This window comes from Pseudomonas rustica (assembly GCF_018336155.1).
GTDB classification, from domain to species: Bacteria; Pseudomonadota; Gammaproteobacteria; order Pseudomonadales; family Pseudomonadaceae; genus Aquipseudomonas; species Aquipseudomonas rustica.
This window is the reverse complement of sequence record NZ_JAGYHF010000003.1, coordinates 400,134-515,476: the sequence shown is the minus strand read 5'-3', so window position 1 is coordinate 515,476 and position 115,343 is coordinate 400,134. Positions and strand designations below refer to the sequence as shown.

At 60.0% G+C, this 115,343-nt stretch carries 78 protein-coding genes, 9 tRNA genes and 1 pseudogene (2 of these 88 cut by a window edge); 25 read left to right on the top strand and 63 right to left on the bottom strand.

The genetic code is table 11. From position 1 onward, the window contains the following. From KFS80_RS07835 to KFS80_RS07815, 5 genes are all read right to left on the bottom strand, one after another. Positions 1–511 carry the 5' portion of a LacI family DNA-binding transcriptional regulator gene (locus KFS80_RS07835; RefSeq protein ID WP_212544420.1) on the bottom strand. Its footprint begins 509 nt before the window's first position, so 511 of the gene's 1,020 nt are visible here — the first part of the coding sequence; it begins with the start codon at positions 509–511; its stop codon lies off the left edge, out of view. A gap of 9 nt (positions 512–520) precedes the next feature. Continuing rightward, positions 521–1,498, bottom strand: a complete 978-nt coding sequence (locus KFS80_RS07830; RefSeq protein ID WP_053118984.1) for an ABC transporter permease — start codon at positions 1,496–1,498, stop codon at positions 521–523. After that, positions 1,495–3,048: a sugar ABC transporter ATP-binding protein gene (locus KFS80_RS07825; protein WP_212544419.1), complete on the bottom strand. Its 1,554-nt coding sequence runs from the start codon at positions 3,046–3,048 to the stop codon at positions 1,495–1,497. The genes KFS80_RS07830 and KFS80_RS07825 overlap by 4 nt, the downstream gene beginning before the upstream one ends. 56 nt (positions 3,049–3,104) lie before the next feature. Further along, positions 3,105–4,061, bottom strand: coding sequence for a sugar ABC transporter substrate-binding protein (locus KFS80_RS07820; protein ID WP_212544418.1), 957 nt, complete (start codon positions 4,059–4,061; stop codon positions 3,105–3,107). 197 nt (positions 4,062–4,258) lie between these two features. Continuing rightward, positions 4,259–4,705 (bottom strand): hypothetical protein, encoded by a 447-nt coding sequence (locus tag KFS80_RS07815; protein WP_212544417.1) that lies wholly within the window; start codon positions 4,703–4,705, stop codon positions 4,259–4,261. Positions 4,706–5,055: 350 nt separating this feature from the next. Here KFS80_RS07815 and KFS80_RS07810 point away from each other — a divergent pair, with 350 nt between their 5' ends. The 3 genes from KFS80_RS07810 to KFS80_RS07800 all read left to right on the top strand — a co-directional run bounded on the left by KFS80_RS07810 (position 5,056) and on the right by KFS80_RS07800 (position 7,308). Beyond that, on the top strand, positions 5,056–6,144 hold the full coding sequence (locus tag KFS80_RS07810) for an asparaginase (protein ID WP_159814875.1): 1,089 nt from the start codon (positions 5,056–5,058) through the stop codon (positions 6,142–6,144). A 197-nt stretch (positions 6,145–6,341) separates the two neighbouring features. Then, the gene (locus KFS80_RS07805) at positions 6,342–6,611 is read left to right on the top strand and encodes a DUF1654 domain-containing protein (RefSeq protein ID WP_371262368.1); all 270 of its coding nucleotides are present in this window, start codon (positions 6,342–6,344) and stop codon (positions 6,609–6,611) included. Positions 6,612–6,615: 4 nt separating this feature from the next. Next, the gene (locus tag KFS80_RS07800; protein ID WP_212544416.1) at positions 6,616–7,308 is read left to right on the top strand and encodes an endonuclease; all 693 of its coding nucleotides are present in this window, start codon (positions 6,616–6,618) and stop codon (positions 7,306–7,308) included. Positions 7,309–7,362: 54 nt separating this feature from the next. On the opposite strand, the gene KFS80_RS07795 is transcribed toward KFS80_RS07800, so the two are convergent. Beyond that, a complete protein-coding gene (locus KFS80_RS07795) occupies positions 7,363–8,262 on the bottom strand; it encodes a siderophore-interacting protein (protein ID WP_212544415.1) in 900 nt (299 codons plus the stop codon). Between the two features lie 86 nt (positions 8,263–8,348). Further along, complete coding sequence (locus KFS80_RS07790; protein WP_053118968.1) at positions 8,349–8,717, bottom strand: sporulation protein; 369 nt, start codon at positions 8,715–8,717, stop codon at positions 8,349–8,351. Positions 8,718–8,967: 250 nt separating this feature from the next. Here KFS80_RS07790 and csrA point away from each other — a divergent pair, with 250 nt between their 5' ends. Beyond that, entirely contained in the window at positions 8,968–9,162 is a 195-nt protein-coding gene (gene csrA / locus KFS80_RS07785; protein ID WP_003179932.1) for a carbon storage regulator CsrA, read from the top strand. Positions 9,163–9,382: 220 nt separating this feature from the next. Here the strand turns inward: csrA and KFS80_RS07780 are convergent, their stop codons facing one another. Beyond that, positions 9,383–9,838: a DUF2214 family protein gene (locus tag KFS80_RS07780; RefSeq protein ID WP_053118966.1), complete on the bottom strand. Its 456-nt coding sequence runs from the start codon at positions 9,836–9,838 to the stop codon at positions 9,383–9,385. Between the two features lie 822 nt (positions 9,839–10,660). Next, a tRNA-Val gene (locus KFS80_RS07775) sits at positions 10,661–10,737 on the bottom strand. 183 nt (positions 10,738–10,920) lie between these two features. Between KFS80_RS07775 and KFS80_RS07770 the strand changes: the two genes are divergently transcribed. Beyond that, complete coding sequence (locus tag KFS80_RS07770; protein WP_212544414.1) at positions 10,921–12,204, top strand: NAD(P)/FAD-dependent oxidoreductase; 1,284 nt, start codon at positions 10,921–10,923, stop codon at positions 12,202–12,204. Between the two features lie 149 nt (positions 12,205–12,353). On the opposite strand, the gene KFS80_RS07765 is transcribed toward KFS80_RS07770, so the two are convergent. The 23 genes from KFS80_RS07765 to leuC all read right to left on the bottom strand — a co-directional run bounded on the left by KFS80_RS07765 (position 12,354) and on the right by leuC (position 37,491). After that, the gene (locus tag KFS80_RS07765; RefSeq protein ID WP_212544413.1) at positions 12,354–13,325 is read right to left on the bottom strand and encodes an XdhC family protein; all 972 of its coding nucleotides are present in this window, start codon (positions 13,323–13,325) and stop codon (positions 12,354–12,356) included. 1 nt (position 13,326) lies between these two features. Then, positions 13,327–14,562 (bottom strand): c-type cytochrome, encoded by a 1,236-nt coding sequence (locus tag KFS80_RS07760; protein ID WP_053118960.1) that lies wholly within the window; start codon positions 14,560–14,562, stop codon positions 13,327–13,329. Between the two features lie 2 nt (positions 14,563–14,564). Next, positions 14,565–15,104: a (2Fe-2S)-binding protein gene (locus tag KFS80_RS07755; RefSeq protein WP_053118958.1), complete on the bottom strand. Its 540-nt coding sequence runs from the start codon at positions 15,102–15,104 to the stop codon at positions 14,565–14,567. Beyond that, the gene (locus KFS80_RS07750; RefSeq protein WP_212544412.1) at positions 15,097–17,928 is read right to left on the bottom strand and encodes a xanthine dehydrogenase family protein molybdopterin-binding subunit; all 2,832 of its coding nucleotides are present in this window, start codon (positions 17,926–17,928) and stop codon (positions 15,097–15,099) included. Before KFS80_RS07750 ends, KFS80_RS07755 begins: the two co-directional genes overlap by 8 nt. 474 nt (positions 17,929–18,402) lie before the next feature. Beyond that, a tRNA-Asp gene (locus KFS80_RS07745) sits at positions 18,403–18,479 on the bottom strand. Between the two features lie 93 nt (positions 18,480–18,572). Then, positions 18,573–18,649 (bottom strand) — tRNA-Asp (locus KFS80_RS07740). Between the two features lie 55 nt (positions 18,650–18,704). Next, positions 18,705–18,780, bottom strand: a tRNA-Val gene (locus KFS80_RS07735). A 167-nt stretch (positions 18,781–18,947) separates the two neighbouring features. Further along, positions 18,948–19,724: an SDR family oxidoreductase gene (locus KFS80_RS07730; RefSeq protein ID WP_212544411.1), complete on the bottom strand. Its 777-nt coding sequence runs from the start codon at positions 19,722–19,724 to the stop codon at positions 18,948–18,950. Then, positions 19,721–20,932, bottom strand: coding sequence for an O-succinylhomoserine sulfhydrylase (locus tag KFS80_RS07725; RefSeq protein ID WP_122592464.1), 1,212 nt, complete (start codon positions 20,930–20,932; stop codon positions 19,721–19,723). The genes KFS80_RS07730 and KFS80_RS07725 overlap by 4 nt, the downstream gene beginning before the upstream one ends. Positions 20,933–21,005: 73 nt before the next feature. Further along, positions 21,006–22,511 (bottom strand): amidophosphoribosyltransferase, encoded by a 1,506-nt coding sequence (gene purF / locus KFS80_RS07720; protein ID WP_053118948.1) that lies wholly within the window; start codon positions 22,509–22,511, stop codon positions 21,006–21,008. Between the two features lie 41 nt (positions 22,512–22,552). Further along, complete coding sequence (locus KFS80_RS07715; protein WP_053118946.1) at positions 22,553–23,113, bottom strand: CvpA family protein; 561 nt, start codon at positions 23,111–23,113, stop codon at positions 22,553–22,555. Between the two features lie 98 nt (positions 23,114–23,211). Next, complete coding sequence (locus KFS80_RS07710; RefSeq protein WP_053118944.1) at positions 23,212–23,874, bottom strand: SPOR domain-containing protein; 663 nt, start codon at positions 23,872–23,874, stop codon at positions 23,212–23,214. Continuing rightward, positions 23,858–25,165, bottom strand: a complete 1,308-nt coding sequence (folC, locus tag KFS80_RS07705; RefSeq protein ID WP_212544410.1) for a bifunctional tetrahydrofolate synthase/dihydrofolate synthase — start codon at positions 25,163–25,165, stop codon at positions 23,858–23,860. Before folC ends, KFS80_RS07710 begins: the two co-directional genes overlap by 17 nt. Beyond that, positions 25,162–26,082 (bottom strand): acetyl-CoA carboxylase, carboxyltransferase subunit beta, encoded by a 921-nt coding sequence (accD, locus tag KFS80_RS07700; RefSeq protein ID WP_008083214.1) that lies wholly within the window; start codon positions 26,080–26,082, stop codon positions 25,162–25,164. Before accD ends, folC begins: the two co-directional genes overlap by 4 nt. Positions 26,083–26,282: 200 nt before the next feature. Then, positions 26,283–26,915, bottom strand: a complete 633-nt coding sequence (locus tag KFS80_RS07695) for a phosphoribosylanthranilate isomerase (protein ID WP_212544409.1) — start codon at positions 26,913–26,915, stop codon at positions 26,283–26,285. A 65-nt stretch (positions 26,916–26,980) separates the two neighbouring features. Further along, positions 26,981–27,805 carry a tRNA pseudouridine(38-40) synthase TruA gene (truA, locus tag KFS80_RS07690; protein ID WP_077571926.1) on the bottom strand — a complete coding sequence of 275 codons (825 nt, stop codon included), beginning with the start codon at positions 27,803–27,805 and terminating at the stop codon, positions 26,981–26,983. A 269-nt stretch (positions 27,806–28,074) separates the two neighbouring features. Then, positions 28,075–30,732 carry a motility hub landmark protein FimV gene (locus tag KFS80_RS07685; RefSeq protein ID WP_212544408.1) on the bottom strand — a complete coding sequence of 886 codons (2,658 nt, stop codon included), beginning with the start codon at positions 30,730–30,732 and terminating at the stop codon, positions 28,075–28,077. 208 nt (positions 30,733–30,940) lie between these two features. Then, entirely contained in the window at positions 30,941–31,951 is a 1,011-nt protein-coding gene (locus tag KFS80_RS07680) for an aspartate-semialdehyde dehydrogenase (protein WP_159812954.1), read from the bottom strand. Between the two features lie 244 nt (positions 31,952–32,195). After that, entirely contained in the window at positions 32,196–33,308 is a 1,113-nt protein-coding gene (gene asd / locus KFS80_RS07675; protein WP_008083209.1) for an aspartate-semialdehyde dehydrogenase, read from the bottom strand. 66 nt (positions 33,309–33,374) lie between these two features. After that, positions 33,375–34,457, bottom strand: coding sequence for a 3-isopropylmalate dehydrogenase (leuB, locus tag KFS80_RS07670; protein ID WP_212544407.1), 1,083 nt, complete (start codon positions 34,455–34,457; stop codon positions 33,375–33,377). Between the two features lie 54 nt (positions 34,458–34,511). Then, positions 34,512–35,279: a class I SAM-dependent methyltransferase gene (locus KFS80_RS07665; RefSeq protein WP_212544406.1), complete on the bottom strand. Its 768-nt coding sequence runs from the start codon at positions 35,277–35,279 to the stop codon at positions 34,512–34,514. A gap of 138 nt (positions 35,280–35,417) precedes the next feature. Further along, the gene (leuD, locus tag KFS80_RS07660; protein WP_053118928.1) at positions 35,418–36,062 is read right to left on the bottom strand and encodes a 3-isopropylmalate dehydratase small subunit; all 645 of its coding nucleotides are present in this window, start codon (positions 36,060–36,062) and stop codon (positions 35,418–35,420) included. 10 nt (positions 36,063–36,072) lie between these two features. Continuing rightward, positions 36,073–37,491 (bottom strand): 3-isopropylmalate dehydratase large subunit, encoded by a 1,419-nt coding sequence (gene leuC / locus KFS80_RS07655; RefSeq protein ID WP_212544405.1) that lies wholly within the window; start codon positions 37,489–37,491, stop codon positions 36,073–36,075. Positions 37,492–37,638: 147 nt separating this feature from the next. Here leuC and KFS80_RS07650 point away from each other — a divergent pair, with 147 nt between their 5' ends. Continuing rightward, positions 37,639–38,529: a LysR family transcriptional regulator gene (locus KFS80_RS07650; protein WP_053118923.1), complete on the top strand. Its 891-nt coding sequence runs from the start codon at positions 37,639–37,641 to the stop codon at positions 38,527–38,529. A 69-nt stretch (positions 38,530–38,598) separates the two neighbouring features. Next, positions 38,599–41,877 carry a sensor domain-containing protein gene (locus KFS80_RS07645; RefSeq protein WP_053118921.1) on the top strand — a complete coding sequence of 1,093 codons (3,279 nt, stop codon included), beginning with the start codon at positions 38,599–38,601 and terminating at the stop codon, positions 41,875–41,877. 45 nt (positions 41,878–41,922) lie between these two features. Here the strand turns inward: KFS80_RS07645 and KFS80_RS07640 are convergent, their stop codons facing one another. The 10 genes from KFS80_RS07640 to gltX form a co-directional block, all read right to left on the bottom strand. Then, entirely contained in the window at positions 41,923–42,366 is a 444-nt protein-coding gene (locus KFS80_RS07640; RefSeq protein WP_159812944.1) for an Hsp20 family protein, read from the bottom strand. A gap of 121 nt (positions 42,367–42,487) precedes the next feature. Then, complete coding sequence (locus tag KFS80_RS07635) at positions 42,488–43,447, bottom strand: tRNA dihydrouridine synthase (protein ID WP_212544404.1); 960 nt, start codon at positions 43,445–43,447, stop codon at positions 42,488–42,490. Between the two features lie 163 nt (positions 43,448–43,610). Then, entirely contained in the window at positions 43,611–44,048 is a 438-nt protein-coding gene (locus tag KFS80_RS07630) for an acyl-CoA thioesterase (protein WP_053118910.1), read from the bottom strand. A 45-nt stretch (positions 44,049–44,093) separates the two neighbouring features. Then, entirely contained in the window at positions 44,094–44,927 is an 834-nt protein-coding gene (locus tag KFS80_RS07625; protein WP_212544403.1) for an alpha/beta fold hydrolase, read from the bottom strand. Between the two features lie 30 nt (positions 44,928–44,957). Next, complete coding sequence (locus KFS80_RS07620) at positions 44,958–45,497, bottom strand: TetR/AcrR family transcriptional regulator (RefSeq protein WP_053118906.1); 540 nt, start codon at positions 45,495–45,497, stop codon at positions 44,958–44,960. A gap of 181 nt (positions 45,498–45,678) precedes the next feature. After that, positions 45,679–45,754, bottom strand: a tRNA-Glu gene (locus tag KFS80_RS07615). Between the two features lie 79 nt (positions 45,755–45,833). Continuing rightward, a tRNA-Ala gene (locus tag KFS80_RS07610) sits at positions 45,834–45,909 on the bottom strand. Positions 45,910–45,961: 52 nt separating this feature from the next. Continuing rightward, a tRNA-Glu gene (locus KFS80_RS07605) sits at positions 45,962–46,037 on the bottom strand. Positions 46,038–46,117: 80 nt separating this feature from the next. Beyond that, positions 46,118–46,193: transfer RNA gene (locus tag KFS80_RS07600), tRNA-Ala, on the bottom strand. A gap of 256 nt (positions 46,194–46,449) precedes the next feature. Continuing rightward, entirely contained in the window at positions 46,450–47,931 is a 1,482-nt protein-coding gene (gene gltX, locus KFS80_RS07595) for a glutamate--tRNA ligase (protein WP_053118904.1), read from the bottom strand. Between the two features lie 229 nt (positions 47,932–48,160). On the opposite strand from gltX, the gene KFS80_RS07590 reads away from it, so the two are divergent. Together KFS80_RS07590 and KFS80_RS07585 are read left to right on the top strand one after the other, a co-directional pair. Then, positions 48,161–49,210, top strand: coding sequence for an HlyD family secretion protein (locus KFS80_RS07590; protein ID WP_159812937.1), 1,050 nt, complete (start codon positions 48,161–48,163; stop codon positions 49,208–49,210). After that, positions 49,200–50,750: an MDR family MFS transporter gene (locus KFS80_RS07585; protein ID WP_218959207.1), complete on the top strand. Its 1,551-nt coding sequence runs from the start codon at positions 49,200–49,202 to the stop codon at positions 50,748–50,750. Before KFS80_RS07590 ends, KFS80_RS07585 begins: the two co-directional genes overlap by 11 nt. Before the next feature lie 65 nt (positions 50,751–50,815). Here KFS80_RS07585 and uvrB read toward each other — a convergent pair whose 3' ends face one another. Continuing rightward, positions 50,816–52,831 carry an excinuclease ABC subunit UvrB gene (gene uvrB, locus KFS80_RS07580; protein WP_008083013.1) on the bottom strand — a complete coding sequence of 672 codons (2,016 nt, stop codon included), beginning with the start codon at positions 52,829–52,831 and terminating at the stop codon, positions 50,816–50,818. 337 nt (positions 52,832–53,168) lie between these two features. Between uvrB and KFS80_RS07575 the strand changes: the two genes are divergently transcribed. Both KFS80_RS07575 and KFS80_RS07570 read left to right on the top strand, forming a co-directional pair. Next, complete coding sequence (locus KFS80_RS07575; protein ID WP_212544402.1) at positions 53,169–54,365, top strand: amino acid aminotransferase; 1,197 nt, start codon at positions 53,169–53,171, stop codon at positions 54,363–54,365. 228 nt (positions 54,366–54,593) lie between these two features. Further along, positions 54,594–54,794, top strand: coding sequence for a hypothetical protein (locus tag KFS80_RS07570; RefSeq protein WP_212544401.1), 201 nt, complete (start codon positions 54,594–54,596; stop codon positions 54,792–54,794). Here KFS80_RS07570 and KFS80_RS07565 read toward each other — a convergent pair. Further along, positions 54,791–55,021 (bottom strand): hypothetical protein, encoded by a 231-nt coding sequence (locus KFS80_RS07565; protein ID WP_053118896.1) that lies wholly within the window; start codon positions 55,019–55,021, stop codon positions 54,791–54,793. The two genes, KFS80_RS07570 and KFS80_RS07565, sit on opposite strands and share 4 nt — an antisense overlap. After that, positions 55,018–55,239 (bottom strand): hypothetical protein, encoded by a 222-nt coding sequence (locus KFS80_RS07560; RefSeq protein ID WP_212544444.1) that lies wholly within the window; start codon positions 55,237–55,239, stop codon positions 55,018–55,020. The genes KFS80_RS07565 and KFS80_RS07560 overlap by 4 nt, the downstream gene beginning before the upstream one ends. 10 nt (positions 55,240–55,249) lie before the next feature. Here KFS80_RS07560 and KFS80_RS07555 point away from each other — a divergent pair. Next, a tRNA-Asn gene (locus tag KFS80_RS07555) sits at positions 55,250–55,325 on the top strand. A 178-nt stretch (positions 55,326–55,503) separates the two neighbouring features. Here the strand turns inward: KFS80_RS07555 and KFS80_RS07550 are convergent. Continuing rightward, complete coding sequence (locus tag KFS80_RS07550) at positions 55,504–57,027, bottom strand: nucleobase:cation symporter-2 family protein (RefSeq protein WP_212544400.1); 1,524 nt, start codon at positions 57,025–57,027, stop codon at positions 55,504–55,506. Positions 57,028–57,281: 254 nt separating this feature from the next. Between KFS80_RS07550 and KFS80_RS07545 the strand changes: the two genes are divergently transcribed. After that, positions 57,282–57,587, top strand: coding sequence for a BrnT family toxin (locus tag KFS80_RS07545; RefSeq protein WP_212544399.1), 306 nt, complete (start codon positions 57,282–57,284; stop codon positions 57,585–57,587). Beyond that, positions 57,571–57,891 (top strand): BrnA antitoxin family protein, encoded by a 321-nt coding sequence (locus tag KFS80_RS07540; RefSeq protein ID WP_053118891.1) that lies wholly within the window; start codon positions 57,571–57,573, stop codon positions 57,889–57,891. Before KFS80_RS07545 ends, KFS80_RS07540 begins: the two co-directional genes overlap by 17 nt. On the opposite strand, the gene KFS80_RS07535 is transcribed toward KFS80_RS07540, so the two are convergent. Both KFS80_RS07535 and KFS80_RS07530 read right to left on the bottom strand, forming a co-directional pair. Beyond that, a complete protein-coding gene (locus KFS80_RS07535) occupies positions 57,888–58,721 on the bottom strand; it encodes an arylamine N-acetyltransferase family protein (protein ID WP_212544398.1) in 834 nt (277 codons plus the stop codon). The genes KFS80_RS07540 and KFS80_RS07535 overlap by 4 nt on opposite strands. Before the next feature lie 101 nt (positions 58,722–58,822). Next, on the bottom strand, positions 58,823–59,617 hold the full coding sequence (locus tag KFS80_RS07530) for an exodeoxyribonuclease III (protein ID WP_212544397.1): 795 nt from the start codon (positions 59,615–59,617) through the stop codon (positions 58,823–58,825). Between the two features lie 129 nt (positions 59,618–59,746). Here KFS80_RS07530 and KFS80_RS07525 point away from each other — a divergent pair, with 129 nt between their 5' ends. Beyond that, positions 59,747–60,328, top strand: a complete 582-nt coding sequence (locus tag KFS80_RS07525) for a GNAT family N-acetyltransferase (RefSeq protein WP_212544396.1) — start codon at positions 59,747–59,749, stop codon at positions 60,326–60,328. Positions 60,329–60,333: 5 nt separating this feature from the next. On the opposite strand, the gene KFS80_RS07520 is transcribed toward KFS80_RS07525, so the two are convergent. From KFS80_RS07520 to KFS80_RS07505, 4 genes and pseudogenes are all read right to left on the bottom strand, one after another. Next, a complete protein-coding gene (locus KFS80_RS07520; RefSeq protein WP_159812929.1) occupies positions 60,334–61,776 on the bottom strand; it encodes a mechanosensitive ion channel family protein in 1,443 nt (480 codons plus the stop codon). 208 nt (positions 61,777–61,984) lie between these two features. Continuing rightward, positions 61,985–62,611: an isochorismate family cysteine hydrolase YcaC gene (gene ycaC / locus KFS80_RS07515; protein WP_053118885.1), complete on the bottom strand. Its 627-nt coding sequence runs from the start codon at positions 62,609–62,611 to the stop codon at positions 61,985–61,987. A 57-nt stretch (positions 62,612–62,668) separates the two neighbouring features. Further along, positions 62,669–63,352: an isochorismatase family protein gene (locus tag KFS80_RS07510; RefSeq protein ID WP_008084027.1), complete on the bottom strand. Its 684-nt coding sequence runs from the start codon at positions 63,350–63,352 to the stop codon at positions 62,669–62,671. 86 nt (positions 63,353–63,438) lie between these two features. After that, positions 63,439–64,304: pseudogene (locus KFS80_RS07505) on the bottom strand (pirin family protein). 105 nt (positions 64,305–64,409) lie between these two features. Here KFS80_RS07505 and KFS80_RS07500 point away from each other — a divergent pair. Further along, positions 64,410–65,318: a LysR substrate-binding domain-containing protein gene (locus KFS80_RS07500; protein ID WP_159812926.1), complete on the top strand. Its 909-nt coding sequence runs from the start codon at positions 64,410–64,412 to the stop codon at positions 65,316–65,318. 246 nt (positions 65,319–65,564) lie between these two features. Then, positions 65,565–66,368: a 2,5-didehydrogluconate reductase DkgB gene (dkgB, locus tag KFS80_RS07495; RefSeq protein ID WP_053118877.1), complete on the top strand. Its 804-nt coding sequence runs from the start codon at positions 65,565–65,567 to the stop codon at positions 66,366–66,368. A 4-nt stretch (positions 66,369–66,372) separates the two neighbouring features. On the opposite strand, the gene KFS80_RS07490 is transcribed toward dkgB, so the two are convergent. From KFS80_RS07490 to KFS80_RS07460, 7 genes are all read right to left on the bottom strand, one after another. Next, entirely contained in the window at positions 66,373–69,591 is a 3,219-nt protein-coding gene (locus KFS80_RS07490; RefSeq protein ID WP_212544395.1) for a transporter substrate-binding domain-containing protein, read from the bottom strand. Positions 69,592–69,601: 10 nt separating this feature from the next. Beyond that, entirely contained in the window at positions 69,602–70,228 is a 627-nt protein-coding gene (locus tag KFS80_RS07485; RefSeq protein WP_212544394.1) for a response regulator transcription factor, read from the bottom strand. Between the two features lie 142 nt (positions 70,229–70,370). Further along, entirely contained in the window at positions 70,371–70,805 is a 435-nt protein-coding gene (locus KFS80_RS07480) for an ANTAR domain-containing protein (RefSeq protein ID WP_212544393.1), read from the bottom strand. A 148-nt stretch (positions 70,806–70,953) separates the two neighbouring features. Continuing rightward, on the bottom strand, positions 70,954–71,670 hold the full coding sequence (locus KFS80_RS07475) for an MgtC/SapB family protein (protein ID WP_007913384.1): 717 nt from the start codon (positions 71,668–71,670) through the stop codon (positions 70,954–70,956). A gap of 162 nt (positions 71,671–71,832) precedes the next feature. Then, positions 71,833–74,532 (bottom strand): magnesium-translocating P-type ATPase, encoded by a 2,700-nt coding sequence (gene mgtA / locus KFS80_RS07470; protein ID WP_212544392.1) that lies wholly within the window; start codon positions 74,530–74,532, stop codon positions 71,833–71,835. A gap of 704 nt (positions 74,533–75,236) precedes the next feature. Next, entirely contained in the window at positions 75,237–76,571 is a 1,335-nt protein-coding gene (locus KFS80_RS07465) for a lysine N(6)-hydroxylase/L-ornithine N(5)-oxygenase family protein (protein WP_212544391.1), read from the bottom strand. A 134-nt stretch (positions 76,572–76,705) separates the two neighbouring features. Continuing rightward, on the bottom strand, positions 76,706–77,188 hold the full coding sequence (locus tag KFS80_RS07460; RefSeq protein ID WP_053118866.1) for a sigma-70 family RNA polymerase sigma factor: 483 nt from the start codon (positions 77,186–77,188) through the stop codon (positions 76,706–76,708). A gap of 323 nt (positions 77,189–77,511) precedes the next feature. On the opposite strand from KFS80_RS07460, the gene KFS80_RS07455 reads away from it, so the two are divergent. From KFS80_RS07455 to KFS80_RS07445, 3 genes are read left to right on the top strand one after another with little or no spacing between them, the layout of a single operon-like run. Beyond that, positions 77,512–78,684 (top strand): efflux RND transporter periplasmic adaptor subunit, encoded by a 1,173-nt coding sequence (locus tag KFS80_RS07455; RefSeq protein WP_212544389.1) that lies wholly within the window; start codon positions 77,512–77,514, stop codon positions 78,682–78,684. Beyond that, a complete protein-coding gene (locus tag KFS80_RS07450) occupies positions 78,685–80,658 on the top strand; it encodes a MacB family efflux pump subunit (protein WP_053118862.1) in 1,974 nt (657 codons plus the stop codon). 7 nt (positions 80,659–80,665) lie between these two features. Continuing rightward, positions 80,666–82,060 (top strand): efflux transporter outer membrane subunit, encoded by a 1,395-nt coding sequence (locus KFS80_RS07445; RefSeq protein WP_212544388.1) that lies wholly within the window; start codon positions 80,666–80,668, stop codon positions 82,058–82,060. 77 nt (positions 82,061–82,137) lie between these two features. On the opposite strand, the gene pvdP is transcribed toward KFS80_RS07445, so the two are convergent. Then, entirely contained in the window at positions 82,138–83,748 is a 1,611-nt protein-coding gene (gene pvdP, locus KFS80_RS07440) for a pyoverdine maturation tyrosinase PvdP (protein ID WP_212544387.1), read from the bottom strand. Positions 83,749–84,000: 252 nt separating this feature from the next. Here pvdP and pvdM point away from each other — a divergent pair, with 252 nt between their 5' ends. From pvdM to KFS80_RS07415, 5 genes are all read left to right on the top strand, one after another. After that, on the top strand, positions 84,001–85,371 hold the full coding sequence (gene pvdM / locus KFS80_RS07435; protein ID WP_212544386.1) for a dipeptidase: 1,371 nt from the start codon (positions 84,001–84,003) through the stop codon (positions 85,369–85,371). Continuing rightward, entirely contained in the window at positions 85,368–86,648 is a 1,281-nt protein-coding gene (gene pvdN / locus KFS80_RS07430) for a pyoverdine-tailoring periplasmic protein PvdN (RefSeq protein WP_212544385.1), read from the top strand. Before pvdM ends, pvdN begins: the two co-directional genes overlap by 4 nt. A gap of 35 nt (positions 86,649–86,683) precedes the next feature. Next, a complete protein-coding gene (gene pvdO / locus KFS80_RS07425; RefSeq protein ID WP_212544384.1) occupies positions 86,684–87,592 on the top strand; it encodes a dihydropyoverdine dehydrogenase in 909 nt (302 codons plus the stop codon). A 144-nt stretch (positions 87,593–87,736) separates the two neighbouring features. Then, positions 87,737–89,386 (top strand): cyclic peptide export ABC transporter, encoded by a 1,650-nt coding sequence (locus KFS80_RS07420; RefSeq protein WP_212544383.1) that lies wholly within the window; start codon positions 87,737–87,739, stop codon positions 89,384–89,386. Between the two features lie 98 nt (positions 89,387–89,484). Beyond that, positions 89,485–91,947, top strand: a complete 2,463-nt coding sequence (locus KFS80_RS07415; protein WP_082341413.1) for a TonB-dependent siderophore receptor — start codon at positions 89,485–89,487, stop codon at positions 91,945–91,947. A 148-nt stretch (positions 91,948–92,095) separates the two neighbouring features. On the opposite strand, the gene KFS80_RS07410 is transcribed toward KFS80_RS07415, so the two are convergent. The 3 genes from KFS80_RS07410 to KFS80_RS07400 all read right to left on the bottom strand — a co-directional run. After that, complete coding sequence (locus KFS80_RS07410; protein WP_212544382.1) at positions 92,096–93,058, bottom strand: alpha/beta hydrolase; 963 nt, start codon at positions 93,056–93,058, stop codon at positions 92,096–92,098. An 84-nt stretch (positions 93,059–93,142) separates the two neighbouring features. Then, a complete protein-coding gene (locus KFS80_RS07405; protein WP_212544381.1) occupies positions 93,143–105,472 on the bottom strand; it encodes a non-ribosomal peptide synthase/polyketide synthase in 12,330 nt (4,109 codons plus the stop codon). After that, positions 105,472–115,343: the 3' portion of a non-ribosomal peptide synthetase gene (locus KFS80_RS07400; protein WP_212544380.1), read on the bottom strand. Its footprint extends 1,201 nt past the window's final position; the window shows 9,872 of its 11,073 coding nt (coding positions 1,202–11,073); its start codon lies beyond the right edge, outside the window; the stop codon is at positions 105,472–105,474. Before KFS80_RS07400 ends, KFS80_RS07405 begins: the two co-directional genes overlap by 1 nt.

Genomic DNA, 115,343 nt, shown 5'->3' with positions numbered 1-115,343 from the left:
GGTGGCGAGTCGCGAGGTAAGCGCCGTATTCGTGGTCGATGCGCACCAGATCCGCGTCGACACCGTCCAGTCCCCGGTCGACGATGACCATCGGCGTTTTAACGCCGGCCAAGCCTTGCGCCAGACCGCTGTCACCCCCGGCGGAGGCGACGATCAAACCGTCGATGCGTTTTTCCAGCAGCACGCGTAAATAACTGCGCTGCTTCTCCGGGTTGTCGTCGGAGTTGCAGAGGATCACGCAGTAGCCGTTACGCTCGCAATAATCCTCGATGCCCCGCGCCAGCTCGGCGAAGTACGGGTTGAGACTGTTCGGCACCAGCAAGCCGATGGTCGCAGTGGTTTTGGCTTTCAGTGAGCGCGCCACGGCACTCGGCACGTAGTCGAGGCTTTTGATCGCCGCCTCGACTTTCAGTCGCACTTCCTGGCTGACTGGCCGGGTTTTGTTCACCACATGGGACACGGTCGTGTAGGAAATCCCCGCGAGCGCCGCCACATCCTTGATCGTTGCCATAAGTCTTTCTCAGCCCCGTCGACTGGCGCGTTGACTGCGATAAGTGTCGAGCACCACGGCAATGACGATCACCGCACCGGTGATGATGCGCTTGGTCGGCTCGCTCGCGCCAATTTGCGCCAGACCGGCCGCCAGCACCGAGATGATCAATACGCCAAAGAACGTGCTGATCACCGAACCGCGTCCGCCCATCAGGCTGGTGCCGCCGATGACCACGGCCGCAATCACTTGCAGCTCAAGGCCGGAACCGGCGTTCGGATCCGCCGCTTCCAGACGCGAAATCTGAAACAGCGCCGCGATACCGGCCAGCAACCCCATCAGGCTGAACACCAGAATCTTGTACGGCTTCGGATTGATCCCGGCGAGGCGCACGGCCTCTTCGTTGGTGCCGATGCCGATCAGGTAGCGACCGAACACGGTGCGGGTCAAAACTGCTTGGGCAATGATGATTACCAGCAAAGCGATGATGAACGACGGCGAGATACCGAACGCCACCGGATTCGACAGCCAGGCGAACGAGTCACCGATGTACGCGGTGCGCGACCCGGTCATCTGATAGGCCAGACCCCGAGCCATTTCCAGCACACCGAGGGAGACGATGAACGACGGAATACGCCAGGCCACGGTGATCGAACCGGTGACGGTACCGGCCAGTGCTGCCACTGCCATGCCGAGCAACGCCGAAGGCAATACACCCCAGCCCCAACCGAGAATCGCCACGCTGACCGTCGACGCCGCCAGCGCCAGCACCGAGCCCACTGAGAGGTCGATGCCGCCGATGATCAGCACGAACGTCATGCCGACCGCCAGCACCATCAAGTCCGGAATCTGGTTGGCCAACGTGCTGAAAGTGTTATAGGACAGAAAATGGCTGCTCAAGACCGAGAACAGCGCAATCATCGCCAGCAAAGCCCCGGCCAGGCCCAGATAAGTGCCCAGACCGTAGAAATTGCCACTACGTTTGCTGGCAGGAGATGCAGTTTTCATGGGAGATCCCTAGGCGCCGCTTCGTTGAGCAACGCATCACGTTTTTGGTAGCCGGCGAATGCGGCGGCAAGCAAATCATCCTGAGTCCAGCTGTCACGCTCGAAGGTGTCGATCAGGCGCCCCGCCGACAGCACACCGATGCGGTCGCAGATCAGCATCAACTCACGCAGATCACTGGAGACCACCACCAGCGCTTTGCCCTGGCGAGTCAATTCGCCGAGCAATGCATAAATGTCGAATTTGGCGCCGACGTCGATGCCTCGGGTTGGCTCGTCGAACAGCAGTACCGAGCAATCGCGCTCCAGCCAACGGCCGATCACCACCTTCTGCTGGTTGCCACCGGACAACTCTGAAACAAGCTGTGTCGGGCTCGAACTGCGGATGCGCATGGCGTCGATCTGACGCTTGGCCAAGGCGATTTCGTCGCTGTTATTGACGACACCGCCACTGGAAATTTCCGGCATGTTGCCCAGTGCGATGTTGGCGCTGATCGACTGACTGAGCAGCAGCCCTTCGCCCTTGCGATCTTCGGTGATCAGCGCGATACCGTTGCGCACCGCATCAACCGGCGAACGCACGCTGACTACTTTGGCGGGCGAACCGAGGGCGATGGTGCCGCTGTCGGCCAGATCCGCACCGAAGATCAGCCGCAGCAATTCCGTGCGCCCTGCCCCGATCAATCCGGAAATCCCGTAGATCTCGCCGGCGCGCACTTCGAAGGAAACATCGCGAACCTTGTCGGAGCGAGTCAGGCCGGTGACCGTTAACGCCGGCTCGCCAATATTGCGCGCGCCCATATCAATATGCTCGCCCAGCTCGCGGCCGACCATCAGCGTGACCAGTTGCTCGCTGTTGTAATTGGCCATCGGCTCGACGCAGACCAGATTGCCGTCACGCAGCACGGCAATGCGCTGCGCCACACGGGCAAGCTCTTCGAGGCGATGGGAAATGTAGATGATCGAGACGCCGCGCGCTTGCAATCGGGTGATCTGCTCAAAGAGCATTTCGACTTCGCGCGCCGTCAGCATCGCGGTCGGCTCATCGAGAATCAGCACATGGCAATCGCCGATCAGGTTGCGGGCGATTTCAACCATCTGCTGATGACCGATGCCCAACTCGCCGACCAGTGTGTCCGGATCGATCGCGTCGAGGCCGACTTGCGCCATGGCTTCGATCGCCGCTTTACGCAGTTGCTTGCGACTGATCCAGCCACCGTTGCTCGGCAAGTTGTCGAGAAACAGGTTCTCCGCCACCGACAAGGTCGGCAACAAATTGAGTTCTTGCATGACCATGCGTACGCCAAGCTCTTCGGCCTGAGTACGACTGCCCGGGCGATAGTCCTTGCCCTGAAACTGCATCTGGCCGGTGGTCGGAGTGACCAGTCCGCCAATGATTTTCGACAAGGTGCTTTTGCCGGCGCCATTCTCGCCGGTCAGCGCCAGCACTTCACCGCGCATCAGCGTCAACTCGATGCCGGTCAGCACCGGTTGCGCATAGGTCTTACCGATACCGCTGACCGAGAGGACAGCGTTCGGGGCGGAAACTGACATAAAAACTCTCCATGCGCTCGCCCGGACGGACGAGCGCCGTTGTGCCGCCAGAAGACTTACTGGGTGACCAGCTCGACCGGCGTTTCGATCACGCCATTCGTGCCGCTGTCGACTTTCTCGCCTTTGATGATTTTCAGCGCAGTCTCGATGCCGAATACAGCTTGTTTGGCAGCGAACTGGTCAGCGGTGGCGAGCACACGACCGTCCTTCAGCATCGGCTTGATCGCGTTGATGTTGTCGTAACCAACGACCTGCACCTGACCAGCCTTGCCGGCGGCACGTACGGCGGAAACGGCGCCAACGGCCATGCTGTCGTTACCGGCCAGCAGTGCTTTTACGTCCGGGTATTCGCTGAGGATCGAGGCGGCAACCTTGTTGCCCTTGTCGATTTCCCAGTCGCCGGATTGCAGCGACACCACTTTGATCTGCGCCGCGTCCATCGCGTCCTTGAAGCCCGCGGTTCGTTGCTGGGCGTTGGTGGTCGTCGACACACCTTCAATAATGCCGACTTCGTCACCGGCCTTGAGCTGCTTGGCCAGGTATTCACCGACCAGACGCGCGCCTTTACGGTTGTCCGGGCCTACGAAAGGCACGCTGATGTTTTTGCTTTTGACGATTGCCGGATCAAGCTGATTGTCGATGTTGATCACGGTAATACCGGCGTCGACGGCTTTCTTGATTACCGGCACCATGGCCTTGGAGTCAGACGGCGCGATCACCAATGCGTTGACCTTGGCGAGAATCATCTGCTCGACGATGCGCGTCTGGCCGGCGGTGTCGGTTTCATCCTTGATGCCGTTGGAGATCAGGTCGAAATCGGCGGAGTGTTCTTTCTGGTAGGCCTTGGCGCCGTCTTCCATGGTCAGGAAGAATTCGTTGGCCAGGGATTTCATGACCAGTGCGACTTTAGGTTTTTCGACAGATTCGGCGAACGCCGAAGAGACAGGTAGCGCGGCGGTGGTGGCAGCCAGCATAGCGACAGCAAGAAGACGTCCAGCGAATGGCAGCTTCATGGGTTCACTCCGATCTTATGATTATTGTGAGCAAAGGTTGCGCTGACGTAAGCTGCGTGGTCTGCCTGCAAGGGAAACCAGCCGATAAAGCCGCGCAAACGTTTGCGTAGACCGAACTATGCGAATCCCGCCGACATTTGTCAATAAACAGAAAATAGTATTTTGCGGCAGGGCAAGTCATCGGACTCGCCCTCCTCTCACGCCGTGGTACTGACCACGCTGCCGGTGCTCGAACCTTTGGCCAACTCTTTGACCAGACTGCCGGCCACTTCCAAAAGTGCAGCGTTGGTATCGGCGATCTGTCCTTGAATCGACATGACGATGGTCGACTTGGCCTCCGGAGTTGGATAACTCGCAGCTTGCGCGGCAGCCAATTGTTGCTGTTGTTCCTGCAACTGCTTTTGCAATTCCTGCAGGCGTTTGAGCAGCAGTTTCACGGTGACGCTTTGATTGCCGCCGCTTTCAGCCTTGCTCTCTTCCTGCGCCGGCCCGCCGGTTCTCACCGTTTTGCTATCAGCCTCTTCCTTGCCCACTGCATTGGGTGACGCTTCTGCATCCGCTTTGGCCAGCGCATCGATCGTTGCCGCCGTTTTACCACCGATGGTGACCGCGCCGGGGTTGGCAAAACCGACTGTCAGTGTCATGTGAAACTCCTGAAAAAATTGATTCCTTGAACAGGCATCGGCCTGCCTGACGCTTTCTTTAATAAGACGCTGGAAACGTCGGACTCCCGACAGGCAATCAACACCGCCATGCTTTTCGGTGAGCCGAACATAAAAGTCCGTTCCGTTCGGAAAGCCGGATATGCACTTGGTTACGACACGCTATCGATCGAATAAATACTGATATAAATCATAAACTTAAACATTTTTCGCCCGCACAGTACGAATGGTACAGATCCTGCTCCCTACCCCTGCACCCCGGCATCCAGATCGGCCGGGGCGCATCTAGATGAACCTGCATCAGCACCGTCTCACTACTAGAGAGAAAAATAATGAAATCTGCTTTCAACACTTTGGTTCCGGGCGCTTTGGCCCTCCTCATGCTCCTGCCCACCGCCCTTCAGGCAAAAGAAGTCGAAACCCAGACCAAACTCGCCAACGTCGTAGTGCTTGCCACGGGCGGCACCATTGCCGGCGCGGGCGCCAGCGCTGCCAACAGCGCGACTTATCAGGCCGCCAAGGTAGGCGTCGAGCAACTGATCGCCGGCATTCCGGAGCTGAGCAAACTGGCGAACGTGCGTGGCGAACAAGTCATGCAGATCGCGTCCGAAAGCATCACCAACGACAACCTGCTGCAACTCGGTCGTCGCGTCGCCGAACTGGCTGACAGCAAAGACGTCGACGGCATCGTCATCACCCACGGTACCGACACCCTCGAAGAAACCGCGTACTTCCTGAACCTGGTCGAGAAGACTGACAAGCCGATCATCGTTGTCGGTTCGATGCGCCCAGGCACCGCCATGTCCGCCGATGGCATGCTCAACCTGTACAACGCCGTGGCCGTGGCCAGCAGCAAAGACGCGCGCGGCAAAGGCGTACTGGTGACCATGAACGACGAGATCCAGTCGGGCCGCGACGTCAGCAAAATGATCAACATCAAGACCGAAGCATTCAAAAGCGCCTGGGGCCCGCTGGGTATGGTCGTTGAAGGCAAATCCTACTGGTTCCGCTTGCCAGCCAAGCGTCACACCATGGATTCGGAATTCGACATCAAGAACATCAAGAGCCTGCCTGACGTAGAAATCGCCTATTCCTACGGCAACGTAAGCGATACAGCCTACAAAGCCCTGGCCCAATCCGGCGCCAAAGCAATCATCCATGCCGGCACGGGCAACGGTTCGGTGTCTTCCCGCGTGGTGCCAGCGCTGCAAGAGCTGCGCAAGGAAGGCGTGCAAATCATTCGTTCGTCCCACGTCAACGCCGGCGGTTTTGTTCTGCGCAACGCCGAACAGCCTGACGACAAGTACGACTGGGTGGTTGCTCACGACCTGAACCCACAGAAAGCCCGCATTCTGGCGATGGTCGCGTTGACCAAAACCAACGACAGCAAAGAGCTGCAACGGATGTTCTGGGAATACTGATTGACCTTCGCCCGGTCTTCTCTTGATCGGGCACACTTCACACCACTCGTTTACCGGGCGAGTGGTGTGTCGCTCACAACCTTCTGCATTTTTCCTACAAAAAAATAGACTCGCCTCACATTAAAATCAAAAAACCGCTGTCAGAGGATTTTCTTGAATTTTAAGCAGTTGCGAAAATGCCTACAGTTAAATACTGTATGCACGTACAGCTTAATAAGGATAACCTCGTGGCCACCTCCCCTGATGCTCCTGACGCCTTTGAACGCATGGGTATGCGCGTTCAAAAGATCATCAATTCCCCTACCGCACAAAAAGCCAAAGCCGCACTGATCTTCCGTCTGCCGGACGAGCCGATGGATGACTGGGAGCGTTTGCTTGAGGAAATCGACGAGAACGACAACGTTACCCTCGCCTATCGCGACGATGGTGGCGTGCAGATTTTTTGGGTTGTGCCGAAGGAAGATTGATTTAATGAGTGTCCGCTGTTTTGTTTTGCTGTTGTTGTCGTTCATCGCTTTTGGCGCCCAGGCCGGAGCGCCACGCACGTTTTCTGAAGCCAAGAAGGCTGCGTGGAAGCTCTACGCGCCGCAGTCCACGGAGTTTTATTGCGGGTGCAAATACACCGGTAACAAAGTGGATTTGAAGGCCTGCGGTTACGTCCCGCGCAAGAACGCCAAGCGTGCGTCGCGCATCGAATGGGAACACATCGTCCCGGCCTGGCAGATTGGCCATCAGCGCCAATGCTGGCAGGACGGCGGCCGCAAGAATTGCACGCGCTACGACCCGACCTATCAGAAGGCTGAAGCCGATTTGCACAACCTGGTGCCGAGCATTGGCGAGGTCAACGGCGACCGCAGCAACTTCAGCTACGGCTGGTTGCCGGTGCAATCCGGTCAATACGGTTCGTGCCTGACCCAGGTCGATTTCAAAGCAAAGAAGGTCATGCCCCGCCCATCGATTCGCGGCATGATCGCCCGCACCTATTTCTATATGAGCAAGCAATACGGCTTACGCATTTCGAAACAGGATCGGCAATTGTATGAAGCGTGGGACAAGACTTACCCGGTGCAAGACTGGGAGCGTCAACGCAATCAAAGCGTGGCGTGCGTGATGGGGCGCGGCAATGAGTTTGTCGGCCCGGTGAACATGAAAGCCTGCGGTTGATCGAACGCGCAAAAGAAAAGGCCTCGAACGTGATGTTCGAGGCCTTTTTTGTGGCTAGCTGCCGGCCTTGTTGTAGCGCCAGTAACCCATCAGATTGAGCGACTCGCGCGGGATGCCACAGTCTTTGATCAGGTACCTGCGCAAGCTCATCACTGCCGCGCTTTCTCCAGCGATCCAGCCGTAAAAACCGTCGGCGGCGGTTTCGGCGATTTCCCAGAGTATTTCTTTGTCGATATCAACCTCGGCGAGCTCCACAGCCTGGCCGACGTTTGGGGTGTTGATGGGCGGGACGGCTTTTTGCACCGCCTCAACCATCAATGTACCTGCGGTGGTTTTCTCGCGGATCAGCCACTGTACCGTCAGCCCCGGCCAATCGGGCACCGGCAGCATGTCCTGAGCGCTGTCGACTTCAAAGAACGCTTGAGTCTGGGGCGGAGCGGCTTTCGCGACCAACACATCAAGAATACCCATGGCAGCCGGCAACGCGGTGCCGTCGGCGACCAGCAGAACCTGATGGAGGATTTGCGGCGGTTTCCATTCGAAGCCCCCAGCGTCATTGGCCGAGAAGCGCCGGACGGGCGCAAGGATCTGCATCGAATCCCCCGGCTGCGCACGAAGTGCCCAACGCGAGGCCGGGCCGGTTTCACCATGGAGGACGAAATCGATATCCACTTCGCCTTGTTCGGCGCGCAAGTGGCGAATGGTGTAAGTGCGCATCGCCGGACGTCGATCGGCGATCATGGCCTTGAAGCGCGCGTACCAGCCTTCACCTTGAGCCAGTCTGGCCGGCGAACCGTCGGCCGCAGGGAAAAACAGTTTTACCCGCTGATCCGGTGCCCAAGTGGCCATGTCGTTGACCGAGGGATGGGCCAGGGTGATCCGCATCATGTGCGGGCTCAGTTGGGTTTTGCGTTGCAGGGTGACATCGAACAGCTTGTAGGGGTTGGAGGCCATGCGGAGCTCCCTTGGGAAATCGTGACTGACTCCTATAAGACGAGCCTGATCCGATGACCTTTAGGACGCTCCGCTGAAAGGCAGGCTTACGGCGTGATCGGGTGTTCGATCACCACCGATTCAATATTTTGTTTCTTGGCTTTTACCAATGCCGCATCCACTTCTACTTTTCGCGCTTCGGCGTCGGCTTGCGAGTTGAACGGGCCGATCAGAATGCGCGGTTTGCCGCTGCTGTCTTTGATCACCGTCGGGATGAAAGCGTGCTCGATCAACCAGCCGCTCAGGTCGCTGACAGCCTGCGGGGTTTCGCCGCGCACTTCGAGATCCCATTGCGGTGCAGCCGCCGCTGCTGGCGCCGTCACTGCTGCCGTTTGTGGTTTCGGTGCCTCAACGTTTTTGCCTTCACCACACCCGGCCAATACCAGTGCCGCGACCATCCAGACCAATTTGCGCACAACGCTTTCCTCGAAATTCTCAAAGGCGCGATCTTAACATTCAAAAATACTTCGCGAGCCCCGCAAAATGGGCACAAAACAACGAGAATGATGATTGCAGCCTCTGTATAGTTACGCCCTGGGAATTAATGCCGCATCTGCGCGTCAGAAAGAGGCACCCAAACTGTGAGACTTCGCACTAATCTATACGTACCACCGACCTCTGCACTGTCTGAATCAGGTGCCCTACAAAGCAATCAAGGAGAAGACCATGCTGATACTCACCCGCAAAGTCGGTGAAAGCATAAACATTGGTGATGACATTACGATCACCATTCTGGGCGTAAGCGGCCAACAGGTTCGCATCGGCATCAACGCTCCAAAGAACGTTGCCGTACACCGTGAAGAGATCTATCAGCGCATTCAAGCTGGCCTGACCGCACCGGACAAGCCACAAACGCCCTGAGCCTCACAGCAGTCAGTAGCCAGTTAGCTTGCCCGAACGCAATGACTGGCTAAAGATTCATGCGCCGTCCTGCCATCCACCCCCACTTCGTTGGCCACGGCGCTTGATATGCTTTCCCGCCCCGCTTGATCCACCCTGCCCTCTGTTGAATCCGATACTACCCGCCAATCTTAAGGCTGGATGTCGGACGTTTCCGAGAGAGCACGGGGAATCCGCCCTCCTAGCCGAACGTCACCCCTCGCGCCATTCCTGTTGCGGCGACAACCATCAGCACCAGCAATAGCGCTTCAGCGTGACTGATTCGTGCATAGATTTTTGCCCGCCCGGTATCAATCGGCTTGCCCTTTGCCAAAGCGATCCGCCATTTGATCAACGTAATCATCGGCGCGAGCTCCATCAGCAGAATCAGCACAAACAGCGTCATCTTCAGATGGAACAGCGGCTGATGCAGGTAATAGTCGGTGCCTTTTTCATACCCACCGAAGGCCCGCATCCCGCCGGTGATCAGCAGGATCAACGCAGAGACACCCCATAGATTGTCAGCGAGCAAAACCCGCTTCACCTCTCCGGTTCCGGCAGCGAGTCGACTGAACGCCGTCCCGCGCGTCAGTACCGCCCAGAAGCCCAGGGCAAACGCCAGTAGATGAACCGCTGCAAGAAACCAGTGAACCAGCATCGAGACACTCCCCTCAGCAAGAGTCGGAAATCGGCCAGTCAGTAGTAGTCGAAAAAGTAGGGGTTTGCTCGCACAGATCTGTAGGACTTGTTACGTCCTTGCGCACGAAGAAGGGAAAAGCCAAATCGCAGGCAAAAAAAATCCCAAGCAGCTGATGGAAGCTTGGGATTTAAAAATGCATAAACCGTGGTGGTGAACGCGGAGCGGATGTTACTGAAATTCACAGTCTGTAACAAGGTGTTTTTGATAACCGGTTGGTTAAATAAAACCGTAACCCATTCAATATACGAATTATTTTTCATGGCCTCGGCGACGAACGGTGATCGCTTACCAAGGATTGGTTCGAATTTATAGATTCACAATCTCGACCAGTTTTTACGAGCAACCCCGGAGCAGATTCCTTGGAAAGGTCGACTGCATTCGACTTAATCACTTTCCACGCCGAACAACTCACTCAGGCAGAAAAAATGAATTACCTGATTCGGCATTCGGTCAAGAATTGTGAACGCAGTAAATCTGACGAGGTGCAGTAATGACTATCGAAGCAGAGACACTCGTACAACTGACCGAAGCTCTCCAGCAACGCGGCATGACTCTGGTATCAGACGTTGCATTCATCCGAGCGCCCTACCGGCATAACCATCGCTGGGTTTGCAGCGTAGAGTAAATAATCGACTGGATCTGTCTGTGGCAGCAGTCAGAATTGGCGAAGATCATCGCTCCAAAACGGGCTTTGCAAAAGTTTTTGCAGATCGCAGACAACAAAAAAGGGCCCACCTTTCGGTGAGCCCTTCTAGACCGCCCAGCAGAGCGGATTTTGTTTGGTAGGCGCGATTGGACTCGAACCAACGACCCCCACCATGTCAAGGTGGTGCTCTAACCAACTGAGCTACGTGCCTGCTGTGAGGCGGCATTCTACGGAATTCCGGAGGGGTGTCAACACCTTTTTTTCACCTAACCCTATGAATATGCAAAATATTTAATTTCGAGTCGGCGACGAGGATTTTCCGGTGGCTGGCGGAGGTTTTTCAACTCGGGTAGGATCGATGCACTCGTAAAATATATTAAACAGAGGCTGCAGGATGGCGAACACCCCTTACCCAGAGTCCTATTACGCTGCGTCGGCCAATGCAGTACCGCCCCGCCCTGTTTTGCAGGATGACGTGGAGACGGACGTCTGTGTGATCGGCGCCGGGTACACCGGGCTGTCCTCGGCGTTGTTTCTGCTGGAGAACGGTTTTCGCGTGACGGTGCTGGAAGCGGCTAAGGTCGGTTTCGGCGCGTCGGGGCGCAATGGCGGGCAGATCGTTAACAGTTATAGCCGTGACATCGATGTGATCGAGCGCAGCGTCGGGCCGAAGCAGGCGCAACTGCTCGGGCAGATGGCGTTCGAAGGTGGGCGGATCATTCGTGAGCGTGTGGCCAAGTACAACATTCAGTGCGACTTGAAGGACGGCGGCGTGTTTGCCGCGCTGACTGCCAAGCAGATGGTTCATCTGGAATCGCAGAAGCGCCTGTGGGAGCGCTTTGGCCATACGCAGCTTGAACTGCTGGATCAGCGCCGCATTCGCGAAGTGGTGGCGTGTGATCAATATGTCGGCGGCATGCTCGACATGAGCGGCGGGCACATTCATCCGCTGAACCTCGCGCTAGGCGAAGCGGCCGCTGTGGAGTCGTTGGGCGGCAGCATTTATGAGCAATCGCCCGCTGTGCGTATAGAGCGCGGCGCTAACCCGGTCGTGCATACGCCGCAGGGCAAGGTGCGGGCCAAGTTCATCATCGTTGCGGGCAACGCTTACCTCGGCAATCTGGTGCCGGAACTGGCAGCGAAGTCGATGCCGTGCGGTACGCAGGTGATCACCACCGAGCCGCTGGGTGATGAGCTAGCGAAAGCGCTGTTGCCGCAGGATTACTGCGTCGAGGACTGCAACTACTTGCTCGACTATTACCGACTGACCGGCGACAAGCGTCTGATCTTCGGCGGCGGTGTTGTTTACGGCGCCCGGGATCCGGCGAACATCGAGGCGATCATCCGTCCGAAAATGCTCAAGGCGTTTCCGCAGCTCAAGGATGTGAAGATTGATTACGCCTGGACAGGAAACTTCCTGCTGACCTTGTCGCGTTTACCGCAGGTTGGGCGGCTGGGTGACAACATCTATTACTCGCAGGGCTGCAGCGGTCATGGCGTGACGTACACGCATCTGGCGGGCAAGGTATTGGCTGAGGCATTGCGCGGTCAGGCTGAGCGTTTTGATGCGTTTGCGGATTTGCCGCACTACCCGTTCCCGGGCGGGCAGATGTTGCGCACGCCGTTTGCGGCGTTGGGGGCTTGGTATTACGGGTTGCGGGATAAGTACGGTTTTTAAATTCGAGCTATGGAAACCCTGTGGTGAGGGGATTTATCCCCGATGGGTCGCGCAGCGGCCCCAAAAAATGGGACTGCTACGCAGTCCATCGGGGCGGTGCGACGTTTCGCTAAATCCCCTCACCACAATAGATTTCGACAGGCTCCGGATCAGAGCTGGTCGCGGGCGATACCGCTACGAATCCGCAGGATATCGGCGAGTACCGCCAAGGCAATCTCCGCCGGCGTCTTGCTGCCAAGGTTAAGCCCGATCGGCGCATGAATTCGCGCCAACTCACTCTCCCCCAGCCCGCCAATCCGGCGCAGGCGCTCAAAGCGTTTCTGCGATGTCTGCAGCGAACCCATCACGCCAATGTAGAACGCTTCGGTACGCACTGCCTCCATCATCGCCAGATCGTCAATGCGCGGATCGTGGGTCAGGGCCACCACCGCCGTATCACGGTGGCAGCCACCATCGGCAATAAACACCGATGGCAGTTGCCGACGAATTTCCACGCCATTGAGCACCACACCTTCAAGCACTTCATCGCGCGGATCGCAGAGAATCACTTCAAAGCCGAGACCGACAGCAAATTCGGCACACGCCTGCGCGACGCTAGAATAGCCGGCGAGCAACAAACGTTGCGCCGCGCCGATGCGGATACGCACCCGATCAATCTCACGCTCGATGCGCGCACCCTGCTCGCGATCAGCGAACAGACTGCGTGCACCGCTGGCCAGATCGACCTCGCGAATCAAACGACGCTGACCAAGCAGCGCCAATTCCAACTCACGCAGATGCGCCTGCACCTCGCAGTCAGCGTCAAATTTCTCAACCAGTACGTCGAGAATGCCGCCGCACGGCAGGCTGACCCGCGAGCGCGGATCGTCGCCTTCGCCATAACGCACGACGTTGATCGCATCGAGAAACGCACCTTCGGCGACGCGCTCGAGAAAGTCTTCCTCGACGCAGCCACCCGACAGCGACCCGATCCACTGCCCGCCTTCGTTCACCGCCAGCAGCGAACCCGGCGCGCGCGGCGCCGAGCCGTAGGTGGTCAGCACGGTGCAGAGCCAAATGCGCTGCCCCGCCACCGACCACTCCAGCGCTCGCCGAACCACTTGCAGATCGAGATGCTGCATGTCAGTGCGCCTTGTGCTCGATGGACGGTGCGTCAGCTTGCAGCTTCTGCACGTCGCTCACTGCCAGTTCAGCCGACTGACCACCCCAACCTTGACGCAGGTAGTTGAGCAGATCAGTCAGTTGTTCAGGCTTGAGTTTGTCGGCGAAACCCGGCATCGGCTGCATGCGTTCGAAGCCAGAGAATTTCTGTTCGCCAATACCGTCCTCGATCACGCGCAGCAGGTTGCGCGGGTCTTCCAGACGCAGCGTGGTGTTGCCGCGCATGGCCACCGCGATGTGCGGTTTGCCTTCGCCACCGACCGCATGGCAACCGGCGCAGACGTTCAGGTATTCCTGCTGACCGCGCTGGGCACTGGCGCTGAGTTTCTCGACCGGCACTTCAACCAGCGCTTTGGCTGCCGGCGGTTTGTCGCCAAGCAGGAACGTCGCCATCGCCGCCAGATCCTGATCGCTCAGACCCTGAGTGCTGTTATGGAATACCGGGAACATCTCGTTGAACATCGTGCCTTGCGCGCTCATGCCGTGCTTGAGGAACGTGCTCAGATCCTGTTCGTTCCAGCCGCGCGCGGCCAGATCAGTGGCCAGCAGGCTTGGCGCCAGATAACCATTGAGGATGCCGCCCGTCAGGCGTTTGTCCAGTTCCATCGCGCCCGGCAGGCCGCGTGGCGTGTGGCATTCGCCGCAGTGGCCGAGGACTTCGACCATGTATTGGCCGCGCTTCCACGCTTCACTTTTGCCTTCGGCCGGCTCCAGCTTCAGTGCTTTGCCGTACAGCACGTTCCAGCCCATCAGGCCCAGACGCACGTTGAACGGAAAGCTCAAACTGGTGACCGGTGCTGCGCGCTCGATCGGCTCGATGGTTTTCAGGTACGCATGGATCGCGTCCGAATCTTCGCGCGGCATCAGGTGATACGAGGTGTATGGCATCGCCGGATACAGGTTCGCACCGTCGCGACGCTTGCCTTCGGTCAGCGCGGCGAAGAACTCGTCATCGTTGTACAAACCGATGCCGTGCTCTTTGCTCGGCGTGATGTTGGTGCCGTAGATCGTGCCGAACGGCGAGACGATCGGCAGCCCGCCGGCAAACGGCGCGCCGCCCGGTGCAGTGTGGCACGCCATGCAGTCAGCGCCGCGAGCCAGATACTCGCCGCGTTTGACCTGATCATCGGCGTGAGCAAACAACACCGGCGCAGCCAGACCGACCGCCAGGGTCAGTCGGGTCAGAAAAAGCTTCATGCTTAACCCTCCTTGACCAGGCCGAGATCGGTCAGCACGTTGCGGGTGGCGTTGTAGTAACGCACGTACCCGGTGCAACGGCAGATGTGATGGCCGAGGCTGTCTTCGATGACTTGCTCGAGTTTGCTTTGCACGGTCGGCTGGCGTTGCAGCTTCTCGACCAGCACGGTCGCGGCGTTGACGAAGCCTGGCGCGCAGTAGCTGCACTGGAAGGCGAACTCATCAACGAAACGTTGCTGGATCGGGTTCAGCTCAGTGACCTGGCCCGCTTCGTCACGCTTGGCGTGGGATTCGATGGTGCGGACTTTCTTGCCTTCGAAGTAATGCGCGCCGGTGATGCAGGTGCGCACTTCTTCGCTGGTGCCGTCCGGGTTATCGACAATCACCACGCAAGCGTGGCAGATGCCTTGACCGCAGCCCAGACGCGAGCCGGTGAGGTTTTTGTATTCGTGCAGATAGTCGATCATCGGCAGGTCATCAGGGATGTCCACCGGGCCGACGGATTGACCATTGAGGGTCAGTTGAAGCGGACGGTTAGCCATTGAGGGCCTCCTTGATGCGCGCTGGAGTGATAGGCAGATCGCGAACACGTTTACCGATGGCATGCGCCACGGCGTTACCGATGGCCCCGACAACCGGGATCATCACCACTTCAGCGATGCCTTTGGACGGATCGCTCGGCGACAGTGCCGGGAGAATCTCCGACGTCTGTTTCCACACGGCAACGTGACGCGCCATCGGCAGACGGTAACGGTTGAAGTTCCAGTCACCCTCCCCCGGCCCGCCTTCGTACAGCGGCATCTCTTCCATCAGTGCGTGACCGATGCCCATGGCGATACCGCCTTCGAGCTGGCCCTTGACCAATTCTTCAACCAACACACGACCGCACTCGACCCACGAATGGTGGTTGAGCACTTCAACATCCAGCGAGCCTTTGTTGACCTTCAGCTCGACCAGCGTGGCGACCGGGCTGTAGTAAGTCACGGCAGCGTTGTTCAACTGAACAACCGGGTAGTTGATGTTCTGGCGATCCAGCAGATGGAAACCAGACGTGGTCATCAACGCTTTCTTGGCTTTCGGCGCACCATCACCGTATTTCACCGCCAGACCGTCGAGCGGCAGACGCTCGCGCACGCCGTCGATGCTGTATTCGGCCTCAGCCCAGCTCCAGCGGTTGAACGCATGAACGGTGGCGCCGGTGACCAGACCACGTTCGTGAGCGTGCTTGGCCAGTTCTTCGAAGGTCAGCGGCTGCATGCCGTTGGCAGTCAGCTTGCCATCCACCCAGTGCGCATCTTCGCGACGCACAACGTATGGGTTGGCTTGGCCGCCGTAAGGGCCCTGACGCCAGATCTCCATGGCCGCCGGCCACAAACCGTTGTTGAACAACACGCGGGCTGCTTCACGGGTGGCGTGACTGAAGTAGTAAGCCGAGTTGGTCGCGGACGACGCCGAGGCCAACTTGCCGACCCAGCGCGGGTTGCGCAGCAGGTTATCCTGGTCGGCCTGGCTCATGATGTAAGGGTTGCCGCTGGTGATCAGCTGCATTTCCTTCCATTCGGTTTCGCCAGTCTTCACTTCGTGGGCCGGGCTGCCGAGGAAATCGGCGACGACCAAGGCTTGCGAAGTGGACATGCCGGTGCCGATTTCGATACCGATGTGGCGCAAGGTGATGCGACCGTCAGCGGTGAATTCGATGCTGGCCATCGGCGCTTCAGAACCGGTGCCAAAGTCTTTCTGGCAGATGGCGAAACCAACGCCGTACCAGTTATCCGGGTCAGCGGCTTCGCGTTGTTTCTTGATCGCGTCGCGGTTTTTCCAGACTTCGTGTGCAGCGGCCTTGTCGAGAATCTCGTGCAAACGCAGAGCACCGGCCGGGATCGCGCCCTGGGTGTTTTTCATCCCCGAACGCAGCGCGTTCTTGCGGCGCAGTTCAATGGCATCGACGTTCAGGCGATCGGCGATTTCGTCGACCATCATTTCGGTCGCCGCCATGCTTTGCAGGGTGCCGTAACCGCGCATCGAACCCGCTTCAACACCTCGCGAGTGATACGCGGTGACTTGAAGGTCGTTCTGCGGCATGTAGTAAATCGACTGCGCAGCCGTGGCGCCCACAGCGGCTACTGACGGGCTGTAGTTGATCCGGCCACCGCCGTCGACGCTCATGTCAGCGAGGAAAACCTTGAAGGTCTGATCGTTCTTGTCCACGGCCAACTGGTAGCGAATGTCGAACGGGTGACGCTTGATGCCGCTCTGGAACTGCTCGTAACGGTCGTTCGCCAGACGCACTGGCACACCGGCGCCGTACAGCGCAGCGAGAGCTGCGTAGTAAACGAAGATGTTGTGGTCTTTGGAACCGTAACCCACGGTGTAACCCGGGTGCATGTTCAGATTGTCCAGGCCGAAGCGCGACGGCGAAATCATTTTCGCGGTCTCGGTCGCCGCTTCTAATGGGCACTGGGTAGCCACCACGAAATGCAGGGTCTTGGTTTTCGGGTCGTACCAGCCGTTGCCGTTGTCCGGCTCCATGGCGGCCGGCTCGATCGACGGCGTCTTGTAGCGCTCATCGAACACCAGCCAGTTGTCCGGCGGCGTGTTGATCTGCCCCTTCATGCGATCGGCGTAGAACAGGCCACGCTCGGTGAGATTACCGTGCAGGTTCGGCTGGGAATTCCACACCGGGCGACGGTTTTTCAGCATTGGGAACAGGATCGAATCCTTGAGGCTGGCGAATTCATCTTCATCTGCCGAGGTCGGGCCGCCCACGCGCACGTAGCGGAAGCTGCCGTAGGGATCGCCTTCGTAGAACGGCACTTTGGCGCCGTAACGAATCGCTTTGTCATTGAATTTGAGTTTGTTCTTGGCCTGACGGAAACGCTCGAAGTCGTTCCAGATCAGGATCGCTACCGGGTGACCGATGAACATCGGCACTTTGCCTTCAGGCAGCAGCGGATCCGGCGCATGTTCCTCAGGGAAGACGATACCGTCCTTGTCCAGATCGGCAGCGGTGACGATGCGGTCAGGCTGCAGATCGGCGCCAAGCCACGACAGGTCGTAGCCGGCATAGATATGGTCGGCCTTGATGGTTTTCAGCAGCATGGCGTGGCCTTGCTGCTCGGGCCAGCCCGGCATGTCCTTGGAACGGATGTCGCGGGCAAAGACTTTGCTGCCGCAGACTTTCGACAAGGCATCGTTACGCTGGCGCGCTTTGCCATTGTTGCCGAGCCATTTTTCGGACGGCACGGTCACGCTGTTTTCCATCAAGGCAGCCAGCGTCTGGGTGCTGAGCGGCGTAAGCGTGACGCTCACACCCGCCACCAGCCCGCCCTGGAGGAACGAGCGCCGGGTTATTTCACGGTTGGACATGGATCATCCTCTGGACGGTTATACATCCGCCCTTCTGGTTATCTACTGGGGAATCTCGAGTCTTGCAGAAGCCCTTCTTGGCTAAACGAAGGACGAAATGACAGTGCAAAGCTGACCGAAAGGTTAACTTTAAAGGTTTCTGCGCTCGCAGCAAACAACCAGATACAAATTTCTGACTAAAGAATCAAAAAAGACAATGCGACGTGGCACCGCAGGATGGTTACAGGCATCCCTTGTAGGAGCTGTCGAGTGAAACGAGGCTGCGATCTTTTAATCCTGTTTTTTACGATCAAGATCAAAAGATCACAGCGTGCCGCAGCTCCTACAGGGAGCCGGGTTGCGTGATGGGAGCGGAGGTCAAATTTCAGACACAAAAAACCCCGGTCTTTCGACCAGGGACTTTGCTATCGATTCCGAATCAACCAACGGTTGCTTTCGGTGCTTCAAGGCGTTCAGTGATCCTTGAAGCAGATATGGCGCAGCGGACGGGACTCGAACCCGCGACCCCCGGCGTGACAGGCCGGTATTCTAACCGACTGAACTACCGCTGCGTATCGCTTTGAGCTCGCGCTCAAGTAACTCGTTTTGATTGAAAGCTTCGGTGCTTTTCAATCGCAAACCAGACAAGTCTGATTTGTACAATATGGCGCAGCGGACGGGACTCGAACCCGCGACCCCCGGCGTGACAGGCCGGTATTCTAACCGACTGAACTACCGCTGCGCGTCGGTGCAGGCACTTTCAGCCTACGTTCTTGCTTACGCAAGTTTCTCGGGAGTGGTGGGTGATGACGGGATCGAACCGCCGACATTCTGCTTGTAAGGCAGACGCTCTCCCAGCTGAGCTAATCACCCGTTTGCATCTCCGAGGCCGCGAAATTTACGCAGGTAGCGAACCTAAGTCAATAGCAGGATTGAAGTTTTTCTAAAAAAGACGAAATTGCTTCAATCCCTGAGAAAGTAACATCCATGAAACTGCTATCGCGAGCAGGCTCACTCCTACACGTTCGCGGCTTCGCTTCTTACTCTGTGTAAATCATCTTCTTGGTCATACCGCCATCGACGACGAATTCCTGCCCGGTGACAAACCCGGCATTCCTTGACAGCAACCACGCAACCATCGCCGCCACGTCTTCGACCGTCCCTACCCTGCCCGCCGGATGCTGAGCATGATCAGCATCAGCCAAAGGCTCCGCCCGACGCGCAGAAGGATCGCGCGCATCGATCCAGCCCGGGCTGACCGCGTCAACACGAATCTCCGGCCCCAGACTGATCGCCAACGCATGCGTCAGCGCCAACAACCCACCCTTGCTCGCCGCGTACGCCTCAGAGTCGGCTTCCGATTGCCGCGCACGGGTCGAAGCCAGATTGACGATCGAACCGTTGTGAGCGCGCAGATACGGCGCGCAGTGCTTGGCCAGCAACATCGGCCCACTGAGGTTCACCGCCAACACACGATTCCAGTAGGCCAGATCGAGGCTTTCCAGGGTGATGTTGTGCGGATCAGCCACGGCCGCATTGCACACCAAAGCATCGAGACGACCAAACTGCCCCAACACTTCAGCCACACCGAGCGCGACCTGAGCTTCGTCGGCAACGTCCATGGCGATAAACCAGGCACTTTCGCCCAGCACCTTAGCCACTTTCGAACCGCGCGCACGATCCAGATCCGTCAGCACCACTTGCCAGCCTTCGCTGATCAGCCACGCCGCAATCCCCAGACCGATACCGCGCGCGGCACCCGTGACCAGCGCAACGCGGCCATGAGTACCGGTTTTCGGGGTCGACAACTCGATCACAGCGCTGCCAGACCGCGCGCCAGATCGGCTTGCAGATCCGCCACGTCTTCCAGACCGACCGCAATGCGGATCAGGCTGTCACGAATGCCCGCCGCTTCACGTTCTTGCGGCGCCAAGCGGCCGTGAGAAGTGGTGCTTGGGTGGGTGATCGTGGTTTTGCTGTCGCCGAGGTTGGCGGTGATCGAAATCAGTCGAGTTGCATCGATAAAGCGCCACGCACCCTCTTTGCCGCCCTTCACTTCAAAACTCACCACCGCACCGAAGCCTTTCTGCTGACGCTGGGCCAATTCATGCTGCGGATGGCTCTTGAGACCGGCGTAATGGACCTTCTCGATACCGTCCTGCTGCTCCAGCCATTCAGCCAGCTCTTGGGCATTCGCGCAGTGCGCCTTCATCCGCAGGTTGAGGGTTTCCAGACCCTTGAGGAAGATCCACGCATTGAACGGGCTCAGGGTCGGCCCGGCAGTGCGCAGGAAACCAACGATTTCTTTCATCTGCTCGCTGCGACCGGCGACCACGCCGCCCATGCAACGGCCTTGGCCGTCGATGAACTTGGTTGCCGAGTGCACAACGATGTCCGCACCCATTTTCAGCGGCTGCTGCAAGGCTGGCGTGCAGAAGCAGTTGTCGACCACCAGCATCGCGCCTTTGGCGTGCGCGATTTCTGCCAGCGCGGCGATATCGACCAGCTCAGCCAGAGGATTGGACGGCGACTCGACGAAGAGCAATTTGGTGTTCGACTTGATTGCCGCATCCCAACCCGACAGGTCGGCCAGTGGCACATAGTCGACTTCCACGCCGAAACGCTTGAAGTACTTCTCGAACAGACTGATGGTCGAACCGAACACGCTGCGCGAGACCAGCACGTGATCGCCAGCACTGCACAGGCTCATCACCACCGCCAGAATCGCGGCCATGCCGGTTGCGGTGGCAACGGCCTGCTCGGCGCCTTCCAGCGCGGCAATGCGCTCTTCGAACGCGCGCACGGTCGGGTTGGTGTAACGCGAGTAAACGTTGCCCGGCACTTCGCCGGCAAAGCGCGCGGCCGCGTCGGCGGCAGTGCGGAACACGTAGCTGGAGGTGAAGAACATCGGATCACCGTGCTCACCTTCCGGCGTACGGTGCTGACCGGCACGTACGGCCAGGGTATCGAACGCTACGCCTTCAAGGTCGCTGTCCAGCCGACCGGCATCCCATTCCTGACTCATGCTGTCACTCCTTGCGCTGTTCTCGAAAATAGAAAGTCAGATACAAAACCGGCCCCTCAGGGCCGGTAGAAACTCAGTTGTTGTACAGATCGATGATCGCACTGACCGCTTGGGTCTTGATCTTCGAGGAGTCGTTACGCGCCTGCTCGATCTTGTCCAGATACGCCTCATCGACGTCGCCGGTAACATATTTGCCGTCGAACACCGCGCAATCGAAGCTCTCGATCTTGATCTTGCCGCCACCGACCGCTTCGATCAAGTCAGGCAAGTCCTGATAGATCAGCCAGTCAGCGCCGATCAGATCCGCCACGTCCTGGGTCGAACGGTTGTGTGCAATCAACTCGTGAGCGCTTGGCATGTCGATGCCGTAGACGTTCGGGAAGCGCACCGCCGGAGCAGCCGAGCAGAAGTAGACGTTTTTCGCGCCGGCTTCGCGGGCCATCTGGATGATCTGTTTGCACGTGGTGCCGCGCACGATCGAGTCGTCGACCAGCATCACGTTCTTGCCGCGGAATTCCAGCTCAATGGCGTTGAGCTTCTGGCGCACCGACTTCTTGCGCGCTGCCTGGCCCGGCATGATGAAGGTACGGCCGATGTAACGGTTCTTGACGAAGCCTTCGCGGAATTTCACGCCCAGGTGGTTCGCCAGCTCCAGTGCCGCAGTACGGCTGGTGTCCGGAATCGGGATAACCACGTCGATGTCGTGCTCTGGACGCTCGCGCAGAATCTTCTCGGCGAGTTTCTCACCCATGCGCAGACGAGCCTTGTACACCGACACGCCGTCGATGATCGAATCCGGACGCGCCAGATAAACGTGCTCGAAGATGCATGGGGTCAGCGAAGGATTGGTCGCGCACTGACGGGTGTGCAGCTTGCCCTCTTCAGTGATGTAGACCGCTTCGCCCGGCGCCAGGTCGCGAATCAGGGTGAAACCGAGCACGTCCAGGGAAACGCTTTCCGAGGCGATCATGTACTCGACGCCTTCGTCGGTGTGACGCTGGCCGAACACGATCGGGCGGATGCCGTGCGGATCACGGAAACCGACGATGCCGTAACCGGTGATCATCGCGACCACCGCGTAACCGCCAACGCAACGGTTGTGCACGTCGGTCACGGCGGCAAACACGTCTTCTTCGGTCGGTTGCAGCTTGCCGCGCTGGGCCAGCTCGTGAGCGAACACGTTCAGCAGCACTTCCGAGTCGGAACTGGTGTTGACGTGACGCAGATCGGATTCGTAGATCTCTTTGGCCAACTGTTCAACGTTGGTCAGGTTACCGTTATGCGCCAGGGTGATGCCGTAAGGCGAGTTGACGTAAAACGGCTGGGCTTCGGCCGAAGTCGAGCTGCCCGCGGTCGGGTAACGGACGTGGCCGATCCCCATGTGGCCGACCAGACGCTGCATGTGACGCTGTTGAAACACGTCACGCACCAGGCCATTGTCCTTGCGCAGGAACAACCGGCCATCATGGCTGGTCACGATACCGGCAGCGTCCTGGCCGCGGTGCTGGAGCACGGTTAGCGCGTCATACAGCGCCTGATTGACGTTCGACTTACCGACGATACCGACGATGCCACACATGCGACGCAACCCCTACTTAATGGATCTGAACTGAACAACACTCACTGAGGCGTTTTCGCCGACGGCAAGAGTTGCTCCTTGAACGGAATATCAGCGGGTACGCTGATTCCGCTGGCAAGCCACTGACTGCTCCACCCGAGGATCAGGTTTTTGGACCAGTCGGCGACCAATAGAAACTTGGGAACGAGTTGGGATTCTTTCCACCACCCGTCCTGCTGTACCGGGCCCAGGCTCAACAGCCCGATCGCCACAACCACCAGCAACACGCCACGCGCTGCGCCGAAGGCCATGCCGAGGAATCGATCGGTCCCGGACAACCCGGTGACGCGTACCAACTCGCCGATAAGATAATTGATCATTGCGCCCACGATCAGTGTGGCGACAAACATGATGGCACAGCCTGCGATCACGCGAGCCGATGGGGTTTCGATGTATCCGGCGAGGTACTCGGACAATGAACCACCGAACATCCAGGCGACGACTCCTGCGATGATCCAGGTCACCAGCGATAATGCTTCTTTGACGAAGCCGCGGCTCAAACTGATCAAAGCGGAGATGGCGATAATTGCAACGATCGCCCAGTCAACCCAGGTAAATGGCACAGTGCAGCCTACAGACGGATAAGGCGGCGCATTTTAGCAGAGCGCATGCCTCTCGGTAAGCTGCGATTGTCAGTGCATTTCAATCGAGGCGATAGTTTTTAACCGCGCTCAGGCTGGAAGCGCACGACGAAACCCTTGAGGTTCTGCTGACGGCTCAAAAGATCACGCAAACGATCGGCTTCAGCGCGCTCGATCAGCGGGCCGACAAACACCCGATTCTTGCCATCGGCCGTACGGATATAGGCGTTATAACCCTGGCTGCGCAGGGTTTTCTGCAGGCTTTCGGCGCTGGCACGGCTCGACAGGCTAGCCAGTTGCACCGACCAGCTCACCGACAGACCGTTGGCATCGACGCGACTTTGCGTGGTGTCCGGCTTGCTCGCTGCGGCGCTCGGGCCGGCAGTAATCGGCTGAGCAGGCGCAGGAATCGGTTTTGAGGTTGGCGGCGGCGTTGTCGGTTTGACGATCTGCGCTGGCACTACCGGTGCGGCGGCGATCGGTGCCGAAGGTGCTTCTTGCTCGGCGACCTCTTCGTCCGTCGGCACAGGCTCTTGCGGCAAGGCTTGCGGCTCAGGCACGGCGACGGGCTCGACCTGCACTTGCGGCACGGCCGGGGCTTGCGGGGCAGCTGGCGCTTCCACGACAACCTGACGCTGTTCGTCCTGACGCGAAAACAGCATCGGCAGGAAAATCACCGCCAACGCCACCAGCACCAGAGCGCCAACCATGCGCTGCTTGTACGCTTTATCCAGCAAAGCCATTTGCCGCTTCCTCCGTGGAGCGCCGGGCCAACCATTCAAGGGCCTCGGCGACACAATAAAATGATCCGAACAACAGAATCTCGTCGTCGCTTGTCGCCACTGCGCATTGACCGTCCAGGGCGGCGGCGACACTGTCGTAAGACGTGACCGACGCACCAAGGTTCTGCAATGCCGCGTTTAATTCAGCCACCGGACGTGCGCGCGGCGAATCCAGCGGCGCAACGGCCCAATGCTCGACACTAGCATTCAATTCGCCGACAACACCATCCAGATCCTTGTCGGCCAACAAACCGAACACTGCCAGACGCTTGCCGACCGGTGGCCGCGAGGCCAGCCGACGGGCCAGATACTCGGCCGCGTGCGGGTTATGCCCCACATCCAGCAACACATTGAGGCGTTTGCCGTTCCACTCGAACGAACGGCGATCCAGACGCCCGACCACGCGAGTCGCCTGCAAGGCGGCAATGATCTGCTCGGCATGCCAAGGCAAACCGAGCAACAGATAAGCCTGCAACGCCAGCGCGGCGTTCTCCATCGGCAGATCGAGCAGCGGCAAGTCGTGCAATTCGACAGCCTGACCCTGCGCATCGGTACCGCGCCACTGCCAGTGCTGATCGGTGATACCGAGATCGAAATCACGCCCGCGCAGGAAGAACGGACAGGCCAGTTCGCGCGCCTTGTCGAGCAACGGTTGCGGAGGATTCAGATCGCCACACAAGGCAGGTTTGCCCTGACGGAAAATCCCGGCCTTCTCGAAAGCCACGGATTCACGCGTGTCGCCCAGATAATCGGCGTGATCAACGCCAATGCTGGTGACCAGCGCGATGTCGGCATCGACTATGTTGACCGTATCCAGACGCCCGCCCAGCCCTACTTCCAGCACCACAGCGTCGAGTTTTGCCTGTTGAAACAGCCAGAACGCCGCGAGGGTGCCCATTTCGAAGTAGGTCAGGGAAGTGTCGCCGCGCCCGGCCTCGACCGCAGCAAAGGCTTCGCACAGCTGTGCGTCAGTGGCTTCGACGCCATTGAGCTGCACCCGCTCGTTGTAACGCAGCAGGTGCGGAGAATTGTAGACACCCACGCTCAGGCCCTGCGCACGCAGCAATGAACCCACGAATGCGCAGGTCGAACCTTTGCCGTTGGTGCCGGTGACCGTAATCACCCGAGGCGCCGGCTGGCCCAGCCCCATGCGGGACGCTACCTGTTGCGAACGCTCCAGACCCATGTCGATGGCCGACGGATGCAACTGCTCAAGGTAGGCGAGCCATTCGCCAAGGGTGCGCTCGGTCATAGGCCAGCAGGTACCGGTGGAACCACGATCGGCTCGATTGGCGCGGCGACGAATTTCGGCGTCGGCTTGCCAGTCATTTGTGCCAGCAGGTTACCCAGACGCGGGCGCAGTTCCTGACGGTGGATGATCATGTCGATCGCGCCGTGTTCCAGCAGGAATTCGCTGCGCTGGAAGCCTTCCGGCAGTTTTTCACGCACGGTTTGTTCGATAACGCGCGGGCCGGCAAAACCGATCAGGGCTTTCGGCTCACCGACGATCACGTCGCCGAGCATCGCCAGACTCGCGGAAACACCGCCGTAGACCGGGTCGGTCAGCACGGAGATGAACGGAATGCCTTCTTCACGCAGACGCGCCAGCACAGCCGAGGTCTTGGCCATCTGCATCAGCGAGATCAGTGCTTCCTGCATGCGCGCACCGCCGGAAGCGGCGAAGCAGATCATCGGGCAACGGTTTTCCAGCGCGTAGTTGGCAGCGCGGACAAACCGCTCACCAACGATGGCACCCATGGAACCGCCCATGAAGCTGAATTCGAACGCCGAAACCACCACCGGCATGCCCAGCAGGGTGCCGCTGACCGAGATCAGCGCGTCTTTCTCGCCGGTCTGCTTTTGTGCAGCGACCAAGCGATCCTTGTACTTCTTGCCGTCGCGGAATTTCAGACGGTCAACCGGCTCCAGATCGGCGCCCAGTTCGTTGCGACCTTCGGCATCGAGGAAGATGTCGATGCGCGCACGTGCGCCGATGCGCATGTGGTGGTTGCACTTGGGGCAAACGTCCAGGGTCTTTTCCAGCTCCGGACGATACAGCACAGCCTCGCAAGACGGGCATTTGTGCCACAGACCTTCAGGCACCGAGCTCTTCTTGACCTCGGAACGCATGATCGAAGGGATCAGTTTGTCTACTAACCAGTTGCTCATGCTTTCTTTCTCCAGTACCGGCGGCCCGAACCTTTCGATTCGCAACCCCGCGTATGCCCTTGAGCTAAATTCATGTGTGCGGCGATGGTTGGTGAACCGCCACGGTCAGCGCGAAACATGACCTGCGTGCAATCCGGACAACCCTCAGCCACGCTTGCTTTGTGCAAGTGCATTGATGGACGGCGGCAGACTGCCAGCCGTCACATCGACGATGTATTGCTGCGCACTGCTTGGATAAATGCGCGGATCTTTGCGTGATCCTTGATGCCCTTGCTCGCCTCTACCCCGCCGCTGACGTCTACGGCGTAGGGTTTTACCTGGGCCACGGCGCCCGCGACGTTTTCCGGGGTCAGGCCGCCGGCCAGAATCAACGGCTTGCTCAAACCTTGCGGAATCAAAGACCAGTCGAACGCCTCGCCGGTTCCGCCAGGCACGCCTTCAACATAGGTGTCGAGCAACACACCGCTGGCGCTTGGGTAGGCATCTACAGCTGCAGCGATGTCGTCGCCAGCCTTGACCCGCAACGCTTTGATGTACGGGCGATGCCAGCCTTCACAGTCTTCAGCGACTTCATCACCGTGGAACTGCAGCAGATCCAGCGGCACCGCATCGAGGATTTCCCCCAGCTCGCAGCGGCTGGCATTAACGAACAGGCCTACGGTGGTCACGAACGGCGGCAACGCCTGGATGATCGCCCGCGCCTGCTGCACGGACACTGCGCGCGGGCTCTTGGCGTAAAACACGAATCCGATCGCATCCGCCCCGGCCTCGACGGCGGCCAGCGCATCTTCTATGCGGGTAATCCCGCAGATCTTGCTGCGAACGGCTGACATGTCGAGAAAAACTCCAAGGCAAAATCCGGGAAAGTCCCGGATGGTAACAAAAGCGTTCGAGGGCGTCAGCCGTCAAGTTCCGAGAATCCCGTAAGGAAATGTGGCCCGATAAAACGCTCGGGCAACGGGAATTCATCGTGGTACTCGACCTGCACCAGATACAGGCCGTACGGATGCGCTGTCACCCCACCGGAGCGGCGCTCACGGCTTTCCAGCACTTCCTTCATCCACTCGACCGGCCGCTCGCCCGCACCGATGGTCATCAGGACGCCAGCGATGTTGCGCACCATGTGATGCAGGAAGGCGTTGGCGCGGATGTCGAGGACGATCATCTTGCCGTGGCGGGTGACGCGCAGGTGATGCATCTTCTTGATCGGCGACTTGGCCTGGCACTGACCGGCACGAAACGCGCTGAAATCATGGGTGCCGATCAAGTGCTGCGCGGCCTCGGCCATGCGCTCGACGTCGAGCGGACGATGGTTCCAGGTGATTTCTTCGTTGAGGTGCGCCGGACGGATCTGATCGTTGTAAATCACGTAGCGATAACGCCGGGCGATGGCTTTGAACCGCGCGTGGAAATGCGCCGGCATCACCCGCGCCCAACTGACGCTGATGTCGTGGGGCAGATTGATGTTGGCGCCCATGACCCAGGCTTTCAGCGAACGATCGACCGTGGTATCGAAATGTACCACTTGCCCGCAAGCATGCACGCCGGCGTCGGTACGCCCGGCGCACTGCAAGGAGACTGGCGAGTTGGCGACTTTCGACAGGGCTTTTTCGAGCTCTTCCTGCACCGTGGCCACACCCGTCAACTGGCGCTGCCAGCCGCTGTAGCGCGAGCCTTTGTATTCTACGCCCAGCGCAACGCGGTAAAAGCCGTCGGGGGCCATTTCGGCGACCGGGTTATCTATGTTTGCCAAGGTGGGACAGCCTGCTGTTTTTGCAAAGGCGGGCATTATAAGGCTGTGGATCAGGGATACCAGAGGTTCTCTGTCGCCTGTAACAATGCCTTCGCGAGCAAGCCCGCTCCCACAGGGGAATGCATTCCAAATGTGGGAGCGGGCTTGCTCGCGAAAGCGGAGGATCAGGCACCAGTGAAACCCGCACAAACAAAAACGGCAGCCTCTATGGGCTGCCGTTTCGTTTACCGCTGGACTGATTACAAGCTCGAAAGCATGTCCTTGGCCTCGCCCCGCTGCTTCTCGTCACCCTCGGTCAACACTTCGTTGAGGATGTCGCGCGCGCCGTCGCTGTCGCCCATGTCGATGTAGGCCTGAGCCAGATCAAGTTTGGTCGCCGCTTCGTCGGTGCCGGAGAGGAAGTCGAAATCGTCTTCGCCCAAATCAGCGTCCAGCGCCGCATCCGCCTCAGTAAACGTCGGCTCGGCGATGTTCTGCGACAGACGATCCAGTTCAGCGTTGACGTCATCCAGCTCCGCCGCGAACGCATCAGGCTCGGCCGGTGGATTGGAGTCCATCTCGTCCGCCAGCGACAGATCAAAATCGGCCGGCAATTCCAGATCGTCCTGCGGTACGTCAGCCACGACGGGCGGCTCAACCGGCGACAGGTCTTTCACGCCATCGTCCAGATCCAGCAGGAAGTCGTCTTCGGCCAGAGTGGCTGGCGACGGTTCGGCGCCGAGATCCAGATCCAGATCGAAGTCCGACAGGTCGTCGAGGTTTTCTTTGATGTCGGTCTGCTGTTGCAGCACCGATTCAAAGCTCAGATCGTCATCCGCCGGGAATTCGTCGAGTTCGGCCAGTGCTTCCGGCGCTTGCGGCTCAACAACAGGCGCAGGCTCGATCGGCGTGATGTTGTCGAGATCGTCCAGGCTCAGGTCAAACGCGCTGTCGAGATCATCTTCCGCCGGTGCCGGGGCAGCAGCAGGTGCTTCCGGCTCATCCAGCAGCAAATCTTTGACGTATTGCGCGTCCAATTCGGCAGCCACTGCAGCAGCGGCCAAGCCACCGGCAGCGACAAGGGCCATGGCCGGGAAGCGGCTTTTCAGCTCTTCGACCTTGGCGAAATTATCGCCATTGGCTACCAGTTGACGTTCCTGAGCGACGAACGCGTCGCGATCGCCCTGCTGACCGTAGACTTCCATCAGCTTCAGACGCAGATCACTGCGCTGCGGCTCGAGGCTAACACCCTCCTCCAGCAACGCCGCCGCCTGATTCAGGCGACCGGCATTGATGTGCGATTGCGCCTTGTCGAGGACGTCATCGGAACGCTCGGCGGCTGGAGAAACCAGCGGCGCCGCAATCGGCGTGGCCATGACCACTGGCGCAACGACCGCTGCCGGTGCAGGCGTTGGCGCCGGAGCCGGGGTATTGAGTGTGACGCTGGCGGCTGGTGTTTCCAGGCCTTCGAAGCTGCTTTCCGGCAGATCCTGTTCGGCGGAGAACTCTTGTTCTTCGGACAACGCACGCGCCATGCGCATGTGTTTCTCGGCTTCCTGCTGAGCTTTGCGGCGACGCGCCAGCAGCAACAGCAGAAGCAACAGAACCACCGCACCGCCACCGATCAGTCCCAACAGGACAGGATTGGTCAGCAGCTCGTTGAAGGTTTTCTCATCATCGACAACCGGTTTTGGCTCGGCAGTCGGCGCTACCGGCGCATCGACTGGCGGTGCAATCGCCGATTCCGGGGTTGGCGACGCAGCAGCTTCTGCTGGAGTCGCAGGCGGTGTCGCAGCCAAATCTGCAGTGATCGCAGGAACCGCTGGATTTGCAGCGTTAGTCGCTGGCGCAGCGCCCGAGCCTTCAGCCTGCAGCTTCGCCAGTTGATTGTTCTTCAGCTCGATCAGTTTTTGCAGCTTGTCCATCTGACTTTGCAGATCGGACACGCGGCTCTTCAATTCCTCGTTGTCGCGACGGGTCGTGTCGAGGCTTTCCTGCGTGACCGCCAGTTTGTTGCTCAGCGCCTTGGCATCGCCGGCCGGGCCCTTGCCGCGCGCCTTGGCGCTTTCGGCAGACACCAGGCTCAGATTGTCGCTGGTATTTGGCGCAGCGCCGCTATTGCCACGACCACGATTGGTCGCATCCAGCTGCTGCTGGCCAGTGCCAGGCTTGGCCGCGTAACGACGGCCCGAGCGCCAGGCATCGTTCTGCGCAGCGACTTCTGCAATGGCGGCGGCTTGTGGCAGCGCGGTGCTTTGTGTCGAATCCGGCAGACGCAGCACCTGACCGGTTTTCAAGCGGTTGATGTTGCCACCGATAAAGGCGTCCGGGTTCAGCGCCTGAATCGCCAGCATGGTCTGCTGCACCGAGCCGCCATTGCGCGCTTTCGCGGCGATTTCCCACAAGGTATCGCGGGCGGTCGTGGTGTATTGAGTCGAGTGCGTGGCGCCAGTGGTTGGCGCGGTGACGGTTTGCGACGGCGCCGATTGCGCAGCGGCATCAGCCGTCTGCGGCGAGAACTTCGACGGATCGAGCAGCACGCTGTAGTCGCGCAGCAGACGGCCGTTCGGCCACATCACCTGCACGAGGAATTTCACCATCGGCTCGGACAGCGGCTTGCTCGACGTGACGCGCAGTACGCTTTTGCCGCTGGCGTTGAGCACCGGGGTAAACGTCAGGTCATTGAGGAAGGCCTGGCGATCAACGCCGGCCTTGGCAAAATCTTCGGGTGAAGCCAGGCTCGGCACCACTTCGGCAGCGGTGAGATCCTTGACGTCGAGCAGCTCGATTTCAGCCACCAGCGGCTGGTTCAGGGTCGACTTCAGGGTCAGCTCCCCGAGCCCGAGGGCATGCGCCATACCGGAGGACAGCGCCGAGGCGGCCGCTATTGCTAACACCAGTTTGCGAACTTGAACCATAGCCTCATCCTTTGTTTGAACGTTCCTCGGCCAGCGAGAAGATATTGATTGTCGCTGCCGTAAGGCATTGCGCGCGACGACGACAGATGTCGCGCGCGATCATTTCTTTGATGCCCCGGAAAGTCCCGGAGGGTGATACGTTTTCAACTGCTCCGGGCAAGCATAGCGCTCACCTAGAATCAGTCGACAAATTGTTGCCAAGTATCTTTTACAGCAGGTCTTTTATCAACAATTCAGCCACCTGCACAGCGTTAAGGGCCGCGCCTTTGCGTACGTTATCTGACGTCAGCCACAGATTAAGTTCCGCCGGGTCGTCGACACCGCTGCGCACGCGCCCGACATAGACCACGTCCTGCCCTACTGCGTCACCAACCGCAGTCGGATAATCACCGGCCTCAACCAGCTCAATCCCCGGCGCCGCTTCGAGCGCCGCGTTGACCTTTTCCAGGTCGACGGCCTTCTTCGACTGCAAGGTCACGCTAAAGCTATCGCCAAAAAACACCGGGGCTTGAACGCAAGTTGCGGAAATCTTCAATAAAGGTTGCGCCAGCACCTGGCGCAGCTCGCGCACCAGACGTTTTTCCAGCAGCGTGTGCCCGTTCGCGTCCGGCGTGCCGACCTGAGCCAGCAGGTTGAACGCTACCTGTCGGTCAAAAAAGGTTGGCTCCAGCGGGCGCATGTTCAGCAGCTCGGCGGTTTGCCGCGCCAGCTCAGTCACCGCTTCGCGACCTTGCGCGGACATCGCCAGACTGGCGCTGACATTGACGTATTGCAGGTCGATCAGATCGAGCAACGGCGTCAATACCACCGCGAGCGTGGTGGCTGACGGGCTCGGGCTGCTGACCTGGAACGGCGCTTTCAGATTGGCGAGTACGGCGGCGTTGGCTTCGGGCACCACTTGCGGCGCCTGATCGGCCGGCAAGGCGCCGGACAAGTCGATCAACGAGCAACCGGCAGCGTGAGCGCGCGCCGCGTAACTCAGGGTGATGGCCGGGCCAGCGGCGAAAAACACCAGTTTGACCTTGCTGAAATCGAACTCGTCGACCTCACGCACGCGCACGTTTTTGTTGCGGAACAGCACCGAGCTGCCGGCGGATTCGCTGCTGGCCAGCAGGTGCAGGTTGCCGACCGGAAAGTCGCGCTCTTCGAGAATCTGTACGAGGGTTTCGCCGACAGTACCGGTGGCGCCGATTACGGCAATATCTAGGGTCTGGGTCATGGTGCGAGCCTCTGGCGAAACGGGGGGAGCGGCACTTTACCGGGTGACTGGCGCACAGGCAATTTCTGCCCACCCGGATCGTTCCCACGCTCCGCGTGGGAATGCCGCATCGGACGCTCCGCGTTCGGCTTGTAAAGGGACGCGGAGCGTCCCGGGAAGCATTCCCACGCAGAGCGTGGGAACGATCGGCATAAAAAAACCCGCACCTCTTTCAAGGCACGGGCTCTTTCATTGCTTCAAGCGATCAACGCTCGAGCAAAATACGCAACATGCGACGCAGCGGTTCGGCCGCGCCCCACAGCAGTTGGTCGCCAACGGTGAACGCGCCGAGGAACTGCGAGCCCATGTTCAGCTTGCGCAGACGGCCGACCGGCACATTCAGGGTGCCGGTGACCTTGGTCGGGCTCAGCTCCTGCATGCTGATATCGCGGTTGTTCGGCACCAGCTTGACCCAAGGGTTGTGCTGGCTGATCAGCCCTTCGATATCTGCGATCGGTACGTCTTTGTTCAGCTTGATGGTCAGCGCCTGGCTGTGGCAACGCATGGCGCCGATGCGCACGCAGATGCCGTCGACCGGGATCGGGCTCTTGAAGCGACCGAGGATCTTGTTGGTCTCGGCCTGAGCTTTCCACTCTTCACGGCTCTGGCCGTTCGGCAGTTCCTTGTCGATCCACGGGATCAGGCTGCCGGCCAACGGTACGCCGAAGTTTTCGGTCGGGTACGCTTCGCTGCGCATGGCATCAGCAACGCGACGGTCGATGTCGAGGATCGCGCTGGCCGGATCGGCCAGTTGATCAGCGACAGCGGCGTGGGTCGCGCCCATTTGCTTGATCAGTTCACGCATGTTCTGCGCGCCGGCACCGGAGGCCGCCTGATAGGTCATGGCGCTCATCCACTCGACCAGACCGGCTTCGAACAGACCGCCCAAGCCCATCAGCATAAGGCTGACAGTGCAGTTGCCGCCGATGTAGTTCTTGGTGCCCGCATCGAGCTGCTGATCGATGACCTTGCGGTTCACCGGATCAAGAATGATCACCGCGTCATCGTTCATGCGCAGGCTCGAAGCTGCGTCGATCCAGTAACCCTGCCAGCCCGCTTCGCGCAGTTTCGGGAACACTTCGCTGGTGTAGTCGCCGCCCTGGCAGGTCAGAATCACGTCGAGGGTCTTCAGCTCATCAATGCTGTAAGCATCCTTAAGCGGAGCAATGTCCTTGCCCACGGACGGGCCTTGGCCACCGACGTTGGAAGTGGTGAAAAACACCGGCTCGATTAGATCGAAATCCTGCTCTTCCAGCATCCGCTGCATGAGCACGGAACCGACCATTCCGCGCCAACCGATCAGACCTACACGTTTCATCGCAACTACACCTTCTTGAAAAGTGGGCCGCTGCTTTGTATTGAATTTCGCAGCGGGCCCGAGAGATTACAGATTCCGCAGCGCGGCGACTACTGCGTCGCCCATTTCCTGCGTACCGACTTTGGTGCAACCGGCCGAATAGATGTCGCCCGTGCGCAGACCCTGGTCGAGCACGACGCTGACGGCTTTTTCGATGGCATCAGCCGCATCCTGCAGATTGAAGCTGTAACGCAGCATCATCGAGACCGACAGAATGGTCGCCAACGGGTTGGCAATACCTTTGCCGGCGATGTCCGGAGCGGAACCGTGGCAAGGCTCGTACATGCCCTTGTTGTTGGTGTCCAGCGACGCCGACGGCAGCATGCCGATGGAACCGGTGAGCATCGATGCCTGATCGGACAGGATGTCGCCGAACATGTTGTCGGTGACGATCACGTCGAACTGCTTCGGCGCGCGCACCAGTTGCATCGCGGCGTTGTCGACGTACATGTGGCTCAGTTCGACCTGCGGGTAATCCTTGGCCACTTCTTCGACGATTTCACGCCACAGTTGGCTGGACGCCAGCACGTTGGCCTTGTCCACCGAGCAGAGTTTCTTGTTACGCACCATGGCCATGTCGAAACCGACGCGGGCGATGCGGCGGATTTCGCTTTCGCTGTACGGCAGCGTGTCGTAGGACTGACGCTCGCCGTTTTCCAGAGTACGGGTGCCGCGTGGCGCGCCGAAGTAGATGCCACCGGTCAGCTCGCGAACGATGAGGATGTCCAGACCGGCAACGATTTCCGGCTTCAGGCTCGAAGCCTCGGCCAGTTGCGGGTACAGAATCGCCGGACGCAGGTTGCCGAACAGGCCCAGTTGCGCACGGATTTTCAGCAGGCCGCGCTCAGGGCGGATATCACGTTCGATGGTGTCCCATTTCGGGCCACCGACGGCGCCCAGCAGTACGGCATCGGCAGCGCGGGCACGGTCGAGGGTTTCGTCGGCCAATGGCACGCCGTGCTTGTCGATGGCCGCGCCACCGATCAGGTCATGGCTCAGCTCGAAGCCCAGGCTGTATTTGTCGTTGGCCAGTTCCAGCACCTTGACCGCTTCGGCCATGATTTCCGGACCAATACCGTCACCTGGGAGAATCAGAATCTGCTTGCTCATGCTATCCTCGTGTCTTCAGTCGGTGCGCCGTTCAGGGCGCGCCCGGAAAAATTCTTAGCGCTCAGCCATCAATACGATTACATCTGTACTGAACGAGCCGTCGGCATCAATCTCAAAATATTCGCGCACTTCGTTGCCCATCGACTGCTGCAACTGGCGGATCGCGGCGCGCATCACTTCGGGTGTGCGCATGCGCTCAACCCAAGTGGTGTACTCCAGACGCAGGCGCTGACGCGCAGTGCTACGCACATGCAAACCGGCCTCGCTGACCTGGCGCAACCATTCAGCGGCAGAATAATCGCGCACATGGCTGGTGTCGCGCAGCACTTCGACGCTTTGCAGGTAAGTGTCGAACAACGGACTGCCCGGTGACAACACGTCAACGAACGCCGCCACACCGCCCGGCTTCAGCACCCGACGCACTTCGCGCAGGGCTACACCTAGATCGCTCCAGTGATGCGTCGAATAACGGCTGAACACGAAGTCGAACTCGCCATCGGCAAACGGCAGACGCTCGGCGGCACCGTTGACCGTGGCAATGTTGCCGATACCGCGATCAATCGCAGCGGCGGCGACCACGTCGAGCATTTGCTGCGACAGGTCGTAAGCGACCACTTCCTTGACCAGCGATGCCACGTGAAAACTGACGTGACCGGCGCCACAACCCAAGTCCAGCACACGAGCCTCGCCCTGCCCGGCCAGCTCCGCCTGTAGCAGCGCGAATTCGGTGCCTTGAGCGTGAACGGCGCTGCTCAGGTAGGCGGCGGCCTGCTCACCGAATTGCTTTTGTACGACCTGGGTGTGTTGGGCGGTGCTGGTCATGGTCACATCCTGTATTTGCGTTGTTTGGGCTGGCCCCTTCGCGAGCAGGCTCGCTCCCACATTTGAAATGCATTCCCCTGTGGGAGCGAGCCTGCTCGCGAAGGGGCCGGCCCTGACTACATCAATCCCAAATCTTGCTTATGCGTCGCGAAACAACCACGGCTGGCTAACCCGATGCCTGGCCTCAAACGTCGCAATCGCATCACCGTCCTGCAAGGTCAGCCCGATATCGTCCAGACCGTTCAACAGGCAATGCTTACGGAACGCATCAATCTCAAAGCTGTACACCTTGCCATTCGGGCTGGTCACGGTCTGTGCTTGCAGATCGACCTGCAATTGATAACCCGGCTCAGCCTCGACCTGCTTGAACAACTCATCAACCTCAGCGTCGCTCAAGATGATCGGCAGCAAGCCGTTTTTGAAGCTGTTGTTAAAGAAGATGTCGGCGTAGCTCGGCGCGATGATGCTGCGGAAACCGTATTCTTCCAGCGCCCATGGCGCGTGTTCACGGCTGGAGCCGCAACCGAAGTTCTCGCGGGCCAGCAACACGCTGGCGCCTTGATAACGCTCGGCGTTGAGGACGAAGTCCTTGTTCAGCGGACGCTTGGAGTTGTCCTGATACGGTTGCCCGACATCGAGGTAACGCCATTCATCGAACAGGTTCGGGCCGAAACCGGTGCGTTTGATCGACTTCAAAAACTGTTTCGGAATGATTTGGTCAGTGTCGACGTTGGCACGATCCAAAGGCGCGACAAGACCAGTGTGCTGGGTAAAAGCTTTCATGCTGCGCTCCTTAAATCAATTCGCGAACGTCGATGAAACGACCGTTCACCGCTGCCGCCGCCGCCATGGCCGGGCTGACGAGGTGGGTACGGCCACCGGCGCCCTGACGGCCTTCGAAGTTACGGTTGGAGGTCGAGGCGCAATGCTCGCCGGACTCCAAACGATCCGGGTTCATCGCCAGGCACATCGAGCAACCCGGCTCACGCCATTCGAAACCGGCTTCGAGGAAAATCTTGTCGAGACCTTCGGCCTCTGCCTGCGCCTTCACTAGACCCGAGCCCGGCACCACGATCGCTTGCTTGATGGTTGAAGCAACTTTACGGCCCTTGGCGATCACCGCCGCAGCACGCAAGTCTTCAATGCGCGAGTTGGTGCAGGAGCCGATAAACACGCGATCCAGTTGAATGTCGGTGATCGCCTGATTGGCGGTCAAACCCATGTATTTCAGGGCACGGACGATCGAGTCGCGTTTGACCAGATCCATCTCTTTGGCCGGATCCGGCACGTTCTGATCAACCGCCAAAACCATCTCAGGCGAAGTGCCCCAGCTGACTTGCGGCTTGATCTGCGTAGCGTCGAGCTCAACCAAGGTGTCGAACTTGGCGTCGGCGTCGGACACCAGGTCTTTCCAGGACTCGACGGCCATGTCCCATTCCGCGCCTTTCGGAGCAAATGGACGGCCCTTCACGTAGTCGACAGTCTTCTGATCCGCTGCCACCAAACCTACGCGGGCGCCGGCTTCGATGGACATGTTGCAGATGGTCATGCGGCCTTCAACGGACAAATCGCGGATCGCGCTGCCAGCGAATTCGATGGCGTGGCCGTTACCGCCGGCCGTGCCGATCTTGCGGATCACCGCGAGGACGATGTCCTTGGCGGTCACGCCGAACGGCAATTGCCCTTCAACGCGCACCAGCATGTTTTTCATTTTCTTGGCGACCAGGCACTGCGTGGCGAGCACGTGCTCGACTTCGGAGGTGCCGATACCGTGCGCCAAAGCGCCAAACGCGCCGTGGGTCGAGGTGTGCGAATCGCCGCAGACCACGGTCATACCCGGCAAGGTTGCGCCCTGCTCCGGGCTGATCACGTGGACGATGCCTTGGCGGACGTCGTTCATCTTGAACTCGACGATGCCGTATTCATCGCAGTTGTCGTCGAGGGTCTGAACCTGCAAGCGCGAGACCTGATCGGCAATGGCTTCGATGCCGCCCTTGCGCTCTGGGGTGGTCGGTACGTTGTGATCCGGGGTCGCGATGTTGGCATCAATGCGCCAAGGCTTGCGCCCGGCCAGACGCAGACCTTCAAAGGCTTGCGGCGAAGTCACTTCGTGAATGATGTGACGATCGATGTAGATCAGCGCCGAGCCATCGTCGCGCTGCTTGACCAAATGCGAATCCCAGAGCTTGTCGTAGAGCGTTTTGCCGGCCATCAGACGGTTCCTCATCAGCTTGTTTCTATGCCCCGGGCCTTGAACGTTTCAATAACCCTTTGGCTTGTGAGGTCGATCCTATGGGGTTACATTAAATAACTCAAATTCATATTTTTTATGCTTTGGATAACCAACTGGAATACCACCATGGATCTGGCCAACCTCAACGCTTTTATCGCCATCGCCGAGACCGGCAGCTTCTCCGGCGCCGGCGAACGGTTGCACCTGACGCAGCCGGCCATCAGCAAACGTATCGCCGGTTTGGAGCAGCAACTGAAGGTGCGTCTGTTTGATCGCCTCGGCCGGGAAGTCGGCCTGACCGAAGCCGGCCGCGCCCTGCTGCCACGGGCCTACCAGATTCTCAATGTGCTCGATGACACCCGCCGCGCGCTGACCAACCTGACCGGCGAAGTCAGCGGCCGGCTGACCCTGGCGACCAGTCACCACATCGGCCTGCACCGTTTGCCGCCGCTATTAAGGGAGTTCACCCGCCGTTACCCACAGGTCGCGCTGGATATTCAGTTCCTCGATTCGGAAGTGGCCTACGAAGAAATTCTCCATGGCCGCGCCGAGTTGGCGGTGATCACCCTGGCGCCAGAGCCGCATGCGCTGGTCAAAGCCACGCCAGTGTGGGACGACCCGCTGGATTTCGTGGTCGCCCCAGAGCATTCGCTGATCAGCAACGGCGCCGTCAGCCTGGCGGACATTGCCGGCCATCCGGCGGTTTTCCCCGGCGGCAACACATTTACTCACCATATTGTCCAACGACTGTTCGAGGCTCAGGGCCTGACGCCGAACATCGCCATGAGCACCAACTATCTGGAAACCATCAAGATGATGGTCTCGATCGGCCTGGCTTGGAGCGTTCTGCCGCGCACGATGCTCGATGATCAAGTGGCAAGCATCGCTTTGCCGGGCATACAGCTGCGGCGCCAGCTAGGCTATATCTTGCACACTGAACGGACGCTATCGAACGCGGCGCGCGCCTTTATGGCCTTGCTGGACGCACAAATCGATCTGCCAGGGACTCTCGGCTGACTTGTGCTACTCCTATAGAGCCGCGTTTCCCTGTGCCTAACGCATAAACCAGCTCAAGGCCCGTAACCAATGCCGAAATCTGTTGACCGTATCCCGCCGATGCCGCGCATTCAGGCAATTGATCCACGGCATTCCGAGCAGAGCTGGGAAAGTGCGCCGCAATTGCTCGCGGCGCTCAACGGCGCCCGACTCGGCGCCTGGTATTGGGACATCGAGCGCGGGCAGATCAGTTGGTCGCGGGGCACGCAGGCATTGTTCGGCTTCGATCCACGCCAGCCGCTGCCGGCCGACCTTGAATACCTCGATTTATTGCCTCCGGAAGACCGCGCGAAAACCGTGCGCGCCTTCCACGCGGTGATTGCCGGTGCGCCGCTGGAGCAAGCGATGCACCACCGCATCCAATGGCCTGACGGCAGCCTGCACTGGCTGGAGATCAGCGGGAGTCTGCTGCCGGACAAAAACGGCCGCCCCCGAATGATCGGGGTGATTCGCGAAATCACCCACCAGCGCCAACGCGAGCAAGCGCTGAGCAGCTCGGAGAAACGTTTCGCCACGCTATTTCACCTATGTCCCAACATGGTTTTGCTCACCCGTCAGGAAGACGGACTGATCAGCGAGGCCAATCAGTATTTTGAAAGCCTGTTCGGCTGGCCGGTACAGAGCGCCATCGGCCGCACCACGCTGGAACTCGGTTTGTGGGTGCATCCCGAACAACGCGCCGAACTGGTCAAAAAGACCAACACCAAAGGCGAACTGATCGCCATGGAAGTGCAGTTCCGTGCGAGCAACGGCCAAATCCACGACGGCATTCTCAGCGCGCAGAAGGTCGAACTGGAAGGCCAACCCTATCTGCTCAGCACCTTCCTCGACACCACCGAACGCAAAGCTGCCGAGCACGCGCTGAAGGACAGCCAGGAACGTCTCGACCTCGCGCTGGACTCGGCGCAACTCGGCACGTGGGACTGGCACATCCCCAGCGGCATGCTTTACGGCTCGGCGCGCGCCGCGCAGTTACACGGGCTTGAAGCGAAACCGTTCCATGAATCGTTTGACGAGTTTTTCGAAGGCGTGCCCGGCGAAGAACGCGACAGCATGCGCGACGCCTACCGCAGCCTGCGCGAAGGCCCGGCAGGCAATTATCAACTGACCTATCGCGTGCAACTGCCGGACGGCAGCTCGCGCTATCTGGAAAGCCGCGCCCGCCTCTACCGCGACGACAACGGCGCGCCGCTGCGCATGGCCGGCACGTTGCTCGACATCACCGATCAGGTTGAGCGAGAGCAGCGCTTGGTCGCCTCAGAAGAAAAATTCGCCACGCTGTTCCAGGTCAGCCCCGACCCGATCTGCGTCACGCGCCAGGACAGCGGCGAGTTCATCGAGATCAATAACAGCTTTACCCAGACTTTCGGCTGGAGTGCCGGCGACGTAATCGGCCACACCGCCGAAGAAATCGGCCTGTGGGACGCTTCGGCAAAAAGTCTGCAACGCATCGAGCGGGTGATCCGCGAACAGGGCCTGAGCAACGTCGCGATCATCGTCCAGCACAAGGACGGCCAGTCGCTGACTTGCGTGATTTCCAGTCGGCAGATCAGCGTCGGCGATCAACCGTGCATCGTCACCACCCTGCGCGACATTACTCAGCAACAACGTTCAGAGGCTGCACTGAAGGCCAGCGAAGAGAAATTCGCCAAGGCGTTTCACTCAAGCCCCGACGCGATCACCATCACCGAACGTGATTCCGGGCGCTATCTGGAAGTTAACGACGGTTTCTGCCGCCTCACCGGTTATCGCGCTGAAGAGGTCGTCGGTAAAACCGTGTATCAGGTCGGCATCTGGGCCGAGGAGAAACAGCGCTCGGCGCTACTCGCCGAGTTACAAATCAAGGGCCGCGTCCACCATCAGGAAATGCTTGGGCGCAACAAGCGCGGGGAAATGCTCACGGTCGAAGTTTCGGTCGAACCGATCACCCTCAACGAAACCGCGTGCCTGCTGCTGACCGCCCGCGACGTCAGTCTGCTGAAAAATGCCGAAGCACAAATTCGCCATCTGGCTTATCACGACCCACTGACCAACCTGCCCAACCGCGCCTTGCTGATGGATCGCCTGAGCCAGCAGATCGCCCTGCTCAAGCGCCACAACCTGCGCGGTGCGCTGCTGTTTCTCGACCTCGATCACTTTAAACACATCAATGATTCCCTCGGCCATCCCGTCGGCGACACGGTGTTGAAGATCATCACCGCGCGCCTCGAAGCCAGCGTGCGCATGGAAGACACGGTCGCGCGCCTCGGTGGCGATGAGTTCGTGGTGCTGCTCAGCGGTCTGGAAGGTTCGCGCAACGAAGTCAGTGCGCAAGTGCGCGAACTGGCCGACACCATCCGCGAATTGCTTTCGGAACCGATGTTCCTCGATGGCCAGCGTCTGCAAGTAACGCCGAGCATCGGTGTGGCGCTGATTCCCGATCACGGTTCAACCCCGACCGACCTGCTCAAACGCGCCGACATCGCGCTGTATCGGGCCAAGGATTCCGGGCGCAACACCACGCAGATGTACCACAACACCATGCAGAAAGCCGCCAGCGAGCGGCTGCGCATGGAGACCGATTTGCGTCTGGCGCTATCGCGCGGTGAATTCAACGTGCACTTCCAGCCGCAGATCGATGCCCGCAACAACCAGATCATCGGCGCCGAAGCGCTGGTGCGCTGGAACCACCCGGAACTCGGCGCGCAATCGCCCACCGAATTCATCAAGGTTCTGGAAGACAGCGGGCTGATTCTCGAAGTCGGCACGTGGATCCTCGACGAAGCCTGCGACGCCTTCAAACAGCTGATCGGACTGAAACTGGTCGACCCGCTCAACTTCAGCCTGTGCGTGAACATCAGCCCGCGTCAGTTCCGCCAGAACGACTTCGTCGAACGCATCGAACACAGCATGATCAGCCACGGCTTGCCCTGCTCGCTGCTGAAACTGGAAATCACCGAAGGCATCGTCATCCAGAACCTGGAAGACACCATCAGCAAAATGCGTCGCCTGAAAAAACTCGGCGTGAGCTTCGCCATGGACGATTTCGGCACAGGGTATTCGTCGCTGACGTACCTCAAGCGCTTGCCGGTGGACACGCTGAAAATCGATCAGTCGTTTATCCGTGATGCGACGACGGATCCGAACGATGCCGAGATCATCCGCGCTATCGTGGCGATGGCGCGCAGTCTGGAGCTGGAGGTGATCGCCGAAGGGGTGGAGACGCCGGAGCAGTTGGCGTTTTTGCAGGGATTAGGTTGCCATTTGTATCAGGGTTATCTGCACAGCCGGCCGGTGGCACTGGATGATTTGAAGGTGTTGCTGGAATAGCGGACACAAAAAAGGGCGCCGTTGGCGCCCTTTTCATTGCTCGGCTTACTGCAACGCCGGCTTCTGCCCCCCATTGATCGGGATGCGTTTGGCTTTCGCTTCTTCCGGAATCACGCGCAGCAGGTCGATGCTCAGCAGGCCGTTGCTCAGATCCGCTGCCTTGATCTCGATGTGATCGGCGAGGCGGAAGGACAGCTTGAAAGCACGCTGGGCAATGCCCTGATGCAGGAAGGTCACGCCTTCGTTGGCATCACGCTTGCCGCCACTGATGGTCAGCACACCTTTCTCGACTTGCAGTTCCAGGTCTTCTTCCTGGAAACCGGCTGCCGCTACGACGATGCGGTATTGGTCGTCACCGTGTTTTTCTACGTTGTAAGGTGGGTAGCTGCTGCCTGGCTCATTGCGCAGGGCGGTTTCGAACAGGTCGTTGAAACGGTCGAAGCCCACCGAGGAACGGAACAGTGGCGCGAGGGAAAATGCAGTACTCATGGTTCAAATCTCCTGAAAACAATCAGCAAGTTTTTTTGACTCCGCGACCCGAATTCGGCATCGCGTAACCCCTAGATAGGGATCGCTGATTTGTTTTCAAGAGACTATTTGCAGATTTTTTTCAGGCCGCTTCGGCAACCGGCAAACCCAGCAAACGCGAAACATGATCCGGCTCAGTCTCACGGCGCAGCACGGTAAACAGTTCGGTCGCCTCAGGATAATTGCGCGTCAGCATCGCCAGCCATTGCTTCAAACGGCCCGGCGATTGGCGAGCGGTCATCTGTGCTTTGGCTCGCAACCAGAAGTCCTGAATCAGCGGCATCAGTTCCGCCCAAGTCATCTCGACGACTTCTTCACCGGCACGGGCAGCGGCGATTTGTTTGGCCAGATCCGGGCGCGACACCAGACCGCGACCGAGCATGATGTCTTCGACGCCACTGATTTCGCGGCAACGGCGCCAGTCTTCGACGCTCCAGATATCGCCATTGGCGAACACCGGCACCTTTACCACGTCCTGCACGCGCGGGATCCACTCCCAGTGCGCCGGCGGTTTGTAGCCATCCATTTTGGTTCGCGCGTGAACCACGATGTGTTCGGCGCCGCCTTCGGCCAATGCCGTGGCGCATACCAGCGAGCCGTCCGGGCTGTCAAAGCCGAGGCGCATTTTCGCGGTCACCGGAATGTGCGCAGGCACGGCACGACGGACGTGTTCGACGATTTGGTTGAGCAACTCGGGCTCTTTCAGCAGCACCGCGCCGCCACGGGATTTGTTCACGGTTTTGGCCGGGCAGCCGAAGTTGAGGTCGATCACTTCGGAGCCGAGCTCGCAGGCCAGCGCAGCGTTTTCCGCCAGGCACACCGGGTCGGAACCGAGCAATTGCACGCGCAGGGGCACGCCGGAAGCGGTGCGGGCGCCGTTGAGCAGCTCGGGGCCGAACTTGTGGAAGTACGCTGGGGTGAGCAACTGGTCGTTGACCCGAATAAATTCGGTCACGCACCAGTCGATGCCGCCAACGCGGGTCAGCACGTCGCGGAGGATGTCGTCGACCAACCCCTCCATGGGCGCCAGAGCAATTTGCATGGGGAAAACACTACTTAAGGAAAAAACGTGCGGCAGTTTACTGGATATCGCGGGAAACCGCAGATCCCTTGTAGGAGCTGCCGAAGGCTGCGATCTTTTGATGTTGTTTTTTATAATCAAGATCAAAAGATCGCAGCCTGCGGCAGCTCCTACAGGGATCGGGTCAGGCTGGGGTCAGGATCGCAGGGCCATAGCCTTCGATAAACTCGGCCGGCATGCGCTTGGGTTTGCCGGTGGACAGCTCGATGCAGACAAACGTGGTTTGCGCGCGCAACAGCGTGGTGTTGTCGCTCGGGCGGATCAACTGAAAGTGCCGGGTCATCTTCAAGCGCTGATCCCAATCGACAATCCACGTTGCCAGCTGCAACTCATCGCCTTCATAAGCCGCTGCCAGATAATCGATTTCGTGGCGCACCACGGCCATCGCCCGATCCAGTCGCCGATATTCAACCAGATCCAGCCCCAGACGCTGCGAGTGGCGCCAGGCACAGCGCTCGAGCCAAGTCACGTAGACCGCGTTGTTCGCGTGGCCCAGCCCGTCGATGTCTTCGGCACCTACTTGCAGATCAATGGTAAACGGCGTTGCCCGATCCCAGCCCATGCCCCACTCCCGGTCAGTTATTCAACCGGGGCAGTGTAACGGAGCTCACGCCGATTGGCGTGCCTGAAGGCTACGGCCGGCGAGCAGTGATAACACCCCATCAATCACGCGCGGGTCGGCGAGCACACGCTGATGGCCACCGCCCTCAAGGCGCAGCAGACGGCTGTCGAACCAGGATTCGTGGATCAGTTGCGACTCTTTGACCGAGACGAAATTGTCGTCCTCGGCATGCACGATCAGGCCCGGCATATCCAGTTGATAGTGGGCAACGTCAAGGGTCGCGGCGCGCATGCCGACGTCCTGCTCGACCTGACGAATGAAGGCGGAACGTGCTCGCGGTGGCATGCCCATGTAGCGAGCGAATCCGCGCAACACACCAAGAATGCGCGCCGGCGCGGCGATGCTGACAAGGGTTTCGGTGCGCAAGCCCAATTGCACGGCGAGCATCGCGCTGGCGCCGCCCATGGAGTGACCGATGACCGCTTGCAGCGGCGGCAATTCGGCAGCGGCTTCGAGCATGGCGCGGGCGAACAGGACGACGTTGGCTTCACGCCCCGGTGAGCGGCCGTGTGCCGGGCCATCGAGCGCAACGACGGTGTAACCGGCATCGACGAGCGCCGTGATCAACGCGGCGAACTGGGTGGGCCGCCCTTCCCAGCCGTGCATCAGCAGCACCGCAGGGCCTTGGCCCCAGCGCAATGCCGAGAGGCCAAAACGCAAGGTGATGCGCTCGGCACTGGCCAACATCGGCAATTCCCAATCACGCAGTGGCAACGCGCGCGGCGTCATGAACGCCAGACGCATTTTGCTCGCCACTAATTTCGGTGCAAACCAGCCTAAGGTGCCATTAACGCCACGAACCCATTTCAACGTGCTCATCGCTCTCTCCTCAGGCGTGTTGCCTTCAGGTCAACGCACCGCCGACTTGGCAGCGCGCAGCAATCGATCGGATAAATCTCCAGGGCCGAGCGCTCTTGCGAGGGCCAGGCCACCCACCATCAAGGCCACATCAGCCAGGGCTTTGTCGGTGTCCTCAGGGCTGGACGCCAACTGCGCAATCATCAATTCCAGGTGTTCGTTCAGCGCGATGCGGAACGATTCCGGCAGACGCCCCAACTCACCGATCGACGCCGGAATCGGGCAGGCCGCTTCGCTGGAATCACGGTGCTTGCGCGACAGGTAGAACGCAGCCACCAGCGCGCGGCGTTCTTCACCGGTCAGTTCGGCATCCATGTCGGCAATCAGGTCGCGGCGGCGGCCAAGCAGCTGTTTGAACGCTTCGAGCATCATCGCGTCCTTGCTTTCGAAGTGCGCGTAGAAGCCGCCAACCGTCAGGCCGGCTGCACCCATCACTTCGCCCACGCTAGGGTCTGCCGGGCCGCGCTGGATCAGTGCAGCGCTGGCAGCCTTGAGGATGCGTTCGCGGGTTTGAGCTTTTTTATCGTTCATCGTTGCCTCCGAATATTACGACTAGAATATTATTCGCATAATAATATTCTGCAAGTCAAGGATATGACCGCTGGTCTGAAGCACAGTTTAGGAAATAGGAGAATTGGCCAAACGCCAGACAAACAAAAGGGCCATTCAATAATTGAATGACCCTTATAAAATCCCGCAGAGCGGGTAATCGTGGCGTCCCCTAGGGGACTCGAACCCCTGTTACCGCCGTGAAAGGGCGGTGTCCTAGGCCACTAGACGAAGGGGACACAAACCTTCTATACAACTGATCAGTGCTGAGTGCTGATCGATTCAAGGCCGGTGTGGCCAGACCTTGAACTGTAAAATTGGTGGAGCTTAGCGGGATCGAACCGCTGACCTCCTGCATGCCATGCAGGCGCTCTCCCAGCTGAGCTAAAGCCCCGATTTATCGCCTCGCGGCGGAGTGACATTTTGCAACATCACTTCTGTAAAACTGGCGTCCCCTAGGGGACTCGAACCCCTGTTACCGCCGTGAAAGGGCGGTGTCCTAGGCCACTAGACGAAGGGGACGCAAACCCTTCTATACAACAGACCAACACTGAGTGCTGATCGCTTCAAGGCCGGTGTGGCCAGACCTCGAAGTGTAAAATTGGTGGAGCTAAACGGGATCGAACCGTTGACCTCCTGCATGCCATGCAGGCGCTCTCCCAGCTGAGCTATAGCCCCTCATCGTTGATGTCATCGCTGAGGACGGGGCGAATCTTAAGGGCGTATCGAAAGCCTGTCAAACTTATTTTTGAAAAATTTCAAAGTTTTTCGTCGGCATAACAATCACTTACCGCCCTCCCCCCGTAAATTCGGGACTCGGGATGTCACACAGACCTGTAGGAGCTGCCGCAGGCTGCGATCTTTTGACTTTATCTTTTGAAAACAAGATCAAGAGATCGCAGCCTGCGGCAGCTCCTACAGGAAGGCAAAGCGTTTAGGCGATAGCGGCCAGGAGCTTTTCCCACTCTTTGTTTTCTTTCTTCGACACGCCGCCCAGCAGGTCAATCGCCTGACGCAGACGGAAGCGGGTCAGATCCGGGCCAATGATTTCCATCGCATCGAGCACCGACACCGAGCTCGCCTGACCAGTGATTGCAGCAAACATCAGCGGCATCGCGTCACGCAGTTTCAATTCCAGCGATTCAACCACTGCCTGAATCGTTGCGGTGATGTTGTCTTTCTCCCACTGACGCAGGCTTTCCAGCTTCCACAGGATCAACTGCATCAACTGACGAACCTGATCGCCCGAGAGCTTTTTCGATTCGAACAGTTTGGCATCCGGATTGACGCCACCAGCGAAGAAGAATCCGCCCAGCGGTGCAACCTGGCTGAAGGTTTCAACGCGACCCTGCACCAGCGGTGCGATCTTCATCATGTATTCCGGGTTCAACGCCCAGGTCTGCAAGCGGCTGGCGAACTCTTCCACCGGCAGATCACGCAGCCACTGGCCGTTGAGCCACGACAGCTTCTCGATGTCGAAGATCGGCCCGCCCAGTGAGACACGCTTGAGGTCGAAGTTATCGACCATTTCCTGCAGCGAGAACTTCTCGCGCTCGTCCGGCATCGACCAGCCCATGCGACCGAGGTAGTTAAGCATCGCTTCCGGCATGAAGCCCATGCGCTCGTAGAACGTCACCGAGGTCGGGTTCTTGCGCTTGGACAGCTTGCTCTTGTCCGGGTTACGCAGCAGCGGCATGTAGCACAGCTCTGGTTGCTCCCAGCCGAAGTACTCATACAGCAGAATCAGTTTTGGTGCCGATGGCAGCCATTCTTCGCCGCGCAGCACGTGGGTGATGCCCATCAGGTGATCGTCGACCACGTTGGCGAGGAAGTACGTCGGCAGGCCGTCAGTCTTCATCAGCACTTGCATGTCCATGCGATCCCACGGGATCTCGACGTCGCCACGGAGCATGTCCGGCACCACGCAAACGCCTTCGCTCGGCACTTTCATGCGGATCACGTGGGGTTCGCCAGCGGCCAGACGGGCCGCGACTTCTTCTTTCGACAGCAGCAGCGCGCGGCCGTCGTAGCGTGGCGTTTCGCCGCGAGCCATTTGCTCGGCGCGCATCTGATCGAGTTCTTCAGCGGTGCAGAAGCATGGGAACGCATGACCCATGTCGACCAGTTGTTGGCAGTACTTCTGGTAGATGTCGCCGCGCTCGCTCTGGCGATACGGGCCGTGCGGGCCGCCAACATCCGGGCCTTCGCTCCAGTCGATGCCCAACCAGCGCAGGGCGTCGAAGATCTGCTGTTCGGACTCGCGGGTCGAACGCAACTGGTCGGTGTCTTCGATCCGCAGGATGAACTCACCGCCGTGCTGCTTGGCAAAGCAGTAGTTGAACAATGCGATGTAAGCGGTACCTACGTGGGGATCCCCGGTAGGCGATGGCGCGATGCGAGTGCGGACGGTGGTCATGGCATGTCTCGAAAATAATGAAAAGCAAAACAATCAAGCGGCGAATGGTAACAGGCGACACCCGCCCCGCTCCAGCAGGCAGGGCATTTAAGCCAAGTTTGCGTCTGTAAGGCCCGTAAGCCGTGATGAATGGCGGAATATCAACAGATGGCATTTACCGTTTATCGGCTGTATGCCAAATTTGCCTGCTGATAACTTTCCTTACAATTCCTCGACTACAGTTTGCCCCATGCCTGCCCAACTCAAGCGTCGCCTGTTTATTTTCCTGCTGCTCGTCCTGCTGATTGCCGGGGGCTTCTTCGCCCACTGGTTCTTCAAGGGACGCTTTTATGAAAGCACCGACAACGCCTATGTCCAGGGCGAGATCACTCGTGTGTCGAGCCAATTGGGCGCGCGCATCGACGAAGTGCTGGTGCAGGACAATCAGCACGTCGAAAAAGGCCAGTTGCTGGTACGCCTCGAACCGAATGATTTTCGCCTCGCGGTAGACCGCGCCAATGCCGCCCTCGCCACCCGCGAAGCCGAACGCCTGCAAGCGCAAAGCAAATTGACCCAGCAATCGAGCCTGATCGCCGCCAGCGATGCGCAAGTAGCGACAACACAAGCCACGCTTGGCCGCTCGCAGATGGATTTGTCGCGCGCCGAAACCCTGCGCAAACCCGGCTACGTGTCCGAAGAACGCGTGACCACCCTCTCCGCCGACGCCCACATTGCTCGCTCGCAAGTGGCTAAAGCACAGGCTGACGCGCAAGGTCAGCGCCAGCAGGTCAACGCCCTGAACGCTGAAATCAAACGCCTCGACGCACAGATCGCCAACGCCCACGCCGATATCGCGCAAGCCGAACTCAACCTGACCCGCAGCGAAATCCACGCGCCGATCAGCGGCCTCGTTGGCCAGCGTGCCGCGCGCAACGGTCAAGTGGTGCAGGCCGGCGCCTATCTGCTGTCGATCGTTCCGGACGAAGACATCTGGGTGCAGGCCAACTTCAAGGAAACCCAGATCGGCCATATGCAGCCCGGTCAAAAAGCCGAGCTGACCTTCGATGCATACGGCGACACGCCGATCGAAGCGCGGGTCGAGAGCCTGTTCGCGGCGTCCGGCGCGCAGTTCAGCCTGTTGCCACCGGACAACGCCACCGGCAACTTCACCAAAGTCGTGCAACGGATTCCGGTGAAACTGACCTTCAAAGCCGATAACCCGCTGCACGGCAAAATCCGTCCGGGCATGTCAGTCACCGCGACTGTGAACATCAAAGACGCCCCTGAAGATGGCCGGTGATTCGCTGATCCGCCCGGTCGGCGAACCGACCCGGCGCGATTGGATCGCGGTGATGAGCGTAATGCTCGGCGCCTTTATGGCGGTGCTCGACATCCAGATCACCAACTCTTCGCTCAAGGATATTCAGGGCGCGCTGTCGGCGACGCTGGAAGAAGGTTCGTGGATTTCCACCTCCTATCTGGTCGCGGAAATCATCATGATTCCGCTGACCGCGTGGCTGGTGCAGTTGCTGTCGGCGCGACGACTGGCGGTTTGGGTGTCGCTGGGCTTTCTGGTTTCATCGCTGCTGTGCTCGATGGCCTGGAGCCTGGAGAGCATGATCGTCTTTCGCGCCATGCAAGGCTTCACCGGCGGCGCGCTGATCCCGCTGGCGTTCACCCTGACCCTGATCAAACTCCCCGAACACCACCGCGCCAAAGGCATGGCGATGTTCGCCATGACCGCGACGTTTGCGCCGTCAATCGGCCCGACGCTGGGCGGCTGGCTCACGGAAAACTGGGGCTGGGAATACATCTTCTATATCAACATCCCGCCGGGCCTGATCATGATCGCCGGGTTGATGTATGGGCTGGAAAAGAAAGAAGCGCACTGGGAATTGCTCAAAAGCACCGATTACACCGGCATCCTCACGCTGGGCATCGGCCTCGGTTGCTTGCAGGTTTTTCTCGAGGAAGGCCATCGCAAGGACTGGCTGGAATCGAGCCTGATCGTGACGCTGGGCAGTATTGCGCTGGTGAGTCTGATCACCTTTGTCATCGTGCAGATTTCCAAACCCAATCCGCTGATCAACCTTGGCATTCTGGGTAATCGCAATTTCGGTTTATCGAGTATTTCCAGCCTGGGAATGGGTGTCGGGTTGTACGGCTCGATTTATCTGTTGCCGCTGTACCTGGCGCAGATCCAGAACTACAACGCCCTGCAGATCGGCGAAGTGATCATGTGGATGGGCGTGCCGCAGCTGTTTCTGATTCCGCTGGTGCCGAAGCTGATGAAGATCATTTCGCCGAAATGGCTGTGCACGTTGGGCTTTGGACTGTTTGGTCTGGCGAGTTTTTCATCGGGAGTGCTCAACCCGGATTTTGCCGGGCCGCAGTTCAATCAGATTCAGATTGTCCGGGCGCTGGGGCAGCCGTTGATTATGGTGACGATTTCGCTGATTGCCACGGCGTACATCCTGCCGCAGGACGCGGGGTCGGCATCGAGCCTGTTCAACATTCTGCGCAACCTTGGCGGTGCGATTGGCATTGCCTTGCTGGCGACGCTGCTGGATGCGCGCACCAAGACCTACTTCGATTATTTGCGCGAGGCGGTAGTGCCGACCAATCCGCAGGTGGCCGAGCGGTTGGCGTCGATGACTGATCGGTTTGGCAGTGACACGGCGGCGCTGGGCAAGTTGAGCGAGATCGTCCATCAGCAGGCGGCGATCATGGCTTACAACGATGCGTTTCACTTTGTCGGGATTGCGCTGGGGGTCAGTATGTTGGCGATTCTACTGACCAAAAAGCTCCCGGCGGGGCTAAAGGCCGGCGAATCTCACTGATCCGACTCAATCCTGTAGGAGCAGCCTTCGGCAGCTCCTACAGGTTTGAAGTCAGGGCGTATTGATCAAACAGCCAAAAGCCGCTCGCGCAGTTTGGCAATCTCATCGCGCATCTGCGCTGCCGCTTCAAACTCCAGATCTCGCGCCAGTTGATACATCTTCTCTTCCAGCGCGCGAATACGCTTGGTGATCTCGCTCGGCGAACGCAATTCGGCTTCGTACTTGGCGTTTTCTTCGGCAGCCTTAGCCATGCCTTTGCGCTTCTTGCTGCGCGAGCCCGGCACGGTGGCGCCTTCCATGATGTCGGCGACGTCCTTGAATACGCCTTTCGGGGTGATGCCATTTTCCAGGTTGAAGGCGATCTGCTTATCGCGACGACGTTCGGTTTCACCAATCGCCCGCTCCATCGAACCGGTCATGCGGTCGGCATAGAGAATCGCCCGGCCATTGAGGTTTCGCGCCGCGCGGCCAATGGTCTGGATCAACGAACGCTCGGAACGCAGGAAACCTTCCTTGTCCGCATCGAGAATCGCAACCAGCGACACTTCCGGCATGTCCAGACCTTCACGCAGAAGGTTGATGCCGACCAGCACATCGAACGTACCAAGGCGCAGGTCGCGGATGATCTCGACGCGCTCAACGGTGTCGATGTCCGAGTGCAAATAACGCACGCGCACGCCGTGATCGGCAAGGTAATCAGTGAGGTCTTCGGCCATGCGTTTGGTCAGCGTAGTGACCAGCACGCGCTCTTCGATCGCTACGCGCTTGGAGATTTCCGATAGCAGATCGTCGACCTGCGTCAGCGCCGGACGCACTTCAATCTGCGGATCGACCAGCCCGGTCGGACGCACCAGTTGCTCGACCACGCGCCCGGCGTGCTCGGCTTCGTAGTTGCCCGGCGTCGCCGAAACGAAAATGGTCTGCGGGCTCACCCCTTCCCACTCATCGAAACGCATCGGCCGGTTATCCAGTGCGGACGGTAGGCGGAAACCATATTCGACTAGGGTTTCCTTACGCGAACGGTCGCCCTTATACATCGCGCCAACCTGCGGCACGCTGACGTGGGATTCGTCGATCACCAGCAAGGCATCCGCCGGCAGATAATCGTAAAGGGTTGGCGGCGCGGCACCGGCCGGACGCCCGGACAGATAGCGCGAGTAGTTTTCGATGCCGTTGCAGTAACCCAGCTCGAGGATCATCTCCAGGTCGAAACGGGTGCGCTGTTCAAGGCGCTGAGCCTCGACCAGTTTGTTGTTGCTGCGCAGGTATTCGAGGCGTTCCTGCAACTCGACTTTGATGTGTTCGATGGCGTCGAGCAGGGTTTCCCGAGGCGTCACATAGTGGCTCTTCGGGTAGAACGTGAAGCGCGGCATCTTGCGGATGACTTCGCCGGTCAGCGGATCGAACGCGGAAATGCTTTCGACTTCGTCATCAAACAACTCGATGCGGATCGCTTCCAGATCGGATTCCGCCGGGTAGATGTCGATCACGTCGCCGCGCACACGGAAGGTCGCGCGGGCGAAATCCATGTCGTTGCGGGTGTATTGCAGGTCGGCCAAACGGCGCAGCAATGCGCGCTGATCGAGCTTGTCACCGCGATCGACGTGCAAGACCATTTTCAAATAGGTTTCCGGGCTACCGAGACCGTAGATGCAAGACACCGTGGTGACGATGATCGCGTCTTTTCGCTCCAGCAACGCTTTGGTCGCGGACAGGCGCATCTGCTCGATGTGGTCGTTGATCGACGCATCCTTCTCGATGAAGGTGTCGGACGACGGCACATAGGCTTCGGGCTGATAGTAGTCGTAGTAGGAAACGAAGTATTCAACGGCGTTGTTCGGGAAGAACGCCTTGAACTCGCCGTACAACTGCGCGGCGAGGGTTTTGTTCGGCGCCAGCACCAGCGTCGGGCGCTGAATCTGCGAGATGACATTGGCGATGCTGAAGGTCTTGCCCGAGCCGGTCACACCGAGCAGCGTCTGGTGCGCCAGCCCGGCTTCGATGCCCTCGACCAATTGGCGGATGGCTTCCGGCTGATCGCCGGCGGGCTCAAAGCGAGTGACGAGCTGGAATTCGGACATATACACCTCTGGGATCGCGGCATTCCGCGCAAAGCGGAGCACCACGGGGACAACCGCAAACGACCGGTGTCGCGCAAGAAAAAACCTGGATTGTGCTCAATGTGGTGGCGATTGCCTCTGCTTTCAAGGCAAACGTCCTACATCCGGTAAAGTCTCTGACACGGCCAATCGACTAACGGTCAAGAAATAATCGCAAAAACTTACCTGAAAAGCCGAATCGCCTGTCGCCATTGCTCGCAGATGGCCTCTATACTAGCTCCCCGTTTGTGCACCGCTCTAGTGCATTCGGCTGGAGCGCCACACGTCCCTCCACTATCCATTCAGAGCCGCCGTAATAATGAGCCTGTTCTCCGCTGTCGAAATGGCACCCCGCGATCCAATCCTGGGCCTCAACGAAGCATTCAACGCCGATACCCGGACCACCAAGGTCAACCTGGGCGTTGGCGTTTACTGCAACGAAGAGGGGCGAATTCCACTTCTGCGCGCCGTTATTGAAGCCGAGACGATTCGCGTCGCTCAACACACTTCGCGCGGTTACCTGCCGATCGATGGCATCGCTGCCTACGACCAGGCCGTGCAGAAACTGCTGTTCGGCAATGACTCGCCGCTGATCAGCGCCGGTCGCGTCATCACCACTCAGGCCGTCGGCGGTACTGGCGCCCTGAAAATCGGTGCTGACTTCCTCAAGCAACTGCTGCCGAACGCCGTCGTGGCGATCAGCGACCCGAGCTGGGAAAACCACCGCGCGCTGTTCGAAACCGCCGGTTTCCCGGTGCAGAACTACCGTTACTACGACGCTGCCACCCACGACGTTAACCGTGCCGGCATGCTCGAAGACCTCAACGCCCTGCCGAACGGCTCGATCGTTATCCTCCACGCTTGCTGCCACAACCCGACCGGCGTCGACCTGACCCCGGCGGACTGGAACAACGTGCTGGAAGTGGTTAAAGCCAAAGGTCACGTGCCGTTCCTCGACATGGCGTACCAGGGTTTTGGCGACGGTATCGACGAAGACGCCGCCGCTGTGCGCCTGTTCGCTGAATCCGGCCTGACTTTCTTCGTCTCGAGCTCGTTCTCCAAGTCGTTCTCGCTGTACGGCGAGCGCGTTGGCGCCCTGTCGATCATCAGCGAATCGAAAGAAGAAAGCGCGCGCGTGCTGTCGCAAGTCAAACGCGTGATCCGCACCAACTACTCCAACCCGCCGACTCACGGTGCAAGCATCGTCGCCGCCGTGTTGAACAGCCCGGAACTGCGTGCGCAGTGGGAAGCGGAACTGGCTGAAATGCGTCTGCGCATTCGCGGCATGCGTGAGCAGATGGTTGCCCTGCTTGCCGAGAAAGCCCCGGGCCGCGACTTCAGCTTTGTGGGTCGTCAGCGCGGCATGTTCTCCTACTCGGGCCTGACCACTGAACAAGTGCATCGCCTGCGTAACGAGTTCGGCATTTACGCACTGGATACCGGTCGCATCTGCGTGGCTGCGCTGAATCAGAGCAACATCAAGGCTGTGACGGACGCGATCGTTCAGGTCATCTGATAACGCTGCGTGATGAAAAACGGGAAGCCTTGGGGCTTCCCGTTTTTTATTTGTCCGAAGGAATGCAACATTCCCTCTAAACTGCACACAAATCCAAATTGTAGGAGCAAAGCTTGCTCGCGATAGCGGTGGTTCAGCCAGTGATGATGGCGACTGACCAGACGCCTTCGCGAGCAAGCTCTGCTCCTACAGGTTATGAGTCAACCTGCGAATTCTACGAGAAACCCAATGAAAAACGACAACCTGCGCGCCGACCGTGACGATCTGGATGATTTCACCCCCCGCGCCTCGGCCAAACGCGAAAAAAGCCTGGTGCTGCAAGTGGCGGCCGGGGTGTTTCTTGGCGGTCTGGTGCTGTGGCTGGTGCAATTGGCAGCCACTGCGGCTTATGCCAAACTGATGCTCGGCACCATTACCTTCGGCAGTTAAGCCAATTCGGTGGCGCGCTGACTGGCGGCATCGTCATAAACGACGTACAGCGATTCGGCGATCTGGCTCTTGATTGCCTTGGCGCTTTCCAGACCGAGGACAAAACCTTCGGCTTTGCCGCCAGCGCGATTCAGTTCTTCAGCGGTGCCGGCCTGAGTGATCGCATCGAGGAGTTTTTCGGCGTGAGGGCCGACGCCTTTCGGCAGGCTGATTTGCGCGATGCTCATGCGAACACCTCGCTGTTGCGGGACTGACAGATCATGTGATGCATGGCGCGTACCTTTTCGGCGGATGGCCGGTAGCGCGTGTTACCACTTCCGGGCGGCCATGGTAGACCTCTGGCGAGAATCTGGTAACCGCCAATCGCTGACAAACCACCATTCATCCCGGCAAATCGTTCAATTTCACAATCGGCGCTTGACTTCTCTTTTTGAATCAGTAACATACGCACCAATTCCGCAATAGCTCAGTTGGTAGAGCAAATGACTGTTAATCATTGGGTCCCTGGTTCGAGTCCAGGTTGTGGAGCCAAATAGCAAAGCCCCTGAATTGAAAGATTCAGGGGCTTTTTTGTGGGCAGCCGAAAAGATTAAAAGATCGCAGAACACCGATCTCTGTAGGAGCTGCCGAAGGCTGCGATCTTTTGATCTTCAAACAAAAAGGGCCGATCTGATTAACAGATCGGCCCTTTTTCATTCACCTACAGCGGTCAGACATGCTCGCTGCTTTTCACCTGCACTTTCGGCACGCCATGGCCGTGGTCGTGATCATCCGGCTCGATCACCGGCACTTCATTGCCGTCGCAATCATGCAGTTTGCCGTCGCTGAAATAATCGCCTTCGCGCAGCGCATCCAGATCGCGATAACGCAGAGTCCGCTCTTCCGCCGCCGCAAACACCGACTGTTGATCGGAGTTGCCGGTGGTGAAATGGTTGAACGCCAGGTTCAGCAGGATCGCCATGATCGCCGACGAGCTGATGCCCGAGTGGAAAATGGTCGCAAACCAGCTTGGGAAGTGATCGTAGAAGTTCGGCGCGGCAATCGGGATCATGCCGAAACCGATCGAGGTGGCGACGATGATCAGGTTGACGTTGTTGCGATAATCAACCTTCGACAGCGTACGAATACCACTCGCTGCCACAGTGCCGAACAGCACGATACCGGCGCCGCCGAGTACCGAAGTCGGTACCGCTGCGATAACCCGACCCATGAATGGCAGCAAGCCAAGGATCACCAGGAATACGCCGCCGGTGGCCACCACATAACGGCTCTTGATCCCGGTGACCGCGACCAAGCCGACGTTCTGGGCAAAAGCGCTCTGGGTGAACGAACCGAAAATCGGCGCAAACATACTCGACAGCATGTCTGCCCGCAGGCCATTGCCCAGGCGTTTGGAATCGACTTTGGTGCCGATGATTTCACCGACGGCGAGGATGTCCGCCGAGGTTTCCACCAGTGTCACCATAACCACGATGCACATCGACAAAATCGCGGCAAAGTGGAACGTCGGCATGCCGAAGTGGAACGGCGTCGGGAAGCCGAACATCGGCCCGGTGGTGACGTTGGAGAAGTCAGCCATACCGAGGAATACCGCCAGTATCGTACCGATCACCATGGCCAACAGGATCGACAGACGCGAGATGGTTGAGCTGCCCACCTTGCTCAGCAGCAACACCAGCACCAGCGTCACTGCTGCCAGACCGATGTTTTGCATGCTGCCGAAGTCCGGCGCGTGGCTGTTGCCGCCCATCGCCCAGCGTGCGGCCACCGGCATCAGCGTCAAGCCGATGGTGGTGATCACGATACCGGTGACCAATGGCGGGAAGAACTTGGTGATGCGCGAGAACACCGGCGTGATCAGCAAGCCGATCAGCGATGCCGCAATGACGGCGCCAAGCACCGACTGGAAGCCGCCCTCCCCGCCACTGCTGACGATCGCGACCATGGTCGCCACGCCGGAGAACGACACGCCCTGTACCAGCGGCAACTGACAGCCAAAAAACGGTAGACCCAGGGTTTGCAGCAGCGTCGCCAGCCCCCCCGCAAACAATGAAGCAGCAATCAACAAACCAATGTCTGCCGGCGACAGGCCGGCCGCCTGGCCGATGATCAGTGGCACCGCAACGATACCGCCGTACATGGTCAGAACATGTTGCAGGCCGTAAGCCATATTCGCGCCGACCCCGAGATTTTCGTCCTCGGGCCGTTGGTGTGAAACATGGGGCGTTTTCATGGTGGGGGGTTCCCTGGTTTTTGTTATGCGCACACTGTATTCAATACTCAGGACAAATGTCCATAGAGTTGTATACAACTTGCCAGTCACAAAATGGATAGGTAGCCATCCAAGCTTCTAGTCCGCGCCTCGCAACGCCCACAAATCCGGCAACACATCCCTGCCTGCATCTCCGCCAACGCCCACTAGGCTGAAGTGTTCATGGCGACCGACGGTGCGGTCGCAGTCTTTTTTATACATATAAAGTATGCATAATGCAGTTAATCGATATTCAGTTCGACAAAAGCAAGAACGCAGCCAACAAACTCAAGCACAGGGGCATCAGCCTCGCCGAGACCGAAGCGGTCTTTTACGACGAACGAGCAATAACCGTTGAAGACAACGATCACGACGAACAACGCTGGATCACGATCGGTCTCGACGCCAAGGGACGCTTGCTGGTCGTCGCATACAGTTATCGCGAGCCGAATGTCGTTCGAATCATTTCTGCACGTGTCGCCACACCGAGCGAGCGTTGCGCCTATTTTCTGGAGGGCTTGACCAATGAAAGACGAATATGACTTCTCCCAAGGCAAACGCGGCGCTGTGGCGTCCGCCAAGGGCAAAACCCGGATCACCATCATGCTCGACGATGCCGTCATCGATGCCGCACGCACGGTGGCGGAGAACGAGGGGTTTGGTTATCAGACGGTGATCAACAACACGCTGCGCCATGCCTTGCTCGATGCCGAAAAGCACGACCAGGACGATCCGCTGCAATTCAGCAAAGGCATTACCGCCGCCGACCTCAAGAGTCTTGAGAAAAAATTGTCGGCAGCGGCCGGGGAAATTCGCCGGGTGCTGGAACCGGATGCCAAGCCTTAGGCTTTGGCCGGTACGATCATTCGTTCGAGGGAATGCCGTGTATGCGGCACGTCCGGCAGGTGAATGTCGAACTCCTGAACCAGCAGTTCGATCAATGCCGTCACCTCGGTGATTTCGCGCCGCTCGCCGCTTGAGCCCATGCGATGAAGCGCGAAACTGCCGTTGTTGAGGGTTTTGCGCCAGCCATCACCGGTACGCGCCGCCATCAGGCGTTGGGTAAACGGAGAGTCGGGATGGGCCGAGACGTACCAGTTGCCGATGGTGAAATCGATGTCTTCCTGGCGTTGCAGGTCGAACAGATACATCGGCCGCCACTCGCCGGCGACGTTGGCTTGCAGCATGTAGCCATCGGCTTGTTTGTCGATGCGATAGGGTTCGTGCGGGGTGATTTGTTCTGCCTCGGTATCGAGAAGCAGCGGCGCGGTCGGCACCATGCCGCCGAAACCGACGTCGGTGATGTAGCGCACACCGTCCAGCGTGACCAGACTCAAGCGGTGCGTGCGCGCCGTCCAGCTGCCTTCCGGCTGATTCATCACCACACGGCCGCTGATGGCGCGAGCGTCGAAGCCCAGCTCAAGCAGCAGGGTGAAGAACAGATTATTCAGCTCATAGCAGCAGCCACCGCGACCGCCGAGCAGGATTTTTTCTTCAATGGACGGCAGATCGATCAGCACCGGTGCGCCAGTAATCGTCGCCAGATTCTCGAAAGGAAAGACCCCGGTGTGGCGCCATTGCAGCAGCCGCAAGTTTTCCAGCGTCGGCGCTGGCGGTGCATCAAAACCCAAACGTTGCAGGTACAGCTTCAGGTTCGTCAGGCGTGGCTCGCTCATTGCTCAATCCTTTTGCATGGGGCCGCAGTTCACTGCGTTGATGGTCGCCATGTATACGGGATCAGCCACTCATTTCGACAATTGATTTCGCCAATCGCCTGCTAGCGCTTTTTACGTGAGCCGATGCGAATCCACGTTGGCGCATGGTCACTGGCGTGCGGTTCATTGCGCACCCACGCGTCTACGCCGGCCTCGTGCAGATACGGGCTCAATGCCGGATTAAGCAGCAGATGATCGATGCGCAAACCGGAATTGGTTTGCCAGTGTTGGCGGAAGTAATCCCAGAAAGTGTAGAGGCGATCCTCGGGATACAGATGCCGCAGCGAATCCGTCCAGCCTTGATCGAGCAGGCGCTGATAACACTCGCGACTTTCGGGTTGCAGCAAAGCGTCCTTGAGCCATGAGCGGGTGTTGTAGATGTCCATGTCGGTGGGCACGACGTTGTAATCACCGGCCAGCACCACCGGGTGATCGCTGCTTTGCAGGTCTTTCGCGTGGCGGATCAGCCGTTCGAACCACGCCAGTTTGTAATCGAATTTCGGCCCCGGCTGCGGATTGCCGTTAGGCAGGTACAGGCAACCGACGAGCACGCCGTGCACCGCCGCTTCCAGGTAGCGACTGTGTTTGTCGTCGGGATCACCGGGCAAACCGCGACGGCTCTCCAGCGGCTGCGCGTCAAGGGCGAGAATCGCCACACCATTCCACGCCGCCTGCCCTTGCCAGATCGCCCCATAACCGGCGGCTTCCAGTTCGGCGGCGGGGAATGCCGTGTCGACCGATTTGAGTTCTTGCAGGCAGGCGATGTCTGGTTGCTCGCGCTTGAGCCAATCCAGCAGGTTCGGCAAACGCGCGCGTAAACCGTTGACGTTGTAGGTGGCGATCCGCAGGTTTTTCATCGGCTGAGGCTCCTGCCCGTGGGCTGTGAAAATTGTGACCGCGTGAACATCGCAGCGGTTGCATCGGATCCGTCCGCTGCGGCGTAATAGGCGCTCGCCCTTCGCCCGCTCTGCCGAGACCTGAATCCCATGCCAACCACGCTGCAAGGTCAGCGCATCCTTCTGCGCCCGCTTGAGTATTCCGATGCCGCCGCCCTGCTCCATGCGGCTGCCGACGGCGAATTGTGGAACCTCACCGTGACCGTCGTGCCATCGGCCAGCACCGTCGACAGCTATCTGAAAAAGGCCCTCGACGGCCGAGAGGCCGGCACGGTGATGCCGTTTGTCATCGTCTTGAAGGACACCGGCGAGGTGATCGGCTCAACACGCTTCTGGAAGATCGATCCGCTCAATCGCAAGCTGGAAATCGGCAGCAGCTGGATCTCGGCGAGCTGGCAGAAATCCTTCGTCAACACCGAAGCCAAATACCTGATGCTGCGCCACGCCTTCGAAGTGCTCGATTGCGTGCGTGTGCAGTTCACCACCGACGAGAACAATCAGAAATCACGCCAGGCGATCCTGCGTCTCGGCGCGCAGCAGGAAGGTATCGTCCGTCATGAACGGATCATGCCGGACGGGCGCAAACGCAACTCGGTGCGTTTCAGCATCATCGACGACGAATGGCCGCAAGTGCGCGCGCACCTGGAACAGAAACTCGCCGCCTACGCATAAAACATTCAGGCGCGACTGCGCAGCCATTGCAGGAAGCCTTTTTTCGCCACCACCACCGGCGCCTCCTCGGTCAGCGATTGCGCCTTGTGCAGGCGGTAATCGAGCAAGGTTTTCATCGCATCGCTGATGTCGTGGCGAGCGTCGAGGCACGGCTTCAGGTAAGTCTTTTCGATGCGATACAGGGCGCAGAAGGTTTTCGCGGCAAACTTGGCCGGCACCGAGGAATCGGAAAGGATGCCCGCCTCGCCGATCACTTCGCCCGGGCCCATGCGCCCTGACTCGAACGGCGTGCCGTGGCGGGTCAGCGTCACTGTGACCACGCCCGACTCGATGATGAACAAGTGATCGCTTACCTCCCCCGCCTCCAGGATCGTCTCGCCAGTGCGGAAATTTTGCAGGGTCATGTTCTGGCTGAAGGTTTCTTTCTCTTCCTGACGCAGCGTCGAGAAGATCGGCGAACTGTCGAGCAATGCCCGTGGCCGCGACAGGTTGCTCGGCGCGCTGCTTTCATCGCTCGACAGCAGATTGACCCCGGACGCCTGCAAGTGCCGGTACGCCAGATCAAACAGCTGATTGCGCACCACGCGTTTCTCGCCCATCGACGCGACGAAACCGCTGATCTCGTATTCCGCGCCGCTGCTGCCGGAGCTTTTCAGCGCGACACTCGGCGCCGGGTTGTCGAGCAATTGCCGACAGCCCTGCATCGCCCGCTCCAGCGATTCGATCACTGAACTGGGCCGCGCATGCGGGCTGACCTGCACGCTGACCGCGACGCCGAACATATTGCTCGGCCGACTGAAGTTGATGATCTTCGCCTTGGCCGCCAGCGAGTTGGGAATCACCGCCATGCTGCCCTGACTGGTTTGCAGGCGCGTGGCACGCCAATCGATATCGGTGACCCGACCTTCGGTGCCGTCGATGGAAATCCAGTCATCCAGTTGATAAGGCTTGGTGGTGTTGAGGACGATCCCGGAAAACACATCGCTGAGCGTGCTCTGCAGGGCCAGACCGACGATGATCGCCAACGCTCCGGACGTCGCCAGCACGCCTTTGACCGGCAGATCGAGCACGTAGGCCAGCGCCGCGATAATCGCGATAAGGAAAATCACCGCACCGAGCAAATCCTGCAACAACCGCCCGGTGTGGCCGACCCGTTGCATCATCACCGCGCCGATCAACACCGTCAGGGTGCGCGCGCCGAACAGCCACCAGCCAATCTGCAACCCGGTCGCCGCCAGGTGCAGCGGCACGTTGTCGGCCCACGGCGCGGGCTCCATCGGGTTGAGGCCTTCGTTGAACAGCAAGATGCTGAACAGGGTAAAAATCAGCACGCGCACCAGCAGTTTCCACTCGCTGCCACGGGAACTGATCAGGCGCCACAGACCGAGATCAAGGAGGATCAGGACCAACGCGCAAAACAACGGGTGTTCGGTCAGCAGAGACAGCATCAAACAACTCCGACGGGGGCCAATCGCGAGAAGATCGCACAGATTGGGAGAGTGTAGGAGCAATTGATTTCACAGCATGAACACACCCGCAAAAAACCCACAAAACCCTGTAGGAGCTGCCGCAGGCTGCGATCTTTTGACCTTCAAAAACCAAGTCAAAAGATCGCAGCCTTCGGCAGCTCCTACAGGGGTTTGCGGGTGGCGCGGGTTATTTGTCGTTAGACAGGCTGTTGTAGCTGGTGAACAGGTTGCGGTAATCCGGGATGTGGTTGGAGAAGAGCGTGCCCAGCCCTTCAACGTCGTTGCGCCAGTCGCGGTGCAGCTCGCAGGCCAGACCGAACCAGGTCATCAACTGCGCACCCGCCGTGGACATACGATTCCACGCCGATTCGCGGGTCAATTCGTTGAACGTGCCTGAGGCATCGGTCACCACAAACACATCAAAACCTTCCTCTATCGCCGACAGTGCCGGGAACGCCACGCAGACCTCGGTCACCACGCCAGCAATGATCAGTTGCTTCTTGCCCGTCGCCTTGATCGCCTTGACGAAATCTTCGTTGTCCCAAGCGTTGATCTGGCCTGGACGAGCGATGTACGGCGCATCCGGAAACAGCGCTTTCAGCTCAGGCACCAGCGGGCCGTTGGGGCCGGTTTCGAAACTGGTGGTGAGGATTGTCGGCAGTTTGAAGTACTTGGCCAGATCGGCCAGCGCCAGCACGTTGTTTTTGAATTTGTCCGGATCGATGTCGCGCACCAGCGACAGCAGCCCGGCCTGGTGATCGACCAGCAGCACCGCAGCGTTGTTCTTGTCCAGACGTTTGTATTGAGTGGTCATTGCAGTAATCCTCGCGTGTTGTAGAGGCCGACGGGGGGTCGGCCTCAGGAGACTCGATCAGCGCTGGGAATCCAGCACTTCGTGTTCGTTCGCGACTTGCTGAGCCTTGAGGTAGCTCTCGATCAGCAATTGATAATGCGGCATGGCCTGGGCGTAGACGGCCGCCCACTGCTCGGCATCGGGACGGTTCCACGAGCCTTGCAGCTCGGAAAGCGTAGCCATGATGTCGATCGGCACCACCCCGGCCTGGGCCAAACGGGCAACTGTCAGATCAGTGGCGAGTTTGGAGTGATTGCCGGACGCGTCGACCACGGCAAAGACCTTGTAGCCTTCGTGCACGGCAGCGATGGACGGGAACGCCAGGCAGACGCTGGTTAGCGTGCCGGCGATCACCAACGTTTTCTTGCCAGTGGCTTTGACTGCCGCGTGAAACTCCGGGTTATCCCACGCGTTGATTTCGCCCTTGCGCGCCACGTATTGCGCATGCGGCGCGGCTTCGTGAATTTCCGGAATCAACGGCCCGTTCGGCCCTTGCGGCACCGATGCTGTGGTAATCACCGGCATCTTCAGCAGGGTCGCCGCTTTCGCCAGCGCTACGGCGTTGGCGCGCAGTTGCGGCACGTCCATGTCCTTGACGATCTGGAACAGACCGCTCTGGTGGTCGATCAGCAGCATGGCTGCATCGCTGGCATCGATGGTCGGTTTCTGACCGTCGAAGTTCGCGGCATTGACAGTGTTCATGTGCGTGTCCTCTTTTCTTTAGGCAACAGCCATCCCTGGCCTTCGAACCGGCCTACGCGTCCTGTGTAGAGCGGAGTGGTTGTGCGTTAAGCGTGCATCTGGCCGAAGCGGCCGGACTGGAAGTCGGCGAAGGCCTGGTGGATTTCCTGCTCGTGTTCATCACGAACGGGCCGTGGCCGACGATCGGTTCGTCGATCGGTTCGCCGCTGAGCAGCAACACCACCGCGTCCTGACTGGCTTCAAGGGTCAGTTGCTTGCCATCACGTTCGAACAGCGCCAACTGCCCTTCGCGCACCGATTCCACACCGTTGACCTGCACCGAGCCTTTCAATACCACCAGCGCGGTGTTGCGGCCTTCGTGTAGATCCAGCGTCAGCAACTTGCCGGCGTTAAGGCGCAGATCCCACACGTCGATCGGCGTGAACGTGCGCGACGGGCCGGTGTGGCCATCGAACTCACCGGCGATCAGACGCAGGCTGCCGGCGTTGTCCTTGAGCGCAATGCTCGGGATGTCGCGGTCGAGAATGGTCTGGTAGCCCGGCGCGGCCATTTTGTCCTTGGCCGGCAGGTTGACCCACAGCTGCACCATTTCCAGTTTGCCGCCGGTTTTGGCGAAGTCATCCGAGTGAAACTCCTCGTGGAGGATCCCGGACGCCGCCGTCATCCATTGCACATCGCCCGGGCCGATGACGCCGCCACTGCCGGTCGAATCGCGGTGCTGCACTTCACCGTCATAAACGATAGTCACAGTTTCGAAACCACGGTGCGGATGCTGACCAACGCCACGACGATCGGTCGTCGGGGTGAAATCGGCGGGGCCGGCGTGATCGAGCAGCAGGAACGGGCTGATGTGTTTGCCCAGGTTGTCGTAGGAAAACAGCGTGCGAACCGGGAAACCATCGCCGACCCAATGGCCGCGTGGGCTGGTGTAGATACCGATGATGTTTTTCATGGTTGTCTCCAATTGGGGTGAATGATGCGATGGATTAAGCTTAAATCCATGACCATTAATGCACTAGACTGCAAAAATCAGCCTTAGCGTTCTATCTGGAGAACGATGGTGGAAGACCTCAACACCCTTTACTACTTCACCCAAGTGGTCGAACACCACGGATTCGCCGCCGCCGGCCGTGCGTTGGACATGCCCAAATCGAAGCTGAGCCGGCGCATTGCCGAACTGGAAGAACGCCTCGGTGTACGCCTGCTGCACCGCACCAGCCGCCATTGTTCGCTGACTGAAATCGGCCAGGCTTATTACCAGCGTTGCCTGGCCATGCGCATCGAAGCCGAAAGCGCCGCCGAACTGATCGAACGCAACCGCTCCGAGCCGCAAGGGCTGGTGCGCCTGAGTTGCCCGACGGCGCTGCTCAACTCGTGGGTCGGGCCGATGCTCACGCGCTACATGCTCAAGTATCCGCTGGTTGAGTTGTTCATCGAGAGCACCAATCGTCGCGTCGACCTGATTCACGAAGGTTTCGATATCGCTTTGCGCGTGCGCTTTCCGCCACTGGAAAACACCGACATGGTGATGAAGGTGCTGGGCAACAGCATGCAATCGGTGGTGGGCAGTCCGCAGTTTGTTGAACGCCTGTCGTCACCGCCCTCGCCCGCTGACCTCAACGGTTTGCCGAGCCTGCATTGGGGCGCGGCGCAGCGTGAGTATCAGTGGGAACTGCTCGGGCCGAACGACAACACGGCGCTGATCCGGCACACGCCGCGCATGGTTACTGATGATTTGATTGCGTTGCGTCAGGCAGTGATTGCCGGGGTCGGCGTGGCGCATTTGCCGAGTGTGGTGGTGCGCGAGGACATTGCCGCCGGGCGCGTGGTGGAGTTGATTCCGGGGTGGGCGCCGAAGTGTGGAGTGGTGCATGCGATTTTTCCGTCACGGCGGGGGTTGTTACCGTCGGTGCGCACGTTGATTGATTTTCTCGGCGAGGAATTTGCGCGCAGCGACATTGCCTGAATCGGCGGCGCGGCCTTCGCGAGCAAGCCCGCTCCCACAGGATTTGGGGGTGTACACAACATTCATTACCAACATAAATCCCTGTGGGAGCGGGCTTGCTCGCGAAGAGGCCAGTCCAGACAACACAGAATCCAGGATTGATTCATGACTTCTGCTCAACACTGCTTTGCCCCAGCAGCGGTTTTTCTCAAGGATGCACACGCGGATACTCGACCGCATTCCCACTGCAATCCCTTGGAGTCTTTCATGTCTGTTCCCGCTTTCGGCCTCGGTACCTTTCGCCTGCAAGGCCAGGTGGTCATTGACTCGGTGAGCACCGCCCTTGAACTCGGTTACCGCGTCATCGACACCGCGCAAATTTATGAAAACGAAGCGGACGTCGGCCAGGCCATCGCCGCCAGCGGCATCCCCCGCGAAGACCTGTTCATCACCAGCAAAATCTGGATCGCCAACTTCGCCAAAGATCGCCTGATCGACAGCCTCAAAGAGAGCCTGCAAAAACTGCAAACCGACTACCTCGACCTGACGCTGATCCACTGGCCATCGCCGGAAGACCAAGTGCCCGTCGAAGAATTCATGGGCGCTCTGCTGGAAGCCAAACGTCTGGGCCTGACCCGGCAGATCGGCGTGTCCAACTTCACCATCGACCTGATGAAGCAAGCCATCAAAGCCGTCGGCGCCGACAATATCGCCACCAACCAGATCGAATTGCACCCGTACCTGCAAAACCGCGCGGTGGCTGAGTTCGCCAAAAGCCAGGGCATTCACATCACCTCGTACATGACCCTCGCTTACGGTGAAGTCTTGAAGGATCCGGTGATCGAGCAGATCGCTGCACGCCTGCAAGCCACTCCGGCACAAGTCACGCTGGCATGGGCCATGCAATCGGGTTACGCAGTGATTCCGTCGTCGACCAAGCGCGCCAACCTGCATAGCAACCTCGGCGCCACCGCCCTCAAGCTGAGCGATGCCGACATGGCGCAGATCGCTACGCTGGAGCGCGGCCACCGCCTGACCAGCCCAAAAGGCATCGCGCCCATCTGGGATTGATCGCTCAGGCCTGAAGCCGTTGCGCGAGAACTTGCATGGCCTCGCGCAATGCGCTGGCGCTAACCCCCAGCGTAGCGCTTTCAGCATCGCGGCAGGCGTGTTCGAGGTCGGTACACGCCGACACCACGCGCGCGGCGCCGACCATTTGTGCACCGCCCTTGATGTGATGGGCCAGATCGCGCAGGCCGCCACGGTCAGGGGTTTGCAACAGATCGTCGAGGCGCAGCAAATCGGCGTGCAGGCTGTTCAGTACTTCTTTGCGCAGGTGAACGATGAGGGCGCGGTTATTCCCCGCCAACTGCTCCAGCGCGCTGAGGTCGAACTCAGCCAGCGGCGGATTCTCTGATCGTTCGATACCTCGCTCAATGTGGCTGACGCCGCTCAACGCCACACTCAGATCGTGCAAACGGATCGGTTTGAACAGGCAATCGTCCATGCCCGCTGCGAGGCAACGAGCTCTTTCCTCGACCAGCGCATTGGCCGTAAAACCAATAATCAAACGTCGACCGACACCTGCGAGCGCTTCGTCCTGACGAATCGCGCGCGCCAGTTCATAACCGCTGCGCCGGGGCATGTTGCAGTCGGTGATGAGCACGTCAAAAGGTTGCTCGCGCCACAGTTTCAAGCCCTGCTCGCCGTCTTCAGTGTCGACCGTCCGGTGCCCCAACTCACTGAGTTGCCAACACAGCAACAAGCGGTTCACCGGGTGATCGTCCACCACCAGAATGCTCAGCGATTGCACGGATTCGGAGGCGATTGGCGTGGGCGCATGGTTTTGTTCGAGCGCTTCCAGCAACGCCACCTCAAGGCGAACGGTGACTCGCGTGCCGACGCCGGTTTTGCTCTCGAGTTGCAACTCGCCGCCCATCATTTCGCACAGGCTGCGACTGATGACCAAGCCCAATCCCGAACCACTGCGCGCCGCATGCGGGTCATTGCCGGCCTGCACAAACGGACTGAACAAACGCTGCCTGTCTTCAGGGCTGATGCCAATGCCGCTGTCTTCGATAATCACGCAGACCGCCAGTTGCCCGGCCTCCAAAGCATTCACGCGCAGTTGCAAACTCACTTCGCCGGTCTCGGTGAACTTGATCGCATTGCTCAGCAGATTCGATAGCACCTGCTTGAACCGCGTCGGGTCGATCAGCACATCAACGTCGCTGCCAGCCTCTAGATCAAGGTGCCAGAGCAAGCGTTTCTGTCGCGCCAAACCTTCGAAAACCCTGCACACCGAACTGACCAGTTCACGCAGATTCGCGCGTTCGGGCGCCAGCGACAAATGCCCGGATTCAATCCGCGCAATATCAAGAATGTCGCCAATCAGCGCCAGCAATTGCTGCCCGGCACTGGATGCGACCTGGATCGCCAGGCGATCGGTCACGCCCTCCTCCGCACGTTTCAGCGCCAGTTCAAGCATGCCGATCAAGGTGTTCATCGGCGTGCGGATTTCATGACTCATGGTCGCCAGAAACGTGGTTTTCGCACGATTGGCATCGTCGGCCACGTCCTTGGCCTCCTGCAATTGCTGCAACCATTGCTGCCGTTGACGGATCTGCCGGCGCTGAAAACCGATCCAGGCCAGTGCCAATAGCAGCAACACCGCCGCACCGATAAAGCCGCGCAGAATTTCCCCGCGATGACGCAGCCAATAGCTGTCATCGACCACCATGTCATGGCTCCAGCGGCCGACCAGTTCATCGATTTCCTGCGGCGCGATGCTCAGCAATGCCTTGTTCAGAATCGACTGAAGCTCAGCCGCCTGCGGCACCGTGGCCAAGGCGATTCTGGCGGGTTGATCACCGACGGTGGTGACAATTCGCATGCGTTCACGGTAGTGACGGGCAATCAGATAGCGCGCCACCAGCAACGAACTCACGGTCGCGTCTGCCTGGCCTTTACCGATCATGTCCATGCCCGCCGCCGGGCTGGGCACTTCGACCAATTTCACCAGCGGCGCATGTTCGAGCAGATAACCACGCAACGGATGCCCGCGATAAATCGCCAGGCGTTTGCCGGCCAGATCATCGAGGCTGCGCGGGCTGTCCACACCTGCAGCCGTGACCAGCACGAACGGATTGCTCAGATACGCTCGGGTAAAGCGCAATTCGGCTTCACGCTCACTGCTCGGCGTCACCACTGGCAGCACATCGAGCTCGCCAACCTTCAATTGCTCGATCTGGCGATCCAGCGAGCGACCGCGCACCACCTCGAACGTCAGGCCGCTGCGCTGACTGATCAGACTCAACAACGGCGCCGCAAGCCCGCTGAGGCGACCTTCGGCATCAAAAAACGACAGCGGCGCAAAATCATCGATAACGCCGACCCGCACACGCGGATGCTGGTCGAGCCAGCGCTGTTCTTTGGCACTCAGGCGCACTTGCGACTGCTCGGCCATTTCCGCGCGCCCGGCGCTCCAGCGTTGCTCGATGATCTGCCGTTGATGCAGGGGAATGGCGGCCAGCGCCTTGTCGATGATCCGTTTCAATCGCGCATCCGTGCGGCGCAGCGCGAAGCCGAACGGGTTGGCATCCAGCCCGGACGGCCCGGCCAGTTGCACGTCGTTGCGGTAATTGGTGTTGATCAGGTAGTTGGCACTGATGAAGTCGCCGAGGTACGCATCGTCCCTGCCGAAGGCCACGGCGCCGAGCGCGTCCATGGCTGAGCGGTAGCGCTGAATATGGGTCTGTGGATAAAAGCCCTGCACGGTCGCCAGTGGCAAGTAGTCTTCGGCCATGGCCAGGCGTTTGCCGGCAAGATCGGCCAGCGGCGCGTCTCCGAGCCGGGTCACCAGCATTGGCTGATCTTCAGCGTACGCGCGGGACAGCACCAGTTCAGGATCAGCCAATTCAAAGTTGTTCGAGGTGCCGAGCACGTCCAGCTCGCCCCGTTTGAGCGCGGTAATGGCCGCTTCGCGGTTGGCGTAGCGCAGCACTTCGACACGCATATTCAGCAATTGCGCGAGCAGATCGGCGTAATCGGCGCTGAGCCCTTCCAGTTGATGGTGGTTGCGGGTCAATTCGAACGGCGGGTAATCCGGCCCGGAAATGCCCATGCGTAGCACCGGGTGCTGACGCAGCCAATACCGATCCGTGCCATCGAGCCGAACGTGAACGTTCTCCAGCCGGGTTCGCGTGAGGATCTCCAGCGTCGTGGGCGCGGTCTCGGCCGACGCCATTAGCCCCCACGCCGACAACAGGATCAGAACCCAGCGGCCCAGCCTCATGTGCGGCCCCTCAGATCAAATGATTGCGCTTGGCGAAGTCACGCAAGTGAACGGCAGACGCGACGCCGAGTTTGGTCATCAATCGGGTTTTATAGGTGCTGACGGTCTTGTGGCTGAGGTGCATGTCTTCGGCGATGGCTTTGTTGGATTTACCCAGCCCCAGTTGCACGAAGATGCTCAACTCCCGGTCGGAGAGCTGATCGATCAGCTGCTTTTCGGTGTATTGCAGGGAGTTGGATGAATGTGCCTGATCAGGCAATGCCGTGAAGTAGGTGTACCCCGACATCAGCGCCTGAATCGCCTTGTGCAACTGCTCCAGCTGATTGGTCTTGGGCACAAACGCCATGGCGCCAGCGCGCAAGCAGCGCTCCTGATAAAAACGCGCTTCACGCGAGGTGAAGATCAGCACCCGACAGTTCAGATCATTGGCCTTGATCCGCGCCAGCACTTCGAGACCATCCAAGCCAGGCAAATTCAGATCGAGTATCAGCAGATCCGGCTGGTGTTGGCGGATCAATGCCAAAACCTCAAGACCACTGGAGGTTTCTTGGATAACTTTGAAGCCTTCGGCTTGCAGCACGATTCTGACGGCGGCAAACACCACCGGATGATCTTCGACGACCAGCGCTGACTTCATGAACACTCCCGATGGCAAGACCAGACGATGGCGCCCCGCTGTCGCGTTGAGCGGACAGGGTGGCTGCGCAAAGACTGTTGCACGGGAACGACGGCGAATCTACCTGTCAGGTTTGACAGTTGCGGCCATTGAATATTTGTGTCTAAGCCTGACGTTTCAACGCTGGAACACGCATCAAGTCAGCGCAGGCTCCAGGTTTTGGCGCATCGGCCAGCGCCGCCAACTGCTCGATCATTCGCGCATTCGGCAGAGCGCAATGGCTGAGCTGCACATTATCCTGCGCAAAACCCGGAATCGCCCGTGATGGCGCAGTAGGTTCGTTGTAGATCAAGGCGTGGCGAACATGCGGGTTATCGAGAAAAAACCCCAGCAGATCCAGTGAGCCAGCGGCCATTTCAGCGTTGATCACCACGATGTCGAAGGGTTCGCAGCCGTAATCGACCAGGGTCAGCAGGTCGACCAAGCTCTGTACCGGCGCGATGCGGTAGTAGCCGAGGCCATTGAATGCACGCTCGATTTTCATGCGGTGAAAATGTTGCGGATCGGCGATCAGAATGCGCAGGGCTTTGTTGTTCATCGTAAACCTCACGGGTTAAACGGCTTCAAATGAATGAAAGCCTACGGAGGCCAAACGGAAGATTCTGTAGGACGCGTCCTAAAAAGACTGGCGGTAATTCCTTGATTTACGCGCTCGGCCACGCCAGGCCGGCGCCAACAAAGTGCGGCTATTCGGTGGTACTCGGACTCCAGAACGCCTGCACCACCAACGCTGACGTCGAGATCCGCGCGACCAGTGCATCCAGCTCATCGCCGTCCACCGACGTTGTCGCCAATGTCGCTTCGATCTCGATTTCGTCCGCACCGAAGGCATGCACGTCGACATCACTGGCCGGGTAATTACTGCGCTCCAGTTCAGCTTCGAGCAACGCGAACACCGCCGTTTGCTGCGAACGCCGGGCGATAACGTAGACGATGTTGGTGACTTCCGCCGACACCACGTCCAGCGGTTGGCGGTTGATGTTGTTGACGATCGGCCGCAGCAAGGTGTTCGCAGCGAGGATAAACAGCGTGCCGAGCACGGCTTCGGCGAGCAGGTCGGCGCCGGCGCAGGCGCCCACTGCCGCAGAAGTCCATAGAGTCGCGGCGGTGTTGAGGCCGCGCACGTTGCCCTCTTCACGCATGATCACCCCGGCGCCGAGAAAACCGATGCCGGAGACCACGTAGGCAACCACGCGCACCGCGCCTTCAGCGCCGGCGAGACGGTTGGCCATGTCGACGAAAATCGCTGCGCCGACGGCGACCAGCACGTTCGTGCGCAGGCCGGCGGTGCGTTGTCGGTACTGGCGCTCGAAACCGATCAGGCCACCGAGGATGAACGCGGCGCTGAGGCTGACGAGGGTGTCGAGCAGTGAATCGAGGTTGAGGTTGTTGATGGCTTGCATCGTCATCTTCCTGAAAAAAACACAAACCCCCTTGTGGGGCCTGCTTGAAACGAGCCCCTGTAGGAGCTGCCGAAGGCTGCGATCTTTTGATGTTGCCTTTTGAAAACAAAATCAAAAGATCGCAGCCTTCGGCAGCTCCTACAGGGGGGAGCGGTGTTGCTGTTATTGCCAGCCAAACCGGCGGATGTAGAAGCCTTTCACCGCTTGGGTCAGCGCCATGTACGCCAGCAGAATCACCGGCAGAAACACGAAGTACAGCGACGGCAGCGCCTGCAATTTGAAGTAGTGCGCCAGCGGCCCCATCGGCAGGAAGATCCCCACCGCCATGATGATTCCGGTCATCACCAGCAGCGGCATGGCGGCACGGCTTTGCAGGAACGGAATCTTCGGCGTGCGGATCATGTGCACGATCAGCGTCTGGGTCAGCAACCCGACCACGAACCAGCCGGACTGGAACAGCGTCTGGTGATCCGGGGTGTTGGCATCGAAGACGTACCACATCAAGGCGAACGTGGTGATGTCAAAGATCGAGCTGATCGGGCCGAAAAACAGCATGAAGCGCCCGACGTCGCCCGGCTGCCAGCGTTGTGGTTTTTTCAGCATTTCCTCGTCGACGTTATCGAACGGAATGGCGATCTGCGAAATGTCGTAGAGCAGGTTCTGCACCAACAGGTGCATCGGCAGCATTGGCAGGAACGGAATAAACGCACTGGCGACCAGCACCGAGAACACGTTGCCGAAGTTGGAGCTGGCGGTCATCTTGATGTACTTGAGCATGTTGGCGAAGGTGCGCCGCCCTTCGAGCACGCCCTCCTCCAGCACCATTAGGCTCTTTTCCAGAAGGATGATGTCGGCCGCTTCCTTGGCGATGTCCACCGCGCTGTCCACGGAAATACCGATGTCGGCGGTACGCAGGGCTGGTGCATCGTTGATGCCGTCGCCCATGAACCCGACCACATGGCCGTTGCCCTTGAGGATGCGCACGATGCGCTCCTTGTGCGACGGCGTCAGTTTGGCGAAGACATTGGTGGTCTCTACCGCCACCGCCAGTTCGGCATCGCTCATGCGCTCGACGTCGTTGCCCAGCAGCAGGCCTTGTTGCGCGAGGCCGACTTCACGGCAGATCTTCGCGGTCACCAGTTCGTTGTCGCCGGTCAGCACTTTCACTGCCACGCCATGTTCGGCCAAGGCTTTCAGCGCGGGCGCAGTGCTTTCTTTCGGTGGATCGAGAAACGCCACGTAACCAATCAGCGTCAGTTTTTGCTCATCGGCCAGGCTGTAAATTTCGCGCCCTTCGGGCATCGAGCGTGCGGCCACGGCCACCACGCGCAAGCCTTCAGCGTTGAATGCTGCGGTGACCTGACGAATCCTGGTCAGCAATTCATCGCTCAAGGCTTCATCGACGTCGCCGTGACGCACGCGGCTGCACACCGCCAGCACTTCTTCCACCGCGCCTTTGCAGATCAGCTGATGCGGCTGGCCGCGCCCTTTGACCACCACCGACATGCGCCGACGATTGAAGTCGAACGGGATCTCATCGACCTTGCGAAACGCCGTGCCGACTTTCAGTTCGCGGTGGATTTCCACATGCTCCAGCACCGCGACATCCAGCAGGTTTTTCAGGCCGGTCTGGTAGTAGCTGTTGAGGTAGGCCATTTCCAGCACGTCATCGGAATCAGCACCCCACACGTCGACATTGCGCGCGAGGAAGATCTTGTCCTGCGTCAGCGTGCCGGTCTTGTCGGTGCACAGCACGTCCATCGCGCCGAAGTTCTGGATCGCATCGAGGCGCTTGACGATGACTTTTTTACGCGACAGAAACACCGCGCCTTTGGCCAGCGTCGAGGTGACGATCATCGGCAGCATTTCTGGGGTCAGGCCGACGGCAATCGACAACGCGAACAGCAGTGCTTCCGTCCAGTCACCCTTGGTGAAACCGTTGATGAACAGCACCAGCGGCGCCATGACGAACATGAAACGGATCAACAGCCAGCTGACTTTGTTGACGCCCTGCTGGAACGAAGTCACCGCGCGATCGGTTGCACCAACTCGCTGGGCCAGCGCACCGAAATAGGTGCTGTTGCCGGTGGTCAGGATCACCGCCACTGCTGTGCCGGACACCACGTTGGTGCCCATGAACAGGATGTTGTCCAGCTCCAGCGGATTGCGCGTGTCGCGATCAGCCTGACGCGGAAACTTCTCCACCGGCATCGATTCGCCGGTCATTGCAGCTTGGCTGACGAACAGATCCTTGGCGTTGAGCACGCGGCAATCGGCAGGAATCATGTCACCGGCCGAGAGCACGATCAGGTCGCCCGGGACCAATTGTTTGATCGGCAATTCGCTGCGTGGCGCGTCTCGGCGCATCACGGTGGCGGTGTTGCTGACCATGGCTTTCAGTGCATCGGCGGCCTGGTTGGATTTGCTTTCCTGCCAGAAGCGCAGCAGCGTCGACAGCACCACCATGGAAAAAATCACCACGGCTGCCTTGAGGTCTTCGGTCAGCCACGAGATCACCGCCAACAGCGTCAGCAGCAGGTTGAACGGGTTTTTGTAGCAGTGCCACAGGTGAGTCCACCACGGCAGCGGCTGCTCGTGTTCGACTTCGTTGAGGCCATATTGCGCACGCAGCGCATCTACTTCGAAATCGGTGAGGCCATCGGAATGCGTGCCCAATGACGACAGCAGCACACCGCTGTCGCAATGCGCGGCATCGACCAGAGTGTTGGCCAGAGTCGGTGGGACTTCACGGCTGACCGTGGTGTCGTTGATCGATTCCAGCAACGCCAGGCGACGGAAGTGCCGGGCGATGTGGCGGGTGCGCAGGAAGCCTGCGAAAAATTCCTTGAGCGTAAATTTCATGGCTGTTGCCCCTGTGGTCAGCCGGGAAACCGTCAAGCAGATACGGCCGCGCCTCGTTCGCCGGAAAAACCGGCACGGCAAGGCTTGGCGCGCCGGTCAGAAAAGACAGGCGTGTCGATAGGGCTGCGATCACGACAATAAAGTCGAAACCACGCTCTGTTCAGCGTCGATGAGAAGGACGTCTAGCCATGGCCCAGGACGGGACATGCACGGGATGCCGCTGCTCGCTTTTACGGCGAGACAACGACAGAGAAAGTCTGCGCGTTATCTTGCCGAGAATCTGCCGGTTACCGAGACCGGCCGACAACTGTCACTCGAACAAGTACCCACTGTGGGTCTCCGCTATTGATGAAAACGCGCGAAGCTTACGCCCCGATGATTGGAGAGTAAACCCGCAAAAGGCAGTGCGTTGGGGAATGTGGGGGATGTTCAGGAAGGGTTCAGGATGATCGTTCCCATGCTCTGCGTGGGAATGCAGCCCGGGACGCTCCGCGTCCCTGTCGAAGGCCGAACGCGGAGCGTCCGTTGAGGCATTCCCACGCAGAGCGTGGGAACGATCTTGAATTTTCGGTGCTTCTGCTGGCCTCTTCGCGAGCAAGCCCGCTCCCACATTGGATCTTCATCTGACACAAAATCTGTGTTCACTGAAAATCCCCTGTGGGAGCGGGCTTGCTCGCGAAGGCGGTATGTGAGGCGCTAAAAAATCAGCTGGCAGTCGCCAGCAGCAAATCCGCCATCGACCGATGCCCACGGTTTTTGCCATGCTCATACAGCGAGCCAGCAATCTCGTCCGCACGAATCGGCAGCACCGACAGCAAGGTGTCGCTCAGACCATGGCTGGCCTGGCAGAAGCCCTGCATGTAGATGCCGGCCTTGCAGCGCTCGTCGGTGATCAGTTTGTAATTACGGTCGACCTCGAAATCACCGAGGTACTCTTCCAGCGGCGCCAGCAGTTTGCGGTGCATCTGCCGCTCGTAACCGGTGGCCAATACAACCGCGTCGTAGTTGCGCACGGTGACTTCGCCGGTGGCGTTGTTGCGCACCGCCAGTTCGATACCGTTTTCAGTCGCAGTAGCGCTCTCGACTGTGGTCAGCGTACGGAACGCGTGACGGGCAATCCCGGAAACCTTCTGGCGGTAGAAGATGCCGTAGATGCGCTCGATCAGGTCGATGTCGACCACCGAGTAGTTGGTGTTGTGGTACTCGTTGACCAGACGCTCGCGCTCGGCGCTGTTCTGCTGGAACACCAGGTCGGTGAACTCCGGTGAAAACACTTCGTTGACGAACGGGCTGTCGTCCGCAGGCTTGAGGGCCGAGCCGCGCAGGATCATGTCGACCTGCACCGACGGGAACGAATCATTCAGATCAATAAACGCTTCCGCCGCGCTCTGCCCGCCACCGATGATTGCGATGCTCATCGGCTGATTGTTCACGCACGGCTGCTTGGACATTTGCGACAAATATTGCGAATGGTGGAACACACGGCTGTCGCCCTTCAGCGCTTTGAACGCTTCTGGAATACGCGGCGTGCCACCGGCGCTGACCACTACCGAACGGGTGGTGCGCACATGTTGCTGGCCGTCGCTGCCACGGGAAATCACGCGCAGCGCTTCAACCTGATGGTTGTGCAGCACCGGCTCGATGGTCAGCACTTCTTCGCCGTAGCGGCTCTGCTCGGTGAACTTGCCGGCGACCCAGCGCAGGTAGTCGTTGTACTCCATGCGGCACGGGTAAAACGTGCCGAGGTTGATGAAGTCGACCAGACGGCCGTGATCCTTCAGGTAGTTGACGAACGAGTACGGGCTGGTCGGATTGCGCAGGGTCACCAGATCCTTGAGGAAGGAAATCTGCAACTCGCTTTGCGTCGACAGGGTGTTGCCGTGCCAGCTGTAATTGGCCTGCTTGTCGAGGAACAGCACATCCAGCTCGCCATGGATCGGGCCGCGCTCTTGCAGAGCGATGGCCAGCGCCAGGTTCGAAGGGCCGAAACCGACGCCGATCAGGTCGTGAACGATGGGCGATGCAATTGCCTGAGTCATTTCCAGTGTCCTCTGGAGGAACCCCTCAACAAGGGGCATGGAGAGCCTAAGTGACCTGACCGGCCTTGAGCAGGACAGCAGGTCGTCTGTTGAGTAGGAACGAGGACAGTGAAATAAAATTTAACGAAGTCGGCTCAATGGGCGTCCCATTGTTTGATCCGCACGCGGCAATGTTTCATCGCATTGACGATGTGTTTTTCCACCAGCGCCTTGGAAATGCCCAGCTGTTCGGCGATTTCCGGGTGCGACAGACCTTCGATCTTGCGCAGCAGAAAACTGTCGCGACACAGCGGCGGCAGTTCTGCCAACGCGCGCTGGAGCATTTCCAGACGCTGGCCGTGATCGAGAGTGCTGTGGGGCGACGGGGTGAAATAGCGCTCTTCGTTGTCGAGCACATCGAGTGATTCGACCTGGCGCAAAGCGTTGCGCCGATGGTCGTCGATGACCAGGTTCAGCGCCGTACGATAAAGAAACGCACGCGGTTGCTCGATCGGTGTATCGCTGGAACGCTCCAGCACCCGCAGATAGGCGTCATGCACCACATCTTCGGCAATCTGACGATTGCCGAGCTTGGCGTTGAGGAAACACACCAGCTCGCGATAGTAGTTTTCCAACATGACTCCCGGCCGCAAACGTGCGGTTTCTGTCCTTGAGCACACCGATTGACGACGGCGTGAAACGCAGTAGCAAGATAGTGGCAACTTGAGGTGCGTAATTTATAGTAATTCTCATATAGATTTAAAGTGGTGTTTGCCGTTGCCCGATAAATAGTGCTGCGCTATAGCTGTTACTTCGTGTGTCAGCGCTTAAATTCCGCCGCTCTTTCCTCGTTTACAGGACAGCTCCCCGTATCTGTCGCGCCCCGCGACAGCGTTCAGCGCTGCCCCCTCTGTGCGCGGCGGCCGGACGACGGGCCGAATTCCACTGGCCGGAACCCTGCATGAAACGTCCCCGCCCCGCCCGACGCGCCCTGCTCGTAGTCCTTTGTCTGATCCCCGTCGTCGGCTATGCCGCGTGGCAAATGTTGCCGCCGGGGCGGGATAAATTCGCCACCGTGCAAGTGTCGCGCGGCGATATAGAAAGCAGCGTCACCGCCCTCGGCACCCTGCAACCGCGACGCTATGTGGATGTCGGTGCGCAGGCTTCCGGGCAGATTCAGAAGATCCACGTCGAAGTCGGTGACGTGGTCAAAGAGGGCCAGTTGCTGGTGGAAATCGACCCGTCGACGCAAAAGGCCAAACTCGACGCCGGGCGCTTCTCGGTGGAGAACCTCAAGGCGCAATTGCAGGAACAGCGCGCGCAGCATGAGCTGGCGCAGCAGAAATATCAGCGTCAGCAAAACCTCGCTGCCGGCGGCGCAACCCGCGAAGAAGACGTGCAAACCGCCCGCGCCGAACTGAAAGCCACGCAAGCGCGCATCGACATGTTCCAGGCGCAGATCCGCCAGGCCGAAGCCAGCCTGCGCAGCGATCAAGCCGAACTCGGCTACACACGTATTTACGCGCCAATGGCCGGCACCGTGGTCGCTCTCGATGCGCGCGAAGGCCAGACCCTCAACGCCCAGCAACAGACGCCACTGATTCTGCGCATCGCCAAACTGTCGCCGATGACCGTGTGGGCCGAGGTTTCCGAGGCGGATATCGGTCACGTCAAACCGGGCATGAGCGCTTACTTCACCACGCTCAGCGGTGGTAATCGGCGCTGGAGCAGCACCGTGCGGCAGATTCTGCCGGTGCCGCCCAAACCCCTCGATCAAACCAGCCAGGGCGGCGGCAGCCCGACCAGCACCAGCAAAAGCGGCAGCGCGCGCGTGGTGCTCTACACCGTTCTGCTTGATGTCGATAACGCCGACAACGCGCTGATGGCGGAAATGACCACGCAGGTGTTCTTCGTCGCCAATCAGGCCAAAGACGTGCTCACCGCGCCAGTCGCCGCCCTGCAAGGCGGCGTCAAAGCTGACCGGCAGACCGCACAAGTGGTCGCTGCCAACGGCAACATCGAATCGCGCGAAGTGCGCACCGGCATCAGTGACCGGCTCAAGGTGCAGATTCTCGATGGCCTCAGTGAAGGCGATCACTTGCTGATTGGCCCGGCCACTGGCAGCGGGGGTTGAATGCAAACGCCCCTGATCGACCTGCAGGACATTCGCAAATCCTACGGTGGCGGCGACGCGCCTGAAGTTCACGTGCTGCGCGGCATCGACCTGTCGATCCACGCTGGCGAATTCGTCGCGATTGTCGGCGCGTCCGGCTCCGGCAAATCGACGCTGATGAACATTCTTGGCTGCCTCGATCGACCGACCTGTGGCGAATACCGTTTCGCCGGGGAAAACGTCGCCGGCCTCGACAGCGATGAATTGGCCTGGCTGCGCCGTGAAGCCTTCGGTTTCGTGTTTCAGGGTTATCACCTGATTCCGTCCGGCTCGGCCCAGGAAAACGTCGAGATGCCGGCGATCTATGCCGGCACTCCGGCCACCGAACGGCATGCCCGGGCCGCCGCCCTGCTCGACCGTCTCGGCCTCGCCGAACGCACCGGCAACCGTCCGCATCAGTTGTCCGGCGGTCAGCAGCAACGGGTGTCGATTGCCCGCGCCTTGATGAACGGCGGCCACATCATTCTCGCCGACGAACCGACCGGCGCCCTCGACAGCCACAGCGGCAAAGAAGTCATGGCGCTGCTCGACGAGCTGGCCAGTCAAGGCCATGTGGTGATTCTCATCACCCACGACCGCGAAGTGGCGGCGCGGGCCAAACGCATCATCGAAATCAGCGACGGCCTGATCATCAGCGACAGCGCCAAAGACAACCCCGACGCCCAGACCAGCGCCAACCCCGGCGCCTTGCAAGCGGTCGACTTGCGCAAGCGCCTGAGCGAAGGTGCCGAAGCCACTGGCGCCTGGAAGGGCGAGCTGGTCGACGCCCTGCACGCGGCGTGGCGAGTGATGTGGATCAACCGCTTCCGCACCGCGCTGACGTTGCTCGGCATCATCATCGGCGTGGCTTCAGTGGTGGTGATGCTCGCCGTCGGTGAAGGCAGCAAGCGCCAGGTCATGGCGCAAATGGGCGCGTTCGGTTCGAACATTCTGTACCTGAGCGGCTCGGCGCCGAACCCGCGCACGCCACCGGGAATCATCACCCTCGACGATGTCCGCGCGCTGGCGAGCCTGCCGCAAGTGCAACGCATCATGCCGGTGATCGGCACCGAGGCTGGCGTGCGTTACGGCAATGCCGACCACTTGAGTTACGTCGGCGGCAACGACACCAACTTCCCGGCGATCTTCAATTGGCCGGTGGTGGAAGGCAGTTACTTCACCGAACAGGACGAGCGAAACGCCTCGGCCGTCGCGGTGATCGGCCATAAGGTGCGCAACAAATTACTCAAGGACGTGGCCAACCCGATCGGCCAATACATTCTTATCGAAAACGTGCCGTTTCAGGTGGTCGGCGTGCTCGCGGAAAAAGGCGCCAGCTCCGGTGATTCCGACAGTGACGACCGCATCGCCGTGCCCTATTCGGCGGCCAGCGTGCGCCTGTTCGGCACCCACGATCCGGAATACGTGGCCATCGCCGCCACCGATGCGCGCAAGGTCAAAGAGGCCGAACACGCCATCGAACAGCTGATGCTGCGTCTGCACAACGGCAAAAAGGATTTCGAACTGACCAACAACGCCGCAATGATTCAGGCCGAGGCGCGCACGCAAAACACCCTGTCGCTGATGCTTGGCTCGATTGCCGCGATCTCGCTGCTGGTCGGCGGTATCGGTGTGATGAACATCATGCTGATGACCGTCCGCGAACGTACCCGCGAGATTGGTATTCGCATGGCCACCGGCGCGCGCCAACGCGACATCCTCCGCCAGTTCCTCACCGAAGCGGTGATGCTTTCGGTGGTCGGCGGCATCGCCGGGATCGCCCTCGCGCTGATCGTTGGCGGCGTGTTGATCCTCAGCGATATCGCCGTGGCGTTCTCGTTGCTCGCGGTGCTCGGCGCCTTCGGTTGCGCCCTTGTGACCGGTGTTGTCTTCGGCTTCATGCCGGCCCGCAAAGCTGCCCGGCTCGACCCGGTCACGGCCCTTACCAGTGAATGATCGATCTATGAAACCGCGCCTCAGTTTGTTGACCGTGTGCCTGCTCCTCAGCGCCTGCGGCAGTCCCGTTCAGCGCCCGGACAGCGGCGTGCAAGCCCCCGCTGCGTGGCAATCGCCACACAGCGCCAGCGTCGCCCGCAACAACCCGCAATGGTGGACACAGTTTGGCAGCCCGGAGCTGGATCGTCTGATCGAACAGGCTCGCGTCGGCAGTTTTGACCTTGCCGCTGCGGTGGCGCGCGTTCAGCAGGCGCAGGCCAGCACGGTGATTGCTGGCGGCTCGTTGCTGCCGGAGGTCAAGGCCGGGCTGAATGCCAATCGGCAGAAACTGTTGCGCGGCAAGGGTTATAGCCAGCTGGATGCCGACAGCAATAACAAGGCAGTGGACTATTTCGATGCCAATTTGAGCGCGACGTACGAGATCGATTTCTGGGGCGGTAAACAGGCGTCTCGCGACAGTGCGCAATTTGCGTTGCAGGCCAGCGAATTTGATCGCGCGACCGTTGAGCTGACGTTGCTCAGCGGCGTTGCCAATACTTATGCGCAAACCTTGTCGTTGCGTGAGCAGAGCCGCATTGCCGGACTGAATCTGGCTAACGCGCAAAGCGTGCTGAAACTGGTGCAGACGAGGTTTGATTCCGGCTCGGCGACAGCGCTGGAACTGGCGCAGCAGAAAAGCCTGGTCGCCGCCCAGCAACGGCAACTGCCGCTGGTGCAACAACAGGCGCAGGATGCGTTGATCAGCCTCGCCGCCCTGCTCGGCCAACCGGTGCAGCAACTCGCGGCCAATCAGGAATCATTCGATCGCCTGCAATGGCCGGGGATTGCCAGCGGTGTGCCGAGCGATTTGCTCACCCATCGCCCGGACATTGCTCGCGCCGAAGCACAATTGGCGGCCGCCGAGGCTGACGTCAAAGTCGCTCGCGCCGCGATGTTGCCCACTGTCACATTGACGGCGCAGCTCGGCTCTGGCGCTGATAAATTTGATGACTTGATCCGCAGCCCTTTCTACAACCTGACTGCGGGGCTGGTCGCACCCATCTTCAATAACGGCCGCCTCAGCGCTGAGCGCGACAAGGCCACGGCGCGTCAGGATGAGCTGCTGCAAACCTATCGCGGCGCGATCATCAACGGCTTCGCCGACGTCGAAAAAGCCCTCAACAGCATTCGCGGGCTGGACGAACAACGCCAGTGGCAGAGCGAAGAACTGAGTCAGGCGCAGACCGCTTTCAACATCGCCCAAAGCCGTTATCAGGCCGGGGCCGAAGACTTGCTGACGGTTTTGGAAACCCAGCGCACGCTGTATGCAGCGCAAGATCTGAACGTGCAACTGCGGCTGTCGCGGGTGCAGGCGAGCATCGCGCTGTACAAGGCGCTTGGGGGTGGGTGGCGGGTTTTCTGAAGATCAAAAGATCGCAGCCTTCGGCAGCTCCTACGAGGGATCAGTGTAGGAGCTGCCGAAGGCTGCGATCTTTTGCTTTAAGCCTTGGCTTTCAGATTGCGCGCATACCACGGCCGTTGCGGCACGCGGCGGAACAGGTTGGCGAGTTTGTTTTCGTCTTCGCCGAAGGTGATGCGCAGGGCCAGTTTCATGGTTTCCGGATCCATCTCCACTGATCGGCCCATCTGCAAGCCCGGTGTAGTGCTGCAACCGTGCGTATCCGGCCCCAGCCATGGATCAGCGATTTCCACCCAGCGACCTGGCGCGAACCACTTCACGCCGTTGACCTCAAGGCGCGTGACCTGGCCCGGATGGAAGCGCTCGTGCGCGCGATACCAGTCCTCGATGCGATCATCGATCCAGCCATGAAAATGCCAGAACACCGGGTTCACATGGGATGAAAACGGGTCGCCGAGGAAATCGTTTTCCGCGGCGAACCAGCGGGCGGCGAAGTCATCCAGATCACGCGCCAGCGGCACCGGCTGACCGTTGGAAGGGTCACGCGGCACCGACGCCCAACGCATGTGCAGCCAGTCGTGCAGGCCCAGCTCTACTTCTGAACCAAACTGGCCCAAAGTGAGCTTCGACAGATATTGCGGATCGCGGTACTGCGATTCCCAGACTTCAAAATTGCTTTGATAGGTCTCGGCGGTTTTCAGGTCGCTGACCCATTGGGTGTATTCGTCATCTTCGGCCGCCAGCCAGGTCGGCGGCAGGGCCGTGCCATCGTGGTTGTCGAAGTAGCGCGCGAAGCCCTGGCGATCACGGATCAGCTCCGGTTGCGGCAATGGGAAAAACTGCCACGACGGCAGATCCATCATCGAGCGCGCTGTGCCGAGCATGTGCCGGTGCATGAAAAAGAAATCGATGCCGGAGCCGTTGCGATCCTTGTGCGTGCCACGCGCATCCCGCTCCTGGTCACGCGGCCCGGGCTGCCAGCCGAGGCCGCGCAGGGCATTGCGCTTGTCCTCGGGCAGCGTGTGCCATTTGTCGCGGGTGGCGTGCCAGACCTGATGGAACAGACGATGTTCGGGTGACACCAACCATGCCAGCAACGGCGCATTCAACGGCGTGCGCTGGCGGGCTTCGGGGAACAGGCATTTGACGGCGATAAAGCGATTGTCCTGCGCGGGCAAGGCCAACGGGCGATCGAGGCGATGCACCGTGCCACTGAGGGTGCCGCTGCCTGCATTGCCGAAGTCAGCCCAGACTTCATCGAGGATCATGTTCAGTTCGTAATCGACGCGACCGTCCGTGCCGAGCAACCGCCAACTGAGTTTCGAGGCCTCTGCCCCGGCCAGATCGCCAAGAATTCGGTAACGAGGTGTTTCGTCACTGCGCAAACGCTCGGCAGTGTCGAGGAAGCCATTGACGCCCCGGCCCTTCTGACCGATGTCGAGAAACACTTCCAGCCCTTCAGCCGGCAAGCCATCGAGGCCGGCGTCAGTGCCGGTAAACCGAATTTTCCAGACACCGCGCAAGGCATTGGACAAGCGCTGCCCGGCCACGTCGGCGACATCGAACGACGCCTCACCGGGGGTGATCGTCGGATCCGGCTTCGTCCATTCACGGTGCCCGAAATAAGCCGCCGGAACGGCAGCGCCGGTCAACGCCAGGCCTGCCATGAACCATCGTCGAGAAATCCTCATTGCCCTACCTGTGTCAGCCCTGAAGCAGGCTTTATCCAAGCTAGAACGTTTGCTGCGCGGGTAAATTTATGTGGGTTTGAAAAGATCGCAGCCTTCGGCAGCTCCTACATGCAATGTATATCCCTGTAGGAGCTGCCGAAGGCTGCGATCTTTTAACCCGGCGACCTAAATTCCACGGCCATCCACTCGTTCTTCCCAGATAGCAAAGGCCTCTGCGCCTGCACCTCGACGGCGAACCTGACTGAGATGGCAATGACAAAACCACGTTCGAAAAATGCTCTTTTCATCGGCCTGCCGCTGGCTATGGCGGTCAGCGCCGGCGCTGCTTTTGCGGTGTGGGACATTTGGTTCAAGGACAATCCCGGCTACCCGCACAAAGTCATGCAGCAGGCCGAAGCGCTGCACGAGCACATGCTCTCGTTCGACAGCCACATCACCGTCACCCAGGATTTCGGCACCACCGGCAATGAGGTCGACAAGGACGGCAGCGGCCAGTTCGACCTGGTCAAAGCCAACCGTGGTCGCCTGTCCGGTGCAGCGTTGACGATTTTCGGCTGGCCGGAAATCTGGAACGGCGCCAACGCCCCGCACAAACCCACCGCCGGTTTCGTCGACGAGGCGCGCAACCAGCAGGAGATCCGCTACAAGATCATTTCCGGCATGGTGCGCGACTTCCCCAATCAGGTCGGGATCGCCTACACCCCCGCCGATTTCCGCCGCCTGCACGGCGAAGGCAAGTTTGCGATTTTCATCAGCATGCTCAACGCCTACCCCCTCGGCCACGACCTCAACTTGCTGGATCTGTGGACGGCGCGTGGCATGCGCATGTTCGGTTTCAGCTACATCGGCAACAACGACTGGGCTGACTCGTCGCGGCCGTTGCCGTTCTTCAACGATTCGCCGGACGCCCTCGATGGCCTCTCGGATCTGGGCAAGCAAGCGGTCAAACGCCTCAACGATCTGGGCGTGATCATCGACGTCTCGCAGATGTCGACCAAGGCCCTTGAACAAGTCGCGCAACTGAGCCGCACACCGTTGGTGGCGTCGCACTCCGCACCAAGGGCGATGGTGGATATTCCGCGCAACCTCAGCGACAAGGAAATGCAGCTGATCAAAAACAGTGGCGGCGTGGTGCAGATCGTCGGCTTCTCGCAGTACCTGCGCCCGCTGACCCAAGGCACTCAGGACAAGCTCAACGAACTGCGCAAACGCTACGACCTGCCGCCGTTGCCAAACCTGGCCATGGCGCTGATGCCGGGCGATCCGATCATCGCCGCGTGGTCGGAGCAGAAGTTTGGCGAGTACGCCGGTCAGCTCTACGCGATTCTCGAAGAGGAACCGAAAGCCAGCCTCAAAGACTTGGGCGACGCCATCGATTACACCGTGCGCAAGATCGGCATCGATCACGTCGGCATCAGCTCCGACTTCAACGAAGGCGGCGGTGTCAAAGGCTGGGAGAACGTTGGCGAGATCCGCAACGTCACCGCCGAATTGCTCTCGCGCGGCTACTCCGAAGCCGACATCGCCAAGCTCTGGGGCGGCAATTTCCTGCGCGTCTGGGATCAGGTCGAGAAATCCGCCAAACCGGCAGTGGCCGCTGCTCAGGACACCGTCAAGCCATGAGCAATCGTCGTGACTTTTTGAAGCAGGCCGGAATCCTCGCGGCGGCGCTGCCACTCGGCGCGAGCCTGCCGAGCGTTGCTGCCCCCACGCCGATCGCGCCTTTGCCGCGCGATAAATGGGCGCAGTTGCAGCAGCTGTTCAATCAAGATCCCGAGTACCTGCACTTCTCCAACTTCCTCATCACCAGCCACCCGAAACCGGTGCGCGACGCCATTGAAATGCACCGCGCCGCGCTCGACAAAAACCCGGGACTGGCGATGGACTGGGACGTCGGCGTGATCGAACAGCGCGAACACGACGTGCGCGTGTGGGCCGGCCAATACCTGCAAGCCGATGCCAAGCAGATCGCCCTGACCGGCAGCACCACCGAAGGCCTGACCATGATTTATGGCGGCGTGCACGTGCGCGCCGATCAAGAAATCCTCACCACCGAACACGAGCACTACGCCACCCACACGATTCTGGAACTGCGCAGCGAACGTGAAGGCACCAAGGTGCGCAAGATTCGCCTGTTCGACGATCCGCAAACGATCAGCGAGAAACAACTGCTGGCCAACATCGACCGCAGCATCCGCCCGGAGACCCGCGTGCTGGGCATGTGCTGGGTGCATTCGGGCAGCGGCGTGAAGCTGCCGCTCGGCGCGATCGGCGCGCTGGTCGACAAACACAACCGTGGGCGCAGCGATGCTGACCGGATCATTTACGTGGTCGACGGCGTGCACGGATTTGGCGTTGAAGACCTGAGTTTCCCGGAGATGAATTGCGACTTCTTCATCGCCGGCACACACAAATGGATGTTCGGCCCACGTGGCACCGGCATCGTTTGCAGCCGCACGCCGGAGGTGAAATACGTCACGCCGATCATCCCGACCTTCTCCGAGGCTGAGCACTTTTCCACGACGATGACCCCGGGCGGTTATCACGCCTTCGAACACCGCTGGGCCCTGACCGAGGCGTTCAAGTTGCACCTGCAATTGGGCAAAGCCGAGGTGCAGGCGCGCATCCATGAACTCAACAGCCACCTGAAAAAACGTCTGCTGCAACGCCCACAGATCGAACTGGTGACGCCGTTGAGCCCGGAGTTTTCTGCCGGTTTCACCTTCTTCCGGGTCAAGGGCAAGGACAGCGACAAGATCGCCGCGCACCTGATGGCCAACCGTGTGGTTGCCGATGCCGTCGAGCGTGACGTCGGCCCGGTGATCCGCACCGCACCGGGGCTGCTCAACAACGAAGCGCAGATCGACCGCTTGCTGAGCATCCTCGACCAGGCCCTGTGAGCCTGCCCTCTTTTTCCTTTTTAGCGAGACGCGAAATGAACACTGAGTTACCTCGTTTTTCCCTGAAAGCCCTGCCCGCTTTGGTGCTCGCCGCCCTCGCCGCCGGCCTCATGCCGAGCGCCGCTCAGGCCGCCACGCCACCTGCGCCGGGCAAAGTGTTCAAGGACTGCAAGGACTGCCCGGAAATGGTCGTGCTGCCCACCGGCACCTTCACCATGGGCACCCCGGATGACGAAGTCGGCCGCGAGCCCGATGAAAGCCCGATGCACCCGGTGACGTTCGCCAAACCCTTGGCCATCAGCCGTTTTCAGGTGCTCAAGGGTGAATGGTTCGCCTACCTGAAGGACACCGGCTACCAGATGCCGGACGGCGACGACCGCCCGGGCCGCGCGTGCAAAGCGGGGATTCCGGACTATCAGGGCAGCGACCCGCGCAAGCAATACACCGACCGCCACCCCGCCGTGTGCATGGACTTCGCCGAGGCCAATGCCTACGTCGCGTGGCTGTCGAAAAAGACCGGCAAACAATACCGACTGGTCAGCGAATCCCTGCGCGAATACGCCGCCCGTGGCGGCAGCAGCGGGCCGTTCCCCTTCCCGTTCGATGAAGGCAAGGAATACAGCATCGCCAAGCACGCCAACACCTATGGCGCCGCCGACGGCTACAACTTCACCGCCCCGGCCGGCAGCTTCGCGCCGAATGCGTTTGGCGTGTACGACATGCACGGCAACGTCTACGAATGGACGGCCGATTGCTACAACGAAAACTACGTCGGCGCACCGAGCGACGGCAGTGCCTGGCTGACCGGCAAGTGCGAATTCAAGCGCATTCGCGGCAACGACTGGGGCGAGGCGCCGGTGTTCTCCCGCTCCGGCAACCGCAACGCGCTGGTGCCGGGTGATCGCGGCGACTGGATCGGCTTCCGGGTCGCCCGCGATCTGTAACCGCAGCGCCCCTTAAATTAACCACCCCTCCAGTCGTTTTACAGGTGGGCGCGATCCATTGCGACGCGCCCCCGCCCTCTACGCACCCAGGCGAAGCCCGCGACCGATGCCGGCCTTCGCCGTTCTTTCAAGCAGGGAACCTCCATGAGCAAACCAACACGCGGGGTGATCAATGAATTGTTCACCCTGCTCAAACCCTTTCGTCTGATTGTTGCCGGCTCGATCCTGCTGGGCATGGTCGGTGGCCTGAGCGTCACGGTGCTGCTGGCGACAATCAATAATGTGCTGCATGCCGAGGGCGGCCTGACCAACACCGTGGTCGCCGCGTTCGCCGGGTTGTGTCTGCTGGCACTGGTCAGTTCGATTTTCTCCGACATCGGCACCAATTACGTCGGCCAGAAAATCATCGCCAAACTGCGCAAAGAGTTGGGCGAAAAGGTGCTCTCAGCACCGATCGAACAGATCGAGCGCTATCGCAGCCATCGGCTGATTCCGGTGCTGACCCATGACGTTGACACCATCAGCGATTTCGCCTTTGCCTTCGCGCCGCTGGCCATTTCCCTCACCGTGACACTCGGCTGCATGGGCTACCTGGCAATGCTGTCGTGGCCGATGTTTCTGATGATGGTGGTGGCGATCATTATCGGCACTGTTGTTCAGTACATCGCTCGCGGCCACGGCATCAAAGGCTTCATGGAGGCTCGCGATTCCGAAGACGAATTGCAAAAGCACTACAACGCCATCGCTGAAGGCGCCAAGGAACTGCGCATCCACCGCCCACGTCGTCATCGCATGTTCGTCTCGGGTATCGAGCACACCGCCGACAAAATCTGCGACACGCAGATTCGCTCGGTGAATATCTTCGTGGTCGCAAAAACCTTCGGTTCGATGCTGTTCTTTGTCGTGATCGGTTTGGCGCTGGCCCTGCAATCACTTTGGCCGAGCACGGACAAAGCGGTGATGAGCGGCTTCGTGCTGGTGCTGCTGTACATGAAAGGGCCGCTGGAGCATTTGATTGGCACGCTGCCGATTGTCAGCCGCGCGCAGATCGCCTTCCGCCGCATCGCCGAGTTGTCGGAACAGTTCTCCTCGCCAGAGCCGCACCTGTTGCTCAGCGATCAGGGCAATCGCAAAACCCCGGTGCACAGCCTCGAACTGACCGACGTCGCCTACAGCTTCCCGGCGGTCGAAGGCGCCACGCCGTTCAGCCTGGGCCCGGTCAACCTGAAGATCGAACAGGGCGACATCGTTTTCATTGTCGGTGAAAACGGTTGCGGCAAGACCACCCTGATCAAGTTGCTACTGGGCCTGTACGCACCACAACAAGGTGAGATTCGCCTCAACGAGCAAGTGGTCACCGCCCTCACCCGCGACGATTACCGCCAACTGTTCACGACGATTTTCGCCGACTACTACCTGTTCGACGACGTGGTGCAGGGCGACACGCACATCCCCGAAGACGCCAACCAATACCTGCAACGCCTGGAGATCGCGCACAAGGTCAGCGTGCGTGACGGCTCGTTCACCACCACCGACCTGTCGACCGGTCAGCGCAAACGTCTGGCATTGGTCAATGCCTGGCTGGAAGAGCGTCCAGTGCTGGTCTTTGACGAGTGGGCGGCGGATCAGGATCCGACCTTCCGGCGCATCTTCTACACCGAGCTGCTGCCCGACCTGAAGCGTCTGGGCAAAACCATCATCGTCATTTCCCACGACGATCGTTATTTCGATGTCGCCGACCAATTGGTGCGGATGGAAGCGGGAAAAGTCATCACGGAACTGCAAACGGCGTAAATAGCCACGATTCTCATTCTGGTTTTCTGAGGCTCGTGCGTCTAATTAAGAATCGATAACAACTACAACCCAATTAAAACCTGCAAGAGTGAAACACAATGCCAGCAATTCCGGGGATTCCACGTTTTACCAAGGCGCTGATCATGCGTCGCATGTTGCAACCTGGCTTCAGCGCTACCGCCTTCAGCATGGCCCTCGCCTTGCCGTTCAGCGCCCACGTTCAGGCTGAAGAAGTGAATTTCAATATCCCTGCGCAATCGCTGGCAAGCGCACTGCAGGCATTGGGCACGCAATCGAACATGCAAGTGCTGTACAGCGCTGATGACGTACAGGGCCTGCGCAGCCAACCGGTCAGCGGCCGGTTGTCGCCGTCGCAAGCGCTGTCGAAGATGCTGGTGGGGACCGGCGTCATGTTCACCGTGCAGGACAACACCGTCACCGTGCGCGGCAGATCGAGCGGTAACTCGCTGGAGCTGGGCGCGACCAACATCAATGGCCGAGCGGTTGAATCCGCCTATGGCCCGGTCGACGGCTATGTCGCGACTCGCAGCGCCACCGGTACCAAGACCGACACGCCGATCCTGGAAATCCCGCAGACCATCAACGTGATCACTGCCGAGCAAGTGCAGACCCAGGGCGCACGCAACCTGACCCAGGCCCTGCGCTACACGCCGGGCCTGAACGTCGGTGGTTTCACCGACCGCAACGCCATCGCCGACGAAATCACCAGCCGTGGTTTTGCACCGACGCCGCTGTACCTCGACGGCGCCTACCTGCCGTACGCCGGCAGCCTCGGCGGCGCACCGCAGATCGATCCGTACACCCTTGAGCGCATCGAAGTGCTCAAAGGCCCGTCCTCGGTGCTATACGGTCAGAACCAGCCGGGCGGCATCATCAACATGGTGTCCAAGCGTCCGACCACCGAGCAGCGCAGCCAGGTCAAACTGGGGGCCGGCAGCTACGATCGGGTCAACGGCGCATTCGACACCAGCGGCCCGATCGACGATCAGAAAGAGTTCACCTACCGCGTCGTTGGTGTTGGCAAAAAAGGCGGCCAACAGGTCGATCACACCCACAGCGAGCGTATGTTGCTGGCGCCGAGCCTGACCTGGACGCCAAACGACGACACCTCGCTGACCCTGCTTGCGCAGATCCAGCGTGACGACGGTCTGGAAGACTATCAGGCGCTGCCGATGATCGGCTCGCTCAAGCGCGGCCCGAACGGCGAGCGCATCGACCGCGAATTCTTCTCCGGCGACTCGAAATACAACGACTACAAACGCGACCAGTACGTCTTCGGCTACGACTTCACCCACAACCTCACCGAAGATTTGAAGTACCGCTCCACCGCGCGTTACACCGACGTGCGCGATGACTACAAAGGTTTCTACCTGCGCAGCTTCGTCACCGATGACGCCGGCGTGACCGACTACACCCAGGCCAACCGGGTCAAGCTGAACTGGAAACAGCACAACACCGCGTACACCGTCGATAACAACCTGGAATACAAATTCAACACCGGCGCGCTGGAACACACCACGCTGATGGGCGTGGATTATCGCCACTTCAACCGTAAGTACGACGGCTACAACGCCTACAACGTGTTGCCGATCAACCTTTACGGCGCGAACAACAACTACGACACCAGCAGCGTCACGCCGCAACTGGACACCAAGTGGGACAACACCATTCGCCAGACCGGTGTGTACCTGCAAGACCAGATCAAACTGGACAAGTGGATCCTCACCATCGGTGGCCGCCAGGACTGGGCCGAAGTGGAAAACAAGGATCTGCTGGCACGCACCGTCGAAGAAAAGCGTGACCACAAATTCACCAGCCGCGTGGGCCTGACCTACGTCACCGACTTCGGCCTCGCGCCGTACGTCAGCTACTCGGAATCGTTCCTGCCGACCCTCGGCACTGCAGCGCCTGAGCGCGGTGGCAAAGGCTTTGAGCCGACCGAAGGCGAGCAATACGAAATCGGTGTGAAATACCAGCCGTTCGACCAGACCCTGATCACCGCTTCGGTGTTCCAGATCAAACAGAAGAACGTGCTGACCGGCGACACCGAGTACCCGCAATACCAGGCGCAGTCGGGTGAAGTGCGCTCGCGTGGTGTCGAACTGGAAGTCAAATCGACCTTCGACAACATCGACGTGATGGCGGCCGCCAGCTACCTCGACTCGTTCTACACCAAAGACACTTGGGGCAACGAAGACAACCGCAGTGAAGCACAGTCGCCTGTTTCGGCGCTGGTGTGGGCCAACTATCACTTCACCCAGGCTTCGCTCAACGGTCTGACCTTCGGCGTCGGCGCCCGCTACACCGGTCGCAAGCCGGGTGATGCGGCGAACTCGTTCGACGTGCCGTCCTACGTTGTCTACGACACCACCGTCAGCTACGACATGGGCAAACTCTCGCCAAGCCTGCGCGGCGTGCAGACCAGCGTGAACGTGCAGAACATCTTCGACCGTGAGTACATCTCGGACTGCAACTACTCGTTCGGTTGCTACTACGGCCAGGAGCGCGTGGCATCGGTTGAAGTGTCTTACGACTGGTAAGCCACCCCACCGACAAAAAAACCGGGCGATTGCCCGGTTTTTTTATGCCCTGAAACCCGCTTTTTTGTAGGAGCTGCCGAAGGCTGCGATCTTTTGCTTTTGAAGATCAACAGATCGCAGCCTTCGGCAGCTCCTACAGGGGATGTGTTTAGTGTGAGATGGCTGTGCGCAGGCTTTGGGTGAGTTGGGTGTAGACGTTATCGATGTCCGGCACCACGCTCTGCAGACGCAGGAAGTCGTGAATCAAACCTGTGTATTCGATCAGCTCCACGGTTACGCCGTGCTCTTGCAGACGCCGGGCATAAGCGCGGCCTTCGTCGAGCAATGGATCGTGGCCAGCCAAGGTGATGACGGCCGGGGCCATGCCTTGGTAATCCGTCGCCAGCAGCGGTGAGAAGCGCCAGTCGAGACGATCCGCCGCGTCGTTGGCGTAGTGCCGGTAGAACCACTCCAGCGTCTCGCTTTCCAGCAGATAACCTTCGCCAAACAGCTCGGTCGAGGGGCTGCTGGTGGAGGCGTCCGTTACCGGATAGCAGAGCAGTTGCAGGCAAGGCGTGATTGCCAGTGAAGCCGGATCGAGCGCCGCTTGCAGGGCCAACACTGTCGCCAGTGTCGCGCCAACACTGTCGCCACCGAACGCCACGCGGTTGATGTCCAGACCTTCAGCCACGGCGTGCTGCGCCAGCCACGCCAAGGCATCAGCGCCATCATTGAGCGGCGTTGGAAACTTATGTTCCGGCGCCACGCGATAACCCACCGACAACACCGCGCACGGCGTACGCGCGCAAAACTCGCGACACACGCCGTCATGGGATTGCAGGCTGCCGACCACATAACCGCCACCGTGGAAATACACCAGCACCGGCAGCGCCTCGGCCTGCGCATTGGCGGGCCGATATAAACGCAGCTCCAGACTGGCGCCATCACGCGCGGTGTACGGCACCGTCACGACACTGACATCCGTCGGCGCGCCCCAGCGCAACTGCACCGTGGTGCGCTCGAAGGCTTCCCGGGCCTGAGCCGGCGTCGACAAATGAAACGGGCCGGGGCCATCGGCCTGGCTTTCTTCGGCCAAGTCGAGGAAGGCATTGAGTTCCGGATGCAGGGACATCGCAGGTTTCCTTATGAAAAAGCCACAGACAAAAGAGGAGCCGCAAGGGCTCCTCTGTGTATAACGATGGATCAGGGCCAATACTTAGGCCGCTTGTGCGACACAGTGCTCGATCAATGCCTCCAGTTCCGCCTGATACTCACGCATCAGCTGTTCGACGGTCTCGGCGCGGTAACGGCGAGTGCTGTAGATGCAGCGCAAGGCCAGGCGCCCGTCGAACACCTGACCGACCACTTCCAGCCAGTTGCCCAGCGCAGCATGTGGGCTGTAGCAACTGCCGTAGCTTTCTGCCGCCGGCACCAGCATGGCTTTGTCGTCAAAGCTTTGGTCGAATTGCCCCAAATAGTTGAAGGTCACGCGTGCCTGCGGTGCCTGACTCAAGGTCTCGGCCATCGCCCCGCCGCTCATGTGACGCAGCACGCCGTAACCCAGACCTTTATTTGGCACCGCCGCCAATTGCCGCTGCACGGCGCGCACCGAGGTACCGATGTCGGCGTTTTCGCCGGGCATCAGGCGCACCGGGAACATGCTGGTGAACCAGCCCAGACTGCGGCTCAAATCGATGTCCTTGACCAGGTCCTCACGACCGTGACCCTCAAGCTGAATCAGCACCGAAGACTGATCACTCCAGCGGCACAACACCCGGCTCAACGCCGCCAGCAGCACATCGTTGATCTGCGTCTGATACACCGCCGGCACTTGCTTGAGCAGTTGCTGGGTGTGTTGTTCCGACAAGCCCAAATGCGCCACCGACTGGTATTGCACCTGATTCTTGCCGCGCGGGTTATCGCACGGCAACTCGCTGCCGGGCTGGTCGATCTGCGCCAGCCACCAAGCCTTTTCCTCCGACGGATAATCCGCTGCGTAGGCTTGCAAACCTTCGGCCCAGGCGCGATAGCTGCTGGTGCGAATCGGCAGGTTCGGTGAGCCACCGGCGCTGTACGCCTCGTAAGCCACCTGCAAATCCTGCAACAGCAAACGCCATGACACCGTGTCGATGACCAAGTGATGAATGACCATCAGCACACGGCTTTCGCCATCAGGCAACGTCACGTGCGCCGTGCGCCAGACCGGCCCATTGTGCAGATCGAGGCTGCGTTGCACCTGCTCGGCATACAGTTCCAGTTCGGCTTCATCGGCCACTTCGTGCTGCCACAGCAACGCTTCGTTGGCCCATTGCGCCTGCATCTCCGCCAGCGGTTGGTAATGTTGATAATGACGCCCGCCGACATCGCTGAAGCGCAGACGCAGGGCGTCGTGCTGCTGCATCATTGCGCGCAAGGCCATTTCCAGCGCCGGCAAATTCAGTGCTTGCCGCGCACGCAACATCAACGCTTGGTTGTAGTGATGCGGCTCGCTCATGCGTTGATCGAACAGCCATTGCTGGATCGGAATCAGGTTGAACTGCCCTTCGGCCGCCACCTGCGTCACGTCTTCAACCACGCTCGCCACTGCGCTTGAACGCTGTTCGAAAATCGCTTCGATGGTCTGCCCACGCATCAGGTCGCGCAGTTTCAGATCCATCTTTAGCTCCGCGTGGTTGCGCACCCGCGACACCACTTGCAGGCTGAGGATCGAGTCGCCACCCAGTTCGAAGAAGTTGTCGGTAATGCCCACCCGCTCGACTTGCAACACATCGGCCCAGACCTCGGCCAGCAGTTGCTCGTCACGGGTGCGCCCGGCCACATATTCCGCGCCCTTGAACTCGGGTTCCGGCAAGGCCTGGCGATCGAGTTTGCCGTTCGGCGTGACGGGCAGCGCGGCAAGGCAGATCACCTGCGCCGGCACCATGTAGTCCGGCAGTTGCGCACGCAATTCGGACTTGAGTCGATCACCGATGGCCACACCCTGCGGCGTCACCACATAACCGATCAGTTGTTTACCCGAGGCACTGTCGCGGGCGATCACCAACGCATCGCTGACGTCGGCGAGCTGACGCAGACTGGCTTCGATTTCGCCGAGTTCGATACGGAACCCGCGCACCTTGATCTGATGGTCGATGCGCCCGACGTAATCGAGCACACCGTCGGCACGCTGGCGCACCAGATCGCCGCTGCGGTACAGCCGATCGCCCGGCGGCCCGAACGGATCCGGCACGAAACGCTCGGCGCTCAGATCCGGACGCTGGTAGTAGCCACGGGCGATACCCTGGCCGCCGATGTACAGCTCGCCGGCAATGCCCGGCGGCAGCGGGTTGAGATCTTCGTCGAGCACGTACAACGCACGTTCGCCAACAGCACGTCCGATCGGCGCATACGCTGCTTCACAGCGTTCGCTGACCGGCACCTTCCACAGCATTGGCGTGACCACGGTTTCGGTCGGGCCATAACCGTTGGTAAAGAATTGCGGACGCAACGCCGCTTTTACCTGTTCAAAGGTTTGATCCGGCACCGCGTCGCCGCCGAAACAATATACGCGCACCGGCGGCGGCGCCAATTGGCTGTGTGCAGCGTATTCGGCCAGTTGTTTAAGGTAGGCCGGCGGGAAACAGGCAATCGTGATGCCGTGCTGATGCAAGGCCTCGAAGGTCTGCTCCGGTGTCCACAAACTGGCGTCGCGAATCACCAGCGTGCCGCCGCTGAACAGCGTGCTCAGCCAGCGCTCGTGGGCACCGTCAAAGGCGAACGACATGAAATGCAGCTCACGGGTGCGCTCGTCCATGTCGTACAGCTCGGCGATGGCCTGGCAATGCATGCTCATCGGCCCGTGCGCCACTGCGACGCCTTTCGGCCTTCCGGTCGAGCCGGAGGTGTAAATCAGATACGCCAGATTGCCCGCGAGCAAGCCGCTGACCGGAGGTGTGTCGCGGTAAGCGCTGTCGTCGAATTCATCGATAGCCAGACGCGCCAGCCCCTCTACCACCGGCAAGCGATCTTGCACCTGCGTGTGGGTGAGCATCAGCGCCATCGCCGAATCTTCGATCATGAACGCCAGACGCTCCGGCGGATAATCGATGTCTAACGGCACATACGCCGAAGCGCTTTTCATCACCGCCAGCAATGCCACGACCATTTCCACCGAACGCTCCAGCGCCACTCCGATAACCACTTCCGGCCCGGCACCCAGTTCGATCAGACGATGGGCGAGACGGTTGGCGCGACGCTCCAGCTCAACGTAACTCAGCGTAGCGTCACCGCAGACCAGTGCCGTGGCCTCAGGCCGCAACTGCGCATGGCGGGCAATCAATTCGGGCAGCAACTGCGCCTGATAACTCGCCTCAGGCGCTGCGCTCCATTGTTCAAACGCTTGCCATTGTTGCGCGGACAAACGCTGCAGGTTGCCCAGGCACACGCTTGGCGCGGCGATCATCGCTTCAAGGGTGTCTTCCAGCGTGCGACGGATCTGCTCCACCGCCTCAAGGCTGAAGGCGTTACGCAGGAACAGATACTCGATGGACAGTTGCTCGCCGAGATTGACTGCCAGATCCATCGGGAAGTTGGTCACGTCATGATTACGTGACTCACCGAAGCTCAGACCGCTGTCCTGCTGCTCGCTAAGACGCTCGTCGATCGGGTAGTTTTCGAAGACGATGATGCTGTCGAACAAACCCTGCCCGCCCAGCCCCGACCAGCGCTGAATGTCCGCCAACGGTGCATGGGAAAACTCGCGAATATCGGTGTTGTAAGCCTGCAGTTGCTGCAGCCACTGATCCAGCGGCTGTTCCGGCCGCAAGGTCTGGATCACCGGCAAGGTGTTGATGAACAGGCCAAGAATATTGTCGGCGTTGGCCAAACCGGCAGGGCGACCGGAAACGGTCGCGCCAAACACCACGGTGTTCTGCCCGGTAAAGCGTTGCAGCAACAGCAACCACGCCCCCTGAATCAAGGTGTTCGGGGTGATTTGCAAGGCACGGCAAGCCTGCTGCAAACGCGCGGTTTGCGCCGCGTCCCACCGTGAATAAATCGCCTCGTGCCCCGGCAGTTCCTCGACATGCCGCGGGAACATCGCCTGATTCAGCGACGTCGCCTGCTCCAGCGGTTCGAGGCGACTGCGCCAGAAACTTTCCAGCGAACCCTGATCCTGGCGTTGTAGCCACTCGATGAATTCACGATAGCGGCCATTACGGCCCTGCACCTGGCCGTGGCTGTAGAACTGCATGACTTCGCCGAACAACCGCGAACTGCTCCAGCCATCCATCAGGATGTGATGGCAGGTCCAGATCATCTGGTAGCGATCGTCTTCCAGACGCAGCAACAAGACGCGCTGCAACAGCGCTTGGCTGAGGTCGAACCCGGCCAGATAATCGGCGGTCGCTCGTTCGGTGACGGCGGCTTCACTGATGTCTCGCACGCGCCAGTCTTCCACCGTCAGTTGCAATTCCACCTGACGATGAACGATCTGCACCGGGGTATTCGAGCCTTCCGGGAAGTGGAAACTGGTGCGCAGAATGTCTTCGCGGCCGATCACGTATTGCCACGCCTGTGCAAAGCGTTCGGTGTCCAGACCGTGCACCGGCAGGCTGATCTGGTTGATGTACAAACCGGAACTGTCGTCGGCCAAGGTGTGGAACAACATGCCGTCCTGCATCGGCGACAGTGGGTAAATATCCTCCACCTGCGCCACGGGCACCGGCAGACGATCCAGCTGCGGCTGGGTCAGACGCGCCAGCGGGAAGTCGGACGGCGTCAGGCCCAAGTGCTCCTGGGTGCAGCAATGCTCAATCAATTGCTCCAGCGCTACCGCGTAGGCATCGGCCAGTTGCTGAATCACCGCTTCGTCGAAGACATCGCGGCTGAACGTCCAGTCCAGCGACAACTGTCCGTTGAACACCCGGCCATCAATGGTCAGCCAGTTGCTCAAGGCGACGTCGTCGCCGTGCCCGGCCCCGCTGCCCTCTTCGCTCGGCACAAACAGTGCCTGCTCATCGAAGCTCTGGTCGAACTGGCCGAGGTAGTTGAAGGTGATCCGCGCTTGCGGCAATTGCGCCAGACGTTGCTGGACAGCGTCCGCACCGAGGTAGCGCAACACGCCATAGCCCAGACCTTTTTCCGGCACCGCGCGCAGTTGTTCCTTGATGCGTTTGATCGCTTCGGCTGGCTGTTTCGCCGGGGTCAGCAACACCGGGAACAGGCTGGTAAACCAGCCCACCGTGCGGCTCAGGTCGACGCCATCGAACAGCTCTTCGCGACCATGCCCCTCAAGCTGCACCAGACACGCCGGCTGCGCCGTCCACTGGCAAATCACTTGCGCCAGGGCGCTGAGCAACAGGTCATTGACCTGCGTGCGATACGCCGACGGCGCCTGTTTGAGCAGACGATGGGTCTGCTCGGCGTCCAGACGCGTGTTGACCGAACGGCCATGTACCGACGCCTGACTACCCTCGGGACGACTGCGCGGCAACTCCGGCAAGGCCTGATCGAGTTGACGGCTCCAGTAGTCGAGTTCCTTGTTCAGCGTTTCGCTGTGCGCGTAAGCCTGCAACTGCTCGGCCCAGGTTTTCAACGCCGTGGATTTTGCCGGCAACCTCACCGGTTGATTGCCACTGAGTTGACGATAAGCATTCTGCAAATCTTCCAGCAGCACGCGCCACGACACACCGTCCATCACCAGGTGATGGATCGCCAGGTGCAGACGTTCGCTGCCGTCCTGCACGGCAATCAATGTGCAGCGCAACAACGGGCCGTTTTGCAGATCGAGACTGCGCTGGGCCTGATCGGCGATGGCGACAATTTCGTCAGCGCCCTCGGCTGAGCGTTGCCAGATTTCCGACACCTGCTCGGCCAGCGCCTGATGGCTGGCCTGCCAGGCGCCATTGCTCGCCTGCACAAAACGCAGACGCAAGGCATCGTGATGCGCCACTACATTTGCGAGGGCTTGCTGCAAGTGCGCGACGTTCAGCGCCTCGCGCGGCGTTAGCATCACCGACTGGTTCCAGTGCTCGCGGTGCGGGATATCACTGGCGAAAAACCACTGTTGCATCGGCACCAGCGGACTGTCGCCGGTGACCGGGCCTTGATCGATCACCGCATCCTCAGTCGCCGTGGCCACGCGGGCCAGCGCTTGAATGTTCTGATGCAAAAACAGGTCTTTCGGGGTCAGGCCTATGCCCTGCTGTCGGGCGCGGCTGACCACTTGAATCGAGTTGATCGAGTCACCGCCGAGGGCGAAGAAATTGTCTGCCGTACCGACTTGAGCGACGCCGAGCACCGCTTGCCAGATCTGCGCCAGCGCTGTTTCGATCGCATTGATCGGCGCGACGAAAGCTTGCTGGGCTTCAGCCACGTCAGGTGCCGGCAGTGCCTTGCGGTCGAGCTTGCCATTGGGGCTCAGCGGCATGCTCTGCAGCAGGGTCAAGTGCGCAGGCACCATGTGTTCCGGCAGGGTCTGGCGTAAATGCGCCTGCAGGGTTTCGCGCATCGACGGCCAGTCCGTCGCGTCAAATTCCGTGGCGACGACATAACCACTGAGGACTTTGCCGCTGCGGCTGTCCTGCGCGACGACCACCGCTTCACGCACGGCGTCATGTTCCAGCAGGCGCGCTTCGATTTCGCCCAGCTCGATACGGAAACCACGAATTTTCACCTGATGGTCGATGCGACCGATGTAATCGATCACACCGTTCGGGCGATAGCGCGCCAGATCGCCGGTGCGATACAGGCGCTCGCCGGCCACAAACGGACTGGCGACAAAGCGTTCGGCGGTCAATTCCGGACGACGGTGGTAGCCGCGCGCCAGGCCCAGGCCGCTGAGGTACAGCTCGCCATTGACGCCGCTCGGCACCGGATTGAGTTCGGCGTCGAGAATGTAGGTCATCAGGTTGGCAATCGGGTCGCCGATCGGCACCGCATCGCGACCTTCATCGCGGCAGGTCCAATGGGTCACGTCGATGGCCGCTTCGGTCGGGCCGTAGAGGTTATACAAACCGGCATTCGGCAACTTGGCGAAAACCTGTTGCTGCGCATCGACCGGCAGCGCTTCACCGCTGCAAACGATGCGAGTGAGGCTGGTGCAGCGGCTGACATTGGCATCGAGGACAAACGCTTGCAGCATCGACGGCACGAAATGCAGTGTAGTGATCGCTTCGCGCTCGATCAGGCTGACCAGTTTCGCCGGATCACGATGGTCGCCCGGTGCCGCGACGACCAGACGTGCGCCGGTCATCAGCGGCCAGAAAAACTCCCACACCGACACGTCAAAACTGAACGGGGTCTTTTGCAGCACACTGTCGCCAGCGCGCAGCTCATAGGCCTGCTGCATCCAGCACAAACGGTTGGTCAGCGCGCCGTGGCTGTTGCCGGCGCCTTTCGGTTTGCCGGTAGAACCGGAGGTGTAAATCACGTACGCCAGGTTTTGAGCAGTCAGCGCCGGCGTCGGATTGCTTGAGGCAGCGTCGCCCAGCCACGCGTCATCGGCGTCGAGCAACAGCGTCTGCAGGCGATCGGGAATCGGCAAGGTGTCGAGCAGCGCCTGCTGCGTCAGCAGCCACTGAATGCCGCTGTCATCGATCATGTACGCCAGACGTTCAGTCGGGTACTCCGGATCCAGCGGCACGTAAGCGCCACCAGCCTTGAGAATGGCTAACAAGCCGATCACCATTTCCAGACTGCGATGCAGCGAAATACCCACCAGCACATCCGCGCCGATGCCCCGTGCGATCAAGGCATGGGCCAAACGGTTGGCCCGCTCGTTCAGCTCACGGTAAGTCAGTGATTGCCCTTCGAACACCAGCGCCAGCGCGTGCGGATCACGCTCGACCTGGGCTTCGATCAGATGATGCACCGGCTGCTGGTTCGGGTAGTCGGCAAATGTGTGGTTCCAGTCCTCGACGATCACTCGGCGCTGCGCCGCGTCGAGCATCGGCAGTTCGCCAATGCGTCGGGTCGGCTGCGCGATGATAGCGCGCAGCAGGTTGAGGAAATGTTCGCCGAGACGAGCGATGGTCGAAGGTTCGAACAGATCGCTGGCATACGACAGCGCCGCACTGATGCCTTCATCGAACTCGAAGGTGTCCAGCGTCAGGTCGAACTGCGCGGTGCCGGCGTCCCAGGTCAGTTCTTCGAGGCTCAGGCCTGGCAACGTCGAAACGGCGCGACGCGCATCGCTGGCATGGTTGAACATCACCTGGAACAACGGTGTATGACTCAGGTTACGAGCGGGTGCGAGCAATTCCACCAACTGCTCGAATGGCAGATCCTGATGCGCCTGCGCGCCCAATGCGCGCTGTTTGACCTGATCAAGCAACTGGTCGAAACGCAGGTTGCCGTCGATCTCAGCCTTGAGCACTTGAGTGTTGACGAAGAAGCCCAGCAGGCGCTCGGTCTCGACCCGGTTACGGTTAGCGATCGGTACGCCGACGCGAATATCGTTTTGCCCGGTGTAGCGATGCAACAGGGTCTGGAAGCTCGCCAACAACAGCATGAACAGCGTGGTGTTGCGCTCTTTTGCCAGACGCTTGAGGCCTTCAGCCAGCGCCGGTTCCAGGCTGATCGGCAGACGCGCACCGCGATAGCTTTGCTGTGCCGGACGCGGATGATCGGTGGCCAATTCAAGAATCGGCTGTTCGCCGCCCAACTGCGCCGTCCAGTAATCCAGTTGCCGTTGCTGCTCCCCCGCCTCCAGCCATTGCCGCTGCCAGTGGCCATAATCGGCGTACTGGATCGGTAACGGCGCCAGCGCAGCCGGTTGACCCTGACTGAAACCGGCGTACAACTGCATCAGGTCATCGACCATGATTTGCATCGACCAGGCATCGGAAACGATGTGGTGTTGGGTCAGGATCAATACGTGGTCGTCAGCTGCCAATTGCAGAAGTTTGACCCGCAGCAGCGGCCCACGCCGCAAATCGAACAGTTGCCGGGTTTCGGCTTCGATCAACCCGCGCAGGCCTTGCGCGTCGAGCGCGGCATCGACCGATGCAAGCGCAATGGTCACGGCAGCAGCATCTTCGATCACTTGCACCGGACGTTCGTTGTCCAGCACGAAGCGGGTGCGCAAACTTTCGTGACGCTCGACCAGCGCATCGAAACTCTGTTGCAACGCCGCTGGATCCAGTGCGCCGCGCAAGCGCAGCGCCGCCGGGATGTGATAAGCGCTGCTGGTCGGATCCAGTTGCCAGAGGAACCACTGCCGCTGTTGCGCGAAAGACAAGGCCAGCGGCAGTTCTCGCGGAACGCGGCTGATTACCGATTCCTGCTCGGTCGACGCCGAGTCCATCGCTTGGACAAACCCTTGCAGGCTGTTGTGGGCGAACAGCAGGCGCAGCGGCACTTGAATCTCGAGTTGCTGGCGGATGCGCGACACCACTTGCGTGGCCAGCAACGAATGACCGCCCAATTCGAAGAAGTTGTCGCTCAGACCAACGCGCTCGACCTTGAGAATCTCGGCCCAGATCGCCGCTACCGCCTGTTGCACCGGCGTCTCTGGCGCCACATAGGTTTTGCGCCATTGACTGGCATCGGGTTTGGGCAACTGTTTGCGATCGAGCTTGCCGTTCGGCGTCCGCGGGAACCGCGCCAGCAGCACCATGTGCGCCGGCACCATGTAATCCGGCAGATTGATCTTGAGGCGTGCATTGAGGCTGTCGCGCAAACGGCTTTGTGCGTCGGCATCCAGCGTGCTCAGATCAGCACTTGGCACAACGTAGGCCACCAGCGCCTGACCACCCGGCGCATCCTGGGCCAGCACGGCGGCTTCGCGCACGGCGTCCTGTTCGAGCAGACGCGCTTCGATCTCGCCCAATTCAATGCGGAAGCCACGGATTTTCACTTGATGGTCGATGCGGCCGAGGTATTCGATGATGCCGTCGGCACGCTGCCGTGCGAGGTCGCCGGTGCGGTACAGACGCTCGCCCGTCGCGGCATAAGGGTGCGGCACAAACCGTTCGGCCGTCAGCGCCGGACGCTGGAAGTAACCGCGCGCCAGACCTTCACCGCCGATCAGCAACTCACCGGCCACGCCATAAGGCACCGGCAGCAAATCGGCGCCGACGATGTACAGCGAGGTGTTGTCGATCGGCCCGCCCAGCCACGGTTGTGCATCTTGCGAGCGCAGCGGATGCAACGCCGACCAGATCGTGGTTTCGGTCGGTCCGTAGAGGTTCCACACTTCACCGCCGAGGGCGAGCATGCGCACCGCCAGTTCCTGAGGCAGCGCTTCACCGCCGCACAGGCACTTGCAACCGCGCAGTTGCGCGGCGTTTTCGTTGTCGAGCAGCATGCGCCAGGTCGACGGTGTTGCTTGCACCACGTTGACCTGCTCGGCAGCAATCAGCGCCAGCACCGCGTACGGATCCTGCGCGACCTCCTGCCCGGTCAGGACAATGCAGGCGCCAACCATCAGCGGCACATAGATTTCCAGACCAAAAATATCGAAGGAGAACGTGGTCAACGACAGCGCGCGATCCTGCGCCACCATGCCCGGCGCCTTGGCCATGCTGGCGACGAAATTGGTCAACGCAGCGTGGCGAACCATCACGCCTTTCGGCTGGCCGGTCGAGCCGGAGGTATAGATCGCGTAGGCCAGATGTTCGCCGTGCAGTCGTGTCGGCAGATCCTCGCCGGCAAAGCCGTCGAGCCAATCGCCCTGTTGATCCAGCACCAGCGTGGTGAGCGAGTCCGGCACGGGCAACTGGCTGAGCAGCGAGCTCTGCGTCAACAGCAAATCGATGCCACTGTCGTCGATCATGTACGCCAGACGATCCTGCGGGAACGCCGGATCCAGCGGCAGGTAGGCGCCGCCCGCCTTGAGGATCGCCAGCAGGCCCACCAACATGTGCGTGCTGCGCTCGACCGAAATGCCGACCAGCACATCCGGCGCCACACCGAGGGTTTGCAGCTTGCGCGCCAACTGATTGGCCCGGGCATTGAGCTGGCCGTAGTTCAAGCGCTGGCCATCAATCACCAGCGCCGGGGCATCGGGGGTGCGCGCCGCTTGCGCTTCAAACAGCTGATGAACGAAGCCTTTTTCAGGTGCCGGCGCGACGTTACGGTTACCGTCGTTGAGCTGCGCTTGATACTCGGCGGCACTCAGCAGCGGCAGTTCGCCGATGGACTGGCCAGGGTTGGTGACAATCCCGCGCAACAGGTTCTGCCAATGCCCGGCCATGCGCGCAACGGTGTCGGCGCCAAACAGGTCGGTGGCGTAGATCAGCGCCGCCGACAGGCCGTCGCTGTGCTCCACGGTTTCCAGGGTCAGATCGAACTGCGCGCTGTGGCTGTCCCAACGCAAACCCTCGACTTTCAAACCGCCCACCGGCGCTGCAGTCGACAGGCCTTGGGTCTGGTGATTGAACATCACCTGGAACAGCGGACTGTGACTGAGGTTGCGCTCGGGTTGCAGCGCTTCGACCAATTGCTCGAACGGCAGATCCTGATGCGCCTGCGCGCCCAGCGCAGTCTGCTTGACCTGTTGCAGCAATGCGCTGAACGCCTCCTGACTGTCGACCTCGCTCTTGAGTACTTGGGTGTTGACGAAAAAGCCGATCAGGCGCTCGGTTTCCACCCGATTACGGTTGGCCGTCGGTACACCGACGCGGATGTCGTTCTGACCGCTGTAGCGATGCAGCAAAGCCTGGAACGAGGCCAGCAGGATCATGAACAGACTGACCCCTTCGCGCTGCGCCATCTGCTTGAGGCCGCTGGCCAACGCCGCGTCGATCTCCAGTTCCAGACGGGCACCGCGATAACTCATGACCGCCGGGCGGGCAAAATCGCTCGGCAATTCGAGCACCGGTTGCTGACCGCCGAGGCGCGCGATCCAATATTCGAGTTGACGCTCCCGCTCGCCCGCCTCCATCCAGTGGCGCTGCCAGATCGCATAGTCGGCGTACTGGATCGGCAACTCGGGCAACACCGGCGCCTGCCCTTGAATGAACGCGGCGTAGCCTTTGACCAGTTCCTCGACCATTACCTGCATCGACCAGCCATCGGAGACGATGTGGTGCAAGGTCACGATCAGCACATGATCGTCGGGTGCCAGTTGCAGCAGACGTGTGCGCAGCAATGGCCCTTGTTGCAGGTCGAACAGTTGGCGGGTTTCTTCTTCGATCAAGTGGCGCAGTTGCGTGTCGTCCGGCCTCTGCGCCAGCACTTGCGCTTGCAGCTGCACTGGCGAAACCGCGTGGACTTGCTGCACAGCGTGCTCGCCGTTGAGCACGAAGGTGGTGCGCAGACTGTCGTGGCGCGCCACCAGCGCATTGAAACTTTTCTCCAGTGCAGCCACGTCCAGCGGCCCGCGCAAACGCAGGGCCGTGGGCATGTGGTAAGCAGCACTGTCGGGATCCAGCTGCCACAGGAACCATTGGCGTTCCTGGGCGAAAGACAACGACAAGGTGTCGAACTCGGCACTGACAGGCGGAATCGGCAGGTTCGCCGGGGAAACGTCCTCTTCGAGCATTTTCTGCAAGTACAGGCGACGTTTTTCCAGCGGCAGCGTTATGAAGCGCCTGGCAATACGTTGTGCGACAGCGGTGTCCATCAAACCTCCTCAAATTCATCAAGCAGCGCTTCAAGCTTGCTCAATTTCGACGTGCTCATTTGCTCGCCGGACTGCTCGAGTTGCGCGACAAACGCACCCAGCACCGGGAATTGGAATATCAGTTGGGGCGTCAGCTTCAGGCCCAGTTCGAGTTGCAGGCGCGAGACCACATTGACCACCAGGAGTGAGTGCCCGCCGAGTTCAAAGAAGTCGTCAGCCAGCCCGACCTGGTCGATTTTCAGTACGTCCTGCCAGATCACCGCGACCTTGCATTCCAGCTCGCTCTGCGGCGCCAGATAAACCGACTGATGCGCGCGGGTGTCCGGTGCCGGCAAGGCCTTGCGATCGAGTTTGCCGTTAGGCGTCAGCGGCAATTGGTCAAGGAAGATCAGGTGGGTCGGCACCATGAAATCCGGTACCTGCCGGGCCAATTGCGCTTTGAGTTGTTCGGCCAGAGGCGCCGCGTCGAGGCTGTTGTCGTGGCTGACCAGATACGCGACCAGGTTCGGCCCGCTCAGTTCTTCCCGCGCCAGCACTACCGCATCACGCACTTCAGGCAACGCTTGTAAGCGCGCTTCGATTTCACCGAGTTCGATGCGCAGACCGCGAATCTTCACTTGATGGTCGATGCGGCCGAGGTAATCGATCACGCCATCTTCGGCATAGCGCGCCAGGTCGCCGGTGCGGTACAGACGACCGCCGAAACCGGCGAACGGATCAGGAATAAAGCGTTCGGCGGTCAGTGCGCCGCGCTGGTGGTAACCACGGGCCAGAGAATCACCGGCGATGTACAACTCACCCGTCGCACCGATGGCGCAAGGTTGCAGCGCCGCGTCCAGCACGTAGGTGCGCACGTTGTTGATCGGGCGCCCGATCGGCATGATTCGCGCGTCGTCTGCGACCGTGCGCGGCACCGTGTGGCTGCTGGTGTCGATGGTCGCTTCGGTCGGGCCGTAGAGATTGCGCAACTCACCGTCGAATAGCGCCATCACTTCACGTGAAAGGTGCGCACTCAGGGCCTCGCCACCGCACAGCAACAGGCGCAACGAAGCCAGTTGTTCACGGCTCGCCAGCGGCAACAGCGCCTGCAACAGCGACGGCGCCATTTGCAGCACGCTGATGCGCAGTCGCGCGACGTCGGCCCACAGCGTGGTCAGGTCGAGATTGAATTGCGCCGAGGCCAGCACCAGTTGCGCGCCGTTCATCAGCGGCAGCCAGAATTCCCAGACCGACGCATCGAAGCTGATCGCGGTTTTTTGCAGGACGCGATCCGCAGGCGTCAGTTGCAGGCATTCCTGCATCCACTGCATGTGGTTGCTCAGGCCGCCATGGCGCAGCGTCACGCCCTTCGGCTGGCCGGTGGAGCCGGAGGTGTAGATCACGTAGGCGAGGTTGTGCTCATCGATCAGCACCTGCGGATCGCGCTCGCTGTAAGCATCCAGCCAATGCGCCGGCTGATCGAGCAACAGCGTGGTCACTGCGACATCGGCAAAACGTGGTTGCAGACTGGTTTCAGTCAGCAGCAGGACAATGCCGCTGTCCTCGATCATGTAGGTCAGACGATCCTGCGGATACGCCGGATCCAGCGGCACATAGGCGCCGCCAGCCTTGAGAATCGCCAGCAAGCCGACCACCATTTGCACGCCACGCGACATCGCCAGACCGACCAATACGTCGGGGCCGACGCCGCGCTCGATCAAGGCATGGGCCAAACGGTTGGCCTGGGCATTGAGTTGCGCATAGGTCAGCGTGGTCTGCTCGGTCACCAGCGCCACGGCATCCGGCGTCAGCCGTGCCTGCGCTTCGATGCATTGCTGCACCTGATGGCGCTCGGCCGTTGCGACAGTCGTGGCGTTCCAGTCGCGCAACAACAGCGTGCGCGTGACATCGCCTAGCAAGTCGATCTCGCCAAGGCTGCGGCCGGCCGGCGTGCTCACCATCTGCGCGAGCACGTGTGCCACCTGCTCAGCCAGGCGCTCGACGGTGTGTGTAGGGAAAGCAGCGTGGGCATAAGTAAAGTGCAGACTCAGGGTGTCATTGTGATTAACGGCCAGGGTCAACGGGAAATTAGTCTGTTCCTGATTGTCCACGGTGCCGAAGCTCAGCCCTGACGGTGCCTGCGCTTGCAGCGCGTCCGACAACGGGTAGTTTTCGAACACCAGCAAGGTGTCGAACAAGCCCTCACCGCCCTGCCCGGCCCAGCGCTGGATCTCGAACAGCGGCGTGTGTTCGTGCTCGCGCAGGACGACGTTTTGCGCCTGCACCTGTTGCAACAAGGCCGACACCGATTGCTCCGGCCGAGGGCTGGCGATGACCGGCAAGGTGTTGATGAACAGGCCGATCTGCTGCTCGATGCCTCTGAGCTCGGTCGGCCGCCCGGACACGGTCGCACCGAAAGCCACGGTGGCATGCCCGGTGTAGTGCTGCAGCAGCATCAGCCAGGCGGCCTGGACGACGGTGTTGAGGGTGACTTTCTGCGTACGCGCGAATTCGCTCAGGGCTTGAGTCTGCGCCTTGTCCAACCAGTGGTAGTGACTGGCGTGGCTGCTGGCGAACGCCGCTTCGTCAACACCGAAACGGGTTTCGGCGAGACGGGTCGGCGCCTCGAACGAATGCAGTTGCTCCAGCCAGAACGCTTCACTGACCTTGGTATCGCGCCCTTGCAGCCAACTGATGTAGTCGCGGTAGCGCCCGGCCTGACGCGGCAAGGTCTGGCCGTCATAACGCTGCAGCACTTCGCCGAGCAACTGCGAATTGCTCCAGCCATCCATCAGGATGTGGTGATGGGTGTAAATCAGGTGATAACGCTGCGCGCCGGTCTGCACCAGCACCAGACGCAACAACGGTGCGCAGGCCAGATCAAAGCCCTGCGCCAGCTCTGCCGAAGCCAGTTCAGCGAGTGCTGACGTGACATCGGCGCGAGCGCTCCAGTCCAGCGACGTGAATGGCACGCGCACCTGTTTGTGCACCACTTGCAGCGGGCGCTCGCTGCCCTGCCAGATAAAGCTGCTGCGCAGAATATCGTGGGCATCGACGGCGGCCTGCCAGGCATTTTCGAAACGTTGTGGATCGAGGCCTTCGATGTCCAGGCACATCTGGTTGATGTAATGCCCGCTGCCGTTTTCATAGAGGCTGTGGAACAACATGCCCTGCTGCATCGGCGCCAACGGATAGATGTCATCCACCGCACGCGCCGGCAGTGCCAGACCATCAAGCTGCGCTTGAGTGAAGTCGGCCAACGGGAAGTCCGACGGCGTCATGCCCTGATTGCTCGGCTCGCGGCAATGCGCGATCAACAGCGCCAGTTCAGCGGCATAGTCATCGGCCAGTTGCTGGATCAGCGCCGGATCGAACTGCTGACGACTGAACGTCCAGCCCAGATTCAACGCACCGTCGAACACCTGACCATTGAGGGTCAGCCAGTTGCCGAGTGAGGTCAGTGGGCTCTGCTCGTCGCCGGCGCCTTCGCTGGCGGGGCTGAACAACGCGCCCTGCGCTTCATCGAAACTGCCGTCAAACTGTCCCAGGTAGTTAAAGGTGATGCGCGGTTGCGGCAGCGCCTGCAACGCTGCACGAGTGGCGTCGTCACCGAGAAAACGCAACGCACCGAAACCGACGCCTTTATCGGGAATCGCGCGCAAGCCCTGCTTGATCGACTTGATCGAATCGGCGAGGTCAGCCGCCGGGGTCAATTTCACCGGGAACATACTGGTGAACCAACCGACGGTGCGGGTCAGGTCGATGTTGGCGAACAATTCTTCGCGGCCATGGCCTTCCAGCTCGATCAAGGTGCTGGCGTGCCCGCTCCAGCGGCAAATCACCCGCGCCAGCGCGGTCAGCAACAGGTCGTTGACCTGCGTGCGATACGCCGCCGGGGCTTCTTGCAGCAGTTGTCGGGTCAGTTGCTTGTCCAGTCGCGTATCGACGGTGACAGCCTGACTATTGAGCGCGCTGACCTCTGGATCGAGGCACGGCAAGTCGCCGTGCACGTCACTCAACTGCGCCTGCCAGTAGGCCAATTGTTCTTGCAGTTCAGCGCTGCGGGCGTGGCCCTGCAACTGTTCGGCAAAGGCTTTGACCGAACTGGTCTTGGCCGGCAGTTGCACGGCCTGCCCGGCGTGCAATTGGTTGTAAGCGGTTTGCAGATCGTCGAACAGAATCCGCCACGACACGCCGTCCACCGCCAGGTGATGGATCACCAACAATAGCCGTTGAGTACCATCGGCGAGGTTCGCCAACACCCCGCGCAGCAACGGCCCGGCTTGCAGATCCAGACTGCGCTGGGCCTGATTGGCCAGGGTTTCCAGCGCGGCGACGTCGGCGACTTCGCGCACCCACAGCAGGTTTTCCGACGCCGCTTGACGGTACTCGGCGCGCCAGCCTTCAGCGCTTTCGCTGAACGACAGACGCAAGGCATCGTGATGCTGCACCAGGGCCTGCAAGGCTTGTTCGACAAGCTCGGCTTGCAACGCGCTGGCCGGTTTCAGCAGTACCGACTGGTTGTAGTGGTGACGCTCGGGAATCGCCTCGACGAAGAACGCTTGCTGGATCGGCAACAGCAACGCGGCGCCCTGAACCGGGGCCTGATCGATTGCTTGCTGGTCAGTGCCGGTCTGCGCCACCGAAGCCAGCGCCTGTACGGTCTGATGCTGGAACAGATCTTTCGGCGAGAAACGAATGCCCGCCGCGCGTGCACGACTGACCACCTGAATGGAGATGATCGAGTCGCCGCCGAGTTCGAAGAAGTTATCGCTGAGGCCGACACGCTCAAGTTTCAGTACGTCCTGCCAGATCGCAGCGATCTGTTGCTCCAGCTCGCTTTGCGGCGCCACGTAATCCTGCTGAACTTGACTGGCGTCCGCTGGCGGCAGCGCTTTGCGGTCGAGTTTGCCGTTGGCGGTGAGCGGCCATTGCTCAAGGAACAACAGGTGCGTCGGCACCATGTAATCCGGCAGATCGGCCTTGAGTTGTGCCTTCAGTTGCTCGCGCAAATCGGCTTCGTTGTCGACGCTGTGCGCGGCAATCACGTAGCCGACCAGTTGCTGACCGCTCGGCCCGTCCTGCGCCAACACCACCGCTTCGCGCACGGCATCGAGGGCGTTCAGGCGTGCTTCGATTTCGCCGAGCTCGATGCGGAAACCGCGGATTTTCACCTGATGGTCGATACGTCCGACGTACTCGATCACGCCGTCGCTGCGGTATTGCGCGAGGTCGCCGGTGCGGTACAGACGCGCCCCGCTCTCGCCGAATGGATCGGGGATAAAGCGCAGTGCGGTGAGGTCACCACGGTTCAGATAACCGCGCGCCAGACCGGCACGGCCGACATACAGCTCACCGATGCAGCCCTTGGCCACCGGGTTCAATTCGCCGTCGAGCACGTACCACGACAGGTCGGCGATTGGCTCGCCGATCGGGCTGTTGGCGTCCTGCTCAAGATCCGCCACCGACAATGGACGATACGTCACGTGCACGGTGGTTTCGGTGATGCCGTACATGTTGATCAGTTGCGGGGCAGCATCGCCGAAGCGCTCGAACCACGGACGCAGGGATTTCACGTCCAGCGCTTCGCCGCCAAACACCACGTAACGCAAGGCATTCGCCCGAGCATCAGCGCAAGCCACGTGCATCAATTGCTTGAACGCCGACGGCGTCTGGTTGAGCACGGTGACCCCGGCGTCGCACAGCAGCGCATGGAAGTCCTGCGGCGAACGGCTGACATCGTACGGCACCACAAGTAGTTCGCCGCCGTGCAGCAACGCACCGAAAATCTCCCACACCGAGAAGTCGAAGGCGTAGGAATGGAACAGGCTCCAGACGTCTGTCGGGGCGAAACCGAACCACGGCTCGGTGGCTTCGAACAGACGCAAAATATTCTGGTGCGGCAGCAACGTGCCTTTGGGTTTACCGGTCGAACCGGAGGTGTAAATCACGTAAGCGAGGTTCGACGACGCCATCGTCACCTGTGGATCGGTGTCGGCAAATGCGCTGACATCGCTGTCCAGCAGCAAGGTCTTCACGCCGCCCGGCACCGGCAGTTGACCAGCCAGCGCAGCCTGGCTCAGCAGCAGTTGAATGCCGCTGTCCTCGATCATGTAAGCCAGACGATCCTGCGGATAAGTCGGGTCGAGCGGCACGTACGCACCGCCAGCCTTGAGGATCGCCAGCAGGCCGACGATCATTTCCACACCACGCTCGGCGGCCAGACCGACCAGCACGTCCGGGCCGACACCGAGGGCGATCAATTGATGAGCACGGCGGTTGGCCTGACGATTGAGTTCGCCGTAGCTCAAAGTCTGCTCGTTGAAACGCACGGCGATTGCATCGGGACGCAGACGCGCCTGTTGTGCAATCAAGTGATGCGCGCAGGCTTCAGTCGGGAAGCTGCGTGGATTCGGATTCCATTGGGCGATGTTCTGTTGCCGTTCGCTGGCGTCCAGCAACGGCAGTTCACCGATGCGTTGCTGCGGGTCGGCGACGATGCCGTGCAGCAGGTTCAGCCAATGCCCGGCCATGCGCTGCACCGTCGCGGCGTCGAACAGGTCGGTGGCATAGGTCAGTGCGGCGCTGAGTTGGCCATCTGCCTCAAGAGTGTCGAGGGTCAGGTCGAACTGCGCGGTCTGGCTGTGCCAATCCTGCGCTTCGATGACCAGCCCCGGCAACGCCGGCAGGGCCTGACGCCCGGCACTCTGATGGTTGTACAACACCTGAAACAGTGGGCTGTGACTCAGATTGCGTTCCGGACGCAGCGCCTCGACCAATTGTTCGAACGGCAGATCCTGATGCGCCTCGGCACCGATGGCGGCGTGTTTGACCTGCGCCAGCAGAGCACTGAAACGCTGCTGCGGATCGACCTCGGCCTTGAGTACTTGAGTGTTGACGAAGAAGCCGATCAGGCCTTCGGTCTCGACCCGGTTGCGGTTGGCAATCGGCACGCCAACGCGAATGTCCGACTGATTGCTGTAGCGATGCAAAAGGCTCTGGAACGAGGCTAGCAATAGCATGAACAGCGTGCTGCCCTCGCGCTGGGCCAGTTGCCGCAGTTGCTGGCTGAGCAGCGGCGGCAGGTCGATGGCCAGACGTGCGCCGGCAAAACTCTGCCGCGCCGGACGCGGACGATCAGTCGGCAGTTCCAGCAAAGGCTGCTCACCGCCGAGTACGCCAGTCCAGTAATCGAGCTGGCGCTCACGCTCGCCGGCCGCCATCAATTGGCGCTGCCAGACCGCATAATCGGCGTACTGAATCGGCAGCGCGGCCAACTCGACCGAGTGCCCCTGGCTATACGCGGCGTAGCGCTGAATCAATTCCTGCACCAGCAGTTGCATCGACCAGCCATCGGAAACGATGTGATGCTGGGTCAACACCAGCACATGTTCTTCGCGCGCCACTTGCACCAAACCGACGCGCAGCAGCGGGCCGTTTTGCAGGTCGAACGGCTGGCTGATCTGACGCTGCACATAGGCCTGAGTCTGCTCGGCAGCATTGTCCGAGGTGCAGTCAAGAATCTCCGGCAGCAGGATCGGCGCCTGTTCGGCATGAATCACCTGGAACGCTTGTTCATCGACCTGCACGAAGGTCGTGCGCAGGCTTTCGTGGCGCTGGATCAGCTCGGCAAAACTGCGTTGCAGCGCGTTCAGATCCAGCGCGCCGTGAATACGCAGCGCCGCCGGAATGTGATACGCCGCGCTCGCTGGCTCCATTTGCCAGAGGAACCATTGACGTTGCTGAGCGAACGACAATGGCAGTTGTACTTGATCACGTGGCGCCCGAGGGATGCTCGCAGGCTTGGCCACTTGAGTTTGTTCCAGCGCGGCGACGCAGGCTTTGAGGCTGGCGTTTTCGAACAACTGGCGCAGTTGCAGGTTGAGGCCGAGGGTCTGGCGAATGCGCGAAACCATTTGCGTGGCCAACAGCGAGTGGCCGCCGAGTTCGAAGAAGTTGTCGGTCAGGCCGACACGCTCAAGTTTCAGCACGTCCTGCCAGATCGCCGCGATCTGTTGCTCCAGCTCGCTTTGCGGCGCCACGTAATCCTGCTGAACTTGACTGGCGTCCGCTTGCGGCAGCGCTTTGCGGTCGAGCTTGCCGTTGGCGGTGAGCGGCCATTGTTCGAGGAACAGAAGGTGCGTCGGCACCATGTAATCCGGCAGATCGGTCTTGAGTTGGGCTTTCAGTTGCTCGCGCAAATCGGCTTCGTTGTCGACGCTGTGCGCGGCAATCACGTAGCCGACCAGTTGCTGACCGCTCGGCCCGTCCTGCGCCAACACCACCGCTTCGCGCACGGCATCGAGGGCATTCAGGCGTGCTTCGATTTCGCCGAGCTCGATGCGGAAACCGCGGATTTTCACCTGATGGTCGATACGTCCGACGTACTCGATCACGCCGTCGCTGCGGTATTGCGCGAGGTCGCCGGTGCGGTACAGACGCGCCCCGCTCTCGCCGAATGGATCGGGGATAAAGCGCAGTGCAGTGAGGTCGCCGCGATTCAGATAACCGCGCGCCAGACCGGCACGGCCAACGTACAGCTCACCGATGCAGCCCTTGGCCACCGGGTTCAGTTCGCCGTCGAGCACGTACCACGACAGGTCGGCGATTGGCTCGCCGATCGGGCTGTTGGCGTCCTGCTCAAGATCCGCCACCGACAATGGACGATACGTCACGTGCACGGTGGTTTCGGTGATGCCGTACATGTTAATCAGTTGCGGGGCAGCATCGCCGAAGCGCTCGAACCATGGGCGCAGGGATTTCACGTCCAGCGCTTCACCGCCGAATACCACGTAACGCAAGGCATTCGCCCGAGCATCAGCGCAAGCCACGTGCATCAATTGCTTGAACGCCGACGGCGTCTGGTTGAGCACGGTGACCCCGGCGTCGCACAGCAGCGCATGGAAGTCCTGCGGCGAACGGCTGACGTCGTACGGCACCACAAGTAGTTCGCCGCCGTGCAGCAACGCACCGAAAATCTCCCACACCGAGAAGTCGAATGCATAGGAATGGAACAGGCTCCAGACATCTGTCGGGGCGAAACCGAACCACGGCTCGGTGGCTTCGAACAAACGCAAAATATTCTGGTGCGGCAGCAACGTGCCTTTGGGTTTGCCGGTCGAACCGGAGGTGTAAATCACGTAAGCGAGGTTCGACGACGCCATCGTCACTTGTGGATCGGTGTCGGCAAATGCGCTGACGTCGCTGTCCAGCAGCAAGGTCTGCACGCCGTCCGGAACTGGCAATTGACCGGCCAGCGCAGCCTGGCTCAGCAGCAACTGAATGCCGCTGTCCTCGATCATGTAGGCCAGACGATCCTGCGGATAGGTCGGGTCGAGCGGCACGTACGCGCCGCCAGCCTTGAGGATCGCCAGCAGGCCGACGATCATTTCCACACCACGCTCGGCGGCCAGACCGATCAGCACGTCTGGGCCGACGCCGAGGGCGATCAATTGATGAGCACGGCGGTTGGCCTGACGATTGAGTTCGCCGTAGCTCAGAGTCTGCTCGTTGAAACGCACGGCGATGGCATCGGGACGCAGGCGCGCCTGTTCTGCAATCAAGTGATGCGCGCAGGCTTCAGTCGGGAAGCTGCGTGGATTCGGGTTCCATTGGGCGATGTTCTGTTGCTGCTCGCTGGCGTCCAGCAACGGCAGTTCGCCGATACGTTGCTGCGGGTCGGCGACGATGCCGTGCAGCAGGTTCAGCCAATGCCCGGCCATGCGCTGCACGGTGGCAGCATCGAACAGGTCGGTGGCGTAACTGAGGGTGGCTGCCAGTGCGCCGTCAGCCTCATGTGTATCGAGGGTCAAATCAAACTGGGCGGTGTGCGAACTCCAGTCGAGGCTTTCGACTTGCAGCCCCGGCAGTTGCAACGCCTGCGCCGCCACGC

Coding starts and splice junctions, on each gene's coding strand:
- KFS80_RS07830 (WP_053118984.1), bottom strand. CDS start 1,498: ATGAAAACTGCATCTCCTGCCAGCAAACGTAGTGGCAATTTCTACGGT.
- KFS80_RS07825 (WP_212544419.1), bottom strand. CDS start 3,048: ATGTCAGTTTCCGCCCCGAACGCTGTCCTCTCGGTCAGCGGTATCGGT.
- KFS80_RS07820 (WP_212544418.1), bottom strand. CDS start 4,061: ATGAAGCTGCCATTCGCTGGACGTCTTCTTGCTGTCGCTATGCTGGCT.
- KFS80_RS07815 (WP_212544417.1), bottom strand. CDS start 4,705: ATGACACTGACAGTCGGTTTTGCCAACCCCGGCGCGGTCACCATCGGT.
- KFS80_RS07810 (WP_159814875.1), top strand. CDS start 5,056: ATGAAATCTGCTTTCAACACTTTGGTTCCGGGCGCTTTGGCCCTCCTC.
- KFS80_RS07805 (WP_371262368.1), top strand. CDS start 6,342: ATGCACGTACAGCTTAATAAGGATAACCTCGTGGCCACCTCCCCTGAT.
- KFS80_RS07800 (WP_212544416.1), top strand. CDS start 6,616: ATGAGTGTCCGCTGTTTTGTTTTGCTGTTGTTGTCGTTCATCGCTTTT.
- KFS80_RS07795 (WP_212544415.1), bottom strand. CDS start 8,262: ATGGCCTCCAACCCCTACAAGCTGTTCGATGTCACCCTGCAACGCAAA.
- csrA (WP_003179932.1), top strand. CDS start 8,968: ATGCTGATACTCACCCGCAAAGTCGGTGAAAGCATAAACATTGGTGAT.
- KFS80_RS07780 (WP_053118966.1), bottom strand. CDS start 9,838: ATGCTGGTTCACTGGTTTCTTGCAGCGGTTCATCTACTGGCGTTTGCC.
- KFS80_RS07770 (WP_212544414.1), top strand. CDS start 10,921: ATGGCGAACACCCCTTACCCAGAGTCCTATTACGCTGCGTCGGCCAAT.
- KFS80_RS07765 (WP_212544413.1), bottom strand. CDS start 13,325: ATGCAGCATCTCGATCTGCAAGTGGTTCGGCGAGCGCTGGAGTGGTCG.
- KFS80_RS07760 (WP_053118960.1), bottom strand. CDS start 14,562: ATGAAGCTTTTTCTGACCCGACTGACCCTGGCGGTCGGTCTGGCTGCG.
- KFS80_RS07755 (WP_053118958.1), bottom strand. CDS start 15,104: ATGGCTAACCGTCCGCTTCAACTGACCCTCAATGGTCAATCCGTCGGC.
- KFS80_RS07750 (WP_212544412.1), bottom strand. CDS start 17,928: ATGTCCAACCGTGAAATAACCCGGCGCTCGTTCCTCCAGGGCGGGCTG.
- KFS80_RS07725 (WP_122592464.1), bottom strand. CDS start 20,932: ATGAGTCAGGAATGGGATGCCGGTCGGCTGGACAGCGACCTTGAAGGC.
- purF (WP_053118948.1), bottom strand. CDS start 22,511: ATGTGTGGCATCGTCGGTATCGTCGGTAAGTCGAACGTCAATCAGGCG.
- KFS80_RS07710 (WP_053118944.1), bottom strand. CDS start 23,874: ATGGCTTTGCTGGATAAAGCGTACAAGCAGCGCATGGTTGGCGCTCTG.
- folC (WP_212544410.1), bottom strand. CDS start 25,165: ATGACCGAGCGCACCCTTGGCGAATGGCTCGCCTACCTTGAGCAGTTG.
- accD (WP_008083214.1), bottom strand. CDS start 26,082: ATGAGCAACTGGTTAGTAGACAAACTGATCCCTTCGATCATGCGTTCC.
- KFS80_RS07695 (WP_212544409.1), bottom strand. CDS start 26,915: ATGTCAGCCGTTCGCAGCAAGATCTGCGGGATTACCCGCATAGAAGAT.
- truA (WP_077571926.1), bottom strand. CDS start 27,805: ATGGCCCCCGACGGCTTTTACCGCGTTGCGCTGGGCGTAGAATACAAA.
- KFS80_RS07685 (WP_212544408.1), bottom strand. CDS start 30,732: ATGGTTCAAGTTCGCAAACTGGTGTTAGCAATAGCGGCCGCCTCGGCG.
- KFS80_RS07680 (WP_159812954.1), bottom strand. CDS start 31,951: ATGACCCAGACCCTAGATATTGCCGTAATCGGCGCCACCGGTACTGTC.
- asd (WP_008083209.1), bottom strand. CDS start 33,308: ATGAAACGTGTAGGTCTGATCGGTTGGCGCGGAATGGTCGGTTCCGTG.
- leuB (WP_212544407.1), bottom strand. CDS start 34,457: ATGAGCAAGCAGATTCTGATTCTCCCAGGTGACGGTATTGGTCCGGAA.
- KFS80_RS07665 (WP_212544406.1), bottom strand. CDS start 35,279: ATGACCAGCACCGCCCAACACACCCAGGTCGTACAAAAGCAATTCGGT.
- leuD (WP_053118928.1), bottom strand. CDS start 36,062: ATGAAAGCTTTTACCCAGCACACTGGTCTTGTCGCGCCTTTGGATCGT.
- leuC (WP_212544405.1), bottom strand. CDS start 37,491: ATGGCCGGCAAAACGCTCTACGACAAGCTCTGGGATTCGCATTTGGTC.
- KFS80_RS07650 (WP_053118923.1), top strand. CDS start 37,639: ATGGATCTGGCCAACCTCAACGCTTTTATCGCCATCGCCGAGACCGGC.
- KFS80_RS07645 (WP_053118921.1), top strand. CDS start 38,599: ATGCCGAAATCTGTTGACCGTATCCCGCCGATGCCGCGCATTCAGGCA.
- KFS80_RS07640 (WP_159812944.1), bottom strand. CDS start 42,366: ATGAGTACTGCATTTTCCCTCGCGCCACTGTTCCGTTCCTCGGTGGGC.
- KFS80_RS07635 (WP_212544404.1), bottom strand. CDS start 43,447: ATGCAAATTGCTCTGGCGCCCATGGAGGGGTTGGTCGACGACATCCTC.
- KFS80_RS07630 (WP_053118910.1), bottom strand. CDS start 44,048: ATGGGCTGGGATCGGGCAACGCCGTTTACCATTGATCTGCAAGTAGGT.
- KFS80_RS07625 (WP_212544403.1), bottom strand. CDS start 44,927: ATGAGCACGTTGAAATGGGTTCGTGGCGTTAATGGCACCTTAGGCTGG.
- KFS80_RS07620 (WP_053118906.1), bottom strand. CDS start 45,497: ATGAACGATAAAAAAGCTCAAACCCGCGAACGCATCCTCAAGGCTGCC.
- gltX (WP_053118904.1), bottom strand. CDS start 47,931: ATGACCACCGTCCGCACTCGCATCGCGCCATCGCCTACCGGGGATCCC.
- KFS80_RS07590 (WP_159812937.1), top strand. CDS start 48,161: ATGCCTGCCCAACTCAAGCGTCGCCTGTTTATTTTCCTGCTGCTCGTC.
- KFS80_RS07585 (WP_218959207.1), top strand. CDS start 49,200: ATGGCCGGTGATTCGCTGATCCGCCCGGTCGGCGAACCGACCCGGCGC.
- uvrB (WP_008083013.1), bottom strand. CDS start 52,831: ATGTCCGAATTCCAGCTCGTCACTCGCTTTGAGCCCGCCGGCGATCAG.
- KFS80_RS07575 (WP_212544402.1), top strand. CDS start 53,169: ATGAGCCTGTTCTCCGCTGTCGAAATGGCACCCCGCGATCCAATCCTG.
- KFS80_RS07570 (WP_212544401.1), top strand. CDS start 54,594: ATGAAAAACGACAACCTGCGCGCCGACCGTGACGATCTGGATGATTTC.
- KFS80_RS07565 (WP_053118896.1), bottom strand. CDS start 55,021: ATGAGCATCGCGCAAATCAGCCTGCCGAAAGGCGTCGGCCCTCACGCC.
- KFS80_RS07560 (WP_212544444.1), bottom strand. CDS start 55,239: ATGTTACTGATTCAAAAAGAGAAGTCAAGCGCCGATTGTGAAATTGAA.
- KFS80_RS07550 (WP_212544400.1), bottom strand. CDS start 57,027: ATGAAAACGCCCCATGTTTCACACCAACGGCCCGAGGACGAAAATCTC.
- KFS80_RS07545 (WP_212544399.1), top strand. CDS start 57,282: ATGCAGTTAATCGATATTCAGTTCGACAAAAGCAAGAACGCAGCCAAC.
- KFS80_RS07540 (WP_053118891.1), top strand. CDS start 57,571: ATGAAAGACGAATATGACTTCTCCCAAGGCAAACGCGGCGCTGTGGCG.
- KFS80_RS07535 (WP_212544398.1), bottom strand. CDS start 58,721: ATGAGCGAGCCACGCCTGACGAACCTGAAGCTGTACCTGCAACGTTTG.
- KFS80_RS07530 (WP_212544397.1), bottom strand. CDS start 59,617: ATGAAAAACCTGCGGATCGCCACCTACAACGTCAACGGTTTACGCGCG.
- KFS80_RS07525 (WP_212544396.1), top strand. CDS start 59,747: ATGCCAACCACGCTGCAAGGTCAGCGCATCCTTCTGCGCCCGCTTGAG.
- KFS80_RS07520 (WP_159812929.1), bottom strand. CDS start 61,776: ATGCTGTCTCTGCTGACCGAACACCCGTTGTTTTGCGCGTTGGTCCTG.
- ycaC (WP_053118885.1), bottom strand. CDS start 62,611: ATGACCACTCAATACAAACGTCTGGACAAGAACAACGCTGCGGTGCTG.
- KFS80_RS07510 (WP_008084027.1), bottom strand. CDS start 63,352: ATGAACACTGTCAATGCCGCGAACTTCGACGGTCAGAAACCGACCATC.
- KFS80_RS07500 (WP_159812926.1), top strand. CDS start 64,410: ATGGTGGAAGACCTCAACACCCTTTACTACTTCACCCAAGTGGTCGAA.
- dkgB (WP_053118877.1), top strand. CDS start 65,565: ATGTCTGTTCCCGCTTTCGGCCTCGGTACCTTTCGCCTGCAAGGCCAG.
- KFS80_RS07490 (WP_212544395.1), bottom strand. CDS start 69,591: ATGAGGCTGGGCCGCTGGGTTCTGATCCTGTTGTCGGCGTGGGGGCTA.
- KFS80_RS07485 (WP_212544394.1), bottom strand. CDS start 70,228: ATGAAGTCAGCGCTGGTCGTCGAAGATCATCCGGTGGTGTTTGCCGCC.
- KFS80_RS07480 (WP_212544393.1), bottom strand. CDS start 70,805: ATGAACAACAAAGCCCTGCGCATTCTGATCGCCGATCCGCAACATTTT.
- KFS80_RS07475 (WP_007913384.1), bottom strand. CDS start 71,670: ATGCAAGCCATCAACAACCTCAACCTCGATTCACTGCTCGACACCCTC.
- mgtA (WP_212544392.1), bottom strand. CDS start 74,532: ATGAAATTTACGCTCAAGGAATTTTTCGCAGGCTTCCTGCGCACCCGC.
- KFS80_RS07465 (WP_212544391.1), bottom strand. CDS start 76,571: ATGACTCAGGCAATTGCATCGCCCATCGTTCACGACCTGATCGGCGTC.
- KFS80_RS07460 (WP_053118866.1), bottom strand. CDS start 77,188: ATGTTGGAAAACTACTATCGCGAGCTGGTGTGTTTCCTCAACGCCAAG.
- KFS80_RS07455 (WP_212544389.1), top strand. CDS start 77,512: ATGAAACGTCCCCGCCCCGCCCGACGCGCCCTGCTCGTAGTCCTTTGT.
- KFS80_RS07450 (WP_053118862.1), top strand. CDS start 78,685: ATGCAAACGCCCCTGATCGACCTGCAGGACATTCGCAAATCCTACGGT.
- KFS80_RS07445 (WP_212544388.1), top strand. CDS start 80,666: ATGAAACCGCGCCTCAGTTTGTTGACCGTGTGCCTGCTCCTCAGCGCC.
- pvdP (WP_212544387.1), bottom strand. CDS start 83,748: ATGAGGATTTCTCGACGATGGTTCATGGCAGGCCTGGCGTTGACCGGC.
- pvdM (WP_212544386.1), top strand. CDS start 84,001: ATGACAAAACCACGTTCGAAAAATGCTCTTTTCATCGGCCTGCCGCTG.
- pvdN (WP_212544385.1), top strand. CDS start 85,368: ATGAGCAATCGTCGTGACTTTTTGAAGCAGGCCGGAATCCTCGCGGCG.
- pvdO (WP_212544384.1), top strand. CDS start 86,684: ATGAACACTGAGTTACCTCGTTTTTCCCTGAAAGCCCTGCCCGCTTTG.
- KFS80_RS07420 (WP_212544383.1), top strand. CDS start 87,737: ATGAGCAAACCAACACGCGGGGTGATCAATGAATTGTTCACCCTGCTC.
- KFS80_RS07415 (WP_082341413.1), top strand. CDS start 89,485: ATGCCAGCAATTCCGGGGATTCCACGTTTTACCAAGGCGCTGATCATG.
- KFS80_RS07410 (WP_212544382.1), bottom strand. CDS start 93,058: ATGTCCCTGCATCCGGAACTCAATGCCTTCCTCGACTTGGCCGAAGAA.
- KFS80_RS07405 (WP_212544381.1), bottom strand. CDS start 105,472: ATGGACACCGCTGTCGCACAACGTATTGCCAGGCGCTTCATAACGCTG.